This window comes from Nonomuraea sp. NPDC004580 (assembly GCF_040609855.1).
Classification (GTDB): domain Bacteria; phylum Actinomycetota; class Actinomycetes; order Streptosporangiales; family Streptosporangiaceae; genus Nonomuraea; species Nonomuraea salmonea.
Window position 1 is genome coordinate 1 of record NZ_JBEXLH010000037.1, and the last position, 84,088, is coordinate 84,088.

The following is an 84,088-nucleotide window of genomic DNA, read 5'->3' on the forward strand; positions in this document are numbered from 1 at the left end:
GGAGATGACCGGGCTCATGACGATCGTCACGATCTCGGGCGCGTTCCAGGTGTTCAACGAGGTCATGGTGATGACGGCGGGCGCGGCGGGCTCGGGAGCGGCGGCGGGCTTGGGCGGGTCGGTCTTGGCAGGGGCGAAGATGACCGGGTCGGGCTTGGTCTTCGCGACGCCGTTCGGCTCGGGCCGCGGCGCGAAGATGACCGGCTCCTTGCGGGCCGGCTTGTCGTCGTCGCCGGTCTCGGCGGACTTGGCGGCGACCTGCTCGGCGGCGGAGGGACGGGAGTCGTACTCCTCCTCGCGCTCCTCCTTGCCGCCCAGCCCCTTGATCGAGTTCTTCATGCGATCGACGAGCAGCAGCGCCTGCCCGGCGGCGCTCAAGGTGGTCTGGACGACGAGCAGCGGCAGGTCCTTGGCCTTCTCCTTGAGCTCGTCCTTGTTGGTGACGGTTTTAGCGATGTTGCGTAGCACGTCGCTGAAGGACATGTACGTCTCCCTGGGAGGTCAGTTTTGGACGGCCAGTCTGGCGCACCGCGGGCGGGCACGCACGCGCAGGCCGATTGGCCGCTCCACGTAGCATAAGAAGTATGGAGCCCCAGACCCCCACTTCCCGCCGAGTCCTCGTAGCCAAGCCACGGGGCTACTGCGCCGGAGTCGATCGAGCCGTCGTCGCGGTCGAGAAGGCGCTGGAGCAGTACGGCGCGCCGGTCTACGTCCGCAAGCAGATCGTCCACAACACGCACGTGGTGAAGACCCTTGAGGCCAGGGGCGCCATCTTCGTCGACGAGACCGAGGAGGTGCCGGAGGGCCAGATCGTGGTCTTCTCGGCCCACGGCGTCTCGCCCGCGGTGCACGAGGAGGCCAGGCAGCGCAACCTGCGCACGATCGACGCCACCTGCCCGCTGGTGACGAAGGTGCACAACGAGGCCAAGCGGTTCGCCAAGGACGACTACGAGATCCTGCTGATCGGCCACGAGGGCCACGAGGAGGTCGAGGGCACGTCGGGTGAGGCGCCCGAGCACATCAGGCTGGTCGACGGCCTCGACGCGGTCGACCAGGTCGAGGTGAAGGACCCGAGCAAGCTGGTGTGGCTGTCGCAGACCACGCTGTCGGTCGACGAGACCACCGAGACCGTGGCGCGGCTCAAGCAGCGCTTCCCCAACCTGCTCGACCCGCCGAGCGACGACATCTGCTACGCGACCCAGAACCGCCAGGTCGCGGTGAAGGAGATCGCGGCCGAGGCGGAGCTGGTCATCGTCGTCGGCTCCGACAACTCGTCCAACTCCAAGCGGCTGGTGGAAGTGGCGAAGGACTACGGCGCGCAGGCGGCGTACCTCGTCGACAACGCCGACTTCATCCGCGACGAGTGGCTCGACGGCGTCACCACGGTGGGCGTCACGAGCGGCGCGTCGGTGCCGGACGAGCTGGTGCAGGAGGTGCTCGCGCGGCTGGCTGGCCACGGGTTCGGCGACGTGACCGAGGTCGAGCCGGTGCAGGAGAGCATGCGTTTCGCGCTGCCCCACGAGCTGCGCAAGGACCTGCGGGTCCCTTAGTCCTCGCCGCGCGGGGTGCCGTACACCTTGGGCTCGAAGTATCCCTCGGGCTCGGGCACGAACGACTGGCGCGGGCGCGCGGCCTCCGCGCCCGCCTTCAGTTCTTCGCGCAGCTCGCGCACGTTGTCGCGCAGGCCGCGCCGCCAGGCCACGCCGAGCACGATGGCCGAGCCGGCGAACAGCCAGGGCGCGCCGCGCGTCATCGACGTGTAGAGGCCGAGCGCCAGCGACTGCACGATCGACACCGACCCGAACGCCCGCCCGAGCTCGACGAACAGCGTGGCGCAGAAGAACACCAGCGGCGGCGTCACCACCAGCGACAGCAGCTCGCGCCGGTTGACCAGCAGCGCGCCGAGCGTGCTGGCGAGCACGAACGCGGCCCCCACGACGTGTTCGACGTCGAGCAGGGCGGCGAGCACATAGCCCGCCAGGGTGGCGACCAGGGCGAGCGCGATGGCACCGCGAGCCGTCAGCCTGACGGCAGAACGCCTGCCCTTCTCTCCCACGTGGCCCACCCCCATTTACTGCGACCCGTTGGCCAACTTACCGTTCGCGTGGGTTATCAGAGATGGGGTTTCGAGCAGTTCGGGGGAGGCCAAGGGCCTGGGCAGCCCTTCGAGCATCTCCGGGGCGTCGAGTTCGCCCTCGACCACGCCCAGATCGTTAAGTTTGCGCGCGGTGACCAGGACGCGGCTTTCGAGAGATCCGACCGACTTGTTGTACGCCTCCACGGTCCGTGTCAGCGCCCGGCCGAGCGACTCGACGTTCCTGCCCAGTGACGACAGCCGCTCGTACAGCTCCTTGCCCAGCTCGAACACCGTGCGCGCGTTCTCGCTGAGCGCCGCCTGCTGCCAGGCGTAGTGCGCGGTGCGCAGCATGGTGATGAGCGTGGTCGGGGTGGCGATGTGCACCCGTCGGGTCATCGCGTACTCCAGCAGCCCGGGGTCGCGTTCGAGCGCCGGCGCGAGGAACGCCTCCCCGGGGATGAACAGCACCACGAACTCCGGCGACGGGTTGAACCCCTGCCAGTACGCCTTGGCCGCCAGCCGGTCGATGTGCTCGCGTACGTGCCTGGCGTGGGCGTCGAGCCGGACGGACGCGAGCGACTCGTCGGACGCCTCGGCCGCCTCCAGATAGGCCGCCAGCGACACCTTGGAGTCGACCACGATGTTCTTGCCCCCGGCGAGCCTGACGACCATGTCGGGCCGCATGGAGCCCTCGGTGACCTGCTCGTCGAAGTCGCAGAAGCGCTGCATCCCGGCGATCTCGGCGACCCTGCGCAGCTGCAGCTCGCCCCACCGCCCCCGCGCCTCGGGCCGCTGCAGCGCCCTGACCAGTGCGGTCGTCTGCGAGCGGAGCTGCTCGTTGCTCTGCCGGACGAACTCCATCTGCTTGGCCAGCTCGGCCCGCGCCACCTTCTGGCCCGTCTCGGTGTCGCGCAGCTGCTCCTCGACCCGGGCGAGCGCGTCCTTCAGCGGCTCGACCAGGTGCTCGACGGCCTGCCTTCGCTGGTCGAGGTCGCCGGCCGCCTCGGCGCGGGTGGCGGCCAGGCGCGTCTCGGCGAGCTCAAGGAAGCGGATGTTGTTGACGTCGAGCGCGCGCGTGGACAGCGCCTGGAACCGCTCGGCGAGCTGCTCCTCGACGTAGACGAGCTTCTCCGCGGACGCCTTCGCCCTGGCGTCGGCCTCGGCGACATGCACCGCCGCCCGCGTCCGCGCGACGAGGAACCCGACGAGCAACCCGACGGCCAGACCGATGACAAGCGAGACGACGTCCACTTCAGCGATGATGGCAAAACTTGGGGCCGCGCTTCTTCCCGACACGCTTGGGCGTTCCGCTTGTGCGGTCCATCGCCGGTCACGCAGAGTACATGAATGAACACGCTACCGAAGGTGGCCGCCGCCTGCGGCGCCCTGGCGCTCACGCTGATCGCGCTGGCCGGGGCCGTCATCGCGGGCTCGCAGACGGGCGTACGCGAGACCGGGCCGCCGCGTCCGGTGCTGCGCTGGTCGCCCGGCGCGTGCGTGACGGCCGACTACGCGCTCACCCCGTGCAACGGCGGCCGGTCCGAGGTGGTCGCGCTGGCCTCCGACCCGCCCGGGCCGGGCGAGTGCCCGGTGGACACCGACGACGTGCTGCGGGTGGGCGAGGGCAGGACGGCGTGCGTACGCAACTTCCTCGAACCCCACCCGGGCGCGCCCGGCGGAGGCGGCGGCCTGCTCAGGCCCGGCGACTGCGTCTCGCTGGACGGCCGCGAGCACCCCTGCGCGGGCTCCGGCTGGTACGGCCGCGCACTCGCGCTCGCCCCCGCCCCCGAGAGCTGCCCTGACGGCACCCTCGACACCCTCCAGGGCGGCTCCCAGGTCCTCTGCCTCGGCCAGGGCGGTCAGGTGCTCGACGAAGGCGCCTGCGTGGCCGAGCCGCCCGCGAACGTGACCGCCAGGTCCGCCCTCACCCGCGTGCCGTGCGACGCGCCGCACGCCTGGGCGAAGGTGCTCGCGTTCACGTCCTCGCCCGACGACTGTCCGAAGCGCGCGCGCCGCTACCTCCGCGCCGACGGCGGCTATCGTCCGGTTACCTGTCTGTACGTCGCCAGCCAGTAAACTCGCTGACCGTGAACGAGCGCAGCGAGGCGACAACCAGCAGTCAGAGACTTCCGCGAGAGACGGAGCCGCTCCGATGAGTCTGTCCATCGGCATCGTCGGTTTGCCCAACGTCGGCAAGTCCACGCTGTTCAACGCGCTGACCAAGACCGGCAACGCGCTCGCGGCCAACTACCCGTTCGCCACCATCGAGCCCAACGTCGGCATCGTCGGCGTGCCCGACGACCGGCTGCCCGTGCTGGCCGAGATCTTCGGCTCGGCCCGCATCCTGCCCGCCAAGGTCGAGTTCGTCGACATCGCGGGCCTGGTCAAGGGCGCGTCCGAGGGCCAGGGCCGGGGCAACCAGTTCCTCGCCAACATCCGCGACACCGACGCGATCTGCCAGGTCATCCGGGTCTTCAGCGACCCCGACGTGACCCACGTCGACGGTGAGATCTCCCCCAAGCGCGACATCGAGACCATCAACACCGAGCTGATCATGGCCGACCTGCAGACGGTGGAGAAGGCCGTGCCGCGCCTGCAGAAAGAGGCGCGCAACAACAAGGACAAGAAGGCCGCGCTGGAGGCCGCGGAGGCCGCGCTGGCCGTCCTGGAGACCGGCAAGACCATCTTCGAGAGCGGTCTCGACCGCGACGAGCTGCGCGAGCTCCACCTGCTCACCGCCAAGCCGTTCCTGTACGTGTTCAACCTCGACGCCGACGAGCTGACCGACACCGCGCTCAGGGAGCAGCTGTCCACGCTGGTCGCGCCCGCCGAGGCGGTGTTCCTCGACGCCAAGATCGAGTCCGAGCTGGTCGAGCTCGACGAGGAGGAGGCGCTGGAGCTGCTGCAGTCGGTCGGCCAGGAGGAGTCGGGGCTGCGCCAGCTCGCCAGGGTCGGCTTCGAGACGCTCGGCCTGCAGACCTACCTGACGGCCGGCCCGAAGGAGACCAGGGCCTGGACGATCCGCAAGGGCGCCACCGCGCCAGAGGCGGCCGGCGTGATCCACACCGACTTCCAGCGGGGCTTCATCAAGGCCGAGGTGGTCTCGTTCGACGATCTGGTGGAGGCCGGCTCCATCGCCAGCGCCCGCTCGGCCGGCAAGGCCAGGATCGAGGGCAAGGACTACGTCATGCGCGACGGCGACGTCGTGGAGTTCCGCTTCAACGTCTGAGCGCCCCGCCGTCCGCCGATCACGCTCGGTGATCTTCGCTTGCGGTAGGTTGCCGACGGCGGACGGCAGTGCAGCCCGTCTGGCGTGCACATTCCCGGCGGCCGTCGTCGTTTGCCGCCGGGACAACTGATGCGTCAACCATTTTGGGCCCCCGCGCGTCGAATCGTCACGGCGTTCACGCTGACTCGGGAGGCCCTCATGATCCGTCGCATCATCCGGAAACGACGCCCGGCGCCCACCCTCACCGGCATCAGCCTGGAGGAGGAGCTGGCCCTCATCAGGGTCGAGCTGATGTACGGCCTGCGCGTCAACCGCGAGGAGTACCTCCGCAGGAAGGTGGACGAGCGCAACGAGATGACCACGCGCATGCGCGAGCGCGAGCCCGCCGAGATGCTGGCCGATCTGCGCCACTCGCTCGAACGGTCGGTGCGCCCGACCGTCGTCGACCTCCACAGCAGGCGCCAGGCGCGGGCGCACCAGGACCCAGAGCCCGCCTGACGGCCGCCTTCGCAAGGCGTCCATCCTGCCCGGCCGTGACCTCCGGCACGCGAGCCATGCCGATTCCGCAGGTCGGGACAGTTCATGCCTGTTTTGGACAGGAATCCGTGGCCGCCGCGCTACCCGATTTCAGGCGTCTGGCCTGGTCAAAAGCCGTTTCTCCCGTGAGCTGACAGGAATCGGCACTGTGGCCTGTCATACGGGCCCGGTTTGCCGTGTGGACCGTCATGCCGCAGCATGGGCGTGGCTTTCCTGGAACAATGGCGGAGACCGGATAGGGTGGCTACTTCACCGCGGATGATGGGGATCGGCAACGGACGACACCGCGCCAGCCGGGGGGATCGGCGCGAGCGGAGGCGTGATGGCTCGTAGGTCTACCGTCCACGATCCTCGGATCGCTGACGGCCCCGGGCTTTCCGCAACCCTTGACACGGCTGACTTCGACGCGCCGCCGCCGCGCCGGCCGCGGCGTGGCGGCTGGTCGGGTGGCGGCGGACGCTGGCTGGTATGGACCGGCCGCGTCATTCTCTGGGCGCTTATTGTGGTTATCGTGGTGAATGGGATTCGTGCCCCATTTGAGCGGTTTACCCAGCAAGAGCCTGCGACGCCCAATGGCGCCGTGCAGGCCGACCATGGATTCCCGACCGAGCGCGGCATGGCATTCGCCGCCCAGTTCGCCGGGGTCTATCTCAATTTCAGCCCGGAAGACGCGGCGAGCAGGTCGGGCAAGCTCGCCGCATTCCTCGCGGCGGGCATGGACCAGCAGATGGGCTGGGACGGCTACGGCAAGCTGGCCGCCGTCGCGATCCAGCCGTACGACATCGAGGTCACCGACGCCCAGAACGCCGTGGTCAGCGTGACCTTCCAGTCGGGGCCCAAGCGCATGATCCTCACCGTGCCCGTCTACTTCTCCGGCGACGACGCCGGGCGCTTCGTGGTCTCGGGCCGCCCCGCCATCCTGCCCGCGCCAGCTCCCGCCGACCTGCCCCAGGTCGCCGCGCCCGAGACGGACGACGCCGCGGCCGCGGAGCTGAAGCCGCAGCTCGAAGGCTTCTTCAAGGAATACGCGTCCGGAGACTCCGCCGGGCTGCAGCGCTACGTCGCCGCCGGCAAGAGCCTGCCCAGCTTCGGCGGCACGTTCACCTTCTCGCAGCTCAAGGAAGTCGTGGTGCCTGTGGGGGGTGCCACAAGAGAGATCCAGGCGGTCGTGGTGTGGGCCGTGCAGAGCGATGCCCCATCACCATCTCCCGATGCCACCGACCCGGCCGTGGTCGGCGGCACACTCGAGCAGGCCTACCGGCTGACCGTCGAGAAGCAGGGCGACAAATGGTTCGTCGCCGACATCCGCGGCGGCGGCCGGTCCGTTGGATAGACGCACGGCCGCGCTGCTGAACGGTACCCCCCGGGAGGACAAGAAGTGACCTTGAAGACCATATTGCTCACCTTGATGGAGATGACGCCTACGCCGACTCCCACGGGCATCGACACCGGGGGGCTCGCCAACTTCCTGCGGGCGTTCTTCGCCCCGCTGTTCCTCGTCGTCGTCTCCGTGGTGGCGCTGTTCTTCCTCTTCACGCGGGAGATCACCCGTTTCGTGCAGTTCCTGATCTTGGCCGTGGCCATCGGAGTGATCTTCTACGTTCCCAACATCATCGAGGTGACGGCGAGGGCGATCGCGGGCGCACTGGGCATCAAGTAAGGGTTGAGACCGCTTTCCCGCGGTCATGTACGAGCGGGTGGAGAGGAGGACCGCGTTGGACCTGCCCACGTATACGAACATCTGGCGTATCGAGAAGCGGCTCTACAAGCTGTACGACCTACGGCTGCCCATGCCGCTGCCCATCGTCTGGATCGGCGTGTTCGTCGGGGTGTTCGTCCCGTGGTCCCTCCTGCTGGTCCTGGTCGGCGTGCCGGTGGAGATGCCCTGGCACGTGCTGTTCCTGGTGCCGCCCGGCATCGTCACGTGGCTGTCCACCCGGCCCGTCATCGAGGGCAAGCGGCTCACCGAGCTGCTGGAGTCCCAGCTGCGCTACCTCGGCCAGCCCAAGGCCTGGTACCGCCTCGCGCCCTCGTCCGAGCCCGAGGTCGTCGCCTTCTCCGGCCGGGTCTGGCGGGCCGCGCCCGCGCGGGTCAAGGCCACCAAGGCCACGCGGGCGGGCAAGGCCGCCAAGGCGCCGCGCAAGGAACGCAGGACGCAGCGGCGCCGGGAGGGTCAGCTCACCGGGCCCCGGCAGGTCCGTCCCGCCGTCGCCGCCGCGGCGGCCGCCGCCTCACAGGCGCCCGTCGCCGAGCCGGCGTCCGGGCGTACGGGGTGGGGGTCCCGCAGGGGTACAGCGCCCGCTCTCAAGGCCTCGGCCCTGCCGGCGGGCACCGGCGCCCCCGGCGGGGGCGTACGGCGCGAGGAGGGCCTCTCAGGCGGCCCTGGACGCGGCCAGGAACCCGTGCCCCTCATGGACGAGGTCATCGGCACCGCCCGCCGCACCTCCACCGACCGCATCGTCCTCCACCCGGACGTACGGGACGGGGGTCCTGACACCCGCCGCCGCCCCACCCCCGCCGACGAGCCCCTGGACCACACAGCCCCCGACCTCACGGCCGACGAGCCCGCCGCATCGGAGAGCCCCGCGCCGAACGACCGCGGGGCGGACCGCACCGTGGACGGTCAAGAGCCCGATGGCCATGGCGCCGATGGTGTGGTGAGCGGCGTGGCGGGCAAGCCGATCGACACCGAGGCGCTGCGGCGGCTGCGCAAGCTGGCGGCCAGCGCCGACGCACCGGCCGAGTCGGCGGGCCGAGCCGACGCACGGGCCGACACACGCGCCGACGCACGGGCCGACGCACGGGCCGAGGCGGCCTCCCACGCCGAGGGCGGCGCATATCCGGAGGACGCACGGCACGAGGACGAGATCGCCCGCGACCAGCACAGAAGGGGCCAGCCGCCCCGGCTCGCCCCCGGTCTGCTGCTGTCGGGCACCCACCGCGTCTCGCCCCCGCTCAACCCGAACACCAAGCCCACCCCGCGCCCCGCACCCCGCAAGGACGACGAGCAGGCAAAGGACCCCACCCAGCACCCCACCCGGGCCCCGGAGGCCGGCCACGACCTTCCGGCCGGCCCCACTCCGTCCCGGACCGACGGGACGAGTGCCCCGGCAGCCGAGAGGGAAGCCACCTCGCCGGAGTCATCGGCCACGGCGTCCGCGTCGGCGGCGGGGACGCCGGTGCCCGCCGCACGCCCGGCCGCAGAGCCGCACGCGAACGACGACCTCCGCCCGCTCCCCAAGATGCCCGCCGAGCCCGACGAGCCCGCCGAGCCCGCCGAGCCCGCGACCGCAGGCGGGGAAGACCCGGCCCAGGAGACCGTCCAGGCGAGCGGTGAGGACTCTGGCAACGACGCCGAACCGCAGGTCGATGACCGACAGGACACCTCCGAGGATCGGTCGATCGACGGTCCTCAGGAGGTTTCCGCTGCTGGGCCGGAAAGCCACGTTCGGGAGGAAAGATCCGCGCTCGAGCCGGAGTCGGCCGCGGCCGATGCGGACGAGCCCAGGATCGAACCGGCAGCCGCAGAGGCTCCGGAGCACGCCCCCGCCGTCGCCGGTGAGCCGGAGGTGGCTGAGGGGCAGGTCATTCCGCTCGGCCGGGAGCGCCGGGAGCGCAAGGAGGCCGCCGCTACGCGTCCGAGCGAGGCGGCGGGGTCGTCGCGTCCCGGGCGGGAGATGGCGGCCAGGCTGCCTCGGTGGGATGTGGCCGAGCGTGACGGTGGCGAGGCCGGGCGGCGGGCGGCTGACGTGCCGGTGCCGGGGCCTCGGGGTGGCGAAGGGCGGGTGCGGAGGGTCGAGTCCGTCGTGGGGCGCGACTCCGGCGGGTGGCGGCGGATCGCTCAGGTCGTCGTCGGCGGTGGCGGGGTGCGTACCGACGGGTCGGAGCTGGACGAGGCGCGGGCCCGCGCGGTGTTCGGCGGCAGCCGCAGGGTCGTCGTGCTGGGGTGCACCGGCGGGGCGGGGCAGAGCACGACGGCGCTCATGCTGGGGCACACCTTCGCCCAGTACCGGGACGACAGGGTGGTGGCGGTCGATGCGAGCACCGGCGGCGGCACCCTGACCAGCAAGATCGAGCCGGAGACCCCCGAGACCCTGACGTCGCTGCTGTCGGGTCTCGACCGGGTCAGCGGCTATCTCACGATGCGGGGATACACCACGCGGACCGCCTCGGGACTCGAGGTGATCAGCGCGGACACCGACGCGGGCGCCGAGCAGCGGCTCGCGGACCGGTCCTTCTTCTCCGACCGCCGGATCGGCGAATCCATGCGCCTGCTCGACCGCCACTACAAGCTGGCCGTCATCGACCCGGCCGCCGCGCTGGCGGCCAGGTTGCTGCCGTACGCGGACCAGCTCGTCCTGGTGGTGCCGGCGAGCGAGGAGGCGCCTGAAGCGGTGGCGATGACGTACGAGTGGCTCGACGGGCACGGCTGCGCGGAGCTGCGCAGGCGGGCGGTGATGGTGGTCAACGGCGTCAGCAGGCGTTCGATGACCGACGTCGAGCAGGCGGAGTCGGTGGCCAGGGGCAGGTGCCGGGCCATCGTCAGGGTCCCCTGGGAGGACGACCTGGCGCCTGGCGGCGCGGAGGTGGTCGATCCCGGGCAGTTGCGCGCGGCCGGGCGGCGGGCCTACCTCGCCCTCGCCGGTGTGGTGGTCGCGGGCTTCGCGGCGCAGACCGTACGACCGAGCGAAGAGGAGTTGGCGAGTGACCCCCCGGGCACGAGAATCGGTGAGCGATAAGTGAACAAGCGAGCAGGTCTGGCCCGTTCATGCGCCGAGGGGGCGGCATGAGCAGGGCGTCCCGAGCGCATCAGCGCCTCGCGGTCCGCTACTTCGACGACCGCATCCTGCTCACGGACACCTGCGCATGGGCGTACTTCCGGCTTCCCACGGTCAGCTACGAGTTCGTCACGCCGGAGGAGCGCGAGGCGCTGGCCACCAACATCACGATCGCGCTGGCCGCGATCAGGATGCCCGACGCCGAGGTCCACCTGCGGGTGGCGCACCGCACCTATCCGGCGGCGGAGTGGGCCATGGCGCTGAACGCCACCTCCGACGAGGGGCCGGGCTGGCGCGACTATCTCGAGGAGATGTACCGGCACGTCTGGGCCAAGGACTTCTGGACCAAGGAGGTCTATCTCGGGGTGCGCCTGGGCCCGCGCGGCAGGCAGCTCGGCAGCGGCGTGCTCTCCCAGCTCTTCGGCTTCTACCAGAAGACGGAGAAGACGCTGGGCATGGAGGACGACCACGTACCCGACAGCGAGATCGGCCGGTGGACCGAGTCGGCCGAACGGCTCGGCAGGGCGCTCGCGTCGAGCGCGCTCTATGCCAGGCACGCCACCTCGACGGAGGTGGCGTGGCTGTTCCAGCACGCGGCGGCGGGCTCGCTCGGTGATCCGCCGCCGTCGGCGAGCCCGCGGCGGCGCTGGGGCAGGGGCGAGATCGAGTCGCTGGTCGAGGGGGAGATCCACAACGGCAGGTCGCTGCTGCGGATCGTGCAGCCCCAGGGCGACTCGTACGTCGCGCACCTGTCGTTCGCGCGCTTCCCCGACCTGATGCCGTTCCCCGACGGCGAGCCGTGGATGCACTTCGCGGACCAGCTGCCGTTCCCGGTGGAGATCTCCTCGCGGATGCGGCTGATCCCACCGGTGAAGGCGTCGAAGGACGTGGCGCGCAAGCTGGCGCACGCCCGCGACATGGACCACCACATCAGGGAGGCGGGCGCGGAGGCGCCGCTGGCGCTGGCCGAGCAGATCGACGCGGCCCGCATGCTGGAGCACGGCATCACCAAGGAGCGCCTGCCCTTCGTGTACGGCTGGCACCGCCTGATCATCTCGGCCCCCACCGAGGACATCTGCGTGCAGCGGGTGGAGGCGGTGGTGGAGCACTACCGCGACATGGGCATCGACGTGGTCAACTCGACGGGCGACCAGTTCTCGCTGTTCTGCGAGGCGCTGCCGGGCGAGAAGGTCAGGGTCAACGCCTACGCCCAGCGGCAGCCGCTGCGCACGATCGCGGGCGGCATGGCCACGGCCACGGTCGATCTCGGCGACCGGCCGGGCGAGGGCAGCGAGGGCTGGCTGGGGCCGTACATCGGGGAGACGGTCGGCAGGGCGCGCAGCATCGTGCACTTCGACCCGCTGGTGGCGGCGACCCGCAACAGGCCGACGGCCATCGCGATCACCGGCGAGCCCGGCGGCGGCAAGACCACGCTGGCGCTGCTGATGATCTACCAGATGGCGTTGCGCGGCGTGACGGTCGCGGTCATCGACCCCAAGGGCGACGCGGAGTCGCTGGTGCAGCTGCTGGACAAGCGCGGGCGCAAGGCGAGGGTGATCCCGCTCGGTTCGGCGGCGCCGGGTCTGCTCGACCCGTTCTCGTTCGGCGACGACATCGCGGCGAAGAAGACAATGGCCACCGAGACGCTGCGGCTGCTGCTGCCGCGCATGTCGGAGGAGCGCGAGTCGGCGATGATCCAGGCGGTCGCGGCGGTCTCCAACGGCCCCGACCCGTCACTCGGCAAGGTCGTCGACTACCTGGAGCGTGCCGACGACGCCGCGTCGAAGAACCTCGGCGCGGTGCTGCGCTCGATGTCGGAGATGCACCTGGCGCGGCTCTGCTTCGACCCGTCGGGCGGCGAGCAGATCGACACCGAGGGGTGGACGACGGTGTTCACGCTGGGCGGCCTGACGCTGCCCGACGTGACCACCGGCAGGGAGGACTACTCCTACGAGCAGCGGCTCTCGGTGGCCCTGCTCTACCTGGTCTCCCAGTTCGCCCGCCGGCTGATGAACGGGCTCGACCGCCGCGCGCCCAAGGCGATCTTCCTGGACGAGGCGTGGGCGATCACGTCCACGCCGGAGGGCGCCAAGCTGGTGCCCGAGGTGAGCAGGATGGGCCGCTCCCGCAACACGGCGCTCGTCCTGGTCTCGCAGAACGCCGGAGACCTGCTCAACGAACAGGTGACCAACTGCCTGTCGTCGGTCTTCGCCTTCAGGTCCACCGAACGGGTGGAGGTGGACCACGTCATGTCCCTGCTCGGGGTGGAGCCGTCGGAGGAGCACAAGGCCGTGCTGCGCTCACTGGGCAACGGCGAATGCGTATTCCGCGATCTGGATGGCAGGGCGGGCCGCATCGGAGTAGACCTGATCTCCGAGGAACTTCTCCGCTGGCTCGACACGAACCCGACACACGACAAACCCGACGGCGCCGGGCATGATGATCTTCAAGGGGGCGTGGGCAGGGCGCAGGAGGTACGGTCATGAAGATCCGGCTATCCCGACGACTCGCGCTGACGCTCGCGCTCGTCACCGGCATCCTGATGGTGCCGATCGTGCTGGGGGCGGTGTCCACGCCGGCCGCGGCGGCTCCTTGCGACCTGTCGGGCCCGCTGTCGCCCGAGATGGTGGGCAGCGGCGTCGACGGCCTCATCCAGCCGCCGGTGCCCGAGGGCGGCAACCCCGCGGCGACGACCAACTACGCCCAGTTCGGCATGAGCGGCCAGTTCTGGCACACGCACGAGCTGACCTGCTCCGACTACGTGGCCGTGCTGGGCAACATGTGGGCCAACGGCATCTTCACCGCGGCCAAGGCGGTCGACCGGCTGACGATCACGACGTACCAGGCGGCGGCGACCGAGGGACCGCTCCAGTCCATCAAGGACGTCGTGGACGACATCGTCACGAACCTGTCCAACGCCATGTACTGGCCCTACCTCCGGCCGATCGTCATCCTCGGCGCCATCTGGCTCGCCTGGTACGGCCTGATCCGCAAGCGCGCCACCACGACCGCCGAGGGCGTCATCTGGATGGTGCTGGCGGTCACCGTGGCCGTCTGGTTCTTCAGCCGGCCCGGCGACTTCACCGGCCTCGGCAAGGTCGTCACCGACAAGACGGGCGAGGTCGTCAACTCGGCCTTCGCCGGCCTGCCGGGCGCGGGCGGCGCGTCCTGCCTGCAGCCGCCTGGCCAGGCCGACGCGCAGGTCAAGGCGGGTGGCTACGCGCAGACCGGCACGCCGGGCGTCGAGCAGAACGCCGACGCGCTGTGGTCCACGCTGGTCTGCAAGCCGTGGCTGGTGGGCCTGTTCGGCACCGCCGACCCGCAGCAGCCCATCGTGCGCGACTGGGGCCGCAAGGTGCTGGAGATGCAGTCGGTCCCGCAGGCCGTCGCCGGGCAGGCGGCGCCCGACGTGGGAGCCCGCCAGTCCGAGTACGCGGATCTGGCCGACAAGCTGCGCAACGACCCCCGCTACGCCACCTTCTCAGGGCGCGACTGGTCCAACCGGCTCGGCGTGGCGGTGGGAGCGTTCATCGCCGCGCTGGTGGCCGGGCTGCTGATCTTCCTGGTGGCGGTCTCGCTGCTGGTGCTCAAGGTGGGCTTCCTGCTGCTCCTGATACTCGGGCCGATCTTCCTGCTGATCGGCGTCCATCCGGGCAGCGGCCGCATCATCGCCATGCGCTGGGTCGAGATGCTCATCGGCACGCTGCTGCGGCAGGCCGTGCTGACCATCGTGCTCAGCGTGCTCATCTACGGGTACGCGCTCATCATCTCCACCGCCATGCCGTGGGGCATGCAGGTGCTGTTCATGGCGTTGCTGACGATCGCGGTGTTCTTCTACCGGCGGCCGTTCCAGCACCTGTTCGCCTCGATGAGCGGCCACACGGTCACCACCCGCATGCTGGGCGAGGCGGCCGGCTCGCCGGTGCTCGAGCGGTCGGCGGGCGTGCTGCCGCCGGTCGCCTCGGCCAGGATCGGACGCTGGGGGCTGCGCAAGGCCGAGCCCATCGTCAGGGCGGCGAGCGCGGTCAGCGGCACGGGCGCGGCGGCCTCGGCGGCGGGTTCCATGGCGGCCGGGCAGGTCCGCGTACGCGGGGAGGAAGGGGAGGGCACGCCCTCCGGCACCCGCGTACCGGCGACGGCGGCTCCCCTCGACACCGACCAGCAGGGCGGCAAGGCGGCCGGGCGCGTTGTGCCCGAGCCGCGCAGGGGCACCGCGCCGCCGCTCAACCTGGGCGGCGGTCAGGGACGTACGCGGGGTCCCGCGGCGGGCGGTCCCCGGGTCGGCGGCCCGACCACGAACGGCGCTTCGGGAGGTTCCGGCGCCGCGGCGGGGTCGGGGGGCTGGTTCGGCGGGGCGTCCGGAGGCGGCTGGGCCAGGCGCGGCGGCTCCGCGGGCGGCACCCGCAGTTCGGGCGGCGGCACGCGCAGCTCCCGCTTCGGCGGCTCCGGTGGATCGGGCGGCTCTGGCGGCGGCGGTCGTTCGCGCGGCTCGGGCGGCGGGCTGTTCGGCGGCGGCGGGTCGCGGTCGGGTGGCTCGGGAGGCAACGGGTCGCGGTCCGGGGGCGGCGGGCTGTTCGGCGGTTCGTCACGTACGGGCGGTGGCGGCAGGTCGGGCGGCGGCACCTCGCCAGGCCCCAGGATCTTCGGCTCCGACGAGCCGGCCTCCCGCACCTCCGAGGCGCCCCCGCTCTGGCTGCGCAGCAGCCGCGACGGCGGCGGCTCCGGAGGTGACAGCCCTTCCGTGCCGTTCTGGCTCAAGCCGAACAACCCCGACAAGGACTGAGACATGGCGCAGCCAGGTGACAGGCGAGGGGTGGCCTTCGCCGCCGTCGTCGTGGTCATCGCCGCGGTCGGCATCTACCTGACGATGTGGCCTGACACGCCCGACCAGGAGCCCGCCGAGTCGCCGGCGGCCCGCGCGACCAGCTCGGCCGTGGTGTCCAGCACGCCGCTGGCGACCGCGAGCGCGGCGCCGTTCGACGTCTACTCGTACCTGCCGATGTCGAAGGAGCAGCTCGCGGCGGCGGCGGACCTGGCCGAGCGGTTCACCGCCGAGTACGGCACCTTCCGCTTCGACGAGGACCCGGCGGCGTACGCGGCCAGGCTCAAGGCGTACACCACGCCCGAGCTCGGCAACACGCTGGCCAGGACGCTCACCTCGGCGGGCACCGTCGAGCAGAACCGCAACGACCAGATCGTCTCCACCGCCACCGCCAGGCTCAAGGAGATCAGGCAGGTCGAGAAGAACTCCATCGTCTTCGTCGTCACCGCCACCCGGCAGATCGCCGCGCAGAGCGGTGACGAGCAGGCGCGCGAGGAGTACGCCGTCACGGTCAGCCAGTCGGGGAGCGACTGGCGGATCTACGACATCCTCCCGTCCACCAAGGGCCAGGAGGGAGACACCTCCGGGTGAAGCTCACACGAGGCCGCATCGCGCTGCTCGTCGGCCTGGCCGGGTTACTGCTCCTGGTCGCGGTCGTCGTCTCGCCGCTGCTGCTCATGTCGATGCCGTCGTTCCTCAGCAACGGCGGCACCACCGTCGACTGCGACGACCAGGCGCAGGTGGAGGAGGTCTCCGACTCGGCCACCTCCGACATCCCCGAGGACTACCTGGAGCTCTACAAGGAGCACGGCAAGAAGATCGGCGTCCAGTGGAACATCCTCGCCGCCGTCGGCAAGCGCGAGACCGACCACGGCAGGTCCGACCTGCCCGGCGTCAGGAGCGGCACCAACCACGCGGGCGCGGCGGGGCCGATGCAGTTCCTGATCTCCACGTGGGGCGGCAAGGCCAGGGTGCCGATGTCGTCCACGTTCAACGGGTACGCATCCGACGGCGACGGTGACGGCATCGGCGACGTCTACAACCCGGCCGACGCCATCCTCGGCGCCGCCAGGATGCTCAAGCGCAACGGCGCGCCCGAGAACGTGCGGCAGGCGCTTTTCGTCTACAACCGCGCCTGGTGGTACGTCGACCAGGTCGAGGAGATCGCCAGGAAGTACGCCAAGTCGGGTGAGGTGAAGGTGCCGCCGCAGGCGTCCGAGGACTGCGACGAGCCCCTCATCGAGGCGGCACCCAGTGACGTGGTGGCGAAGATCCTGCAGTTCGCGCTGGCGCAGCGCGGCAAGCCGTACCTGTGGGGCGGCACGGGGCCCGACGCGTTCGACTGCTCCGGCGTGATCTACGCGGCCTACCGGTCGGCGGGGCTGTCCATCCCGCGGACGACGTTCGGGCAGTGGCCCTTCGGCGTGAAGATCCAGGAGGGCGAGGAGCAGCCGGGTGACCTGGTGTTCTTCAACTCCGGGCCGGGCACGTCGCCGAACAGCCCCGGCCACGTCGGGCTCGTCGTCTCCAAGGGCAAGATGCTGGAGGCGCGGTGCCGGCTGTGCGGGCCCATCAAGGTCACCAGCTACCAGGCCCGCCAGAACCGCGTCGGCTTCACCCGTCCCCTGCAGAACCCCGATGTGCTGGAGCAGCTCAAGAAGCTGCACAATCCTGCCCTATGAGAACAGTCGTCGCCGCCGTGATCGTGGCCCCCGGCGGGCGGGTGCTGGCCGCCCAGCGTGCCGAGCCCGCCGCGCTCGCCGGTGGCTGGGAGTTCCCCGGCGGCAAGGTGGATCCCGGGGAGAGCGAGGAGGCGGCGCTCGTCCGCGAGTGCCGGGAGGAACTGGGGGTCGAGGTCGCGGTCGGGCGGCGGGTGGGCGCCGACTGGCCGCTCGCCGAGGGGTACGTCATGCGCGTCTGGCTCTGCTCGCTCGCCTCCGGGGAGCCCGTGGCCAAGGAACATCTGGCGCTGCGCTGGCTCGGGCCGGGCGAATATTACGACGTCGCCTGGCTTTCCGCTGATCTGCCCATCATGCGGGCCGTGGAGAACCTGCTCCCGGAGGATTAGGCCGTTCCTCTCTGTGACACAATGATTACTAGGAGTAATTTGTCGCGGTGGGGGAGTGGGGAGCGATGCGGCGTGGGTGGATCGTCGCCGGTGTGTTGGCCCTGGTGGCGGTGCCGTCCGTGCCCGTGGCGGCGACCGGGGTGTCGCTGGTGCTTGAGCGGGTGAACGGAGCCGAGGACGTCGGCAAGTGGGTCAGGACAGGGGACACGCAACGGTTCCGGGTGCGGGTGAACGGGATGGCCCGGGGCGCACGGGTGGCGGTCGCCGCCGACCCGGCCGAAGCCCTGACCGAGGTGTCATGTGCCACACCTCCCGGCACGAAGACCGCCGCACTGTCGGCGGCCTCCGGCGTGACCGCAGCCGTCCCAGCGGCCGGTTCCACGGTTTCTGGGACGGCTGCGGCGGCCGACTCTGCGGCGGCAGGGGCGGGCTCTGTCGCGGCCGGGGCGGGCTCTGGGGAGGCCGCGGCCGGTTCTCAGGTGGTGCCGCCGGTCACGAGCGCGGGTCAGTCTGGGGCGGGAGGCGGGCACCGGGCCGCTGAGGTGGGCGCCGTGCCGGTGGATCAGGTGCAGGTGACGGGTCGCACGGTCGCGGCGGGGGCGCTGGCCGCACGCGCCTTGACCGCCGCCGGCGCCGCCCGGATGGCCTCGTCGGCGGACGTGACGAGCGCTCAGGCCGTCTCGGAAGAGGCGAAGCACGTCCAGGCTCTGCCGGACGGCGCGGTGGTGCCGGGGGCGCGGGTGTGCGCGCTGGGGAAGGTGTCCGGGACGAAGGCGGTCGACGTGATCGTGCGGGCACCGGAGGGGGCCGGGCAGGTGGTGGTCGCCGCCGTTGCCAGGATGCGGGACGGCAAGAAGCTGACGACCATGAGCAGGACGGCCGCCGTACAGGTGCGCGGACCGATCACAGGAGACGCCGCCACCTTCAGCGGCCCCGCCCACCGCCTGAAACCCGCCGACGCCCGAGCCGCCCAGAGCCCACCCCGGACCCGCACCGACAGAACCGCGACCAGCCCCGCAACGGCCACCGCTCAGAGCGGGGTGGCGCGCGCGAGCGGAACGCGCGCCGGTGCGGGGAAGCGGGCGAGGGCTGGTGCGGTGGCCGGCACGGGGAACCAGGCGCAGGCCGGTGTGGCGGCGCGGCCGGGTACTGGAGGCGCGAATGCGGGCGTGGCGGGGGAGGCCACCGCGGGGGTGGCCGGAAACGCGGGCGTGAGTGGTGATGGGGCGGGTGCGGCGGCGCTGGTGATGCCGGAGGCGGTGCCCGCGCCGGGTGGCGCCTCGGGTTCCGCGTCCGGGGGCGTGCCTGGGGTGGCTCCTAGTGTGGCGGCTGGAGGTGTGCCTGGAGCGGTGGGTGGCGTTGTGGCGGACGGCGGGTCGCCGGGAGGTGAAGCACCGTTGCCGTGGGAAATGGGCGTACGGACGAAGCCGGTCAAGCCGGTCGCGTGGGTGAGCCCGATCGATGGGCCGAAGGCGTTTCCCCTGGTAGTGGCGGCCATCGCCGTGCTGATGGGCGGCTTGTGGCTCGTTGTCACGGTACAAAAGTGGCGTAACCGGAGAAAGGTGTTCTAATTTCGTCTTTACTGTTACTTTGACCCGACTAGTATTCCCTTGACCAAGGTTTCGGGACTACGCGGAGGGCACCGGTGGCACGCACACGAGTGACGGCCGTGTCCGCTATCGTCCTCGCACTCGCCCTGTCGGGTGCCGGTGCGGCGCCGTTCATCATGCAGAGTGCGAGCGCCTCCGTGGCGATGGACCCCATCGAGGGGTGTGACGCCGGCCAGGTCTGCGACGCGGGCCCGCCGGAGACCGACGTCACCGTCACGGTCACCGCCACCGCCGGCCAGCCGCCGCCGCCCGAGAGCGACGAGGAGGCGCCGGAGACGACGGTCACCAAGACCGTCACGGCGACCCCGACCAAGGCCACTCCCAGCAAGACGGCCACGCCCAAGCCGACCAAGACCAAGAGCACGCCCACCCCGCAGACCACCACGCAGGCCCCGCAGCCGCTGCCGACGCAGGAGGACATCGAGGTCCCCCCGGTGACCCCGACCACTCCCACGGCGGAGACGTCGGTGGAGATGCCGGCGATCGCGCCGACTGACGCGGTCACCCCTGCGGCCACGTCCCCGAGTCAGACGCAGGCCGCCTCCACCGAGGAGGTGCCGCTGGAGCTGCGGCAGGCGGCGCCGGAGTACGACCAGCGCACGCTGACGCAGAAGCTCAGCATCCCGGCGCTGGTGCTGGTGCTGCTCGCACTGTTCGCGGTGCTCATCTTCGAGGGACGGCTGCGCAGGATGGCCCACGCGGCCGCCGTACGGAAGGCGGGGCCGCAACCGCCCCCGGACGCGGCGGCCATGCCGCCCGGCGGCGGTTACCCGGCGGGTCCCGGCTACGCGACGGCCGGGTTCGCGGCTCCCGGCTACCCGGGCGGTACGGCGTACGCGCCGATCATCAGCTTCGTGCCGGTGCAGACCTACCCGACGGTCACCCCGCCCCAGTACGACCCCAACCACCCCTACCCGCCGCAGGGGTACGTGCAGGAGCCCACCACCCCCTACGCGCAGCCGCCGCAGGAGCCCGTGGTGCTGCACCCGGACGAGTTCGACTCCTACAGCGAGCCGCCGACGTCCCGTGAGCGTGACCCGTTCGAGCCGGTGATCCCGCCGGAGCCGGTGGCGGCGGACATCCCGCCGGGTGGGGCCGGCCCGTACGATCCTGACCAGGACCAGCCGCTCGGGCCGGCCTCGGCGGCCGAGTCGGGCGACTCGGAGCCGTGGCAGCAGCACCAGCGCGGGCTGTTCGAGCCGGCCAAGGACTACGAGCCGCCGCCGTACGTGCCGGCCGACGGCGAGGCGACGGCCATCCAGCCCCTCCCGCCCCAGCCTGAGGCTCCGGCCCAGGAGCAGGCGGCGGCTCAGCCGCAGGAGCCGACCAAGGAGATGCCCGACTCCAAGCGCCGCTTCTTCGGCAGGAAGAAGAAGTAGCGAAGCGTCCGAGGCGCGGGACCGGAAGCCATCGGGGCCTGTGAGCGCTGGGCGCGCGGGCCGAGGGAGCGCGGAGGCTCTGAGAGCCGGAGACGACGAAGGACCGGAGACGACGAAGGGCCGGAGACCCCCGCGGGGGTCACCGGCCCTTTCGGCTGAGCGAGCTACGGCTTGGTGGTGTCGGCGCCGCGCCGGAAGATCTTGTTGCCGAGCCACACCAGCGGGTCGTACTTGCGGTCCACCACGCGCTCCTTCATCGGGATCAGCGCGTTGTCGGTGATCTTGATGTGCTCGGGGCAGACCTCGGTGCAGCACTTGGTGATGTTGCAGTAGCCGAGCCCGTGCTCCTGCTGGGCCGCCTCCTGCCGGTCGGCCACGTCGTACGGGTGCATGTCCAGCTCGGCGATCCGCATGAGGAATCGGGGACCGGAGAAGTTGGTCTTGTTCTCCTCGTGGTCACGGATGACGTGGCAGACGTTGTTGCACATGAAGCACTCGATGCACTTGCGGAACTCCTGCGAGCGCTCGACGTCGACCTGCTTCATCCGGTATTCGCCGGGCCGCACGCCGGCGGGCGGCGTGAAGGACGGCACCTCGCGGGCCTTCTGGTAGTTGTAGGACACGTCGGTGACGAGGTCCTTGATGACCGGGAACGTCCGCATCGGCGTGACCGTGATGGTCTCGTCCTCCTCGAAGGTGGACATCCGGGTCATGCAGCCCAGCCGCGGCTTGCCGTTGATCTCCATGCTGCACGAGCCGCACTTGCCGGCCTTGCAGTTCCACCGTACGGCGAGGTCGGGCGCCTGGGTGGCCTGGAGGCGGTGGATGATGTCGAGGACGACCTCGCCCTCGTTCACCTCGACCGTGAAGTCCTCCAGCCGGCCCTCGCCGCCCTCACCGCGCCAGACCTTGAACTTTGCCTTGTAGCTCATGACGTCTTCGCTATCCTGTCGAATTCGGTCATCTCTTCGTCGGTGAGGTACTTCTTCAGCTCGTCCCGGTCGAACAGGCTGATCAGGTCGTCGCGCATCGGCGGCTGGACCTTCACCTCCACGTTGACCGTCGAGCCGTCCTCGGTGGAGCAGACGAGCAGCTTGCGGCGCCACTCCGGGCTCATGCCGGGGAAGTCGTCGCGGGTGTGCCCGCCGCGGCTCTCCTCGCGCATGAGCGCGGCGCGCGCGACGCACTCCGACACCAGCACCATGTTGCGCAGGTCGATCGCGAGGTGCCAGCCGGGGTTGTAGATGCGCGAGCCGGCCGCGCCGACCATGCGGACGCGTTCCTTGAGCTTCTCGACCACGCCGAGCGCCTCGGAGACCTCCTCGGCCTTGCGGATGATGCCGACCAGCTCGTTCATCGTCCGCTGGAGCTCGTGGTGCACCTCGTACGGGTTCTCGCCGCTGCGGCCCAGCGGGGCCAGCGCCTCTTCCCTGGCGCTCTCCACCTGCTCCGCCGCGACCTTGGGCCGGGCGGGCAGGGAGTCGATGTACGAGGCCGCGCCCGCGCCCGCCCGCCGGCCGAAGACCAGCAGGTCGGACAGCGAGTTGCCGCCCAGCCTGTTGGAGCCGTGCATGCCGCCGGACACCTCGCCGGCCGCGAACAGGCCGGGCACGCAGGACGAGCCGGTGTCGGCGTCGACCTCGACGCCGCCCATGATGTAGTGGCAGGTCGGGCCCACCTGCATGGGCTCGGCGGTGATGTCGACGTCGGCCAGCTCCTTGAACTGGTGGTGCATCGACGGCAGCCGCTTCTTGATCTCCTCGGCGGGCAGCCGGGTGGACACGTCGAGGAAGACGCCGCCCTGGGGTGACCCGCGGCCGGCCTTCACCTCGGCGTTGATCGCCCTGGCCACCTCGTCACGGGGCAGCAGCTCCGGCGGGCGCCGGTTGTTGGCCTGGTCGGTGTACCAGCGGTCGCCCTCCTCCTCCGTGGTCGCGTACTTGTCCTTGAAGACCTCGGGGATGTAGTCGAACATGAAGCGCTTGCCCTCGGAGTTGCGCAGCACGCCGCCGTCGCCGCGGACGGACTCGGTGACGAGGATGCCGCGCACGGAGGGCGGCCAGACCATCCCGGTGGGGTGGAACTGGATGAACTCCATGTTGATCAGCTTGGCGCCGGCCAGCAGGGCCAGGGCGTGGCCGTCGCCGGTGTACTCCCAGGAGTTGGAGGTCACGACGTACGACTTGCCGATGCCGCCGGTGGCGAGGACCACGGCGGGCGCGTCGAAGAGGACGAAGTTGCCGGTCTCGCGCCAGTAGCCGAAGGCGCCGGAGATCGCGTCGCCGTCCTTCAGCAGCCGGGTGACCGTGCACTCGGCGAAGACCTTGATGTAGGCCTCGTGGTCGCCGTGCGTCTCGTAGTCCTCCTGCTGGAGCGCGACGACGCGCTGCTGCAGCGTGCGGATGAGCTCAAGGCCGGTGCGGTCGCCCACGTGTGCGAGCCGTGGGTACTCGTGCCCGCCGAAGTTCCGCTGGCTGATCTTGCCGTCTTTGGTGCGGTCGAACAGCGCGCCCCACGCCTCCAGCTCCCACACGCGGTCGGGAGCCTCCTTGGCGTGCAGCTCGGCCATCCGCCAGTTGTTGAGGAACTTGCCGCCCCGCATGGTGTCACGGAAGTGCACCATCCAGTTGTCGTCGGGGTTGACGTTGCCCATCGCGGCGGCGGCGCCGCCCTCGGCCATGACCGTGTGCGCCTTGCCGAACAGCGACTTGCAGACGATGGCCGTGCGCTTGCCCTGCTGGCGGGCCTCGATCGCGGCCCGCAGGCCGGCCCCGCCGGCGCCGATGACGACGACGTCGTACTCGTGGCGCTCTGTGTTGTGCGTGTTTTCCACTGGAAAGCTGTCCTTACGCGTACGGGAAGGCGATGATGCCCTTGGCGACCAGGCGGACGTACAGGTCGGCGCCCATGACCGAGAACATCGAGGCCCACGCGAGGGGTTGGTGCTTGGCGTTGAGCTTGGAGACGAACGTCCAGGCCCGGTAGCGCAGCGGGTGACGGGAGAAGTGGTTGAGCCGCCCGGCCGTGATGTGCCGGCAGGAGTGGCACGAGAGCGTGTAGGCGTTGATCAGCACGGCGTTGGCGATCAGGATCCAGCTGCCGAGGCCGAGCGGCTTGTGCACGAGCGCCAGCACCGCGTCGTAGGCCAGGACGAGGCCGATCACGATGGCCGCGTAGAAGAAGTAGCGGTGCACGTTCTGGAGGATGAGCGGGAAGCGGCGCTCACCGGTGTACTTGCCGTGGGGCTCCTGGACGGCGCAGGCCGGCGGCGAGAGCCAGAACGAGCGGTAATAGGACTTGCGGTAGTAATAGCACGTCAGGCGGAACCCGCCGGGCAGCGCCAGGATGAGCAGGCCGGGCGACAGCGTGTACCAGTCGCCGATCGGCGCCCACCCGAACAGCTGCGCCCCCTCGGGACACGTCACCGCCGCCAGGCAGGGCGAGGCGAACGGGGCGATGTACGGATCGACGAAGATGCTGTTGTCGATGATCGCCCATACGCCGTAGACGAGGAAGGAGGCGAGCCCGAGGAATGTCACGAGCGGGGCCAGCCACCATCTGTCTGTTCGCAGGGTGCGTACTCTGACTTGCGCACGCTGCCGTCGGACCGGAGCTTCGGGCGTCGTCTGGGTCATCGCGGACCTCTCCACCTCCCGCGGATCCCTTCGCGCAGGGGGTCCGTGGTTTCGTTTCGCTGGGCGCGCTCACACGGCGGGATCCGCTCGGGCGCGCGTTGGTGGGGGATACGTTACGACGACAGGATCGTTTTTTGTGAGCGGGGTCACTCACTTTTTCGATGACTTGCTGTGATTCCTGTCACGTACCCGCGTCAGAGGCGCTGCCCCTGTGCCGGCAACTTAACCACCGTCACGAAAAAATCATCTATCTGCCGGACAACCCGGATGAATTGCTCGAAATCCACTGGTTTCGTGACATAAGCATTGGCGTGGAGGCGGTAGCTGTGGAGGATGTCCTCCTCGGCCTCCGAGGTCGTCAGGACCACCACCGGGATCGTCCGCAACACCTCGTCCGCCTTCACCTCCCCCAGCACCTCCTTCCCGCTCATCCGCGGCAGGTTGAGGTCGAGCAGGATCAGGTCGGGGCGCGGCGCGTCGACGTACTCGCCCTCCCGCCGCAGGAACGCCATCGCCTGCTCGCCGTCGTTGACCACGTTGAGCCGGTTGCGCACCTTGTTGAGGTCGAACGCCTCCTTGGTCAGCAGGATGTCCCCCTGGTCGTCCTCCACCAGGAGCACCTCGATGGGCCGCCATCCGTTCATCGTCCGTCTCCCGCCGCCGGCAACGTCCAGCGGAACGTTGCGCCGTGGCCGCCCGCCTCGGTGTCCTCTCCGTCGAGCCAGAGCTGTCCGCCGTGATACTCGACGATCTTCCGGCACAGGGCCAGCCCGATGCCAGTCCCCGGATAGACGTCTCGGGCGTGCAGGCGCTGGAAGATGAGGAAGATGCGGTCGGCGTACTTGGCCTCGACCCCGATGCCGTTGTCGGAGCAGCTGAACTCCCACATGTCGCCGGCGCGCCTGACCCCGATGTGCACCCGGGGCGGCTCCTCCGAGCGGAACTTGACAGCGTTCTCGATGAGGTTCTGGAAGAGCTGGGTGAGCTGCAGGTGGTTGCCCATGACCGGAGGCAGCTCGTCGCGGGTGACGGTGGCACCGGTGTCCTCGATCGTGGCGGAGAGGTTGTCGAGCGCCCGGTCCAGCGCCGCGTCCGGCTCGGTCACCGTGCGCTCGCCGGTGACCCGGCCCACCCGGGAGAAGTCCAGCAGGTCGTTGATGAGCAGCTGCATGCGCTTGGCGCCGTCGACCGCGTAGCTGATGTACTGCTTCGCCCGCTCGTCGAGCTGGGAGCCGTAGCGCTGCTCCAGCATCTGGGTGAAGCTCGCCACCTTGCGCAGCGGCTCCTGCAGGTCGTGGCTCGCGACGTACGCGAACTGCTCCAGCTCGCCGTTCGACCGGCGCAGCTCCTCCGCCTGGTCGTTGGCCACCCGCCAGGCCGACAGGATGCGGTCGCGCATGGAGTCGATGTGGCTGGACAGCTCCGCCAGCTCGGCGGGCCGGTCGACGTGCAGGTCGCGGTCGAAGTCGCCGGCGGCGACCGCGCGTACTTGGTCGGTGAGCTGGGCGATGGGTTTGAGCACCGCGTACCTGACCATCACCACCAGCCCCGCGCCGCAGCCGAGCAGCAGCACGAACACCACGATCAGCGCCACGATCAGCCGGTCGACCTGGGCGGCCACCTCGGGGCGCGGGTTGAGCTCGGCGGTCTTGGCGGTCATCGTCATCACCGTCGCCACCCCGGCGGCGAAGATGACCCCGGCGAACATCGCGACCAGCCAGAACCAGCGGGCTATCGGCAGCCGGCCGAGACCCGTGGGCTCCTTCGGCGGAGGGAGCGGATGGATGCTCACATTCTTCTCCTCCTCAGCATGACCACGGCCAGATCGTCGCTCAGCGTGCCGACGTGCCGGATGAGGCCGTCGAGGTCGATGACGCCGTGGGTGCGGACGAGCTCGACCAGGCCGTCCACGCCGAGCAGCCGGCCGGGCTCGTGCACGGCCGCCTCGATGAGCCCGTCGGTGTAGAGCATCATCGACCAGTCGTCGCCCAGCGGCACGTCGATGACCGACCACGCCGCGTCGGGGAAGATGCCGAGCGGCGGCCCCGACGGCGCGCCGTCCACCACCTCCACCGTGCCCCCGCGCACCAGCACGGGCGGCGGGTGGCCGACCACGCGCATGGTCGCGTGGCGCAGGTCGGGAGAGATCGTGGCCGTGCACAGCGTGGTGAAGATCTCGGGCGCCTGGCGCTCGGCGCGCAGCAGGGCGTCGAGCGTGCGCAGCAGCGTGTCGCCGGTCTGCCCGGCCAGCACCAGCGTGCGCCAGGCGATGCGCAGTGCCACGCCCAGCGCGGCCTCGTCCGGGCCGTGACCGCAGACGTCGCCGATCACCAGGTGCACCGAGCCGTCGGGGGTCTGCACGGTGTCGAAGAAGTCGCCGGCCAGCGTGCCGCCGCTGCCGGGCAGGTAGCGGGTGACGTGTTCGATCTCCCGCGTACGCAGCAGCGGGTCGGGCAGCAGCGCGCTCTCCAGCCGCGCGTTCTCCTTGGCCGTCAGCTCCGCCTGGACGAGCTTGAGCTGCGCCACGTCGGCCCGCTTGCGCTCCATCGCGTAGCGGATGGACCTGGCCAGCAGCCGGGCGTCCACGTCGCCCTTGACCAGATAGTCCTGCGCGCCCGCCTGGACCGCCGTGACGCCCACGTGGACGTCCCTCAGGCCGGTCAGCACCAGCACGGCGGTGTACGGCGCGAGCGCGATGACCTCCTCCAGGGCCTCCAGCCGGCTGGCGTCGGGCAGCGAGAGGTCGACCAGCACGCACTGGATCTCGGGAGTCAGCTTGTGCCTGGCCTCGCTCAAACTGCGGGCCCGGAAGATCCGGGGCGGCGCCACCGCCTCCTTCAGCAGCTCTTCGACCAAAAACGCGTCACCGTCGTCATCCTCGATGAGGAGCAACGTCAGCGTTTCGGAGAGATTGGCGGTCAAAACACCTCTTCGGGAGAGTGCGGTGCCCTAGGTGCTCATTCTGCGATGAGCTCGACCCCTTCCGGAAGCGTACCGTCGTGCCCGGCCTCGACGACGTATGAGAGGAGCGTCTCCCTGAAGGCCTGCGCGGCCCTCGTGGGCTCGACGTCCTTGCGGTGGGCCAGTGCGATCGTCCTGCTCAGGCCAGGTGGCGCGAGCGGCGTGCCGCGCAGCCCCGGACGGCCGTCGAGCACCATCGACGGCACCACCGCCACGCCCAGCCCGGCCTCGACGAAGCGCAGCACCGCGTCCATCTCGCCGCCCTGCACCGCGAGCCGCGGCTCGAACCCCGCCTGCCGGCAGGCCGCGAGCGTCGCCTCGCGCAGGTCGTAGCCGCGCCTGAACATCACCATCTGCCGCCCCCGCAGGTCCTCGATGCGCAGGTGGGGGCGCTTCAGCGGCTCGTGGGCGGGCGCGACGACGACGAGGTTCTCGCGCAGGATCTCCTGGGTGACGAGCGAGGGGTCGTCGCTCTGCAGCGGCATGATGATCAGCGACAGGTCGAGCTGCCCCCTCGCCAGCGCCCTGACCAGGTCACGCGAGCCGCCCTCCTCGACCAGCAGCTCGATGCCGGGGTACGAGCGGTGGAAGCGGGCCAGCGCGTCGGCCACCAGCCCGGCGCAGAGCGAGGGCGTCGCGCCCAGGCGTACCCGGCCCCTGCGCAGCCCCGCGAGCTGCGCCACCTCCTGCCGCGCGGTGTCGGCGTCGGCGAGGATGCGGCGGGCCAGCGGCAGCAGCGCCTCGCCCGCGGCGGTCAGCGTGACGTTGCCGCGCGCCCGCGAGAACAGCCGGGCGCCGAGATCCTCCTCCAGCGCCTTGATCTGCTTGCTCAACGACGGCTGCGCGACCCGCATGCGCTCGGCCGCCTGCGTGAAGTGACGGGCCTCCGCGACCGCCACGAAGTACGCGAGCTGCTGAAACTGCATGTGATTTTCCTCGCATCGGCGCGTGCGGGGAACTTCGAGAAAGCCGCACCGACCCACATCATAGCCCCAAGCTATCGAAACCAGACCCACGATGACTTGGACGGATCATTGCTGGATACCTAGCTTTTGCGTTGTGACTGCCACGATAGAGCGCGGGTCCGCCACCGCGCCTGTTTCCGCCCCCAAGAAAGCCCCGACGGGCAAGAAGCCCGGCGGGTTCCTCAGCTCGTCCAACGGCAAGAAAGTCGTCATGGCCGTCACGGGCGCCGTGATGGTGCTCTTCCTCGTCGGCCACATGCTCGGCAACCTGAAGATCTTCTTCGGCCGTGAGTCCTTCAACGAGTACGCCCACGCGCTGCGCACCCTGCTGGAGCCCATCGCGCCCTACCGCACGCTGCTGACCCTCGTCGAGATCGTCCTCGTCGTCTCGGTCGTCGCGCACATGTGGGCCGCGATCTCGCTCTCCCGCCGCGCGGGCAAGGCCAGGCCGGTCAAGTACGTGGCCAAGAAGTCCCAGGCGAGTGGCTACACCACGCACATCATGCGGTGGGGTGGCGTGACGATCGTGCTCTTCGTGATCTGGCACCTGCTCGACCTGACCTTCGGCGTCGTCAACCCCAAGGGCTTCGACTCGGAGCCCGCCGACCGGATGATCGCGGGCTTCGACCCCTCCCGGTGGTGGGTGACGCTGATCTACCTCGTCGCCGTCGTCATGGTCGGCCTCCACCTGCGGCACGGCCTCTGGAGCGGCTTCCAGACGCTCGGCTGGGCCAACCGCAGCCGCTACCGCGTCCTGCGCGCGACCGCCGGCCTCGTCTCGGCCGTGCTCGTCGTCGGCTTCCTGGCCCCGCCCCTCGCGATCACGTTCGGAGTAGTCAAGTGAAGTACACCGAAGGCCCCGAGATCCGGGACACCAAGGCTCCCGCCGGGCCCATCGAGGAGCGCTGGGAGAAGCGCAAGTTCAGCGCCAAGCTGGTCAACCCGGCCAACAAGCGCAAGCTCAGCGTGATCGTCGTCGGCACCGGCCTGGCCGGCGGATCCGCCGCCGCCACGCTCGGCGAGCTGGGCTACAACGTCAAGTCCTTCTGCTACCAGGACTCACCGCGCCGCGCCCACTCCATCGCCGCCCAGGGCGGCATCAACGCCGCCAAGAACTACCGCGGCGACGGCGACTCGATCTACCGGCTCTTCTACGACACCGTCAAGGGCGGCGACTTCCGCGCCCGCGAGTCGAACGTCTACCGCCTCGCCCAGGTCTCGGTGAACATCATCGACCAGGCCGTGGCGCAGGGCGTGCCGTTCGCCCGCGAGTACGGCGGCCTGCTCGACACCCGCTCCTTCGGCGGCGCCCAGGTCTCCCGCACCTTCTACGCCCGCGGCCAGACGGGGCAGCAGCTGCTGCTGGGGGCGTACCAGGCGCTGGAGCGGCAGGTCGCGGCCGGGACCGTCACCATGCACACCCGGCACGAGATGCTGGACCTGATCGTCTCCGACGGCCGCGCGCGCGGCATCATCGTGCGCGACATGGTCACCGGCGAGATCGAGCGCCACTACGCCGACGCCGTCGTGCTCGCCACCGGCGGCTACGGCAACGTGTTCTTCCTGTCCACGAACGCCAAGGGCTGCAACACCACCGCCATCTGGCGGGCGCACGAGCGCGGGGCGTACTTCGCCAACCCCTGCTACACGCAGATCCACCCGACCTGCATCCCCGTGTCGGGCGAGTACCAGTCGAAGCTCACGCTCATGTCCGAGTCGCTGCGCAACGACGGCCGCGTCTGGGTGCCGCTGCGCAAGAACGACACCCGCGCCCCCGGCGACATTCCGGAGGAGGAGCGCGACTACTACCTGGAGCGCATCTACCCCGCCTTCGGCAACCTGGTGCCGCGTGACATCGCCTCGCGCGCCGCCAAGAACGTCTGCGACGAAGGCCGCGGCGTCGGCCCCGGCGGGCTCGGCGTCTACCTCGACTTCCGCGACGCCATCAACCGGCTCGGCCGCGACGCCGTCGAGAAGAAGTACGGCAACCTCTTCGAGATGTACGAGCGCATCACCGGCGAGAACCCGTACGACGTGCCGATGCGCATCTACCCCGCCGTCCACTACACGATGGGCGGCCTGTGGGTGGACTACGACCTGCAGTCCACCATCCCCGGCCTGTTCGTCATCGGCGAGGCCAACTTCTCCGACCACGGCGCCAACCGCCTCGGCGCGTCCGCGCTGATGCAGGGCCTGGCCGACGGCTACTTCGTGCTGCCGACCACCATCGGCGACTACCTCGCCGCCGGCCCGTTCGGCGACGTGGACGAGGAGGCCGTGGCCGAGGCCGAGATCCGCGTCCGCAACAAGATCGACCGGCTCCTGTCCGTGAACGGCACCAGGACGCCCGACTCCTTCCACCGCGAGCTCGGCAAGCTCATGTGGGACTACTGCGGCATGGAGCGCACCGAGGAGTCGCTGCGCAAGGCCCTCGATCGCATCCCCGAGCTGCGTGCGGAGTTCTGGCAGAACGTCAAGGTCACCGGCACCGCCGAGGAGCTCAACCAGGTGCTGGAGAAGGCCGGCCGGGTGGCCGACTTCTTCGACCTGGCCGAGCTGATGTGCCTGGACGCCCTCGTCCGCACCGAGTCCTGCGGCGGCCACTTCCGCGCCGAGTCCCAGGACGCCGACGGCGAGGCGCTGCGCGACGACGAGAACTTCGCGCACGTGTCGGCCTGGGAGCACACCCCCGACGGGCCGGTCCTGCACAAGGAAGCGCTCGAGTACGAGTACGTCAAGATGACCCAGCGGAGCTACAAGTGAACCTGACCCTACGTGTCTGGCGTCAGAAGGGCCCTTCGGACGAGGGCCGCATGGTGACGTACAAGGTTGAGGACGTCTCCCCGGACATGTCGTTCCTGGAGATGCTGGACGTGCTCAACGAGCGCCTCATCCTGGAGGGCGACGACCCGATCGCCTTCGACCACGACTGCCGCGAGGGCATCTGCGGCATGTGCGGCATGGTCATCAACGGCGTCGCCCACGGCGAGCAGCGCGCCACCACGACGTGCCAGCTGCACATGCGCCACTTCGAGGACGGCGCCGAGATCACCATCGAGCCGTGGCGGGCCGCGCCGTTCCCGGTCGTCAAGGACCTCGTCGTGGACCGCAGCGCGTTCGACCGCATCATCCAGGCGGGCGGCTTCGTCTCCGTCCCGGCCGGGTCCGCGCCGGACGCCCACAGCGTCCCGGTGCGCAAGGAGGACGCCGACGCCGCCTTCGACGCGGCCACCTGCATCGGGTGCGGCGCGTGCGTGGCGGCCTGCCCGAACGGCTCCGCCTCCCTCTTCACCGCCGCCAAGATCACCCACCTGTCCCTGCTGCCGCAGGGGCAGCCCGAGCGGCTCTCCCGCGCCAAGGCCATGGTGGACCAGATGGACGCCGAAGGGTTCGGCGGCTGCACGAACACCGGTGAGTGCACGGCCGTGTGCCCGAAGGGGATCCCGCTGGACACGATCGCGCAGATGAACAGCGACTACCTGAAGGCGAACGCCAAGTAGCCGATCACGCCGAAGGGGCGGGTGAGCTTCGCTCACCCGCCCCTTCGGCTTCGGTGCTCTGAGCAAAAGGTCTCCGCTCTGGAGCGCTTCGCGCAAGCGAGCTCAGGCAGTTCTGCTTTTCGGCGCCTCCCGGCGCACCCCACGCGTCCGGCGACTGGTCTCCCACCCGTTGCCCGTGGAGGCGGTGGGCCCTTTACGCCCACCCTGACCTTGGGATCGTCCTGAGCGTGTTGACCTGTGGCCTTACACGACCAGGGCCGTGGGGCCGTTCATCCTAGTTGCCTGTGAGGCCCGGAGCGAAGGCTGCCTACCTCAATCGTGAGGGTCTTGCGGCTGACGGCTGTGGAGGAGGTCCCGTGCGGAGACGGCGGTCCATTGACGCCATCTCAACCGCGGGATCGTCTCCCGACGGGTGGTGACCGTAACGGTCTTCCTGCAGGGCTTGGCCGCCGGAGAAGTCCATCGAGGTCCAGGGCGTGTCCGACCTCGTGGTGCACCAGGCTCGCGGAGACATGATCGCGGGTGCCGAGAGCGATGATCATCGGTGTACAGAGGCCCGGAATCACGTCCCACTGAGGAGATGTCGGATCATCCGGGCGGACGGGCTGGCCGCGCAGGTGGCCGAGGTGGTCAAGGTCGCATACGGAGCCCTCGCCCACCCAGATCGCGTCGAAGTTCTCCGCCAGCCGGGTGGCGATGTAGGCAGGCAGTTCGGCGCCCTGCTGATCCGCCCCGACGGCATCGTCGCCCGGGCCGACGACCACGACCCCGGTCAGGAGGCGTTCCCGCACGCCGCGACCCGCTGGTTCGGAGCCTCCTCGACACGGTGAACGGCAAGATCACAAAGAAGTGCTCGTTCTACCAGAACGCCGCGCCCCTCGGGGGCCTCTCCCTCGAACGCGAGGCAGCACGCGCCCAGTAGAACGCGGGAGTGGCGGCGTCATGTGATCATCCCCGCCATCGGACAGCCGCTCCCTCAACAGGCGAAGCTGATAATGATAGGTACAGCTATCATAATTTCAGCTACCATTATCAGCATCGGGAGTCAGGTGTGGAGAAGCCGGAGCGGTTGTTCGCGCGTGACGAGGAGTGGGAGGCGCTCGCCGACTTCGTCGCGGCACCCACCATGGGCGCCACTCTCGGGCTGATGTACGGCCGGCGCCGCCAGGGCAAGACGCTCATGCTCGAACTCCTCGCGCAGGCGACCGGTGGCCTGCTCTTCGCCGCGACCCAGCAGAGCGAGCCCCAGAATCTCGCCGATCTCGGCGCCGCCTACGCCGCTCATCGCGGGCTGCGGCAGCCTGTCTCGTTCGGCGGATGGCGGGAGGGGCTCGACGAGCTGCTCCGCCTCGGGGAAGAGCGCGCCGTTCCGGTGATCATCGATGAGTTCCCCTACCTGGTCGCGGCCACGCCGGCGCTGCCGTCGTACCTGCAGCAGGCGCTCAGCCCGACGGGGCACGCCAAGGAGCGCACCCGCACGCGCCTGATCCTCTGTGGCAGCGCGCTCACCACGATGGCCGAGCTGCTAGGCGGGGGAGCGCCCCTACGTGGGCGGGCGGTGCTCGAGCTCGTGGTGCGCCCCTTCGGCTTCAGGGACGCCGGCGCGTTCTGGGGGCTGACGGCGGATCCTGAGCTGGCCTTCCGGGTGCACGCCCTGGTCGGCGGCACACCCGCGTACCGGGAGATGAGCGGTGGCGCGGGGCCTGACGAAATCGACGCCTTCGACCGCTGGGTGCAGCGCCGGTTGCTGAACCCGGCGTCGGCCATGTTCCGCGAGGGCGGGTTGCTGCTTCGTGAGGAGCCGTCGATCGCCGACCCCAGCTCGTACGCCGCCGTCCTGGCCGCCATCAGCGCGGGCAACCACCGGCGCACGGAGATAGCGGCGGTCCTGGGACGGCCGGTCAGCGCGCTGGGTCACCTGCTCTCAGGTCTGCGCGGCATCGGCCTGGTCGAGCAGGTGGACGACGCCCTGCGGCAGAAGCGCAGCGTCTACCGGATCGCCGAGCCGGTCGTCCGGCTGCACCAGCTCATCACGCAGCGGCGCGAGCCCGAGCTGGTGGCGGGCAGGGCGGCGCAGGTCTGGCGGTCCAGCGCCGACACGGTGGCGTCCAAGATCTACGGCCCGCACTTCGAGGACCTCGCCCGCGAGTGGTGCTTCCTGCACGCCTCGGGCGACACCTTGGGTGGGTTCGCGAGTGCCGTCCGGCCGAGCGAGGTGAGCTGCCAGGCGCACCGGCGCCGGCATGAGCTCGACGTCGTGGTCACCGAGACGGCCTCGTCGCAGCGGGATCGCATCACCGCCATCGGCGAGGCCAAGGGCACGCTCGCTCCCATGGACATCACCCAGCTCCAGCGGCTGGAGCACCTGCGCGCGCTGCTGCCCGACGATCGGGTGGACGGGCCGCCCAAGTTGCTGCTGTTCGGCAGGGCGGGGTTCACGGGAGAGCTGGTGGAGGTGGCGCGCGGGCGGCGGGACGTGGAGCTGGTGGATCTGCACCGGTTGTACGCGGGCGATTGATTCTTTCTCGAAGAAGGCGGTAACAAAGGGGCGGTTCGGACCACTTCCCGGTGTCAGGAAGAAACGATGTCCGAACGAAGGGGCTGGGCGGTGGCGGATGATGCGCACCGGTTCACCGGCATGTACGACGCATGCCGGCAACGCGTGTGGGCGTACGTGGTCAGTCGCGCCGGGCGGCAGGTCGCCGACGAGGTGGTGAGCGAGACGTTCGCGATCGCCTGGCGGCGGCTCGACGACGTGCCGGAGCCCGCGCTGCCGTGGCTGCTCGGCGTGGCCAGGAACGTGCTGCGCGACAACGTACGCGCGGAGCTGCGCCGCGAGGCGCTGGCGGCCGAGCTGCGGGCCTGGACCGAGGGCGACGTGGCCGAGCAGGTGAGCGAGCGGCTCGGGGTGCTGCGGGCGCTGGCCGCGCTGCACGAGGACGACAGGGAGATCCTCGTCCTCGTCGCCTGGCACGGCCTGTCGCCGAAGGAGGCGGCCAGGGTCGTCGGCTGCTCGCCCGCGGCCTACCGCGTACGCCTGCACCGGGCCCGCAAGCGGCTGAAGCAGGCCATGGAGACGGAGCCGGCGCCGAAGCGGTCCCACGTGCGGAATCTCAGCGAGGAGTGGTCATGAACCCGATGGAGGAGCTCCGGGCGGCCAGGCCCGCGCATCTCGATGAGCGGCAGGTGGACGAGCAGACCCGGGCGGTGGAGCTGGCCAGGGCGATGGCGCGGCCGCGCGAGCCGAGACGCGGGCGCAGCCGTGTGGCGCGGCCGGTGTGGGGGTTCGGGCTCGCGGGCGCGGTGGCCGCCGCGGCGGCGGTGGCGATCGTCGTCTCCGGCAACACCGCCGTCCCCGACCCCGGCGTGCGGCACGCGGTGGCGACCCAGCAGACCCCGACCGAGCAGACCCCGACCGAGCAGACCCCGACCGAGCAGACCCCGACCGAGCAGGCCCCCACGGTGCGGCTGTCGGCGCGTGACGTGCTGCTGGCCGCCGCCGAGAAGGCCGGACGGCAGGTGGAGGGTCGCGGCGACTTCTGGCACAGCGTCACGATCAGCAGGAACGTGTACGTCGCCGAGGACGGCTACCGCGTCGTCGACCGGTCGAGCAGCGAGCAGTGGACGCCCGCCGATCCCAAGGGCGAGCAGTGGTGGCGTACGCGGTCGCTGGGCGTGCAGCCGATGACCGACGCCGACAGGCGGGCGTGGGAGGCGGCGGGCAAGCCGTCCGAGATCGTCGTGCGGATGCCCGCGAAGGACAGGAAGAACAAGCCGGGCAGGCTCACGCTGCCCACGACGCCGCGCCCGGAGCGGTTCGACAGCAGCAAGCTGGTGGACGGCCACGTGTTCTGGCTGGGCCGCAACGTCACGATGAAGGACCTGCGCGGGCTGCCGGACGAGCCGGAGGCGCTGAAGAAGTGGCTCATGGCGTCGTACGCCGGGCACGGGACGGAGTCCACGAGCGAGGAGATGACCGGCGACGCCTGGCTGTTCAAGGTCGCGATGGGCCTGATCATGGACATGCCGGTGACGCCCGAGGTACGCGGTGCGGCCTTCCGCATGCTGGCCGACCTGGACGAGGTGGAGGTGACCGCCGGCGTCACCGACGCCGAGGGGCGGCAGGGCACGGCGGTGTCCGTACGCGAGACCTACCCCCAGGGCGGCGTCTCGGACAACCGGCTGATCTTCGACGAGACGACCGGCCGTCCGCTCGCCAACGAGCACGTGGTCGTGCGGCCCGGCGGTTACCAGGCGGGGCTCGAGCCGGGCACGGTGTGGAACTCCAACGCGGTCATCGAGGCGGGCTGGACGGACACGCTGCCCCGCTAGGAGAGGTCCCAGGCCCGGGCGAAGGTGTCCACGGCCGAGGTCGCCATCGCGCGCAGCTCGGCGTCCACCAAGGTGCGGGTGCCGAGCTGCGCATCGGCCCCGACACCCCCGAGGTGTGGCCGGCCCTGGCGGCACTGACGTTCGGGCTGGGCAGCGGCTGCTTCGGCGCGCCCACCATGGGCTCTCTCTACCGCACACTCCCCGGGCCGATGGTGGCCCAGGGCAGCTCCGTGCTGTACATGCTCAACCAGCTCGGCGCCGCCCTGGGCGTCGCCCTCGTCACGCTCGTCGTCCAGACCGCCGCCGACACCATGAGCGGGCTGCGCGGCGTCTTCTGGATCTCGTTCGCCGCCGTCGTGGTCGTCCTGGCGCTCATCCCGCTGCTGCCGGGCCGGGCAGCGGCGGCGGCTCAGGCGGAGGCCGTGCCGTCCGCGGGGACGAAACCCCACAAGAACGGAATCAGGTAGCGCGGCGGCTCGCCTAGGAAGGCCGTGAGATCCTCTTCGGAGACCTCCAGCGTGACGGCCGAGCCGGACCGCCCCGGCTCCCAGCCCCGCTCCAGCGCCCGCCTGACGCAGGCGGCCACCAGAGCGGGCGTGACCGGGATCGTACGGTGACCCAGCCAGTTGTCCGGCCGGGCGCACGGCAGCGACACCACCAGGACGTTCGCCGGCTCCGCCGCCCGCTCGACCGCGAACGTCAGCGGCGTCCACCCGTTGCCCTGGCTGTAGGACGGCTTGCGGCGCACCCGCCAGCGGTAGGAACCGCCGTCGACGGTGATGCGTCGCGAGCCCTTCTTCGGCATCGCCACCGGCTCACCCCTTGTAGTTGAAGATCTGGCGCAGCGTGTGCTGCACCTCGACCAGGTCCTGCTGGTCGGCCATGACCTGGTCGATCGGCTTGTACGCCTCCGGATGCTCGTCCACCAGGGCGGCGGCCCGGTCGGCGTTCCAGGTGCGGCCGCTCATCGCCTCGGTCAGGGACCGTGCCGACAGCTGCTTCTTGGCCTTCGTCCGCGACATACGCCGCCCCGCCCCGTGGGAGCACGAGTGGTAGGAGTCGGGGTTGCCGCGCCCGCGCACGATGTAGGAGCGGGTGCCCATCGAGCCCGGGATCACGCCCTCGTCACCGCGGTCGGCCTTGATGGCGCCCTTGCGGGTGATCCACAACGACTTGCCGAAGTGGGTCTCCTGCTGGGTGAAGTTGTGGTGGCAGTTGATCGTACGGACCCGCTGCCCCTTGCCGACGACCTTGAACAACGCGTTGATCAGCACCCGGTCCATCCGCGCCCGCGAGGCCATCGCGTAGCGCTGCGCCCACAGCATGTCCTCGATGTACGCGGTGAACTCCGGCGTGCTCTGTACCAGGTAGGCCAGGTCGGGGTCCTCGAGACCGACGGCCTGCTTGCGCATCAGCTTCTTCGCGCCCGTGATGTGGAACTGGGCGAGCTGGTTGCCGATGCCGCGCGAACCCGAGTGCAGAACCGTCCAGACCCGGTCACGCTCGTCGAGGCAGACCTCGACGAAGTGGTTGCCGGAGCCGAGGGTGCCGAACTGGTCGGCGACCTTCTTCGTCTGCTTCGGGTTGAGGTCGGTGTGAGGCAGGCCGAGCTCGCTCAGCGAACGGTCGATGCCCGGGTCGTCGTGACCCTTGCCGACGCCGGCCGGGATGCGGCGCTCGACCATGGGCATCAGCGCGGCCAGCGTGTCGGGCAGGTCGGCGGCCGTGAGCGTGGTCTCGGTCGCCACCATGCCGCAGCCGATGTCCACGCCGACGGCGGCCGGGATGATGGCGTTCTCGGTCGGGATCACCGAGCCGACCGTCGCACCGATGCCGACGTGAGCGTCAGGCATGAGAGCGACGTGACCGGCGACGAATGGCAGGCGGGCGGTGCGTGCGGCCTGCATGATCGCGCCTTCGTCGATCTCGCTGGCCCACGACAGCAGGTTCGGTGCGGGCTGGTTCGGCATGAAAGGAATCTCCTCACTGAGTCGTGATCAGTGTGTCGTGACCCGAGAGGATTTCCCATCTATTTTACCGTTCGGGGCCTGGTCAGGCCCTGAACGACCAGGTCAGCGCCATGCTCCTGCCGCCGCGGCCTGGGCCGCGTACGTCTCGAAGGGTTTCGGCGGGCGGCCCGTCACCTCGGCGACCACCTCGGAGACCGGCTGGTCGCCGAGTGCGCGCAGCGCCGCGAACGCCTTCGCCGCCCCGATCGACTCCTCCGAGAAGGCGTTGGCCGCGATGTAGTCCTCCTCGCCGCCCCGGTAGCGCACCTCGCGGCCGATCTCGCGGCCGATGATCTCGACGGCCTCGCCGAACGACAGCGAGCGCGGGCCGGTGATCTCGTACGAGCGGCCGGCGTGACCGTCCTGGGTCAGCGCCGCCGCGGCCACCGCCGCGATGTCACCCGCGTCCACGAACGCCTGGCCCACGTCGCCGAGCGGCAGCAGCAGCTCGCCCGCCATGATCGCGGGACGCAGGAAGCCCTCGTCGAAGTTCTGGTCGAACCAGCTCGGCCGCAGGATCGTCCACGCGGCGCCGCAGTCGCGCACGGTGCGCTCGGCGGCCTGCAGGCGCTCGTCGCGCATCGCCTCGATGCCGCCGCTCGACAGCAGCACCACCCGCGTCACGCCCCTGGCGACCGCCAGGGACACGAACTCCGGGTCGATCGGGACGCCGTCGGGCGCCATGAGGTAGAGCGCCGACGCTCCGGTGACGGCAGGCTCCCAGGTGGCCTGGTCGGACCAGTCGAACCTGGTCTCGCCGCTCCTGGAGGCGGCACGGACGGGGTGATCGGCGTCGCGCAGGATCTTCGCCACGCGGCGGCCGGTGGAGCCGGTGGCACCGAGGACAAGGATCACTTGAGAGGTCATCCCCGCACTCAAGCAAAGCCCACCGACAGAAACCGTCCATGGTGTGCCGGTGGGTCACTCCGTCCAGGCGGTGGTGGCGTCGAGGCGGGTGCGCCACAGCTTCTCGCCGTCGCCGCCCGGCTCCCAGCGGGCGCAGAAGTCGAGCAGGGCGCGGCAGCGGGCCACCATGGCGGCGTGGCGGTCGGGCCAGGCGGGCACGGGGTCGCCGTACGCGGCGAAGAAGCGCGGCAGCAGGGCCACGTGCTCGGGATGGTGGCTGCGCACGATCCACTCCACCCAGGCGAGGTCCTCGACCGGCCGCCCCGGGTGCGCCCACTCCCAGTCGAGGATGGCCGCGGTCTCGTACGTGGCCGGGTCGAACAGCATGTTCTGGGGCCCGTAGTCGCCGTGGACGATGCCGAGCCGGTGGATGCGGGCCAGCATGCGTCCGCACTCGGCGAACACCTCCTCGGCCCGCCCCTCGTCGAGGAGGTCCTGGCCGTGCAGCCCGTCGACGTAGCGGGTGGTCAGGCTGGTGTCGGTGACCTGGTGGACGCGGGGAACGGGCAGGCGGCCGCGCAGGCGGCGCAGGTAGCGGCTCTCGGTGGTCAGCCTGAAGGCCGCCTCGGGACCCTGGTAGCACTTCACGACCAGGGCGCCGTCGCCGAACGTGCTGTTGGTGTACCCGTGCTTCACAAGGGTCGATTCTGGCGTACGCGTACCCTCGCCGGGCGCTGCGCCGCGCGATCCGGGCGGCTCCGATACACGATGTAAGGACGGTACAAATGCCCCAACAGGGCGGAAAATCTGGGCACCGGGAGGCTGGACGGGAAGCGTCCGGCGCACCCCATCCGCCCCGGATGTGCACCTTGTAAAGATTGCGGGCGGGGTTCTTGTAACTGGATGAAAACGGTTTGCCGGTCCAGGTGACGCCTTGTCAAGGTGGTCGAGCTATGCGCTCCCTTCCTGAGGCCGATCCCGGCGTGCCCGACATCCGCAGCCCGCTCCGCTACCTGTGGTGGAACGCCGGGCGCCAGGCGTCGTCCCTGCTTCTCGGCATCGGCTTCGCCGTGCTGTGGTGGCTGGTGCAGGCCCTCATGCCGGCCGTGCTCGGGCAGGGCATCCAGGCCGTCACCGCCAAGGACACCCCGTCCCTGGTCACGTGGTCGGCCGTGCTGTTCGGGCTGGGGCTGATCCAGGCGTTCAGCGGCATCATGCGGCACCGCATGGCCGTCTACAACTGGCTGGCCGCCGCCTACCGCACCGTCCAGCTCACCTCCCGCCAGGCCGCCAGGCTCGGCGCCACGCTGCCCAAACGCCTGTCCACCGGCGAGGTCGTCAGCGTCGGAAACTCCGACATCGCCCACATCGGCAACAGCATCGACATCCTGCTGCGCGGCACCGGCGCGGTCGTCGCCATCGTCACCGTCACGGTGATCCTCATCTCCACCTCGCTGCCGCTCGGCCTGCTCGTGCTGGTCGGCGTGCCGATCTTGGCCGCCGCCGTCGGGCCCCTGCTCCGCCCGCTCCACCGGCGCCAGCGCCGCCAGCGCGAGCTGACCGGCGAGCTGTCCACCCGCGCCGCCGACATCGTCGCCGGGCTGCGGGTGCTGCGCGGCGTCGGCGGCGAGCAGGTCTTCTCCCGGCGCTACCGCGACGAGTCCCAGGGCGTACGCGGGGCGGGCGTCCGCGTCGCCGGCGTCGAGTCCGTGCTCGAAGGCGCCCAGATCGTGCTGCCCGGCCTGCTCATCGCCCTCGTCACCGGCATCGGCGCCTCCTTCGCCGTCGCCGGCGACATCCCCACCGGGCAGCTCGTCGCGTTCTACCTCTACGCGGTCTTCCTCATCGGCCCCATGCGCACCCTCACCGAGGCCGCGGACAAGCTCACCAAAGGCCACGTCGCCGCAGGCCGGATCATCCGCATCCTGTCGCTGGAGCCCGAGGTCACCGGCGGCACCGGCAGCAGCGCGGGCGGCGTGCTGCGCGACTCCTACAGCGGGGTCACCCTCCAGCCCGGCTGGCTCACCGCCGTCGCCGCCGCCACGCCCGGCGACGCCATCGCCATCGCCGACCGGCTCGGCCGCTACGCCGACGGCGACGTCACCTTCGGCTCCGCCGAGCTGCGCGCCCTCCCCATCGACGAGGTGCGCTCCCGCATCCTCGTCGCCGACAACGACGCCCGGCTGTTCAACGGCCGGCTCCGCGACGAGCTCGACGTCCGCGGCCAGGCCACCGACGAGGACATCCACCGGGCCCTGCGCGCCGCCTGCGCCACCGACATCGTCGAAGCCCTGCCCGACGGGCTCGACACCGAGGTGGCCGAGGCGGGTCGCGAGTTCTCCGGCGGCCAGCAGCAGCGGCTGCGGCTCGCCAGAGCGCTGATCACCGACCCCGAGGTGCTCATCCTCGTCGAGCCCACCAGCGCCGTCGACGCCCACAGTGAGGCCCGCATCGCCGAACGCCTCGCCGCCGCGCGCGCCGGCCGCACCACGCTCATCTGCACCACCAGCCCGCTCGTGCTCGACCGGGCCGAACACGTCATCTATGTCGAGGAGGGCCGGGTGCTGGCCGAGGGCACACATCGGCAACTGCTCGACGGCTCGCCCGCCTACGCGGCGACCGTGACCCGCGGGGAGGACTGAATGGCACGCGAGATCCTGCCGGTCGCCGATCGCAGACAGGTGCGCGCCTACGCCAGGCGGCTCACCCTCAAATACCCGCGCGAGCTCGGCTTCGCCCTGCTCCTGCACGGGCTGGCCGCCGTCACCGGCCTGCTCGTCCCGTGGCAGCTCGGCGAGCTGGTGCAGAACGTCCAATACGGCTTCGCCGTCGACGTGCCACTCGTCGCCGCCGCCATCGGCGCGTTCCTGCTGCTCCAAGGCGTCCTCGTCCGCTACGCCGTGCTCGCCTCCGCCAAGCTCGGCGAGAAGGTGCTGGCCGAGCTGCGCGAGGAGTTCGTCGACCGGGTGCTCGGGCTGCCCCTGTCCACCGTCGAACGCGCCGGCTCCGGCGACCTCATCACCCGCACCTCGCGCGACGTCGACGCCCTGTCCCGCACCGTGCGCCACGCCGTGCCAGAGACGCTCATCGCCATGGTCACCTTCGTGATCACCATCGGCGCGCTGCTGCTCGTCAGCCCGCTCCTCATGCTCCCCATGCTGGTGGCCGGGCCCATCATCCACATCGCCACCCGCTGGTACCTCGCCCGCGCCCGCGACGGCTACCTCCGCGAGAACGCCGCCTACGCCGACATCACCGAAGGGCTCGCCGAGACCGTCGAAGGCGCCAGGGCCGTCGAGGCGCTGGGGCTGCGCGAGCGCCGCCGGGCCCGCACCGACGCCGACATCACCCGCTCCTTCGCCGCCGAACGCTACACCCTCAGCCTGCGCACCACCTGGTACCCAGCGGTCGAGCTCGGCTACGTGATCCCGGTGGTCGCCGCCCTCCTGGTCGGCGGCCTCTTCTACACCAGCGGCTGGGTCTCCCTCGCCCAGGTCACCACCGCCGCCCTCTACGCCCAGCAACTCATCGACCCCCTCGACCGCTTCCTGATGTGGATCGACGAACTCCAGGTGGGCGGCGCCTCAATGGCCCGCCTGCTGGGCGTGGCCAACGTCCCCGACGACCGCACCCCCAAAAGCACTCCCACGAACGGCTCCGCCCCCACCACCCCAAAGCCCGCCGCCCTCGAGGCGCCCACCACCCCGGCGACCACCTCCGGCGACGCCTCGGGGACCAGGTCGGGCGGCCGCTTCCCGGCCGCTGGTGCGGGGTCTGCCGGGGAGGTGTTGCGGGCCTCCGATGTGCGTTATGCCTACCGTGCGGGACGGGATGTGCTGCACGGTGTGTCGTTGACCATTCGGCCTGGTGAGCGGCTTGCCATGGTGGGGCCGTCCGGGGCCGGGAAGTCGACACTCGGACGGTTGCTGGCCGGCATCCACGGTCCTCGCACCGGGTCCGTCACCGTCGGCGGAGTGCCCCTGGTCGACCTGCCGCTCGACGAGCTGCGGGGCCAGGTCGCCCTGGTCACCCAGGAACACCACGTGTTCAAGGGCACCGTCCGCGACAATCTCATCATCGCCCGGCCCGACGCCGCCGACTCCGCCGTGGTCAAGGCCCTGGAAGCCGTCGACGCCCTCGACTGGGTGCTGGCCCTGCCCGCCGGTCTGGACACCGAGGTCGGCTCCGGCGGCCTCACCGTGTCACCGGCCCAGGCCCAGCAGCTGGCCCTGGCCAGGCTCGTCCTCGCCGACCCTCACACCCTCGTGCTGGACGAGGCCACCTCCCTCATCGACCCCCGTGCCGCCCGCCACCTCGAACGCTCCCTGGCCGCCGTCCTGGAGGGCCGCACGGTCATCGCCATCGCCCACCGCCTCTACACCGCCCACGACGCCGACCGGGTGGCCGTCGTCGAGGACGGGCGCATCACGGAGCTGGGCTCGCACGAGGAACTGGTGGCCGCGGGCGGCTCGTACGCGGCCCTGTGGCGCAGCTGGCACGGCACTCCCACCACCACCCCGTCCTAACGCCCAGAAAGGCCGAAACCAGAACCGGGACCTGATGGGTGTCGGGGGAGTGCCGGCTGTTCTGGTCGTGAGAGCGCTGTCTCCGTTCTGTGGGTGAGGGGGCCGGCCCGATGGTGGTGCCTTGGGTGACTGGGCGGTGGGGCCTGACGCTCAGGTCAGGGTCAGGGAGCCGGGGGTGGATCTCAGGACGGCTGTGAGGGTGGGGGTGGTGCCGTGGGTGAGGTCCAGGTCGACGTTCAGGGCTGAGAGGGACTTTTGTGCCGCTTCCACGTCGGGGTGGCTGGCGCGGAAAGAGGTCAGTTCGACGTTCGGCAGGCCCGAGGCCGTGGGGTGGTGGGTGGTGGACCAGTCGATGAGGAAGGGCACTACGCCTGCTGTTGCCGGTGGGGTGAGGCGCCAGGTCAGCAGGTCGCCTGATGGGGTGCGGCGGGACATGTCCTGGGGGTCGCCGGGGTCGTAGCCGTGGGCGCGGGCCCGGGTGACCACTGCGTCGATGTCCGTCACCGCCACTGCCCAGGTCACCAGGCGTGCGCTGGTCAGCGTGTCTATGCCGAAGGGGCGGGGGACGGGCGGCTGCTCCTGGTCCGGGTCGGGGCCGATGACCTCCAGGTAGGCTCGGCCGCCCAGCCCCAGGAGGCGGTTACGGGTGCCCAGGCCGGGGTGACGGCCGCCCTCGACCATCTGTACGCCGAGCTGCTGTTCGATTTCGGCCACGGTGGTGTCGAGGTTGGGCGTGGCGTAGACGAGGTGATCTAGCATTCGGTCTATCTAGCCACTTCGCAGCTCGGTATTCGGTGTCGGGACGTGATCTCTCACCTATCACCGCCAATCGCTCAGCATTTCGTGTTCTTCGGGGGGAGGGCGGCCGTCGTCAGGTAGGTGTCGATGTGGTCGCGGGCACAGGTGTTGCTGCCGTAGAGGGTGTGGCCGGGGCCGTCGTGGCGGATGACGACGCTGCCGGGGACCTGGGACAGGACGCGTTCGGTCGAGTCGGACTCGTTCCAGGCGCCCGCGCCCAGCAGCGGCGGGAGGCCCTTGGGGAGGGCGGCCGGGGGGTTGGTGACGGGGACGGGCCAGCCGATGCAGTTGAGGGTGGCCGAGAGCGAGGTGTTGGCGGCGCCCGTGCTGGGGGCGATCTTGCGGAGCCGGGCCAGCGTGGTGGTCAGCTCTTTGCGGGTGGCGGGACGGGGCCAGTCGGTGCATTCGGTGACCGGAGTGGCCTGGTCGGGGTAGCGGGCGCCCCTGGCGGGGACGAAGCCGGAGGCGTCGCCCTCGGCGGCCTTGCGGATGGCCTCGGCGAGCCTGGGCCAGGCGGGGGCGCCCTGGCGGGCGAGGCCGAGGGCGAAGGACTGGAGGTCGATGGCGCGGTAGGCGACGTTGGCCGTGCTGGTGGGGATCGGGGTGCGGTCGGCGCGGGCGATCAGTCTCCGCCAGAGGGCGGGCACGTCCTTACAGCCGTTGGCGGCGCACCAGGTGAAGAAGCGGCGCATCGACTGCTCGTGGGACCTGGCCGTGGCCTCCAGCTCGCGGGACCAGTCGGCGGTGCTGTGGTTGAGCGTGCCGTCGAGGACCATCGTGCGGACGCGGCCGGGGTGGAGCCGGGCGTAGGCCTGGCCGAAGAAGCCGGCGTAGGAGGCGCCGTAGTAGTTGAGCTTGTCGGCACCCAGGGCCTTCCTGATCGCCTCCATGTCTCTGGCGTGGTCGGCCGAGCTCATGTTGGCGAACAGCTCGGGGTCTTTGAGCCGGCAGGCCTCGGCGTAGCCGCGGTTGGTGTCGGACAGGCGGCCGAAGTCGGCGTCGTCGCGCGGGACGCCGGCGATGGGGATGCGGGTCCAGGTGCAGGGCAGGCCGGTGCTCAGGCCCTGGAACTGCTCGCCGTAGCCGCGAGCGTCCCACGTGATGACGTCCATCGTGCGGCGGAGCTTCGTCCACCAGCCGGACAGCTGCTGGGTCATGGCGATGCCGGGGGCGCCAGGGCCGCCGTACGCCACCAGCACCTGGCCCTTCGAGGCACCGGTCGCCTTGAGCCGGCCCACCTTGAGGGTGATCTTGCGGCCGTCGGGTTTCCGCCAGTCGACGGGGACCGGCACGTCGGCGCACTCCATGCCGCCCTGCGGGCAGGGTTTCCAGGTCAGCGAGGACGGGGGGTCGGCCGTCGCCGCCGAGGCGGGACCCGCGAGGGCGGTCGTGAGCAGGGCCAAGGTGAGGGTGAGCGGCTTCAGCATGGCGATCACGATGCCGGAACGAGGCTGCCGGGCGCGTCGGACCAGGGTTTGGTTTTCGGGGGCCGGATGTCAGACCTGGGTTGGACAGACCCAGCACGTACGCGAAAAGGCCGGGCGTGGTGTGGACCCCGCCCGGCCCGCGCGGAACAGAAGCACTACCCCAAAGACTTCTTCAGGAAGTCCACCTGCAACAGCAGCAGGTTCTCGGCCACGACCTCCTGCGGCGTCATGTGCGTCACCCCCGACAACGGCAGCACGCTGTGCTGCCGCCCGGCCGCCAGCAGCGCGGACGACAGGCGCAGCGTGTGGGCCGACACGACGTTGTCGTCGGCCAGGCCGTGGATCAGGAGCAGGGGGCGTTCGAGCTTGGCCGCGTCGGCGAACAGCGACGACTTCTCGTAGACCTCCGGCTGCCGGCCAGGGTCGCCCAGGTAGCGCTCGGTGTAGCACGTGTCGTACAGCCGCCAGTCGGTCACCGGCGCGCCCGCCACGGCGGCGTGGAAGACGTCGGGGCGGCGCAGGACCGCGAGCGCGGCCAGAAAACCGCCGAACGACCAGCCCCGGATGGCCACGCGGGACAGGTCGAGGTCGTCGGGGTATTGCTCGGCGACGCCCTGCAGCGCGTCGATCTGGTCCTCGAGCGCGGGGGTGGCGAGGTCGTTGAGCACGGCGCGCTCGAAGTCGACGCCCCGCCCCGGGGTGCCGCGGCCGTCGGCCACGATGACCGCGAAGCCCTGCTCGGCGAACCACTGGCTCTCGAGGTAACCCCCGCGCCGGTTGAGCACCCGCTGGGCGTGCGGCCCGCCGTACGGGTCAAGGAGGACGGGCAGCTTGCGCGAGCCCTGCTCGTGCCACGAGGGCAGCACCACGGCGGTGGCGAGCTCGCGCCGGCCGGAACGGCCGATGGAGACCCGCAGGTCGAGGCCGGGACGCTCGGCGAAGGACGGGATCGGGACGGCCATGCCGTCGCGGCGCACGACCGTGGTGGAGACGCCTTCGGCGTCGAGGCTCTGCTCGGTCAGGACGCCGACACCGCCCGACATGCGCCCCGAGAACACCCCGGACCGGGTCGAGACGGGCAGCAGCGAGTGGCCGTCCCACGTCCAGAGCTGGATCTCGGTCGGGTCGCCGCTGGCGCTGAACAGCACGCTGTCGTGATCGACGTCGAGCACCGCGCGCACCTGGAGGGTCGGCGGCGTGACCGCGCGGTCGCCGACGAACAGCCGGTGGCCGCCCTCGGAGTTGGCCACCCACACCAGGGAGCCGTCGTCGAGGTGGGCGGGCACGCCGGTGACGATGTCGACCCAGGCGGGGTCGGTGTCCTCGCGGACGAGCGTGGTGGCGCCGGTGGCCGGATCGACCTCGAACAGCCGCATCGTGCGCTGGTCGCGGGTGAGCGTGACGATCGACAGCGCGTGGGAGTCCCAAGCCGCGGTGGTGAGATATTCCTCGTCGTACGGCACCGCCACCCGCGACCCGTCGAGCCCCAGCACGAACAGCTCGGTGACGGCGTTGGGCGTGCCGGCGGCGGGATAGCGCTGGGCCGTCGCGGGACGGTCGGGGTTGGCCGGGTCGGCGATGTGCCACACCTGGACGGGAGCCTCGTCGGCGCGCTCGACCAGCAGCGCGTCGCTCGACGGCGCCCACCAGTAGCCGCGCATCCTGTCCATCTCCTCGGCGGCGATGAACTCGGCCAGTCCGTACGTCACCGTCGGCGACTCGGGCTCGGCCAGCGCGCGATCATGCCCGGACGCGAGGTCCTGGACGCGCAGCGCGCCCCCGGTCACATAGGCGACATGCCGCCCGTCGGGGGACAGCCGCGGGTCGATGACCGCCCCGGGCGTGTCAAGCCTGCGCGCCTGCCCGCTCGCCAGCTCCACCACGTAGAGCGCGCCGGACAGCGCGAAGCAGGCCCTGCTCAGGTGGGCGTCGGACGCGTAGGCCACCACCCCGCCCGCGGCCTCCCTGCTGCGCTCGCGCCGCGCACGCTCCTCGGGCGGGAGGTTCTCCTCCTCGTCGCCGTGCAGCTCGCGCGGGTCGACGACCAGGCGTTCGACGTGGGTGTCGGTGTCGAGCTCCCACAGACAGGTCACCGGATCGGTGCCCGTCCTCGTCCGCAGGAACACCACCCGGCCGCCGTCCGGGGAGATCGTGAAGCCTCTGGGAACGCCCAGCGTGAAGCGGCGGGTTCTGGCATTCAGGCGCGGGAAGCTCTCGCTCATGGCCTCAATCCTGCCATTGCTACGCTCGTGGACATGACTGACCGACGGCTGCTGCTCGTGCACGCCCATCCGGACGACGAGTCGATCGGCACCGGCGCCACCATGGCGAAATACGTCGCCGAGGGCGCCCACGTGACGCTGGTGACCTGCACGCTCGGCGAGGAGGGGGAGATCATCCCCGGCGACCTCGCGCACCTGGCCGCCGATCGCGACGACGCGCTCGGGCCCTACCGCGTCGGCGAGCTGGCCGCCGCCTGCCAGGCGCTCGGCGTGGAGGACCACCGCTTCCTTGGCGAGCCGGGCCGCTGGCGCGACTCGGGCATGATGGGCGTCGCCTCCAACGACCACCCGAGGGCGTTCTGGCGCGCCGACCTCGACGAGGCGGCGGGCGAGCTGGTCAAGGTCATCCGCGAGGTACGCCCCCAGGTCCTGGTCACGTACGACGACAACGGCTTCTACGGCCACCCTGACCACATCCAGGCCCACCGGGTTGCGCGCAGGGCGTTCGAGCTGGCGGCGAAGGCCGGCTACGGCGAGGGCGAGCCGTGGCAGATCGCGAAGTTCTACCACACGGCCGTGCCCAGGTCGATCATGCGGCGCGGCACCGAGGCGCTGCGCGAGGCCGACACCGGTTTCCTCATCGAGGACGTCGAAGACATGCCGTACGGCTGCGCCGACGAGGACGTCACCACCGAGATCGACGCGCGCCCCTGGATCGGCAACAAGATCGAGGCGATGCGCGCCCACGCCACCCAGATCACCGTCAGGCCGCCCTGGTACGCGCTCTCGAACGACATCGGCCAGGAGGTGCTCGGCGTCGAGCACTACACGCTGGCCATGGGCGTGCCGGGCCCGTCGGTGCCCGGTCCGCCCGTCGACGCCGGTGGCCTCGGTGAGCCGCACACCCGCGAGAACGATCTCTTCGCGGGCATCCACTAACCTCGTTCGACATGGAACATCGCAGCCAGGCCGAGTCGGCGCTGGGCGGGGCCGCCTACGGCATGCTGTTCGTGCTCGGCGTCGTCATGGCGGTCGTGGGCGGGTTCACGCATCCCGAGTGGCAGGCCGGGCCGGTGCCTTTCGCCGCCGTGATCTGGGTGGTGGCGTTGTTCGGGGTGTGCCTGGGCGCGGGCAAGATGATGAGCGCGCGGCTCGGGGCCATGGTGACGGCGCTCGGGTGGCTGCTGGTGACCATGCCGTTCACGCTGGAGATGGGGTCGGGCGACCTGGTGATCGCGGCCGGCACTGCGGGCTATGTCTACCTGTACGGCGGTTTGGTGAGCCTTGTCGCCGCTTACCTGCTTTCGCCCTCATCAGGAGGGGGTTCGTGGCTTCTGCGTGGGTACCCCGTTAAAGAATCAGACGTAGAGGCATAAAGTAGCTGAGTGCATTCCATAGAGCGGCACGTAGACCCTGCAACGTACCGTAAGGTCGTCGGCCGCTTCGCCACCGGAGTCGCGATCGTGACGACCAGGCTCGGCGACGTCGATCACGCGATGACGATCAACTCCTTCACCTCCGTCTCCCTCGACCCCCTGCTCGTGCTGTTCTGCGCGGAGAAGGTCGCGCGCTTCCACGACGCCGTGCTGGAGTCAGGGGTGTGGGGCGTCTCCGTGCTGCCGGCCTCCATGGAGGACGCCTCCCGCTTCTTCGCCCACCGCGGGCGGCCGCTCAACGGGCAGCTCGCCACCTGGCCGCATCACCGGGGCGAGTCGGGCGTGGCGCTGTTCGACGACGCCCTCGCCACGCTGGAGTGCGCCACTACGGCGGTGCACGACGGCGGGGACCACTCGATCGTGGTGGGCGGCGTCACCGCCATCGACACCCCCTCGGACGGGGCGCCCCTCCTCTACCACGAGGGCCGCTACAAGTCGCTCTGACGGCTTTCCCATGGCGGGGGCATGGCGGGGGGCATGGCGGGGGCATGGCACGGGCCAGGCGCTTGGCCTGGCCCGGTCATGTGAGACGGCCCCGTTACTGAGCCGGAGTGGTCGCCGTCTGGGACGGGTCGGCCGGGGTGGTCTCGGTCGGGGTCTGGGTCGGGGTTTCGGTCGGGGTCTCGGTCGAGGTTTCCGTGGAGGTCGGGGCGTCCGTGGGCTCCTCCGTCGGCTCGTCCGTGGGAGGCTCCGACGGCGGGGGACAGGTCGGGATCGCGTCCGTCGGGGTGTCCGTCGGCACGTCAGTGGGCGTCTCGGTCGGGAGGACCGGGACGGAAGGCGTCGGGGTGCCCGTCGGTGTGTCCGTCGGTGTGTCCGTCGGGGTGTCGGTCGGTGTGTCCGTGGGCGGGTCCGCCGGGGTCTCCGTCGGTGCCGGGGTCTCCGTCGGCGTCGGCTCCGTGGTGGGCGGATCCGACGGAGCGGTCGTGTCGGTCGGCGGAAGGGTCTCGGTGGGTTGGACTGTGGGCTCGACGGTCGGCACGTACGGCTGACAGGTGACGGTCACCGTCGGGCCGGGCTCGGTCACCGTGACGGTCTCGCGTACGGTGACGGTCGGCAGCGGCGCGACGATGGCGGCGGCGTCCCCGCGCTTCTTGTACGTGCCCCAGCCCAGCCGCGTCCTGGCGCTGGCCTCACCGCCGACCACGATCAGGTCGACGGTGGCCGTCTTGCACGACCGTCGCTTGCACACCCGCTGCTTGACGTTGAAGAAGGCCGCGCCCTCATGGGTGATCGAGACGTTCAGGTAGGAAACGCCCCTCCTCTTGACCACCGACGTCTCCGCGGTGTACTCCCCGATCGTGGGGCTCGGAGTCGGGGTCGGAGTCGGGGTCGGAGTCGGGGTCTCGGCGGGCGTTGACACCGGTGGCGACGTCGCGGGCGACGTCGCGGGCGGCGACGTGGGTGGCGACGCTGGCGGCGAGGTGGTGGGGTCGGCGGCGGCTAAGGCCACACGCGCGTGGGAGGAGTGGTCAGTGGCTCGTAGGGGTTCGGACGACGATGTCTGGGTGATCGCGACTCCGCCGGCTCCTGCCAGTGCGACGGTGCCGAGCAGCGCGCCCAGGATGGAGAATCTCATAATCCTGCTCTTGTGGGAGATTTCAGGACGGGGATCATTGGTCCGACTTGTCAACCTTGGTCAAGACTGAGACGCATGGACAGGCGCTTCCGGTTCCGGCGAGTGGCGAACTATGTGAATCTTTCTACGCCGCTCGGATTGCTGATCGCCGTCATAGGCAGCGCGACCAGGGAACCTGGCCCTGACGGGCTCGTCCTGGCCCTCGGCTACCGTTACCGTTTCCCGGTCGCGGGCGCGTTCACCGTCGGAAACGTGGTCCTGACCAGCGGAAACACGCTCAGCGAGCAGCTCATCCTGCACGAAGGACGGCATGCCACGCAGTGGGCCTGGTGCGCCGGCCTGCCGATGGTGCCGCTCTATTTGTTGTCGATGCTGGTGTCCGTGATGATGTGCGGACATCAGGCGTCGTACAACGTTTTCGAGCGCTTGGCCGGGCTCGATGACGGCGGTTATCCGCGTAAGGCGGTGTGGTGGCGCAGGAGCAAAGGCAGCACGAGTTGACGGACTCTTGTCAAGGCCGCCGCCTCATTGGAGCGCCAGCTCAGCAAAAATTCGGCCATTCCGGTACGGACGTCCGCGCCCCCGCGTTGTCGGCCTGGAATGTCAAGCTGGGCGGTGCGAAGCGTGGGCATCGCACCGCCCGCCCGGTCATGGGTTCAGCTTGAGCGTGTGGGTGGCCGCCTTCTTCACGGCGGCGGGGGAGGAGAGCATCGGCTGCAGGTCGCCGCGGGCCCAGGCCGCCGCCTGGTCCCAGTAGTTCTCGTGGTATGCGTGCCCTGACGCCCCCGTGAGGTTGATCCACTGGGACTTGTCCAGGTCGGACAGGTCGACGATCATCCGCATCGACGGCACGGCGGTGATCTCGTACCCGCTCTGAACGTTCCAACCGGTCGCGTTCACCGCGTCCTTGCCACCGGCGACGCTCAGCGGCCCCCGGTTGAACAGCGCCTCCACCGGCTCGATGCCCGAGGTGCCGAGCGAGCCGTTGACCAGCTCCAGCGTGTGCAGGTCGCCCCACCGCCACTTCTTGACGTCCTCGCCGAGCCGGTCGGCGAGCTCCTGGTGCGCGGAGGCCATCGCCAGGCGCAGGATGTCGTCGCGGGTCTCGGTGTAGCCCTTGGTGGTGACGTCGTCCCAGTACGGGTCGTCGGGCGCGTCGAGCAGCCGCCTGACCACCTCGTACCAGCGGTCGCCGCCGGTCGGCCGGGCCCCCTCGGGGAGGTCGTCGTTGAAGGTGAGCATGAGCAGGTGGCGCCAGACCGCGTTGAAGTACGCGGCGGGCGCCGAGCCGGCGCTCTGGGTGCCGTCCCACGACGTCAGCAGCTCCCTGGCCTGGACGGCGGGACCGGCCAGGTCCACCCGCTCCAGGGCGGGCACCAGCGTCTCGGCGAAGCCGTCGGCGGTGTCCTGCTGGATGCGGGCCATGTCGGCCGCGTCGATGGGGCCCTTCTTGATCGCGTCGCGGATGAGGCTCCTGATGCGCTCGGAGCGGTAGCCGTAGGCCCAGTCCTGGGTGAGCAGGGGCTGGTAGCGGCCGGGGTCGATGACGGCGTTGTTGGCGGTGACGATGAAGCCGTCGGCCGGGTTCTCGATGCTGGGGAGCTGGTCGTACGGGATGGGGGCGGGCTTCCAGTCGTACTCGCCGGTCCAGCCGGGCACGGGCCAGGTGCCGTCGCCGTTCTCGCGTACGGGGATGCGCCCCGGCGCCTGATACCCGATCTTCCCCGAGGTGTCGGCATAAATCAGGTTCTGGGCGGGCACCTCGAACAACGCCGCCGCCGCCTTGAACTCGTCCCAGTCCTTCGCCCTGTTCAGCGCGAAGATGGCGTCGGCCGTCCGCCCGGGGGTCAGCGCCGTCCACTGCAGCGCCACCGCGTTGGCCTCGCCGCTCGGCTTGGCCCCCGCCATGACGTCGTTGATCAGCGGCCCGTGCACGGTGCTCTTGACGGTCAGCGTGACCGTCTGCCCGCCGGCCACCTTGATCTTCTCCTCGCGGACGTCCAGCGGCAGCTGCTGCCCCTTGTAGCGGTACGCGTCGCCCTCCACCTGCTCAAGGAAGAGGTCGGCGACGTCGGGCCCCAGGTTCGTGAACCCCCACGCGATCTTGTCCGTGTGCCCGATGATCACGCCGGGCACGCCGGAGAAGGTGAACCCCGTCACGTCGTACGGGCACTCCTCGCTCACCTTCCTGCAGTGCAGCCCGGCCTGGTACCACACCGACGGCATGTTCGGCGCGAGGTGCGGGTCGTTGGCGAGCAGCGGCTTGCCGCCGGCGGTGTACTCGCCGGAGACGACCCAGGAGTTCGACCCGATGCCCGCGCGGTCGGCCGCGCTCATCGTCTCGGGCACGTCCGACAGGGTCTTCGCGGCCTGCGTCAGCGCCCGGGCGGCCCTGGTCCGCTGCTGGGGGCCCTGCTGCTGGGGCAGGGGACGCTGCTCGAAGCGGCCCTGACGGATGCCGCCCTCGTTGACGATCGGCGCGTGCCGGTCGAACGGATAGCCGGGGTAGAGCTGCTCGACCCGCTCCCTGGGCAGCTTGGTCAGCGCCAGCGCCCGGTCGATCTCGTCCTCCATGTTGGAGCGCAGGTCCCACGCCATGGCCTTCAGCCAGGCCAGCGAGTCGACGGGGGTCCACTTCTCCGGCTTGCCGCCGCTGCCCTGGAGCTTGAGCAGCGAGTACTCCAGGCTGCGGTCGGAGGCGTTGGGGTTGGCGGCCAGCCAGGCGTTGACGCCCTTCGCGTACGCGGCCAGGAAGTCGCGGGTCTCCTGGGCCAGCTCGGGCAGCTCCTGTTCGGCGACCCGGCGCCAGCCCATGGTCCGCAGAGCCTTGTCGTTGTCGAGGGTGGCGGCGCCGTAGACCTCCGACAGGCGGCCGGCGGTCAGGTGGCGGCGGAAGTCCATCTCGTAGAAGCGGTCCTGGGCGTGCACGAAGCCCTGGGCCATGAAGAGGTCGGCGGCGGTGTCAGCGTAGATGTGCGGAATTCCTGATTTATCGCGATAAATCTCCACAGTTCCTGACAAGCCGGGTAGCCGTAACGACCCGTCCACTTGCGGGAACGACCTGCGCACCGTGTAGACGAGAACCCCCGCCAGCACCACCGCCAGCGCCAGCAGAACGATCAACACCCGAACGAACCACCGCAAGGGCCACGGCATCCACGCAAAGGGCCTCACCGCCACCTCCTTCATGCCGAACTGGCATCAAGTTTGGCAGTTCGCGATCACTCCTCAGACCCGGGGCCGACGAAGCAGCAGGTCAGAGCCTCAGGTCCGGATCTTGCCGATGTCGCTCGACAGGTCGAGCCCCAGCAGGGAGTCGAGGTGCAGGAACGTCTCGAACTTCGCCCCCGGCGTCACCGACGCGTCGCTCTCCAGCTCGTCCAGCACCCGCAGGGCGGCGGGCGTGTCGAGGTCGTCGTCGAAGGCCGACTCGGCGCGTTCGGCGTACGCGGTGGCCATGGGCGCGCTGACCGACTCCGACCACTCGGCCACCCCGGCCCGCCACCGCCGCACCCTGCCGTCGGCGGCCCGCAGCGTGTCCCACGTCAGGTCGAGCGGCCGCCGGTAGTGGCTCTCCAGGAACGCCATCCGCACGGCGAGCGGATCGAGCCCGGCGTCGGCCACGTCGGAGAGCAGCGGGGCGTCGCCGGCGAACCGCACGCCCTCGGCGGGCACCCAACGGCCGCGCACGTCCTCACGGGGAACGGCCCCACCGACACAGAGGTCGATCCGGGAGCCCAGCTCCTCGATCGGCTCACCGGCCTCGGGCACGTGCTCCGCCGGCCGCAGATTGAGCGTGGCGGCGTCGGCGCGGAAGGCGTCTTCGTCGTGGACGGCGTCGCGAGCCGCCACGACCCGCACCCTGCGCCGCTCCAGCGCCCGCCTGATCAGGTCGGACACCAGGAAGGTGCGCAGATCGCCCACGTGTGCCCGGCGAGCGGCCGTGGGCCCGCACGTGTACAGCCGCAGCGCCCGCCCGGCGGCGATCTCCTCGACCTGCCCGGCGCGCGTGTCGTAGATCCGCACCATCACCCGAGCTTAGCCCGGCCTCACGCGCCCAGGAAACCGAGGATGTCCCTGTCGCCGCGCTCGCGCAGCCTGGCCAGCACCTCTTCGCTGCTCGCCATGTCGGACAGCCCGATCCTGGCGCCGATGAGCCGCAGGCCCTCCAGCTCGGAGCTGACCGGAGCGGTGTAGCCGAGCAGGTAGAGCGCCCGGTTGACGGGCGGCATCCCGGGAGGGGCCGCGGGCAGGTAGCGGGTCAGCAGCTCGCCGCCGTCGGAGACGGTCAGGAACACGTGGTCGCCCTCGCTCGCCTTGTACTCCGCGAGCACGTTCCTGATCGACCCCATGGTGGGCTGGTTGTGCCAGCTGATCACCACGTCGCCCGATGGAGCGGAGGCCGTGAGCTGCCCGCCCGGCGCCATCCCGAGGTAGGCCGCGAACCCGGTCGGCAGCGGCGAGCCGGAGCCGCGCAGGTGCTCGGCGTTGATGTCCACCCGGTGCCACCAGCGGCCGTCGCGGGAGCGGAAGCTGCGCCGCGTCTCCGAGACGTCCTTACGCGGCTGGTACGGCTCCGACTCGCCGCCGGGAGCGGTGCCCGCCACCCTGATCCAGCCCCGCTGCGTCCGCTCGAACCCGGGACCGCCCGAGTACGCGCGCACCGAGCTCTCGCTGACGTCGTAACGCGAGGTCAGGTTGGCCACGATCGTGCTCACCGACGCCTCACCGCCGGCCCGCTCGATCTCCCTGGCGATCATCTCCCTGATGCCCAGGTATTCGTCGCCGCCCCACCGCGTCAGCCCGTACTTGTTGCGGTCGACCCGGCGGAAGCGGTCGTCGGCGGTGAGCTGGTTGCGGATGCCGACCAGGCTGTAGTCCTCGCCGATGCGCTCCTGGATCTCCTCGGGCGACAGCGGCGTGCCGGCCACCGCGAGCACCGCCTCGGCCTTCTCGTTGATGCTGCGCGGCCACGGCACCACGTGCCGGCCGAGCACCCGTAGCTGCGGCACCGCGAGGATCCACCGTTCGGCGACGTCCTCGCGTACGCCGAGCTGCGCCACCATGGTGATGGCCTCGGGCAGCGGGCGCGGCCCGTCGGCGAACAGCTGGCGGGTCTTCTCCCGCAGGTCGTCGGCGCCGCCCGCGACCAGCCAGCCGTCGGACTGCTCGTAGCCGGTCAGCAGCGTACGGATGAAGCGCCAGGCCGGGATGCCCAGCGAGCGCAGCTCGGCCCCGTGCCACGGCACGGCCGCCTGGAGGTCGTCGGCCGGCACGGCGGAGCCCAGCCGCCCGCGCAGCCACACGACGTGGGCGGCCAGGGCGGCGGTCTCGGGCTTGGCCAGCCACGCGTCGACGTGCTCGCGCAGGTCGCGCTCGATCTGCCTGATGCGCTCGCGGGTGACCGAGAACCGCTGGGCCAGCTCGTCGAGCGTGGCCCTGCGGGTGGCGTACAGGCGGTCGCGGGCGATGGCCCGCTGCCGGTCGTCGAGGCCGCCGAACAGCTCGTCGATCAGGTCGGGCAGCGGCTTGTCCGGACGTGAGGGCGCGGGGACGGCCTCGGGCACGGGCTCGAGCAGCCGGTCGAAGACGCCGGTGAACAGCTTCTGCACCACGTCCTTGCCCAGAGTCTCCGGCGACCGCTCGGCCTCGGCGGGGTCGGAGAAACGCAGCAGGGGCAGGATGTCGCCGAGCATGAGATGCCCCCAGCACGCCACGGCGAGGTCGGCCAGGTGGCCCGCCACGGTCTGCGCGCCGACGATGGCGCACGCGCGATCGAGCGGGATCGCCTGCCACCAGGCCTCGGGCAGCTGGGGCTCCTCCACGATCGGCGCGATCTGACCAGGAGAGGTCCAGCGCAGGGGTGGAGCGAGGTCGCTCAGGCTGAGGTTCATTGAGGTCCAACCGGCAATGGGAATATATCCGCAGTTCAGACTATGTGATCAGAGGGGTAGAAACGGGCTTCCTCTTCCGGAATGCGAGATATAGAGCATCGAACGGGCACGGGTGCAGGCGACGAACAGTATGCTCCGTTCGCGTTGCAGCGCACGAGCCCGCGCGTACGGATCGGGCTCCGGGTCCTGTGGCGGCGGTTCTGGAACGATGCCTTCGGCGACGCCGATCAGCGCCACCCGCTCGAACTCCAGCCCCTTCAGATGCTGGAACGTCAGCGCCCGCACGTCCAGCCCGTCGAGCGCCTTCTTGGCCTCCCGGACCAGCCGCTGGTTCCTGGCCCCGACGGCGATCTCGGCCGGTGAGACGCCGCCGGCCAGCCACGACTCGACCGTGGCGCGCAGGCCGGCCAGCTCCGCCTCCTGCGAGTCGTACGCCCTGACGACCGGGCGCTCGCCGTGATGCGTCGCGCTGTAGTCGTACATGTCGGTCACGCCTTTGACGAGCCCGGGGGAGGGGCCGCCGCCGCGCAGCCGTACGACGAAGGACAGCAGCTCCTGCGGCAGCCGGTAGGAGACCCCGAGCAGGTGCTGGTCGGCGGGGATGCCGACGGCGCCGAGCGCCACCCGCGTGTCGGTCACCCGCTGGTGCGGGTCGCCCACGATGAACAGGTCGTCGCGCGCCCGCGGCACCACCGCGCGCAGCAGCCGCCACTGCGCCGGGCTGACGTCCTGCGCCTCGTCCACCACCACATGACGGTACGGCTTGAGCGCCGGATCCACGTCGTCCAGGAGATCGCCCGTGGCGATCGACAGCACCCGCAGCGCCTCGTCCGTGAGCTGGGCCAGCGACCGCGCGCCCGGCCCCACCAGCGCGGGACGCCGTCCCTCCGCGGCGGCCACGATGCGCACCGCCAGCCGCTCGGCGTTGTCCACCTCGACCCGCTTGCGCACCACCTCGTCCTCGATCAGCAGGTCCAGCCTGGCCGACAACTCCTCGGCCAGGCTCTGCGAGAACGTCACCAGCAGCACGGGACCCGCGCCGCGCAGCGCCAGGTGGGCCGCCCTGTGCAGGGCGATCACCGTCTTTCCCGTGCCCGCGCCGCCGATCACCAGCACCGGGTGGTCGTACCGCGCCGCCTTCGCCAGCCGGTGCTGCGCGGGACGCAGGAACGTGCACCACTCGGGCGCCGCGAGCACCCGGTCGAGCGCCACCTTGTCGGGCACGAACACCGCGCGGTCGGGGCTGCGCCGCAGGGCCGCGTACAGGTCGCCGGTGTCGATCGGGCCGGCGTCGCCGGTCGAGGCCCGCCAGGCGTCCAGCTCGCGCCACGCCTCGGCCATGGTGCCGCCCCTCGCCAGCACCGCCAGCGGGGCGTACTGGGTGGGCGGCAGCAGCGGCTCAAGCGCGGCCACGTCCGCCTCGGTGGTGATCAGCCGGAACAGCGGCAGCGCGACCCCGTCCAGGCCCAGGCCCAGCAGGTCGCCGTCGCAGATCGCGTCGAACAGCCGCGACGGCCGCACCGAGCGGCGTAACGCGGGCTCCACCCGCTCCAGGGCCTCGGCGTCCCACTCCTCGACGACGCCGATCACCGGGTTGACGCCGTAGCGGTGGCGGCGGGCGTACGACCAGGCCTCAGGGTCGGGCAGGACCGTACGCAGCCAGTAGACGTCCCGCTGCCGCACCACCACCCCGCGATGGCCCGGCGCCAGGCGCAGCGTGGCCACCCTCGGGTCCCTGGCGCCCCGCACCCGCTCGGGATGCGGCGCGCCCGGCACGTTCAGCAGGAACCGGCGCAGCGCGACCACGGCGTCCCTGCGCACCGGCTGGGCCAGTGCGCTGAGCTCCCCGGGAAACCCGGGGCCGATCGCGAGCCGCGGCACCGGCTCAGTCCAGCAGTTCGAGCAGGTCGCGGTCCCCGCGCTCGCGGAGCCTGTCGAGCAGGTCGGGCAGAGCGACGGGGCCCGGCATGCCGATGCGGGTGGCGATCACCCTGGCAGCCTGCTCCTTGGTGCCTCCAGGGGCCGTGTACCCGACCAGCCGGAGTGCCTTGGTGATCTTCTCGGCTCCCTGGGCGGCCACCGGCAGATGCCTGGCCCGCAGCACGCCCTCGTCCGACAGCGTCAGGAACAGGTGCCCGCCCTCGCGGGCCCCCACGTCCACCAGCAGCCGCTCGATCGACTCCAGCACGGGCCGGCCGTGCCAGGTCATCGTCAGCTCGCCCGCCGCGCTCCTGACCGTCCTGCTCTCGCCCGGCGACAGCCCCAGGTAGGAGGCGAACCCGGTCGGCAGCGCGCACTCGCCCCCGGCCATCTGCTCGGCCGTCACGTCGATGCGGAGCCACCAGCGGCCGTCCGGCTGACGGAAGCAGCGCCGCGTCTGCGAGACGTCCTTGAGCGGCTGGTACGGCTTGTCCGCCTCACCGCCGTTCGCCTCGCTCGCCGGCTGGACCACCGGGGTGAACGCCTGGAACTGCGGCGGCCCGACCGGCGGCGCCGGCGTCATGTGCACCGGGCCGAACGCCGACTGCACCAGCTCCACCGGCGGCTGCGGGTACGGCTGCTGCTGGCGCGGCGCCTTCCGCCTCGGCAGCGGCTCCGCCGGAGGCTCCGGCACGGGCGGTGGCGGTGGCGGTGGCGCCAGCGTGGTCAGCACCACCTGCCACGCCGGGACCTCCAGCGCCTGGATCTCCACCTGGTGCCAGTCGGCCGCGCCGACCACCTGCTCCTTGGGGGCGTCCGGGCCCAGCGTCCTGACCAGCTCGTCCAGATGCGCCCGGTACGGGGCCGCCTCGTCGCTGGCCAGCCACCGGTCCAGCCGGGCGCGCAGCTCCATCTCCGTGGAGACGATCTCGGCAGGGGGGACGGCGAAGAGCTTGGCGAGCTGGTCCACCGCCGACGGCTCGTCGGTGAACACCCGGTTCTGGGCCACCGCCCAGCTCTTGTCGTCGAGACCGGCGAACGCGGCCTCGATGAGCTGCGGCAGCTCCTGCCCGCCGGACCGGACCTGCTGGTCCTCGTCGTCCTCGTCGTGCTCGTCCCCGTGCTCGTCCTCGGGGGTGAACTCGTAACCCGCATGTCCTGCGGCCGCAGCCTCGGACCCGGGCTCGACGTCGGAAGGAACCTCCGGCTCGCCGTCCGTCTCCCCGTGCTCGGGGAGCGGCTCCGCCTGGTGGGCCGCCTCAGCGTCGGCGGCCTCGGGGGCCGGCTCGGGGGCGGGCTCGGGGGCGGGCTCGGGGGCGGGCTCGGGGGCGGGCAAGGCGTCGAGCGCGGGCTCCTCCTCGGCGCCCGCCTCGGCCGCGTGCGCCGCCTCGACGTCGGGAGCCTCGTCGCCGACGTGCACCGCCTCGGCGTCAGATGCCTCGCCGTCGAACGCCTCGCCGTCGGAGACCTCAGCGTCGGAGACCTCAGCGTGGGGGACCTCAGCGTGGGGGACCTCAGCGTCGGAGACCTCAGCGTGGGGGATCTCGGCGTCGGGGGCCGCCTCCTCGGCGGGGCTGTCCGCGCGAGCCTCCTCCAGCGCCTCCTCCAGCGCCTCCGCCTCTTCGGCGGCCGGCTCGGGGGCGGGCTCGTCGGCGGCGTCCAGCACCGGCTCAGACTCGGGCTCGGAGGCCGCGTCGATGACCGGCTCGTCGTCGGCGTCCAGGACCCGCTCGGCGCCCTCAGCGGCCTCAGGAGCGGGGGACTCGACGTCCGGCACGGGGAGCGGCGCCACGGCCGGTACGGACGCCGCAGCCGCGGGCTCACCGGCCTCGTCGGCGACGGGCCTGGCGGGCGCGAGGCGTACCAGGGCGGCGGAGAACAGCGTGTTGAGCACCGGCCGCGCCTGGATGAACGGCTGGTCGACCAGCTCGCGGCTGGTCAGCGCGAGCAGCCCCGCCCACGAGCCGGCCCGGTCGAGCGCGATGGCGACGGCGGGTTCGTCGGCCTCCTCGGGGTCCAGCACGTGCAGCGCGGGCAGGACGTCACCGATGGCCGCAGCGGGCCAGTGCTCCAGGGCGATCTCCGTCAGCAGCTCGCTCAGCGACTCGGGGCCGATCGCCGTGAGGACGCGCGGCATGGGCAGGCTGCGCCACCACGCGTCCGGCAGATCCGGCTGCCCGGTGAGTAGCGTGATCGTCGACGCGTCGCTCCACCTCAACGGTGGTACGAGGTCGCTCAGGCAGAAGTTCATCCCGTTCCGTTCACCAGCCCCTCACGCCGCCGCAGCGGTGCAGCCATCATCTCGCCGCCCACGGAACAGACCATAGTCCGGCAAAACAGCCCTACGCATCATGCTCTACGCATCAACGCCGAACAGCGGCAAAGCGTAGACGCACGTAGTCGGCCATCCAGCCAGTCTCCCTGCGGAGTGCGGGGGCCGCCAGTTCGTTCACGCGCCGGAGCAGGGGCTCCACGATGGTGGGGGGAAGCCCTTCGAGCACCGACGCGGCGAATGTGCGGACCCAGTCGGCGGCGCCGCCGGGGCACTCGTCGAGGGGTGTGGGCCGGTCGAAGTATTCCAGCAGCCTGACGACGAACCCCTCTTGTTCGAGGCGGTGCGCGTACTCGGCAGGCGTGGGAAAGTACCACGGCAGCTCGGGTTCGCGCAGGCCGTATTCGCGCCAGGCGGTCAGCATCGCGGTGGTCAGCTCGGCGCAGTTGCCCGCGCCGCCCATCTCCGCGACGAAACGTCCGCCAGGCGTGAGCGCCTCGCGGACGTTGGCGATGACGGCGCGGGGGTCGCGGTTCATCCAGTGCAGCGCGGCGTTGGAGAAGACCGCGTCGTACTTGTCCACGACGGTGAAGTCGTGCCCGTCGCCGATGATGAAGTTGATGCCCGGATACTGCGCCAGCGCCTTCTCGATCATCGCGGGGGAGCCGTCGATGCCGAGCACGTCGGCGCCCCTGAAGGCGATCTGGGCGGTCAGCACCCCGGTGCCGCAGCCCAGGTCGAGCACGCGCTCGCCGGGCCGCGGATCGAGCAGGTCGACCAGTGGCGCGCCCTGCGTGGAGACGTAGCCGAAGCTGCTGTCGTAGGCGCGACTGTTCCACCGCTCCAAGCTCGGTGTGTCGTATCGCATGACGATCAGCTCACATTCGATCAGACATCGGGCCCCCGTGGCCGTGCTGTCCGTTCACTTTAGAGCCTGATCGTCCCTACGACATATCAAGTCACATGGGACTCATCCCACACTCTTCGCCCATTCCCGCTTGAGATACGCCTTCGCCGCATCTGCCTGCGGAATCGTCATGAGCACCGGCGGACCGGGCGCCTTCGGCAGTTTCTGGGCCTGCTCGGTGTCGAGCGTGCCCTTCATCAGCATCGCCTCGCCGCGCGCCGGGCGGGCGTAGCCCTTCTGGAGCAGGTTCTGGCCCTCGTCGGAGAACAGGAACTCCTGCCACAGCCGGGCCGCGGCCGGGTGCGGCGCCGCCTTGTTGACGGCCTGCACGTGGTAGCCGCCGAGCGCGGCGCCCTTGGGGATGGTCACCTTCCACGCGTCGGCCTGCTCGGCGCTGCGCGCGGCATTGAGGTGGTCCCAGGCGACGACCACGTTGGCCTTGGACATGTCGGTCAGCCGGCCGGCCTGCTTGAGCTTGGCGAACAGCTCAACGCCCTGCTCGGGCCGCGGCGCGCCCGAGCTCATGGACGCGGCCATCACCCCGCCGAACGCCGCCGACGAGCGCAGCGGGTCGCCGTCGAGCGCGACGCGGTAGCCGGGCTTGAGCAGGTCGGCGAAGGAGGCGGGCGGCTTGACCGCGCGCGGGTCGTAGCCGATCGACATGTAACCGCCGTAGGCGGCGTACCAGGCGCCGGACGGGTCCTTGACGTGGTCGGGCAGGTCCTGCCACCCCTGCACCTTGTACGGCGCGAACTTCGCGGCCCCGTAGACCGCCATGTCCATGGTCAGGTCGAAGACGTCGGGCTTGAGCTGGGTGGCGACGTCGAGCTCGCGCTTGCTGCTGGCGGCGGGCTCGAGCTCGTTGATCTTGATGTCGTACTTGTCGGCGAAGGTGTCGATGATCTCGCCGAAGTTCACCCATTCGCGGGGCAGGGCGATGACGTTGAGCTCGCCCTCCTGCTGGGCGGCCTCGACGAGCCGCTCCATGGTGCCGAAGCCCGATTTGAGCGAGCTGGCCTTGGCGTTGACGGGCGGCAGGTCCTCGGCCTCGGTGGTGGCGGTGTCGGTGGACGACGCGCCGCATCCGGCGCTGGCGAGGATGGCTGCTGCGGCGGCGCAGGTACGTACGGTCACAGCTTGAATACTTGCCGTTACATCCTCCCAGGTCGAGGAGGCGCGGCCGGTACCACCTTCGCGGCCACCAGCGTCTCCTCGGGGATCTCCACCTCCGTGCCATCCCTTTTGCGGATCTTGAGAATTCCGTCCGCCCACGACACGAGGATGCCCACCGTGTCCCGAAACCCGCCAGGCACGCGCCTTCGGGTAGTGATCCGGGCGCCTATATCCTGACTTGTGATGGCGATGACGAGGCGTGCGGCCACGAGTTTGCCACCCTCCGTTTCGGCCAGCGAGCAAGCACGGCAATACTAGGGCGTAGCAAACCGCGGTCAGAGTCATGCCATGGTGCGGAGAAGAAGGAGCTCGAGGTGACCTACGTCATCGCGCAGCCTTGCGTGGACGTCCTGGACAAGGCGTGCATCGAGGAGTGCCCCGTCGATTGCATCTACGAGGGCGAGCGCATGCTTTACATCCACCCCGACGAGTGCGTGGACTGCGGCGCGTGCGAGCCAGTGTGCCCCGTCGAGGCGATTTTCTATGAGGACGACCTTCCCGAGCAGTGGAAGGACTTCTACAAGGCGAACGTGGACTTCTTCGAGGACCTGGGCTCGCCCGGTGGCGCCTCGAAGGTGGGCAAGATCGAAAAGGACCACCCGGTGGTGGCCGCCCTGCCGCCGCAGGGCGAGGATCACTGACGATCGTCCGCCCGACGTGCACGGGCGCATCCCACGGGATGCGCCCCGTACGCGCGCGCTCCAGCGACAGCCCGCAACACCCTGGAGAACCGTGAACAACCTGCCTGACTTCCCCTGGGACCGGCTGGAGCCCTACAAGGAGCGCGCGCTGGCACACCCCGACGGCATCGTCGACCTGTCGGTCGGCACGCCCGTCGATCCCGTGCCGCAGCTCGTCCAGGACGCGCTCACCGCGGCCGCCGACAGTCCCGGCTATCCGCTCACCCACGGCACCAAGGCGCTGCGCGAGGCCGCGGCCGGGTGGCTGGCGCGCCGCCACGGCGTCACCGTCGACCAGCGCGCCGTGCTGCCGCTGATCGGCTCCAAGGAGTTCGTCGCCTGGCTGCCCACCTACCTGGGCGCGCGCAAGGTGGTCTTCCCCGAGCTGGCCTACCCCACCTACGGCGTGGGCGCCAGGCTCGCGGGAGCCGCGGGCACCGCCTCCGACAGCACGCTCGCGCTCGGCCCCGAGCAGGTCGACCTCATCTGGGTCAACTCGCCTGGAAACCCCACGGGCCGGGTGCTGCCCGCCGAGCACCTGCGCAAGGTCGTCGCCTGGGCTCGCGAGCGCGGCGCGATCGTGGCCTCCGACGAGTGCTACATCGAGCTGGGCTGGGAGGAGCGGCCGGTCTCGATCCTGCACCCCGACGTCTGCGGCGGCTCCCACGAGGGGCTGCTCGCCGTCCACTCGCTCTCCAAGCGCTCCAACCTGGCCGGCTACCGCGCCGGGTTCGTGACCGGCGACCCCGCCCTGGTCAAGCGACTGCTGGAGATCCGCAAGCACGCCGGCATGCTGATGCCTCAGCCCGTACAGGCCGCGATGACGGTCGCGCTGGGCGACGATCAGCACGCCGACCTGCAGCGCGAGCGCTACGCCGGGCGCCGGGCGCTGCTGCGGCCCGCGCTGGAGAAGGCCGGCTGGAGCATCGACCACTCGACGGCCGGGCTGTACTTCTGGGCCACCAACGGCCAGAGCGCCTGGGATCAGGTCGGCAAGCTTTCCGAAATCGGGATTTTGGTCGCTCCCGGCGAATTCTACGGATCGGCAGGTGGGCGGCACATCCGCGTGGCGCTCACGGCGACCGATGAGCGGATCGGTGCGGCGGTGCGCCGCCTCCAGTAGGATCACCCGGCAAAGCCCCGGCGGAGCCGGGTTCGCGCGCATAAATGGATAAGGGCTTATGCCGAGGCAGACCGCGAGTGGAGCGAGCTGATCGATGAGCGTGACCTCCATGGTCGTTCTCGGGCTGAGCATCGCCACCGTCCTGCTGCTGCTGGGTGCCTTCTGGACCACCCTGCGGCAAGACAGGAAGGGCCGCTCCAGCGCCGCACCGGCCGAGGTCGCCTCCGTCGAGGCCCCGCTGGCGGCGCCGGTCAGCGCCCCTGGCCGTGCCGGCACCGACTACACCGACCCTCGCACGATCCAGGTCGGCGACCGGATCGAGGTGCACGGGTCACCCGCGCGCGTGCTCGGCGCCATGCACGTCTCCTGGCAGGGCCAGCAGTGGGTGGAGTTCCTGCTGCGCGACGGTTCGCGGCGGCTGCAGTGGCTCTCGGTCGAGGTGCGTCCTGGCGACCCGCCCCATCTTGAGGTGCAGCTCTGGAACGATGTGCCGACCCAGGGCATGGTCCCCGCCAAGAGCATGCTGATCATGGAGGGTGTGGAGTTCTTCCCCATCGAGCGGGGCACGGCCGCGTTCAGGAGCGAGGGCGACACCGGCAACCCCGACAGGGGGCTGCTCGACTTCGCCGACTACCGCGCCTCCGACGGCCGGCTGCTGTCCTTCGAGCGCATCCAGGGCCGCTCGTGGACCGCCGCCTACGCCCAGCCGCTGCCGCCCGGCTCGATCTCGATCGTCCGCCGCGCCTCCTGACCGCTCACGCCAGCTCCACGCGGCGGGCGCCCGCCTCGCCGCCCTGCTGCCAGCCGTCGGCCTCGATGTCGTTGAGCCAGGTGGCGCCGTTGTAGCCGACCTTGGTGAGCGCGTACTTCTCGGCGTGCGCCACCGACCAGGCCGCCATCAGCCAGCCGCGCCGCTTCGTGGTGATCGCGGTGCTGCCGAGCGCCTTGGCGAGCTGCTTGCGCGCGGCGTCGGTGCGGGGCTTCGGCGCCGGCGTCTTCTTCGCCGGATACCAGCAGTGCACGGCCTGCGGCACCCGGCCGGTGAAGGCGGCGGCGAGGATCTTCGCGTCGCCCTCGTGCGGCGCGTACGCGTAGCCGCCCGCCGACCGCTGCACCGCCTGCGCCGCGTCGGCCAGCGGGATCTTCCGGTAGTTCTTCACCTTGACCAGCTCGGCGAAGAACTTGTTCGTGGCGTAGACCGGGTCCATCAGCTGCCTCTTCGTGCCCCAGCCCATCGAGGGGCGCTGCTGGAACACGCCCAGCGAGTCGCGGTCGCCGTAGGTGAGGTTGAGCAGCTTCGACTCCTGCAGCGCGGTCGCGTACGCGATGACCACCGCCCGCTCGGGCAGCTTGCGCCGCGCCGCCACGGCCGCGATCGTCGCGGAGATCTGCGCCTGCTCGGGATCGAGGGTCAGCACCCCCTCAGGCGTCTTGACCACGCAGAACGGATCCTCCTCCACCGCCAGCCGCGGCGTGCGCTTCAGCAGGTGGTAGAGGCCGAATGACACGCCGACGGCCAGCACGACGACGATGATCGCGATGGTGATGACGGCACGGGAGAAGCGCGGGCGCACGCTGAGAAACCTACCCGGCCGGATAAGCTCCCAGGCCATGAGCAACGTGCGTACGTCGTCACCGCTGCCCGCCGTGGTGGACGAGCTGTGGGAGCGCAGGGCGGAGCTGACCCCCGCCGACGCCGAGGCCCGGCACCTCGTGGTGAGCGCGGTCGACCTGCTCGACAAGGGCGAGGCCAGGGTCGCGCGGGTGATGGACGACGAGGTCGTGGTGGACGAGCGGGCCAAACGCGCGATCCTGCTCAGCTTCAAGGTGCTCGGCATGACGCGCTCGCAGGTGGGCGACTTTCATCACCACGACCGGCATCCGCTCAAGAGCTCGCTGGAGGGCGTGCGGGTGGTGCCGGGCGCGATCGCCCGATGGGGCTCCTACCTCGCGCCGGGCGTGGTGCTGATGCCGTCGTTCACGAACATCGGCGCGTACGTCGACGCCGGCACCATGGTCGACACGTGGGCCACGGTCGGCTCGTGCGCCCAGATCGGCAGGAACGTCCACCTGTCGGGCGGCGTCGGCATCGGCGGCGTGCTGGAGCCGCCGAACGCGGTGCCTGTGGTCATCGAGGACGGCGCGCTCATCGGCAGCCGGGCGATGATCGTCGAGGGCGCGAGGGTCGGCGAGGGCGCGGTCGTCGGCGCGGGAACGATCCTTTCCGCGTCGATCCCGGTCATCGACGTCGAGACCGGCGAGGAGCTGGCCCGCGGCGCGATCCCGCCGTGGTGCGTGGCGGTGAGCGGCACCCGGCAGAAGGAGTTCCCCGGCGGCACGTTCGGCCTGCCGTGCGTGCTGGTGCTCAAGCGCCTCGAGCCGGGGAGCAGGCACGACAAGGCGGCGCTCAACGAGGTGCTGCGCGAACACGGAGTGAACACCTGATGCTTGACCTGACCCAGGACGTACGCGACCTGACCGCCGCGATCGTGGACGTCGAGTCCGTCAGCGGCGGCGAGAAGGCGCTGGCCGACGAGGTCGAGCGGGCACTGGCCGCGCTGCCGCACCTCAAGGTGACCCGGTCGGGCGAGACGGTCGTGGCACGCACCGAGCAGGGCCGCTCCGAGCGGGTGCTGATCGCGGGCCACCTCGACACCGTCCCCGTCGCCGGCAACCTGCCCAGCAGGGTGGAGGGCGACCTGCTCTACGGCTGCGGCACCACCGACATGAAGGCGGGCGTGGCCGTCGCGCTCAAGCTGGCCGCCGCCCTGCCCGCGCCCGGCCGCGACGTCACCTACGTCTTCTACGACTGCGAGGAGGTCGAGGCCGAGCGCAACGGCCTGACCAGGGTCGCGCGCGAGCACCCCGACTGGCTGGCGGCCGACTTCGCGGTGCTGATGGAGCCCACCGACGGCGTCATCGAGGGCGGCTGCCAGGGCACGCTGCGCGCCGACGTCACGGTGACGGGCAAGCGGGCGCACAGCGCGCGCTCGTGGTTCGGGGTCAACGCCATCCACGGCATCGAGCCGGTGCTGGCCAGGCTCAACGCGTACGAGCCGCGCCGGCCGGTGGTCGACGGGCTCGAATACCACGAGGGGCTCAACGCGGTGGGCGTGCGCGGCGGCGTGGCCGGCAACGTCATCCCCGACCTGTGCGTGGTGAGCGTCAACTACCGCTTCGCGCCCGACCTGTCGATCGAGGAGGCGGAGCAGCACGTACGCGAGGTCTTCGACGGTTTCGCGGTGAGCCTGACGGACGCGGCGCCGGCGGCCCGTCCCGGGCTCACGCACCCGGTGGCGGCGGCCTTCACGGCGGCGGTCGGCGGCACCCCGCGCGCCAAGCTGGGCTGGACCGACGTGGCCCGCTTCTCCGCGCTCGGCGTCCCGGCCGTCAACTACGGCCCTGGGGACCCGAACCTGGCACACCAGCAGGGCGAGTACGTGTCGCTGCAGAAGATCGTCGAGAGCGAGCGGGCGATGCTCGACTGGCTGTCCGCCTAGAAGGGGCCCACACATGAAAGTGGCCTTCCTCGCCGGCCATTTGGCGGGGAAGACCACTTTCAGTCCCGAGCAGCACCCTCGCCGATTAGACGCGGGGGAGCCGAAATCTGGTTCCCTGCTTCTTCCAAGTTTTTTCAGAACGGTTTCTCACCCCCGCCACCTGCGGTTACGCCTGCGGCATGCACGCTGGAGACCTCCAGGGGGCGGTGACGCGGTTCCTGGAACCGGCCACGTGCGAGAAGGACTAGCGTGATCCGCATGGAAAAGATCCGTCGAGAACGCCGACAGGGCCAGGCTTTCGTCCGCGGCAGCCTCGTCCCCAGTTCCACCCACGACCAGCGGCTGCTGGCCCGTCAGGGGCCGTCCGACTGGGTGCACATGGACCCGTGGCGGGTCCTGCGCATCCAGGCGGAGTTCGTGGAGGGCTTCGGCCAGCTCGCCGAGCTGCCCCCGGCCGTCACGGTCTTCGGCTCGGCCCGCACCGCCCCCGACTCGCCCGAATACGCGCTGGGCCGCACACTCGGCCGCAAGCTGGCCGAGGCCGGCTACGCGGTGATCACCGGCGGCGGGCCCGGCGTCATGGAGTCGGCCAACCGGGGCGCGAGCGAGGTCGACGGCGCGGTGTCCGTGGGGCTCGGCATCGAGCTGCCCTTCGAGCAGCGCATGAACGACTACGTCGATCTCGGCATCGAGTTCCGCTACTTCTTCGTCCGCAAGACGATGTTCGTCAAATACTCCTGCGGCTTCATCACGCTGCCCGGCGGCTTCGGCACGCTCGACGAGCTGTTCGAGGCGCTGACGCTGGTGCAGACCCACAAGGTCACCTCCTTCCCCGTGGTGCTGCTCGGCAGCGAGTTCTGGGGCGGGCTGGTCGACTGGATCAAGGGCACGCTGCTGGGCACCGGCAAGATCGCCGCCCAGGACCTCGACCTGATCACCGTCACCGACGACCCCGACGAGGCCGTCCGCATCATCGTCGAGTCCGACCGGGCCCGCTCCCGGCAGCGCCAGGAGGAGATCAAGGCGGCATCGGTTCAGACGGCGGAGCCGCAATAAGATCTCGCAGCGTGAACATCTGCGTCTATTGCGCCTCCAGCCTGACCATCGACGCCAAATACATCGACCTGGCCGCCCAGGTGGGCACCGAGCTGGCCCGGCGGGGTCACACGCTGGTGAGCGGCGGCGGGTCGGTGTCCTGCATGGGCGCCGTCACCTCGGCCGCCCGCGCCGCGGGCGGCCGGACGATCGGGGTGATTCCGCAGGTCCTGGTCGACATGGAGGTGGCCGACGAGGAGTCGGACGAGCTGGTGGTGACCGGCGGCATGCGCGAGCGCAAGGGCGTCATGGACGACCGCTCCGACGCGTTCCTGGTGCTGCCCGGCGGCATCGGCACGCTGGAGGAGCTGTTCGAGATCTGGAGCGCGCGGGTGCTCGGCATCCACGACCGCCCGCTCGTGCTGCTCGACCCCTTCGGCCTGTACGACCCGCTGAAGACGCTCGTCGAGCGCATGTACGACGAGGGCTTCACGCGTCCCGACGTCTTCGACGCCATCTCCTGGACCTCGACGGTCGAGGAGGCGTTCGCCCACCTGGAGGCCCGTACGCAACCGGTCAGGCCGAGCGTCGCCGAGCTGGGCGAGGCGTCCGGCTGACCGGCGTTCCCGCCGCCCGGAGACGCACCGGTCGCGGCATGTGCGGGACCTCGTGCCCCGATGCTATGAGTACGATGCCAATGTGCTGGTCATACTCGCCATCGCCGCCATCGCGATCCTGGTCTGCGTGGTCCTGGTCTCCCTGGGCAAGGGCGGTGAGCTGACCGAGTTCCCGCCCGATGTGCCGCCGCTCGACCTGCCTGACGCGGGGCAGCTCTCGGCGGTCGACTTCATGGCGCTCCACCTGCCGGTCAACCTGGTCGGCTATCACACGCAGAGCGTCGATGAGACGCTGCGCCGCGCCGCGACGGCGATCAGCGCGCGTGACACCCGCATCGCCGTGCTGGAGCAGCGGGTCTCCGAGCTGCTGTCCAACCGGCTGTACGCGCGGCAGGAGGTCTACGCCGCGCCCGGTTCCGGGCCGCGTACCGAGCACGAGCCCGAGGCTCCCGCCGAGTCCCGCGAGCTGTCGGAGTCGGGCGACCCGGTGACCTCCAGCGGCGCCTCGGTGTCATGGGACGGCGAGGCCGGCATGACCGGCCCGCCCGAGGACCCGGAGTGGCGGCTGCCCGAGGCTGAGAAGGAGCCTGAGGACAGGGCCGACGAAGACAAGGCCGACGAAGACAAGGCCGAAGAAGCAGAGAAGGCCGGCGAGAAGGACGCCGAGGAGCAGGAAGACTCCTCCGTGCGGGCCTCGCTCAACGGCCAGGAGGATGAGCAGCGCAAGTGACAGAGCCGATCCGCTGCACCTGGGCCGGCATGTCCGACCCGATGTACCTCGCCTACCACGACAAGGAGTGGGGCCGCCCGCTCAAGGGCGACGACGCGGTCTTCGAGCGGGTCTCGCTCGAGGCGTTCCAGTCGGGGTTGTCGTGGCTGACGATCCTGCGCAAGCGGGAGAACTTCCGGGCCGCCTTCGACGGCTTCTCCATCGCGAAGGTGGCGGCGTACACAGAGGAGGACGTCGAGCGGCTGCTCGGCGACGCCGGCATCATCCGCAACCGCGCCAAGATCGAGGCGGCCGTCGCCAACGCCAGGGCCGCGCTCGACCTGCCCGGTGGCCTGTCGGAGCTGGTGTGGCGGCACGCCGACCCCGACGCGCCGGCGCCGCGCACGATGGCCGACGTGCCGGCCGTCACGCCGGGCTCGAAGGCGCTGGCCAAGGAGCTCAAGAAACACGGCTTCACGTTCGTCGGCCCGACCACCGCCTACGCGCTCATGCAGGCGATCGGGCTGGTCAACGATCATCTCGAGGACTGCATCGCGCGTACGTGGTGAGCTCCGCCGCGTGACCGCGCCCAGCCCGCCGTCCCAGGTCCGTGATCGCCCAGGGAGAGCCGTGCGGCGGCGCCAGGGTCTCCGACACCGCGATGAGCAGTGAGAGGCCGTAGGAGCCCGTGTAGGTCACTCCGCGTTGAACGTCGGCTGTTCCTTGGCGAGGAAGGCGCGGGTGGCGTTGAGGTGGTCCTGGGTGGCGACGCACTGGTCCTGGAGGTCGGCCTCCATGGCGAGCGAGTCGGCCAGCGCGTGGGTGGCGGCGTAGGCCAGCGCCCGCTTGGTGGCGCCGTAGGCCAGCGTGGGGCCCTGCGCGAGGCGTACGGCCAATTCCGTGGCGGTCTTCATGACGTCCTCCGCCGGCACCACGCGGGTCACCAGGCCCAGCTCCAGGGCGCGGGCCGCGTCGAGCGGCTCGCCCAGCAGCATCAGCTCGGCGGCGCGCCCCTGACCCACCAGGCGCTGCAACGTCCACGACGCGCCCGAGTCGGGTGCGAGCCCGATCCCCGCGAACGCCAGTGCGAACTTCGCCCGCTCCGACGCCACCCGCAGGTCACAGGCGAACGCCAGCGACGCGCCCGCGCCCGCCGCCACCCCGTTCACGGCGGCCACCACCGGCTTGGGCATCGTGCTGATCAGCTCGACGATCGGGTTGTAGTGCGCCCGCACGGTGTTGGCCAGCCCGCGCCCCGCCTCCAGGTTGTCGGCGTGCTCGCGCAGGTCCTGGCCCGCGCAGAAGGCCCGGCCCGACCCGGTCAGCAGCACCGCGCGCACCCCGCGGTCGTGCGCGGCCTTGCGCAGCGCGTCGTGCAGCGCCTGCTTGGTCTCGGCGGTCAGCGAGTTCATCGCCTCGGGCCGGTCGAGCGTGATGGTGGCGACGGCGTCGGCCACGTCATAGCGGATCACAGCAACTCCCTGTCGACGAACGCGGCGGCTGCGGGCAGCAGCCTGGCGGCCTCCTGCTCGAAGAAGGCCCGCGCCTTCTCACCCGACCAGCCCGCGGGCAGCAGCTCGGACGGCAGGCCAGGATCGCGGAACAGGAAGTTGCGCCACCCGTGCACCAGCCGGCTCCGCGTCGCGAACACCCGGTCGGGCGGCGCCCCCTCCGGCAGGGTGCTGATCAGCGTGACAGCCTCGGCCAGCCAGTGCTCGTACGCCTCGCCGATGGCGTCCAGATCCCATGCCCTGGCCACCAGCTCGCGCGGGTCGCCCTCCAGCGCCGCGTCGAACCTGTCGGCCCGCACCCCTTCGCCCTCCAGCAGGTTGTCCAGCTCGATCGAGGAGCGCGGGCCGATCCACGTCGTCTCCGACAGCGAGGCGTAGCCGAGGAACGTCAGGTCCGCCTTCAGCCGCTCCCTGCGCTGCCGTTCCTTGACCGGTTCGAAGACGATCAGGTGCCAGCGGCCGTGCCAGGTCAGCGTTCCGGCTCGGTAAATTCTCAGCGCCGCCTCGTCCAGCCGCCTGACGCACTTCGGCGTCAGCCCGTAGCCCGCGCCCTGCGGCAGCCGCACCGGCTGGAGCCAGCCCTGGCGCACCATTCTCGAAACCGCCGTTCGTACGGCGGGAGCGGCTATTTCCAGGGGTTTCATGAGGCGCACGAGAGCGGCGACGGACGCCTGTCCGCCGCGTGAACGCAGGTGGTCACCATAGAGGTCGAACAGAGCGGCGCGAGCGTGCACGAAGTCCAGTTTGGACGTCATCGCCTGCCTCGACAACGCATTCTGGGAGGAGATCGTTACCCATGAGCGCTCTCGATGCGGGAGAATAGGACATCACAGAAGACGTGAATGCGCCGACCACCCCTTCGGGAGGTCGGAAATCGCGGGCCGCGGGAGCCCAAGGCAGGAAGGGATGCACGCATGGCGGCGATGAAGCCGCGGACCGGCGATGGTCCGCTCGAGGTCACCAAGGAAGGGCGCGGCATTGTCATGCGGGTCCCCCTGGAGGGTGGCGGCCGGCTCGTCGTGGAGATCTCCGCCGACGAGGCCAAGGCGCTCGGCGAGGCGTTGAAGAACGTCGTCGGCTGAGCGCTCCCCGGAGATGACTTTGTTCCACGACCCTGGCGTACCCACGACGCCAGGGTCGCTGACGTTTGAGGAGTAGTCCGTGCCCATTGAGACCACTACGTCGGTGGTCACCGAGGTTCCCGACGACGCCGAGTTGCTGGCCGTCCCCTATGACTCCGACCTCAGCCCCTCGGTCGAGCTGCCGCTGCCGGCCGCCGGCCTGCTCGCCCACTACGACGCCAAGGGCGAGGCGGGCGAGATCGTCGAGGTGCCGGTGGCTCGGTCCGGCGGAGTGGGCCGGGTCCTGCTGTACGGCGTGGGCGACGGCTCGCCGCGCGCCCTGCGCACCGCCGCCGCCGCGCTGACCAGGAAGGCCAAGGGCAGGGACACGCTGACCGTGGTGCCGCCCGCGGGTGATCTGACGCCGTTCGCCGAGGCGGCGCTGCTGGCGGCGTACACGTTCAGGATCGGAAAGGCCGGCAAGAAGCCGGTCGGCACGCTGGTGTTCGCCGGGGCCGACGAGGGCCAGGTGCGGCGCGCCGAGACCGTCGCGCGGGCCGTGGCCTTCGCCCGCGACCTCGCCAACACGCCGTCCTCGGTGAAGAACCCCGCCTGGCTCGCCGAGCAGGCCGAGGAGAGCGGCGTGCCGGTCGAGGTCTGGGACGAGGAGCGGCTGAAGGCCGACGGGTTCGGCGGCATCCTCGCCGTCGGGCAGGGCTCGGCCAGCCCGCCCCGGCTCATCAAGCTCACCTACACCCCCGACGAGCCGGTCGAGCGGCACGTCGTGCTGGTGGGCAAGGGCATCACGTTCGACTCGGGCGGGCTGTCGCTCAAGCCGACCGACAACATGAAGACCCAGAAGACCGACATGGCGGGCGGCGCGGTCGTCATCGCCGTGCTCAAGGCGCTGGCCGAGCTCAAGGCCCCCGTACGCGTCACGGGTCTGGTCGCCGCCGCCGAGAACATGCCGTCCGGCACCGCTCAGCGGCCCAGCGACGTGATCAAGCACTACGGCGGCCGTACGGTCGAGGTGCTCAACACCGACGCAGAAGGCCGGCTCGTGCTGGCCGACGCGCTCGCCTACGCCGACGCCGTGCTCGACCCCGACGAGGTGATCGACATCGCCACGCTCACCGGGGCCATCACGGTCGCGCTCGGCCGCCACTACGGCGCCGTCTACTCCTCCGACGACACGCTGGCCGAGCGCCTCGTCTCCGCGGGCCAGGCGGCCGACGACAAGCTGTGGCGGATGCCGCTGGTCGAGGACTACACGCCCGCGCTCAGGTCGCCGATCGCCGACCTCGCCAACGTCGAGTCGGGCTCCACCTACGGCGGCGGGTCGATCACGGCGGCGCTGTTCCTGCGGGAGTTCGCGGGCAAGCGGCCGTGGGCGCACCTCGACGTCGCCGGCGTCGGGCGCAGCACGGTCGACGAGGGCACGCTCACCAAGGGCGCCACGGGCTTCGGCGTCCGCCTCCTGGTGGAGTGGCTCACCAAGGGCTGACCGCTTCGCCCACCGGCCCCGCGCGGGGCCGGTGGGTCAGCCGGAGATCTTCACCGCGGCCAGCAGGCCGTCGCCGAGCGGCATGAGCACCGAGCGCAGCCGCTCGTCCGACTGCACCAGCTTGCCGACCTCGCGCAGCGCCACCGTGTCGGTGTCGCGCTGCGTCGGGTCGGCCACGCGGTTGTGCCACAACATGTTGTCGAACGCCACGATGCCGCCCACGCGCAACAGCCGGACCGCCTCGGCGAGATAGTCGGCGTATTCCTGCTTGGCGCCGTCGGCGAACACCATGTCATAGCCGCCGTCCGACAAGCGCGGCAGCACGTCGAGCGCGCGGCCCGAGATGAGCCGCACCCTGCTGCCGGAGAACCCGGCCTCCGTGAACGCCTGCCGGGCCAGCCGCTGATGCTCGGGCTCCACGTCGACGCTCGTCAAAGTGCCGTCCGTACGCATGCCGCGCAGCAGCCACAATCCCGACACGCCGCAACCCGTGCCGATCTCGACCACCGACTTGGCGTTGACGACGGTCGCGAGAAAGCACAGGGCGGCGCCGCCGCCGGGAAGGATGGGTGTGGCACCCATCTCCAGCCCGCGCTGCCGCGCCGCGTGCAGGATCTCATCCTCATGATGGAACTGCTCCGCATAGGCCAGAGTGGCCTCCACCGGAGTGGTCATCGGCCTCCTCCCCCCACTTTCGTGCGATTGGTCGCGAGGTATACGCGTGATTGGCACCGATCGCAGCCTAGGGGAGACACGCCGGGACGGGAACTCAGGAGGGTCCCGAGGCGTTGCAGGTTTAAACGGGCTTTGCCGGTCCGGAAGGCAGGCAGTGCGCACGAAGGGACGAAACCAGGCACTATGGCGGTAGCGGTGGTCCCAGAGAGAGGAGTTCTGGTGGACGAGAGCGACCACCAGACCGATGCTCCGGTGTCGTCCGACTGGACGCCTCCCAGCTGGGAGGAAGTGGTGCGGACTCACTCCGCACGCGTGTATCGGCTGGCGTACCGGCTGACCGGCAATGTCCATGATGCCGAAGACCTCACACAGGAGGTCTTCGTCAGGGTCTTCAGGTCGCTGTCGAGTTACACCCCCGGCACGTTCGAGGGGTGGCTGCACCGGATCACGACCAACCTGTTCCTCGACATGGCGCGGCGCAAGCAGCGCATCAGGTTCGAGGGGCTGGCCGACGACGCCGCCGAGCGGCTGCGCGGTCGTGAGCCGTCCCCGGCGCAGGCGTTCGACGACGCCCACCTGGAGCCCGACATCCAAGCCGCCCTCGACGCGCTCGCCCCCGAGTTCCGGGCCGCGATCGTGCTGTGTGACATCGAGGGCCTGTCCTACGAGGAGATCGCGGCCACGCTCGGCGTCAAGCTGGGTACGGTCCGAAGCCGTATTCACCGTGGCCGGGCGCAGTTGCGGGAGGCTCTCGACCATCGAGCCCCCCGTAATTCTCAACTCCCCCCGACCGTGATCCGTGGGGAGGAAATCTGACATGGCTCATCTGGGAGAACGCGCATCCGCGCTCGTCGACGGAGAGCTCAGCCACACCGAGCGCGAGCGTGCGCTGGCTCATCTGACTTTCTGTGCTGACTGTCGTCGTGAGGTCGAGTCGGTGCGGGCGCTCAAGTCACGCCTGCGCTCGCTCGAGACGCCGGCGATGCCGGCCGACCTGACGATGTCCCTGCTCCGCATGGCGGAGCCGGGCGGGCCGTTGCCGCCGAGGGAGCGCCCTTTCCCCACGCGTACGTTCGGGGGAGTGCCCATTCCAGGGCCGCACACCATCGCGCCGCTCGACAACCGGCCGCGCCGCGACGCCGGTGGCGGGGCTTCGGGGCCTGGCCGTGGCAGTAGGCGGCGCAACACCTATGTCGCGGTCGGCGTGGTCTCAGCGGCCGTGGCGCTCGGCACCTTCTTCGCCGTGAGCGGAGTGGGGCAGAACAACCCGGCTCCGCCTGTTGAACTGTTCCAGCAGCAGGCCCGTACTACGCCTACGAACGCCCCCGCCACCGCCACACCCTGACCTCGGCAATGCCGGGGGCAATCGGTTGGCGTAGTCGGCGGCGGAGCGGGCATACGATCTGGGTTCGGGAATTGTCACAGGCAAGTCCTGACAAAAGCTTTAGATCACTCGTATGCCGCAAGAGCCCGGATTTGCGGTGGCCGAGCCAAGGAGTGGTGAGACTTAGATGACCGACGAGACGCGGTCCGCAGAAGGACGCACACCGTCGGACTCCCCCGAGCCACAGGGGCGGCCTGACTTCCTGCCCGCGGACGACCGGTCCGAGCAGCGGTCGGAGCCGCCCGCATCCTTCGGCTCGTCGTGGGGCGACCCGTCGGGCCGCCCCGGGGGCTCCGGCTCGCCGCCGTACGGCCCGGCGGGGCCGCAGGGCGCGGGGCCCCAGCACGGCGCGCCGTCATTCGGCCCTCCGGACCGTTCCCCCGAGGGCCCTGCCTACGGCCGCCCTGACGCCGACTCCCGCTCCTACGACGGCCCCGTCTACGGGCGGCCCGACGCGGAAACCCGCTCCCACGAAGGCCCGTCCTTCGGCCCACCCAACTCCTCCGGCCCTTCCAGCGGCCCGTCCTTCGGGCCGCCCGACTCCTCCGGCCCCTCCTTCGGGCCGCCCGGTTCCGGTGGGCCGTCCTCCGGGCCGTCCTTCGGGCCGCCCAGCGGGGACACGCGGGCCTATGACAGCCCGTTCTTCGGCTCGCCCGACGGGGGTGCCCGCTCTTACGAGGGGCCGCCGTTCGGGTCGTCCGGCGAAGGTCCGGGTTACGGGAGGCCGCGCGGCGGTGCGTACGGCGACTCCTACGGCGACTCCTATGGCGGGCCGCCCCAGCCGCCGCCCCCGCGTCAGGCCATGGGCATGGGTCCCGGCTGGGCCCCGCCACCGCCCGGCGGCAAGGACGGAAGCGCCGCGGGCCGCGGGCCGCGCACGGGGTTCCTGATCGCCATGGCCCTGGTCATCGCGCTGGTGGCGTCCCTGCTCGGCAGCGTCGGCACCTACCTGCTCACCCGGCCGAGCAGCAGCGCCAACGACCCCTCCTACAGCCTCGGCCCGCTGCCCACCGGCGCCACCAACCGCGCGCCCGACTCCGTCGCGGGGGTGGCCGCCCGGGTGCTGCCCAGCGTGGTCTCGCTGGAGGTCGGCAACGGCAGCAACACCGAGGGCGCCTCGGGCTCCGGTTTCCTCATCAAGAACGGCTACGTGGTCACCAACAACCACGTCGTCTCGCTGGCCGCGCAGGGCGGCGAGATCCGGATCATGTTCAACAACCGCAAGACCACCACGGCCCGGATCGTCGGCCGCGACCCCGGCTCCGACCTGGCGGTGGTCAAGCCTGAGGAGACGTTCGGGACGCCGGAGATCACGCTCGGCAACTCCGACCAGGTCGTCGTCGGCGATCCCGTCATCGCCATCGGTTCGCCGCTCGGCCTGACCGGCACGGTCACGACCGGCATCGTCAGCTCGCTCAACCGGCCGGTCATCGCCGGTGACGACACCGGCACCAGCAGCGAGGAGCCGGCGTACATCAGCGCCATCCAGACCGACGCCGCCATCAACCCGGGCAACTCCGGCGGTCCGCTGGTGAACGGCAAGGGCGAGGTCGTCGGGGTCAACTCCGCGATCGCCACCCTGGGCCGGTCGATGACCAGCCAGAGCGGCAGCATCGGGCTGGGCTTCGCGATCCCGGTCAACCAGACGCGGCGGGTGGCGGAAGAGCTGATCACCACCGGCAAGGCCAAGCGGCCGAAGATCGGCATCGTCCTGGAGAAGGACTTCAGGGGCCAGGGCGTCAAGATCGCCACCGAACCGGCGGCCGGCCAGCAGCCGGTCACGCCGGGCGGCCCCGCCGACAAGGCCGGTCTGAAGGCCGGCGACGTGATCCTGGAGATCGACGGCCTCACCCTCCAGGACGGCAACGAGCTCATCGCCCTGATCCGCAGCAAGGAGCCGGGCTCCAAGATCAAGGTCAAGTACCAGCGCGACGGCCAGGACCGTACCGCGACCCTGACCGTCGTGGCGGACGACGAACCGGCCCCCACACCCTCCTGACAGCGCGCTGGTCGAGCAAGGGCGTCGGGCGGAAGACAACCCGGCCGACGCCCTCAGCACCCCGGCCCCGCCCGCCCATCCCGCTTGTTGCGGATAGGAAGGGTTCTCAGGGGTGGGAAGCGGCGCTCTCCGGGCTGGGGAGGGCGTCGGCCTCACCGTCCCGTCCGGCCGCGCCCCCCGCGTCCTTGCCCACATTGGCCGGCGGCGATCTCGGCGCGTGGGTGTTCGTGCTGGGTGGGGTGATCTTTCCGCGGGCTGGGGGATTTGTGGCCGGGGGGGCGACTCGGGCACGGCTGGGAGCCCTTAGTCTGTGGATAGGCCGGGGTTGTCCTCGGAGAGGTTGGACTGCGGTAGGAGCTCACGGTGTTCGGACTCGGGTGGATGGAGGTCGGAGCGCTGATCGTGATCGCGCTGCTCGTCTTCGGTCCCGAAAAACTGCCGCAGGCCGCCGCGCAGGCGGGCAAGACCCTGCGCAACCTGCGCCGGATGGCCAACAACGCGCGCGACGACCTGCGCGCCGGTCTGGGCCCGGAGTTCCAGAACTTCGACCCGGCCGACCTCAACCCGCGCAACTTCGTCCGCAAGCATCTCCTCGACGACCTCGAGGACGACTGGAACAACCAGGGCAAGCCGAAGGAGCTGGAGCCGACGCCGGCCACGTACACGCCGGAGCCGGTCGATGAGCTGGGCTTCGGCGAGATCCCCCCGTACGACTCGGAAGCGACCTGAAAGACCCCCACAGACGCGCATCGGGCCCGCCCAGAGCAACCTGGGAGCGGGCCCGACGAAGGTGAGGGGTCAGCGGCGCGGGGCGAGACCCAGCTGCATGCCCTTGAGGCTGGAGGAGCGCTTGCTCAACCCGCCGGCGATCGTGCGCAGCTCGGCCGCGGCGGGCGAGTCGGGGTCGGTGAGCACGAGCGGCTTGCCCTCGTCGCCGCCCTCGCGCAGCCGCATGTCGATGGGCACCTGACCGAGCAGCGGCACGCGCGCGCCGAGCGTGCGGGTGAGCGCGTCGGCGACGGTCTGGCCGCCGCCCTCGCCGAAGACGGCGATGCGCTCGTCGCAGTGGGGGCAGGGCAGCCACGCCATGTTCTCGATGACGCCGGCGATCTGCTGGTGGGTCTGCGCCGCGATGGAGCCGGCCCGCTCGGCGACCTCGGCGGCGGCCATCTGGGGCGTGGTGACGACGAGGATCTCGGCCCCCGGCAGCCGCTGGGCGACCGAGATGGCGATGTCGCCGGTGCCGGGCGGCAGGTCGAGCAGGAGGACGTCGAGGTCGCCCCAGTAGACGTCGGCGAGGAACTGGTGCAGCGCCCGGTCGAGCATGGGGCCGCGCCAGACTACCGGCGTGTTGCCCGGCGGCTTGAACATGCCGACCGAGATGACCTTGATGTCGTGGGCCACCGGCGGCATGATCATGTCTTCGACCTTGGTGGGCCGCTCGGCGGCGCCCAGCATGCGGGGGATGCTGTGGCCGTAGATGTCGGCGTCGACGATGCCGACCTTGAGCCCGTTGGAGGCCATGGCGGCGGCGAGGTTGACCGTGACCGAGGACTTGCCGACCCCGCCCTTTCCGCTGGCCACCGCGAAGACGCGGGTGAGCGAGCCCGGCTGGTTGAACGGGATCTCCTTCTCGGGCCCGCGGTCGCCTCTGAGCTTGGTCTGCAGGGTCTTGCGCTGCTCGGCGCTCATCACGTCGAGCTCGATCCGCACGCCGGTCACGCCTTCGACCTTGGCGACGGCGTTGGTGACGTCGCGGCTGATGGTGTCCTTCATCGGGCAGCCGGCCACGGTGAGGTAGACGCCTACGCGCACCGAGCCGTCGGGAGCGATCTCGATGTTCTTGACCATGTCGAGGTCCGTGATCGGGCGACGGATCTCGGGGTCGATGACGGTGGACAGCGCGGCCGTCACGAGTTCCTGGGTTGGTGCCATCGAAGTCTCGGCACGAGGGAGTGCCGTCCCTCCTTAGTCGGTCTATGTGTGACAGGCGCTGGGACGCCGGTGAGGATGCCCCTCCATGGTATGAACCAGCGGCCTCGCCGGGTTAATCCGCACTGTTAGATGTCTGTGCAACAGCGTCTCAAGGTTACTCCGCGTGCCCCGTGCGCGACGAACGGCCGTCCTGCGGGGCCCCGGGACTCGCGGCGATGGTGTCCTTCAGCTCGTCGAGCAGCCGTCCCATCTCGGCGCGCAGGTAGTCGCGGGTGGCCACGTCGTTGATGGCGAGGCGCAGCCCGGCGATCTCGCGCGTCAGGTATTCGATCTCGGCCTGGTTGCGGTCGGCGGTCTCGCGGTCCTGCTCGTACTGGATGCGGTCGCGGTCGTCCTGGCGGTTCTGGGCGAGCAGGATGAGCGGCGCGGCGTAGCTCGCCTGCAGCGAGAGCATCAGCGTGAGGAAGATGAACGGGTACGGGTCGAACTTCAGGTGCGGCGGCGCGAACACGTTCCACAGCACCCAGACCGACACGAACACCGTCATGTAGACGATGAACCGGGCGGTGCCGAGGAACCGGGCGATGCGCTCGGACAGCCGCCCGAACGCCTCGGGGTCGTAGTGGGGCCGCAGCGTACGGCGCAGCGCTCGCGGCTGGTCGAGCCGGTCAGTCGTCATCCTCGTCGTCCCTCTCCCGCCAGTCCTCGGGCAGCATGTGGTCGAGCACGTCGTCCACGGTCACGGCCCCGACCAGGCGGCCCAGCTCGTCCACGACGGGCGCCGCGACGAGGTTGTAGTTGGCCAGGTAATAGGTGACCTCGCGCAGCGTGAACTCCGGCTTGATCGGGTCGATCGAGGGATCGAGCACGCCGCCGAGCAGCGTGGACGGCGGCTCGCGCAGCAGCCGCTGGAAGTGCGCGACCCCCAGGTACGTGCCCGTCGGCGTCTCGGTCGGCGGCCTGGCGACGTAGACCTGGGCGGCCACGGCGGGCGTGAGGTCCTGCTGCCTGATGTGGGCGAGCGCCTCCGCGACGGTGGAGGTGGGCGGCAGGATGACGGGCTCGCTGGTCATCACGCCGCCCGCGCTGGTCTCCGGGTACGTCAGCAGCCGCCGCACCGGCGCCGCCTCCTCGGGCTCCATCAGCGCGAGGAGCTGGGCCGCCTGCTGGTCGGGCAGGTCGTGCAGCAGGTCGGCGGCGTCGTCGGGCCCCATCTCCTCCAGCACGACGGCGGCCCGCTCGGGCTCAAGGATGCTGAGGATGCCGATCTGGTCGTCGGGCGGCAGCTCCTCCAGCACGTCGGCGAGGCGCGTGTCGTTGAGCGCGCGGGCGATCTCCAGCCGGCGCTTGCTGGGCAGGTCGTGCAGGGCACTGGCCATGTCGGCGGCGCGCAGCGACTCGAACGCGGCGATCAGCCCGGCCGCGCCCTGATCCTTCTGCAGCGTGTCGAACCCGGACACCTCCTGCCAGCCGACGATGCGCGGGTCGCGCCGCCTGCGCTTGTAGACGGCGACCTTGGTGATCTCCCAGACGGACGGCTTGATCTCCTCCATGGCGACGTCGTAGACGATCATGGGCTGGCCTTCGACGGTCACGGTGAGGTCGAGCATCTCGCCGATGACCAGCGTCTCGGTGGCGCGCTGCTCGAACCTGCGCATGTTGAGCCGCCCGGTGAAGACGACGGACCCGGCCTCGATGCGCACCACGCGGGTGACGGGCAGGAAGACGCGGCGGCGCGGCTGCACCTCCACGACGAACCCGTGGACGGTGGGCCGGCGGCCGATGCGCAGCCCGACCACGACGTCCCTGACGCGGCCGATCTGGTCGCCCGCCGGGTCGAAGACCGGGGTCCCCGGCAGGCGGGCCACGAAGATCTTCACGTGGCCAGGCTAACAGCGGGGTTCCATTGCGCCGGGGACGCGGTACGTGTCAGTATCAAACCTGCTAAACGGTGATTACGCTGCAGGTGGTGTGCGATGAGGTATGCGGGACTGGCGCTCGCGTTCGTGAGCTCGTGCTGTTTCGCGTTCTCCGGGCCGATGGCGAAATACCTCATCGCGGCCGGACTGGCGCCGATCGAGGCGGTGTGGACGCGCATGGCGGGCGCCGGGCTGCTGCTGGTGGCCGTGCTGGCCCTGGTGCGGCCCCGCGCGCTGCGGATCCCGCGCTCGATGCTGCCCTTCGTGGGCCTGTACGCGGTCATGGCCGTTGCCGGCGTCCAGGCGCTCTACTTCGTGGCGATCACCCGGCTGCCGGTGGGGATCGCGCTGCTGCTGGAGTTCATGGCGCCGGTGATGGTGGTGGCGTGGGTGCGGGTCATCCGCAAGGTACGCCTGGCCAGGGCCGCGTACGTGGGCGCCGTCGTCGCGGTCGTGGGGCTCGGCATCGTCGTCGAGGCGTGGCAGGGGCTGCGCCTGGACGCGCTGGGCCTGCTGCTCGGCCTCCTGGCCGGGGCGTGCTGCGCCGGATATTTCCTGATGAACGATAGCTTCAGCGATGAGATCGACCCCCTGGGCCTCATCGCGTGGGGCATGACGGGGGCGGCCGTGGTGCTGGTGCCGTTCGCCCGGCCGTGGGACATCCCCTGGAGCGCCTTCACGGCCACCGCATCACCCGAGGGCGGGTTCGCGCTGCCGGTGCTGGGGGCGTACCTGTGGATGGTGGTCGTCGCCACCGTGGTCGCGTACATCCTGGGGGTGAACGCCGTGCGGCGGCTGTCGGCCGCGGTCGGCGCGACCGTGGCGTCGCTGGAGGTGATCTTCGGCGCCGTCGTGGCGTGGGTGCTGGTGGGGGAGACGCTCGGCGCGTTCCAGATCGTGGGCGGGCTCATCGTGATCGGCGGCGCGCTGCTCGCCCAGACCGCCACCGCGGCCGCCCAGCCGGAGCTTGGGCCGGAGCCCGAGCCGGTGCCGGTGACCCCGTGAGGTCAGAGCCGCGGGGTCAGGCGCCAGACGGTGGACTCGCGGGCCCAGCGCTCGGCCAGGTGCTCGGTGTCACGGGCGTTGAGCCGCTCTTTGGCGAGCACCGCCACCGCGTCGGCCGCCGCGGCCTGATCGACCGCCTCGACCGTCGCCTCGAACTCCGCGAGGCGCGCCCCGTTGTCCTTGCTGCGCAGCGTCACCTGCACCCGGTCGAGCGACTCCAGACCGGGAAGTTGCTGCTCGGCGCCGCCTGAGACGAGGTAGACGGCGCCGTCGTGCCAGGCGTGCCAGGCCAGGCGCGGACGGTCGAGGGCGAGCCAGAGGATGCCCGACTTCTTCGCGCCCTCCTCGACGGCCGCGGCCGGCACGGTGCTCACAGGCTGCTCGCTCACAAGCACGACTGTAACCGCAGAAAGCAGGCCACGAGTAGGTTGAGCGCATGTTGCGTCCTGGAAGCTGGTCCAGGCCTGCGGGTGAAAGTCCCGTCCGGGTAAGCATCGGAGCGCCCGGTAGCAGGCCCCGGCTCGTCATG

At 70.9% G+C, this 84,088-nt stretch carries 77 protein-coding genes and 1 pseudogene; 45 read left to right on the forward strand and 33 right to left on the reverse strand.

Annotated features, from left to right (window positions below):
- Positions 1 to 483, reverse strand: a pseudogene (locus ABZW11_RS30180) (hypothetical protein); the annotation flags it as partial.
- 101 nt (positions 484 to 584) lie between these two features.
- Between ABZW11_RS30180 and ABZW11_RS30185 the strand changes: the two are divergent.
- On the forward strand, positions 585 to 1,550 hold the full coding sequence (locus ABZW11_RS30185) for a 4-hydroxy-3-methylbut-2-enyl diphosphate reductase (protein WP_355424224.1): 966 nt from the start codon (positions 585 to 587) through the stop codon (positions 1,548 to 1,550).
- On the opposite strand, the gene ABZW11_RS30190 is transcribed toward ABZW11_RS30185, so the two are convergent.
- On the reverse strand, positions 1,547 to 2,056 hold the full coding sequence (locus ABZW11_RS30190) for a DUF6542 domain-containing protein (protein ID WP_355424227.1): 510 nt from the start codon (positions 2,054 to 2,056) through the stop codon (positions 1,547 to 1,549). The genes ABZW11_RS30185 and ABZW11_RS30190 overlap by 4 nt on opposite strands.
- A gap of 15 nt (positions 2,057 to 2,071) precedes the next feature.
- On the reverse strand, positions 2,072 to 3,328 hold the full coding sequence (rmuC, locus tag ABZW11_RS30195) for a DNA recombination protein RmuC (protein WP_355424230.1): 1,257 nt from the start codon (positions 3,326 to 3,328) through the stop codon (positions 2,072 to 2,074).
- Between the two features lie 96 nt (positions 3,329 to 3,424).
- Here rmuC and ABZW11_RS30200 point away from each other — a divergent pair, with 96 nt between their 5' ends.
- From ABZW11_RS30200 to ABZW11_RS30260, 13 genes are all read left to right on the forward strand, one after another.
- Positions 3,425 to 4,153, forward strand: coding sequence for a hypothetical protein (locus ABZW11_RS30200; RefSeq protein ID WP_355424233.1), 729 nt, complete (start codon positions 3,425 to 3,427; stop codon positions 4,151 to 4,153).
- Positions 4,154 to 4,229: 76 nt separating this feature from the next.
- Positions 4,230 to 5,306 (forward strand): redox-regulated ATPase YchF, encoded by a 1,077-nt coding sequence (gene ychF / locus ABZW11_RS30205; RefSeq protein WP_355424235.1) that lies wholly within the window; start codon positions 4,230 to 4,232, stop codon positions 5,304 to 5,306.
- A gap of 198 nt (positions 5,307 to 5,504) precedes the next feature.
- A complete protein-coding gene (locus tag ABZW11_RS30210) occupies positions 5,505 to 5,804 on the forward strand; it encodes a hypothetical protein (RefSeq protein ID WP_355424238.1) in 300 nt (99 codons plus the stop codon).
- A gap of 361 nt (positions 5,805 to 6,165) precedes the next feature.
- Complete coding sequence (locus ABZW11_RS30215) at positions 6,166 to 7,176, forward strand: conjugal transfer protein (RefSeq protein WP_355424241.1); 1,011 nt, start codon at positions 6,166 to 6,168, stop codon at positions 7,174 to 7,176.
- Positions 7,177 to 7,251: 75 nt separating this feature from the next.
- A complete protein-coding gene (locus tag ABZW11_RS30220) occupies positions 7,252 to 7,503 on the forward strand; it encodes a hypothetical protein (protein ID WP_345409394.1) in 252 nt (83 codons plus the stop codon).
- 55 nt (positions 7,504 to 7,558) lie between these two features.
- On the forward strand, positions 7,559 to 10,582 hold the full coding sequence (locus ABZW11_RS30225) for a TcpE family conjugal transfer membrane protein (RefSeq protein ID WP_355424244.1): 3,024 nt from the start codon (positions 7,559 to 7,561) through the stop codon (positions 10,580 to 10,582).
- Positions 10,583 to 10,629: 47 nt separating this feature from the next.
- A complete protein-coding gene (locus ABZW11_RS30230; protein WP_355424247.1) occupies positions 10,630 to 13,107 on the forward strand; it encodes an ATP-binding protein in 2,478 nt (825 codons plus the stop codon).
- On the forward strand, positions 13,104 to 15,404 hold the full coding sequence (locus ABZW11_RS30235) for a type IV secretion system protein (protein WP_355424250.1): 2,301 nt from the start codon (positions 13,104 to 13,106) through the stop codon (positions 15,402 to 15,404). Before ABZW11_RS30230 ends, ABZW11_RS30235 begins: the two co-directional genes overlap by 4 nt.
- Before the next feature lie 3 nt (positions 15,405 to 15,407).
- Positions 15,408 to 16,034: a hypothetical protein gene (locus ABZW11_RS30240; RefSeq protein ID WP_355424252.1), complete on the forward strand. Its 627-nt coding sequence runs from the start codon at positions 15,408 to 15,410 to the stop codon at positions 16,032 to 16,034.
- Positions 16,031 to 17,125, forward strand: a complete 1,095-nt coding sequence (locus tag ABZW11_RS30245) for an NlpC/P60 family protein (protein ID WP_355424255.1) — start codon at positions 16,031 to 16,033, stop codon at positions 17,123 to 17,125. The genes ABZW11_RS30240 and ABZW11_RS30245 overlap by 4 nt, the downstream gene beginning before the upstream one ends.
- Positions 17,122 to 17,511 (forward strand): (deoxy)nucleoside triphosphate pyrophosphohydrolase, encoded by a 390-nt coding sequence (locus tag ABZW11_RS30250; RefSeq protein ID WP_355424258.1) that lies wholly within the window; start codon positions 17,122 to 17,124, stop codon positions 17,509 to 17,511. Before ABZW11_RS30245 ends, ABZW11_RS30250 begins: the two co-directional genes overlap by 4 nt.
- A gap of 65 nt (positions 17,512 to 17,576) precedes the next feature.
- A complete protein-coding gene (locus ABZW11_RS30255; RefSeq protein WP_355424261.1) occupies positions 17,577 to 19,082 on the forward strand; it encodes a hypothetical protein in 1,506 nt (501 codons plus the stop codon).
- A 74-nt stretch (positions 19,083 to 19,156) separates the two neighbouring features.
- Complete coding sequence (locus ABZW11_RS30260) at positions 19,157 to 20,500, forward strand: hypothetical protein (RefSeq protein ID WP_355424263.1); 1,344 nt, start codon at positions 19,157 to 19,159, stop codon at positions 20,498 to 20,500.
- Between the two features lie 164 nt (positions 20,501 to 20,664).
- Here the strand turns inward: ABZW11_RS30260 and ABZW11_RS30265 are convergent, their stop codons facing one another.
- The 7 genes from ABZW11_RS30265 to ABZW11_RS30295 all read right to left on the reverse strand — a co-directional run bounded on the left by ABZW11_RS30265 (position 20,665) and on the right by ABZW11_RS30295 (position 28,022).
- Positions 20,665 to 21,432, reverse strand: coding sequence for a succinate dehydrogenase/fumarate reductase iron-sulfur subunit (locus ABZW11_RS30265; RefSeq protein WP_355424265.1), 768 nt, complete (start codon positions 21,430 to 21,432; stop codon positions 20,665 to 20,667).
- Entirely contained in the window at positions 21,429 to 23,333 is a 1,905-nt protein-coding gene (locus tag ABZW11_RS30270) for a fumarate reductase/succinate dehydrogenase flavoprotein subunit (RefSeq protein WP_355424266.1), read from the reverse strand. The genes ABZW11_RS30265 and ABZW11_RS30270 overlap by 4 nt, the downstream gene beginning before the upstream one ends.
- A gap of 13 nt (positions 23,334 to 23,346) precedes the next feature.
- Entirely contained in the window at positions 23,347 to 24,135 is a 789-nt protein-coding gene (locus tag ABZW11_RS30275; RefSeq protein WP_355424269.1) for a hypothetical protein, read from the reverse strand.
- A gap of 194 nt (positions 24,136 to 24,329) precedes the next feature.
- Entirely contained in the window at positions 24,330 to 24,779 is a 450-nt protein-coding gene (locus tag ABZW11_RS30280; RefSeq protein ID WP_355424272.1) for a response regulator, read from the reverse strand.
- Entirely contained in the window at positions 24,776 to 25,927 is a 1,152-nt protein-coding gene (locus ABZW11_RS30285) for an ATP-binding protein (RefSeq protein ID WP_355424275.1), read from the reverse strand. Before ABZW11_RS30285 ends, ABZW11_RS30280 begins: the two co-directional genes overlap by 4 nt.
- Positions 25,924 to 27,057: a fused response regulator/phosphatase gene (locus tag ABZW11_RS30290; protein ID WP_355424278.1), complete on the reverse strand. Its 1,134-nt coding sequence runs from the start codon at positions 27,055 to 27,057 to the stop codon at positions 25,924 to 25,926. The genes ABZW11_RS30285 and ABZW11_RS30290 overlap by 4 nt, the downstream gene beginning before the upstream one ends.
- Positions 27,058 to 27,092: 35 nt before the next feature.
- The gene (locus tag ABZW11_RS30295) at positions 27,093 to 28,022 is read right to left on the reverse strand and encodes a LysR substrate-binding domain-containing protein (RefSeq protein WP_355424281.1); all 930 of its coding nucleotides are present in this window, start codon (positions 28,020 to 28,022) and stop codon (positions 27,093 to 27,095) included.
- Between the two features lie 133 nt (positions 28,023 to 28,155).
- Here ABZW11_RS30295 and ABZW11_RS30300 point away from each other — a divergent pair, with 133 nt between their 5' ends.
- The 8 genes from ABZW11_RS30300 to ABZW11_RS30335 all read left to right on the forward strand — a co-directional run bounded on the left by ABZW11_RS30300 (position 28,156) and on the right by ABZW11_RS30335 (position 36,360).
- Positions 28,156 to 28,905, forward strand: coding sequence for a succinate dehydrogenase cytochrome b subunit (locus tag ABZW11_RS30300; RefSeq protein ID WP_355424284.1), 750 nt, complete (start codon positions 28,156 to 28,158; stop codon positions 28,903 to 28,905).
- On the forward strand, positions 28,902 to 30,824 hold the full coding sequence (locus ABZW11_RS30305) for a fumarate reductase/succinate dehydrogenase flavoprotein subunit (protein WP_355424287.1): 1,923 nt from the start codon (positions 28,902 to 28,904) through the stop codon (positions 30,822 to 30,824). The genes ABZW11_RS30300 and ABZW11_RS30305 overlap by 4 nt, the downstream gene beginning before the upstream one ends.
- Positions 30,821 to 31,561, forward strand: a complete 741-nt coding sequence (locus ABZW11_RS30310) for a succinate dehydrogenase/fumarate reductase iron-sulfur subunit (RefSeq protein WP_355424290.1) — start codon at positions 30,821 to 30,823, stop codon at positions 31,559 to 31,561. Before ABZW11_RS30305 ends, ABZW11_RS30310 begins: the two co-directional genes overlap by 4 nt.
- Positions 31,562 to 32,037: 476 nt before the next feature.
- Positions 32,038 to 32,391: a hypothetical protein gene (locus ABZW11_RS30315; RefSeq protein WP_355424292.1), complete on the forward strand. Its 354-nt coding sequence runs from the start codon at positions 32,038 to 32,040 to the stop codon at positions 32,389 to 32,391.
- Between the two features lie 221 nt (positions 32,392 to 32,612).
- On the forward strand, positions 32,613 to 34,079 hold the full coding sequence (locus ABZW11_RS30320; RefSeq protein WP_355424295.1) for an ATP-binding protein: 1,467 nt from the start codon (positions 32,613 to 32,615) through the stop codon (positions 34,077 to 34,079).
- 66 nt (positions 34,080 to 34,145) lie between these two features.
- Positions 34,146 to 34,694, forward strand: a complete 549-nt coding sequence (locus tag ABZW11_RS30325) for an RNA polymerase sigma factor (protein ID WP_355424298.1) — start codon at positions 34,146 to 34,148, stop codon at positions 34,692 to 34,694.
- The gene (locus ABZW11_RS30330; RefSeq protein WP_355424301.1) at positions 34,691 to 35,893 is read left to right on the forward strand and encodes a CU044_5270 family protein; all 1,203 of its coding nucleotides are present in this window, start codon (positions 34,691 to 34,693) and stop codon (positions 35,891 to 35,893) included. The genes ABZW11_RS30325 and ABZW11_RS30330 overlap by 4 nt, the downstream gene beginning before the upstream one ends.
- Before the next feature lie 113 nt (positions 35,894 to 36,006).
- A complete protein-coding gene (locus ABZW11_RS30335; RefSeq protein WP_355424304.1) occupies positions 36,007 to 36,360 on the forward strand; it encodes a hypothetical protein in 354 nt (117 codons plus the stop codon).
- On the opposite strand, the gene ABZW11_RS30340 is transcribed toward ABZW11_RS30335, so the two are convergent.
- From ABZW11_RS30340 to ABZW11_RS30355, 4 genes are all read right to left on the reverse strand, one after another.
- Positions 36,303 to 36,704 (reverse strand): hypothetical protein, encoded by a 402-nt coding sequence (locus tag ABZW11_RS30340; protein ID WP_355424307.1) that lies wholly within the window; start codon positions 36,702 to 36,704, stop codon positions 36,303 to 36,305. The two genes, ABZW11_RS30335 and ABZW11_RS30340, sit on opposite strands and share 58 nt — an antisense overlap.
- A gap of 4 nt (positions 36,705 to 36,708) precedes the next feature.
- A complete protein-coding gene (locus ABZW11_RS30345; RefSeq protein ID WP_355424310.1) occupies positions 36,709 to 37,863 on the reverse strand; it encodes an RtcB family protein in 1,155 nt (384 codons plus the stop codon).
- Positions 37,864 to 37,965: 102 nt separating this feature from the next.
- Positions 37,966 to 38,769, reverse strand: coding sequence for an NAD(P)H-binding protein (locus ABZW11_RS30350; protein ID WP_355424313.1), 804 nt, complete (start codon positions 38,767 to 38,769; stop codon positions 37,966 to 37,968).
- Between the two features lie 54 nt (positions 38,770 to 38,823).
- Entirely contained in the window at positions 38,824 to 39,444 is a 621-nt protein-coding gene (locus ABZW11_RS30355) for a phosphotransferase (RefSeq protein ID WP_355424316.1), read from the reverse strand.
- Between the two features lie 257 nt (positions 39,445 to 39,701).
- Here ABZW11_RS30355 and ABZW11_RS30360 point away from each other — a divergent pair, with 257 nt between their 5' ends.
- Together ABZW11_RS30360 and ABZW11_RS30365 are read left to right on the forward strand one after the other, a co-directional pair.
- Positions 39,702 to 41,390, forward strand: a complete 1,689-nt coding sequence (locus tag ABZW11_RS30360) for an ABC transporter ATP-binding protein (protein ID WP_355424319.1) — start codon at positions 39,702 to 39,704, stop codon at positions 41,388 to 41,390.
- Positions 41,391 to 43,274, forward strand: coding sequence for an ABC transporter ATP-binding protein (locus tag ABZW11_RS30365; RefSeq protein WP_355424322.1), 1,884 nt, complete (start codon positions 41,391 to 41,393; stop codon positions 43,272 to 43,274).
- 150 nt (positions 43,275 to 43,424) lie between these two features.
- Here the strand turns inward: ABZW11_RS30365 and ABZW11_RS30370 are convergent, their stop codons facing one another.
- From ABZW11_RS30370 to ABZW11_RS30380, 3 genes are all read right to left on the reverse strand, one after another.
- Positions 43,425 to 44,033: a VOC family protein gene (locus ABZW11_RS30370; RefSeq protein WP_355424325.1), complete on the reverse strand. Its 609-nt coding sequence runs from the start codon at positions 44,031 to 44,033 to the stop codon at positions 43,425 to 43,427.
- Positions 44,034 to 44,107: 74 nt separating this feature from the next.
- Positions 44,108 to 45,499, reverse strand: a complete 1,392-nt coding sequence (locus tag ABZW11_RS30375; protein WP_355424328.1) for an alpha/beta fold hydrolase — start codon at positions 45,497 to 45,499, stop codon at positions 44,108 to 44,110.
- A 155-nt stretch (positions 45,500 to 45,654) separates the two neighbouring features.
- Positions 45,655 to 47,721, reverse strand: a complete 2,067-nt coding sequence (locus ABZW11_RS30380; protein WP_355424330.1) for a prolyl oligopeptidase family serine peptidase — start codon at positions 47,719 to 47,721, stop codon at positions 45,655 to 45,657.
- A gap of 33 nt (positions 47,722 to 47,754) precedes the next feature.
- Between ABZW11_RS30380 and mshB the strand changes: the two genes are divergently transcribed.
- Genes mshB through ABZW11_RS30395 form a run of 3 tightly spaced genes read left to right on the forward strand, consistent with a single transcriptional unit; the run spans position 47,755 to position 49,601 of the window.
- Positions 47,755 to 48,660 (forward strand): N-acetyl-1-D-myo-inositol-2-amino-2-deoxy-alpha-D-glucopyranoside deacetylase, encoded by a 906-nt coding sequence (mshB, locus tag ABZW11_RS30385; protein WP_355424332.1) that lies wholly within the window; start codon positions 47,755 to 47,757, stop codon positions 48,658 to 48,660.
- 11 nt (positions 48,661 to 48,671) lie between these two features.
- Positions 48,672 to 49,097, forward strand: coding sequence for a DUF6113 family protein (locus tag ABZW11_RS30390; protein ID WP_355424335.1), 426 nt, complete (start codon positions 48,672 to 48,674; stop codon positions 49,095 to 49,097).
- A gap of 9 nt (positions 49,098 to 49,106) precedes the next feature.
- Entirely contained in the window at positions 49,107 to 49,601 is a 495-nt protein-coding gene (locus ABZW11_RS30395; protein WP_355424338.1) for a flavin reductase family protein, read from the forward strand.
- A gap of 94 nt (positions 49,602 to 49,695) precedes the next feature.
- Here the strand turns inward: ABZW11_RS30395 and ABZW11_RS30400 are convergent, their stop codons facing one another.
- Positions 49,696 to 50,430, reverse strand: a complete 735-nt coding sequence (locus ABZW11_RS30400) for a hypothetical protein (RefSeq protein WP_355424340.1) — start codon at positions 50,428 to 50,430, stop codon at positions 49,696 to 49,698.
- On the opposite strand from ABZW11_RS30400, the gene ABZW11_RS30405 reads away from it, so the two are divergent.
- Positions 50,423 to 50,806 carry a hypothetical protein gene (locus ABZW11_RS30405; protein ID WP_355424343.1) on the forward strand — a complete coding sequence of 128 codons (384 nt, stop codon included), beginning with the start codon at positions 50,423 to 50,425 and terminating at the stop codon, positions 50,804 to 50,806. The two genes, ABZW11_RS30400 and ABZW11_RS30405, sit on opposite strands and share 8 nt — an antisense overlap.
- Positions 50,807 to 50,811: 5 nt before the next feature.
- Complete coding sequence (locus ABZW11_RS30410; RefSeq protein ID WP_355424346.1) at positions 50,812 to 51,237, forward strand: hypothetical protein; 426 nt, start codon at positions 50,812 to 50,814, stop codon at positions 51,235 to 51,237.
- Positions 51,238 to 51,384: 147 nt separating this feature from the next.
- Here ABZW11_RS30410 and ABZW11_RS30415 read toward each other — a convergent pair whose 3' ends face one another.
- The 7 genes from ABZW11_RS30415 to ABZW11_RS30445 all read right to left on the reverse strand — a co-directional run bounded on the left by ABZW11_RS30415 (position 51,385) and on the right by ABZW11_RS30445 (position 62,863).
- Positions 51,385 to 53,892: a penicillin acylase family protein gene (locus tag ABZW11_RS30415; protein ID WP_355424429.1), complete on the reverse strand. Its 2,508-nt coding sequence runs from the start codon at positions 53,890 to 53,892 to the stop codon at positions 51,385 to 51,387.
- A 108-nt stretch (positions 53,893 to 54,000) separates the two neighbouring features.
- Positions 54,001 to 54,765 (reverse strand): hypothetical protein, encoded by a 765-nt coding sequence (locus ABZW11_RS30420; RefSeq protein WP_355424349.1) that lies wholly within the window; start codon positions 54,763 to 54,765, stop codon positions 54,001 to 54,003.
- Between the two features lie 20 nt (positions 54,766 to 54,785).
- A complete protein-coding gene (locus ABZW11_RS30425; protein ID WP_355424351.1) occupies positions 54,786 to 56,630 on the reverse strand; it encodes a sigma factor-like helix-turn-helix DNA-binding protein in 1,845 nt (614 codons plus the stop codon).
- 48 nt (positions 56,631 to 56,678) lie between these two features.
- Positions 56,679 to 58,511, reverse strand: coding sequence for a UvrD-helicase domain-containing protein (locus tag ABZW11_RS30430; RefSeq protein WP_355424354.1), 1,833 nt, complete (start codon positions 58,509 to 58,511; stop codon positions 56,679 to 56,681).
- Positions 58,512 to 58,515: 4 nt separating this feature from the next.
- On the reverse strand, positions 58,516 to 60,768 hold the full coding sequence (locus ABZW11_RS30435) for a hypothetical protein (RefSeq protein ID WP_355424356.1): 2,253 nt from the start codon (positions 60,766 to 60,768) through the stop codon (positions 58,516 to 58,518).
- A gap of 145 nt (positions 60,769 to 60,913) precedes the next feature.
- Positions 60,914 to 61,690: a methyltransferase domain-containing protein gene (locus tag ABZW11_RS30440; RefSeq protein WP_355424359.1), complete on the reverse strand. Its 777-nt coding sequence runs from the start codon at positions 61,688 to 61,690 to the stop codon at positions 60,914 to 60,916.
- A gap of 102 nt (positions 61,691 to 61,792) precedes the next feature.
- Positions 61,793 to 62,863 (reverse strand): ABC transporter substrate-binding protein, encoded by a 1,071-nt coding sequence (locus ABZW11_RS30445; RefSeq protein WP_355424362.1) that lies wholly within the window; start codon positions 62,861 to 62,863, stop codon positions 61,793 to 61,795.
- Positions 62,864 to 63,216: 353 nt separating this feature from the next.
- Between ABZW11_RS30445 and fdxA the strand changes: the two genes are divergently transcribed.
- From fdxA to ABZW11_RS30460, 3 genes are all read left to right on the forward strand, one after another.
- Positions 63,217 to 63,543 carry a ferredoxin gene (gene fdxA / locus ABZW11_RS30450; protein ID WP_106240826.1) on the forward strand — a complete coding sequence of 109 codons (327 nt, stop codon included), beginning with the start codon at positions 63,217 to 63,219 and terminating at the stop codon, positions 63,541 to 63,543.
- A 91-nt stretch (positions 63,544 to 63,634) separates the two neighbouring features.
- Positions 63,635 to 64,705, forward strand: a complete 1,071-nt coding sequence (gene dapC / locus ABZW11_RS30455) for a succinyldiaminopimelate transaminase (RefSeq protein WP_355424366.1) — start codon at positions 63,635 to 63,637, stop codon at positions 64,703 to 64,705.
- A gap of 94 nt (positions 64,706 to 64,799) precedes the next feature.
- Positions 64,800 to 65,456, forward strand: a complete 657-nt coding sequence (locus tag ABZW11_RS30460) for a DUF4178 domain-containing protein (protein WP_355424369.1) — start codon at positions 64,800 to 64,802, stop codon at positions 65,454 to 65,456.
- Between the two features lie 4 nt (positions 65,457 to 65,460).
- On the opposite strand, the gene ABZW11_RS30465 is transcribed toward ABZW11_RS30460, so the two are convergent.
- Positions 65,461 to 66,279 carry a hypothetical protein gene (locus ABZW11_RS30465; protein WP_355424371.1) on the reverse strand — a complete coding sequence of 273 codons (819 nt, stop codon included), beginning with the start codon at positions 66,277 to 66,279 and terminating at the stop codon, positions 65,461 to 65,463.
- A gap of 37 nt (positions 66,280 to 66,316) precedes the next feature.
- Here ABZW11_RS30465 and ABZW11_RS30470 point away from each other — a divergent pair, with 37 nt between their 5' ends.
- From ABZW11_RS30470 to ABZW11_RS30495, 6 genes are all read left to right on the forward strand, one after another.
- Positions 66,317 to 67,150: a 2,3,4,5-tetrahydropyridine-2,6-dicarboxylate N-succinyltransferase gene (locus ABZW11_RS30470; RefSeq protein ID WP_355424373.1), complete on the forward strand. Its 834-nt coding sequence runs from the start codon at positions 66,317 to 66,319 to the stop codon at positions 67,148 to 67,150.
- Positions 67,150 to 68,205: a succinyl-diaminopimelate desuccinylase gene (gene dapE / locus ABZW11_RS30475; RefSeq protein WP_355424375.1), complete on the forward strand. Its 1,056-nt coding sequence runs from the start codon at positions 67,150 to 67,152 to the stop codon at positions 68,203 to 68,205. The genes ABZW11_RS30470 and dapE overlap by 1 nt, the downstream gene beginning before the upstream one ends.
- Before the next feature lie 258 nt (positions 68,206 to 68,463).
- The gene (locus ABZW11_RS30480) at positions 68,464 to 69,261 is read left to right on the forward strand and encodes a TIGR00730 family Rossman fold protein (protein WP_355424378.1); all 798 of its coding nucleotides are present in this window, start codon (positions 68,464 to 68,466) and stop codon (positions 69,259 to 69,261) included.
- Positions 69,262 to 69,272: 11 nt separating this feature from the next.
- Entirely contained in the window at positions 69,273 to 69,857 is a 585-nt protein-coding gene (locus tag ABZW11_RS30485; RefSeq protein WP_355424380.1) for a TIGR00730 family Rossman fold protein, read from the forward strand.
- 82 nt (positions 69,858 to 69,939) lie between these two features.
- Positions 69,940 to 70,587: a hypothetical protein gene (locus ABZW11_RS30490; RefSeq protein WP_355424383.1), complete on the forward strand. Its 648-nt coding sequence runs from the start codon at positions 69,940 to 69,942 to the stop codon at positions 70,585 to 70,587.
- Positions 70,584 to 71,135, forward strand: coding sequence for a DNA-3-methyladenine glycosylase I (locus ABZW11_RS30495; RefSeq protein ID WP_355424386.1), 552 nt, complete (start codon positions 70,584 to 70,586; stop codon positions 71,133 to 71,135). The genes ABZW11_RS30490 and ABZW11_RS30495 overlap by 4 nt, the downstream gene beginning before the upstream one ends.
- 126 nt (positions 71,136 to 71,261) lie before the next feature.
- Here ABZW11_RS30495 and ABZW11_RS30500 read toward each other — a convergent pair whose 3' ends face one another.
- Together ABZW11_RS30500 and ABZW11_RS30505 are read right to left on the reverse strand one after the other, a co-directional pair.
- Positions 71,262 to 72,038, reverse strand: a complete 777-nt coding sequence (locus ABZW11_RS30500) for an enoyl-CoA hydratase-related protein (RefSeq protein ID WP_355424389.1) — start codon at positions 72,036 to 72,038, stop codon at positions 71,262 to 71,264.
- Positions 72,035 to 72,832, reverse strand: coding sequence for a PaaX family transcriptional regulator C-terminal domain-containing protein (locus ABZW11_RS30505; RefSeq protein ID WP_355424392.1), 798 nt, complete (start codon positions 72,830 to 72,832; stop codon positions 72,035 to 72,037). The genes ABZW11_RS30500 and ABZW11_RS30505 overlap by 4 nt, the downstream gene beginning before the upstream one ends.
- Before the next feature lie 159 nt (positions 72,833 to 72,991).
- On the opposite strand from ABZW11_RS30505, the gene ABZW11_RS30510 reads away from it, so the two are divergent.
- On the forward strand, positions 72,992 to 73,159 hold the full coding sequence (locus ABZW11_RS30510) for a DUF3117 domain-containing protein (RefSeq protein ID WP_020545024.1): 168 nt from the start codon (positions 72,992 to 72,994) through the stop codon (positions 73,157 to 73,159).
- A 79-nt stretch (positions 73,160 to 73,238) separates the two neighbouring features.
- On the forward strand, positions 73,239 to 74,642 hold the full coding sequence (locus tag ABZW11_RS30515; RefSeq protein ID WP_355424395.1) for a leucyl aminopeptidase: 1,404 nt from the start codon (positions 73,239 to 73,241) through the stop codon (positions 74,640 to 74,642).
- A 36-nt stretch (positions 74,643 to 74,678) separates the two neighbouring features.
- On the opposite strand, the gene ABZW11_RS30520 is transcribed toward ABZW11_RS30515, so the two are convergent.
- On the reverse strand, positions 74,679 to 75,317 hold the full coding sequence (locus tag ABZW11_RS30520) for an O-methyltransferase (RefSeq protein WP_355424398.1): 639 nt from the start codon (positions 75,315 to 75,317) through the stop codon (positions 74,679 to 74,681).
- Between the two features lie 183 nt (positions 75,318 to 75,500).
- Here ABZW11_RS30520 and sigE point away from each other — a divergent pair, with 183 nt between their 5' ends.
- The 4 genes from sigE to ABZW11_RS30540 all read left to right on the forward strand — a co-directional run bounded on the left by sigE (position 75,501) and on the right by ABZW11_RS30540 (position 79,429).
- Positions 75,501 to 76,133 (forward strand): RNA polymerase sigma factor SigE, encoded by a 633-nt coding sequence (gene sigE / locus ABZW11_RS30525; RefSeq protein ID WP_355424401.1) that lies wholly within the window; start codon positions 75,501 to 75,503, stop codon positions 76,131 to 76,133.
- 1 nt (position 76,134) lies between these two features.
- A complete protein-coding gene (locus ABZW11_RS30530; RefSeq protein WP_355424404.1) occupies positions 76,135 to 76,662 on the forward strand; it encodes a zf-HC2 domain-containing protein in 528 nt (175 codons plus the stop codon).
- Between the two features lie 166 nt (positions 76,663 to 76,828).
- A complete protein-coding gene (locus ABZW11_RS30535) occupies positions 76,829 to 78,700 on the forward strand; it encodes a trypsin-like peptidase domain-containing protein (protein ID WP_355424407.1) in 1,872 nt (623 codons plus the stop codon).
- Positions 78,701 to 79,063: 363 nt separating this feature from the next.
- The gene (locus ABZW11_RS30540; RefSeq protein ID WP_355424410.1) at positions 79,064 to 79,429 is read left to right on the forward strand and encodes a sec-independent translocase; all 366 of its coding nucleotides are present in this window, start codon (positions 79,064 to 79,066) and stop codon (positions 79,427 to 79,429) included.
- 69 nt (positions 79,430 to 79,498) lie between these two features.
- On the opposite strand, the gene ABZW11_RS30545 is transcribed toward ABZW11_RS30540, so the two are convergent.
- From ABZW11_RS30545 to ABZW11_RS30555, 3 genes are all read right to left on the reverse strand, one after another.
- Positions 79,499 to 80,635: an Mrp/NBP35 family ATP-binding protein gene (locus tag ABZW11_RS30545; protein ID WP_355424413.1), complete on the reverse strand. Its 1,137-nt coding sequence runs from the start codon at positions 80,633 to 80,635 to the stop codon at positions 79,499 to 79,501.
- 154 nt (positions 80,636 to 80,789) lie between these two features.
- On the reverse strand, positions 80,790 to 81,314 hold the full coding sequence (locus tag ABZW11_RS30550) for a DUF1003 domain-containing protein (protein ID WP_355424416.1): 525 nt from the start codon (positions 81,312 to 81,314) through the stop codon (positions 80,790 to 80,792).
- Positions 81,304 to 82,515, reverse strand: coding sequence for a CBS domain-containing protein (locus ABZW11_RS30555; protein ID WP_355424419.1), 1,212 nt, complete (start codon positions 82,513 to 82,515; stop codon positions 81,304 to 81,306). Before ABZW11_RS30555 ends, ABZW11_RS30550 begins: the two co-directional genes overlap by 11 nt.
- 96 nt (positions 82,516 to 82,611) lie before the next feature.
- Here ABZW11_RS30555 and ABZW11_RS30560 point away from each other — a divergent pair, with 96 nt between their 5' ends.
- Entirely contained in the window at positions 82,612 to 83,559 is a 948-nt protein-coding gene (locus ABZW11_RS30560) for an EamA family transporter (protein ID WP_355424422.1), read from the forward strand.
- A 2-nt stretch (positions 83,560 to 83,561) separates the two neighbouring features.
- Here the strand turns inward: ABZW11_RS30560 and ABZW11_RS30565 are convergent, their stop codons facing one another.
- The gene (locus ABZW11_RS30565; RefSeq protein WP_355424425.1) at positions 83,562 to 83,948 is read right to left on the reverse strand and encodes a hypothetical protein; all 387 of its coding nucleotides are present in this window, start codon (positions 83,946 to 83,948) and stop codon (positions 83,562 to 83,564) included.
- Between the last annotated feature and the right edge of the window lie 140 nt (positions 83,949 to 84,088).

What these genes read in the sequence shown, in the direction of transcription:
- ABZW11_RS30185 (WP_355424224.1), top strand. Translation starts at nt 585, where the DNA reads ATGGAGCCCCAGACCCCCACTTCCCGCCGAGTCCTCGTAGCCAAGCCA.
- ABZW11_RS30200 (WP_355424233.1), top strand. Translation starts at nt 3,425, where the DNA reads ATGAACACGCTACCGAAGGTGGCCGCCGCCTGCGGCGCCCTGGCGCTC.
- ychF (WP_355424235.1), top strand. Translation starts at nt 4,230, where the DNA reads ATGAGTCTGTCCATCGGCATCGTCGGTTTGCCCAACGTCGGCAAGTCC.
- ABZW11_RS30210 (WP_355424238.1), top strand. Translation starts at nt 5,505, where the DNA reads ATGATCCGTCGCATCATCCGGAAACGACGCCCGGCGCCCACCCTCACC.
- ABZW11_RS30215 (WP_355424241.1), top strand. Translation starts at nt 6,166, where the DNA reads ATGGCTCGTAGGTCTACCGTCCACGATCCTCGGATCGCTGACGGCCCC.
- ABZW11_RS30220 (WP_345409394.1), top strand. Translation starts at nt 7,252, where the DNA reads ATGGAGATGACGCCTACGCCGACTCCCACGGGCATCGACACCGGGGGG.
- ABZW11_RS30230 (WP_355424247.1), top strand. Translation starts at nt 10,630, where the DNA reads ATGAGCAGGGCGTCCCGAGCGCATCAGCGCCTCGCGGTCCGCTACTTC.
- ABZW11_RS30235 (WP_355424250.1), top strand. Translation starts at nt 13,104, where the DNA reads ATGAAGATCCGGCTATCCCGACGACTCGCGCTGACGCTCGCGCTCGTC.
- ABZW11_RS30240 (WP_355424252.1), top strand. Translation starts at nt 15,408, where the DNA reads ATGGCGCAGCCAGGTGACAGGCGAGGGGTGGCCTTCGCCGCCGTCGTC.
- ABZW11_RS30250 (WP_355424258.1), top strand. Translation starts at nt 17,122, where the DNA reads ATGAGAACAGTCGTCGCCGCCGTGATCGTGGCCCCCGGCGGGCGGGTG.
- ABZW11_RS30255 (WP_355424261.1), top strand. Translation starts at nt 17,577, where the DNA reads ATGCGGCGTGGGTGGATCGTCGCCGGTGTGTTGGCCCTGGTGGCGGTG.
- ABZW11_RS30265 (WP_355424265.1), bottom strand. Translation starts at nt 21,432, where the DNA reads ATGAGCTACAAGGCAAAGTTCAAGGTCTGGCGCGGTGAGGGCGGCGAG.
- ABZW11_RS30275 (WP_355424269.1), bottom strand. Translation starts at nt 24,135, where the DNA reads ATGACCCAGACGACGCCCGAAGCTCCGGTCCGACGGCAGCGTGCGCAA.
- ABZW11_RS30280 (WP_355424272.1), bottom strand. Translation starts at nt 24,779, where the DNA reads ATGAACGGATGGCGGCCCATCGAGGTGCTCCTGGTGGAGGACGACCAG.
- ABZW11_RS30295 (WP_355424281.1), bottom strand. Translation starts at nt 28,022, where the DNA reads ATGCAGTTTCAGCAGCTCGCGTACTTCGTGGCGGTCGCGGAGGCCCGT.
- ABZW11_RS30325 (WP_355424298.1), top strand. Translation starts at nt 34,146, where the DNA reads ATGTCCGAACGAAGGGGCTGGGCGGTGGCGGATGATGCGCACCGGTTC.
- ABZW11_RS30330 (WP_355424301.1), top strand. Translation starts at nt 34,691, where the DNA reads ATGAACCCGATGGAGGAGCTCCGGGCGGCCAGGCCCGCGCATCTCGAT.
- ABZW11_RS30345 (WP_355424310.1), bottom strand. Translation starts at nt 37,863, where the DNA reads ATGCCGAACCAGCCCGCACCGAACCTGCTGTCGTGGGCCAGCGAGATC.
- ABZW11_RS30350 (WP_355424313.1), bottom strand. Translation starts at nt 38,769, where the DNA reads ATGACCTCTCAAGTGATCCTTGTCCTCGGTGCCACCGGCTCCACCGGC.
- ABZW11_RS30360 (WP_355424319.1), top strand. Translation starts at nt 39,702, where the DNA reads ATGCGCTCCCTTCCTGAGGCCGATCCCGGCGTGCCCGACATCCGCAGC.
- ABZW11_RS30365 (WP_355424322.1), top strand. Translation starts at nt 41,391, where the DNA reads ATGGCACGCGAGATCCTGCCGGTCGCCGATCGCAGACAGGTGCGCGCC.
- ABZW11_RS30370 (WP_355424325.1), bottom strand. Translation starts at nt 44,033, where the DNA reads ATGCTAGATCACCTCGTCTACGCCACGCCCAACCTCGACACCACCGTG.
- ABZW11_RS30375 (WP_355424328.1), bottom strand. Translation starts at nt 45,499, where the DNA reads ATGCTGAAGCCGCTCACCCTCACCTTGGCCCTGCTCACGACCGCCCTC.
- ABZW11_RS30380 (WP_355424330.1), bottom strand. Translation starts at nt 47,721, where the DNA reads ATGAGCGAGAGCTTCCCGCGCCTGAATGCCAGAACCCGCCGCTTCACG.
- mshB (WP_355424332.1), top strand. Translation starts at nt 47,755, where the DNA reads ATGACTGACCGACGGCTGCTGCTCGTGCACGCCCATCCGGACGACGAG.
- ABZW11_RS30390 (WP_355424335.1), top strand. Translation starts at nt 48,672, where the DNA reads ATGGAACATCGCAGCCAGGCCGAGTCGGCGCTGGGCGGGGCCGCCTAC.
- ABZW11_RS30410 (WP_355424346.1), top strand. Translation starts at nt 50,812, where the DNA reads ATGGACAGGCGCTTCCGGTTCCGGCGAGTGGCGAACTATGTGAATCTT.
- ABZW11_RS30415 (WP_355424429.1), bottom strand. Translation starts at nt 53,892, where the DNA reads ATGCCGTGGCCCTTGCGGTGGTTCGTTCGGGTGTTGATCGTTCTGCTG.
- ABZW11_RS30420 (WP_355424349.1), bottom strand. Translation starts at nt 54,765, where the DNA reads ATGGTGCGGATCTACGACACGCGCGCCGGGCAGGTCGAGGAGATCGCC.
- ABZW11_RS30425 (WP_355424351.1), bottom strand. Translation starts at nt 56,630, where the DNA reads ATGAACCTCAGCCTGAGCGACCTCGCTCCACCCCTGCGCTGGACCTCT.
- ABZW11_RS30440 (WP_355424359.1), bottom strand. Translation starts at nt 61,690, where the DNA reads ATGCGATACGACACACCGAGCTTGGAGCGGTGGAACAGTCGCGCCTAC.
- ABZW11_RS30460 (WP_355424369.1), top strand. Translation starts at nt 64,800, where the DNA reads ATGAGCGTGACCTCCATGGTCGTTCTCGGGCTGAGCATCGCCACCGTC.
- ABZW11_RS30470 (WP_355424373.1), top strand. Translation starts at nt 66,317, where the DNA reads ATGAGCAACGTGCGTACGTCGTCACCGCTGCCCGCCGTGGTGGACGAG.
- dapE (WP_355424375.1), top strand. Translation starts at nt 67,150, where the DNA reads ATGCTTGACCTGACCCAGGACGTACGCGACCTGACCGCCGCGATCGTG.
- ABZW11_RS30480 (WP_355424378.1), top strand. Translation starts at nt 68,464, where the DNA reads ATGGAAAAGATCCGTCGAGAACGCCGACAGGGCCAGGCTTTCGTCCGC.
- ABZW11_RS30505 (WP_355424392.1), bottom strand. Translation starts at nt 72,832, where the DNA reads ATGACGTCCAAACTGGACTTCGTGCACGCTCGCGCCGCTCTGTTCGAC.
- ABZW11_RS30510 (WP_020545024.1), top strand. Translation starts at nt 72,992, where the DNA reads ATGGCGGCGATGAAGCCGCGGACCGGCGATGGTCCGCTCGAGGTCACC.
- ABZW11_RS30520 (WP_355424398.1), bottom strand. Translation starts at nt 75,317, where the DNA reads ATGACCACTCCGGTGGAGGCCACTCTGGCCTATGCGGAGCAGTTCCAT.
- sigE (WP_355424401.1), top strand. Translation starts at nt 75,501, where the DNA reads ATGGCGGTAGCGGTGGTCCCAGAGAGAGGAGTTCTGGTGGACGAGAGC.
- ABZW11_RS30530 (WP_355424404.1), top strand. Translation starts at nt 76,135, where the DNA reads ATGGCTCATCTGGGAGAACGCGCATCCGCGCTCGTCGACGGAGAGCTC.
- ABZW11_RS30535 (WP_355424407.1), top strand. Translation starts at nt 76,829, where the DNA reads ATGACCGACGAGACGCGGTCCGCAGAAGGACGCACACCGTCGGACTCC.
- ABZW11_RS30545 (WP_355424413.1), bottom strand. Translation starts at nt 80,635, where the DNA reads ATGGCACCAACCCAGGAACTCGTGACGGCCGCGCTGTCCACCGTCATC.
- ABZW11_RS30550 (WP_355424416.1), bottom strand. Translation starts at nt 81,314, where the DNA reads ATGACGACTGACCGGCTCGACCAGCCGCGAGCGCTGCGCCGTACGCTG.
- ABZW11_RS30560 (WP_355424422.1), top strand. Translation starts at nt 82,612, where the DNA reads ATGAGGTATGCGGGACTGGCGCTCGCGTTCGTGAGCTCGTGCTGTTTC.